Here is a 115,343-nt window from a genome sequence, read left to right as displayed (position 1 = left end):
AGTCGGCCGGGGATGGCCTTGAACTGCTGCGTGATCATCTCAAGGCCTGCATGGGCTACGAGCAAACCTCGGAAAGCAGCTTCAGTGCGCGCCGCAGGCACTTGGAGGCGCTGCGCCATGCCAGTGCGGCTCTGGAGCACGGTCGGGCACAGCTGACCTTGGCGGGGGCAGGGGAGCTGCTGGCGGAGGATCTGCGTCAAGCGCAGCAGCTGTTGGGGGAGATCACCGGTGCGTTCAGCTCGGATGATTTGCTGGGGCGGATCTTTTCCAGCTTCTGCATCGGTAAGTAGCAAAGTTATCCACAGTGCTTTACCAGTTGTAGGACACTGTACCGAGCAGGGTGCGGCTGTCCCCCCAATAGCAGCGTCCCGCATCGTTGCAACCGGATACATATTCCTTGTTGAACAGGTTCTTGGCGTTCAAGTCCACCGACCAGTGTGGGTCGATCTGATAGCCAACGGCTGCGTCCACCAACGTGACGCTCCCGGCGTCCAACTTCCCGTAGAGTGTCGGTGCCGTATAGGAAAAGGTACTGTCGAAGTAACGTACACCGCCACCCAGTGACAACCCTTTGAGCTGGTCATCAAGAAAACGGTATTTGCCCCACACCGACGCTTGGTTACGCGGAACGCCTGTCATCTGATGACCTTCTACCAATGAAGTGGCGGAGTCCTTGGTAATCCGTGCATCCGTGTAGGTATAGGCCGCAGTGACATTCAGGTTGGGGCTGATCGCACTGTTAACCTCCACTTCTACCCCCTTGGCACGGCTCTCGCCCACTTGGCGATAGCTATTGGTGGTGGCGTCCAGGTAAGTGTCATCCTCCTTGCGCAAGTCATACACCGACAGGGTCATTGCCGTGTCCCAGCCAATGGGCTCGTATTTCACACCGACTTCATACTGGCTGCTGGTGATCGGCTTCAACGGTGAACCGGCGTTGGAAATCTGCTGCACCGGAACAAATGCGGTGGAATAGCTGACATACGGGGTCAGGCCGTTGTCGAACTGGTACATCACGCCGCCCTGGTAGGTGAACTTGCGATCTTCGGAGCCGGTGTTGCTGGCCTTGTTCACTTTGTCGCGAAAATCGCTGTCGACCCAGTCCTGTCGGCCGCCGAGCAGGAATAGCCAATGGTCATATTTGCTTTGCAGCTGTGCATAAACCCCTTTCATCTGCTGTTCGAGCAAGGTGTTCTGTACGGCGATCGGGGTGAGCGGATCGCGCAGATAAACAGGGTTGAACGCATTGATAGTGCCGGCAAATCCGGCATCCCAATCCTGATTGAAGGACGTGCGGTCATAGCTGGCACCTAACAGAACTGTGTTTTCCAGGCCACCCAGCTGGAAATTGCCTTCGAGCTGGTTATCCAGGGAATACACCATCGATTTGTTATAGCGGTCGTAGGCCGTCATGTTCAGTTGGGTGCCAAAGCCCCTGTTGTTCAGCGCGCTCGGCCATGTTTCATGACGGTTGATACGTGATTGCATGTAGCGAGCATTCTGACGGAACTGCCAGTCATCGTTGAAACTGTGGCTGAATTCATAGCCTGTGCTCCAGGATTCGCGTTCGAAGGTGTTCCAGTCAGGATTACCGAGCAGGGTGTGCTTGGAGAGTTTACCGTTGGGATTGTTCAGCAACGTCCCGGCAGCAGGCAGGCCAAGTTCCAGGTTGGTGTGGTCTTTCTGATAGTTGGCCAGCAACGTCAGGGTGTTGTAGTCGTCAACGTCAAGCGTCAGCGAAGGGGCGATGTAAAGCCGATCATCCGGGACATGATCGGTCTGTGTATCGGATTTACGACCCAGCATCACCACGCGACCGAGGATATTGCCGCTGTCGTTGAGCGGACCGGAGATATCCACACCCAGCTGGCGACGGTTGTTCGAGCCATAACCCAGCTGCACCTCACCCCGTGGGGTTGCGGTAGGGTGTTTACTCACCAGATTCACCAGGCCACCGGGTGCGTTTTCACCATAAAGCAGAGAAGAAGGACCCCGGAAAATTTCGACACGTTCCAAGCCATAGGGCTCGCTGGTGGTGTCATACCGATTGCCCTGCACACGCAGGCCATCTCGCAGCAGTCCGTAGCCGTAGTCCGTGGCGTTGAAACCACGAATAAAGAACAGATCACCTGCCAGACCATCGCCGGCCGCGAACGGCGGGGCAAAGATACCCGGTACGTAGCCCAACACTTCAGTCAGGGTTTGGGACTTCTGGTCTTTGATGCGCTGGCCAGTGACGACCGATACCGAACGCGGTGTTTCCGACAATGGTGTGCTGGTCTTGGTCCCTACCCGGCTGTTCTGCGCCTTGTAACCCGCGTCCCCGGCGATCTCCTGGTTGAAACCACCCTGTTGATAAGTACTCACCGTCGTCGGTGATAGGGTCAGTTGGTCTGCGGCTGCCTCCTGCAACACATAGCTTCCGGGAGCCTGGGCCACAGCCTGCAGTCCGCTATTGCGCAGCAGCAGGGCAAAGCCCTGGTCTACTGAATAATCACCTTCCAGCCCAGGCGTATTCAAACGCTCGGTTTGCTGGGGTGAAAAGGACAGAATCACATTAGCCCTGGCGGCGAATTGGCTCAACGCGTTGGCCAGCGGGCCGGCCGCAATGGCGTAGTGTTGCAGCGTGCTGGCGGCCATTACACTTGTGGATAACACCGCACCGCTGGTGATGAGCAACAGGCCGTAGGTCATGCCATGGCAGGAAAGTCGTTGGCGTAGCTTGCTGGAAAGGCGCATAGGTAGGTAAGCCCTGAAGGTAGCGTCGTAATACCTGTAGGGCCGGGCCAGGTAAAAAAAAGATAACCCCCCAGTGGACTATTTTTGCGATCAACCGATTCGGTTCACCGACACCCAATAACGCGTGAAGTACTTCACCTGGATCGGCAGAGTCGCTTGCAGGTTGGCCAGTACCGCATCGGTTGAGTCGAGTCGGAACGTACCGGAAACGCGCAGGCGCGCCGAGGCCTGGTCACAGCGCAATACGCCCGGCCGATAGCGCGCCAATTCATCGATCACATCGCCCAGTTCGGCATCGAGCACGATCAACTGACCGTCGACCCAGGCCGCCTGTGTCCCGCCATATGGCTGTGTAAGGCTTATGGTGTGTCGATCAAACGCTGCGCTTTGACCCGCAACGAGGATTCGGTTGTGCTCGGGTTGGTCGCGTGGGAGCAGGTTGACCCGGTCTTGCAAGACGCCGACCCGAGTGGAATCCGAACATTGGCGTACGGTAAACCGAGTGCCCAAGGCCTGGACACGACCTTGGCGAGTCTCGACATAAAAGGGCGTGTGCCTGCCCTGCGCGCCGGTGTGGATAAGGACTTCACCCTCGCGAAGGCGGATCAAGCGTTGGCGTCCGTCAAACACCACATCAATGGCCGTGTTGGTGTTGAGATCAATCCGCGTACCGTCCGCCAGTTCGACACGCCGGCGTTTACCCACAGAGGTTTCGTAATCAGCCCAAACGTTGCCCAGCGACGCATGTTGCTGGACATTCCAGCCCAAGTACCCGGTTCCACCGAGTACCAGCATCCACTTGAGCACCTGGCGACGTTGTTGCGTGGTTGATAACGCGCGACGCGTGAAGTCTTGGGGCAGGGCGCCGAGGCTACGCTGCAACTGCTCCATCTGGTTCCATGCCGCCTGATGGGAGGGATCGCCATTGAGCCATTGCTGCCAGGCCTGCCATTGCGCGGGCGTCGGCGTTTGCGATTGAAACTGCACGTACCAACTGGCAGCGGCCTCGAATGTCTCGCGATCAGGGGCGGCCATTACCGGCCGGCCATCATCAATGAGCATTCGGTGAGGGCGCGAATCATGTGTTTCTTCACGGTGGTCAGCGACACCTGCAATTGGTCGGCAATCTGTTGATAAGTCAGGCCCTCGATCTGCGACAGCAGGAAGATTTGCCGTGCTCGTTCACCCAAACCGGACAGCGCCTTATCCACCGCCACCAGGGTTTCGATGATGATCGCCTTGTCTTCTTCACTGATCGTGCCGGCTTCAGGGCGCTCGGCCAAGGTTTGCCTGTAAGCCTGTTCGACGGCATGCCGGCGATAGCGATCAATCACCAGGCCCCTGGCAATAGTCGCCAAGTAGTCGCGGGGTTCAAGGATCTGCGCCGCGTGTCGTCCGCCCAGAATACGTACGAATGTATCGTGAGCTACATCGGCGGCATCGCAGGCGTTATTCAATTTGCCTTTGAGCCACCCGTGCAACCACGAATGGTGTTGCTCGTAGATGTGCTGGACAACTGCCGTGTGTGAAGGAGGGGACATAAGCGAGACAAAGTGGGTTAATGATAATCGCTATTATTAACTACCCATCTGCTTTCTCACAACACATGTCTTTTCTTCCTTCTCATGAGGAATTCGGGGCTTCATCGTAGGCTTAATCCGCTGTTTCTGTGGATTAAGCCCTGTGAATAACCCCTCTTGTGCCCAGTTGATAACAGGGCTCGAAACCTGAGTAAAAACCCATCTGTGGATAAGCACCTGTTTAATCCACAGGCTTAAAGCACTTATCCAAGCACCTCATTGGCACATGACCACAGACTTTTGAATCGCTGTACACAACGTAAAACAAGGCCTGTAGAGATCTATCCACAGAAATGATGCTCAGTAGAAATAAACATAAAAACAAAGATCTTATAAATTTCTTTCTTTTTAATTTCTATTGTCCGTGAATCATCCACAGCTGGTTAAATTTTGTGCAAAGGGTTCTTTAGGAACGGCTAAGTCCCTATACTTGCCGGCATTGCTCCAAAACTCTTTCAACAGACAATTCCTGATTACCTACATAAGCAGGCACGAGGTGCGTGGTGGATTTCCCTTCCCGTTTTGAAGTGATCGTCATCGGCGGCGGTCATGCCGGTACCGAGGCAGCACTGGCGTCAGCACGCATGGGCGTAAAAACCCTGTTGCTGACGCACAACGTGGAAACCCTCGGCGCCATGAGTTGCAACCCCGCCATTGGCGGGATCGGTAAAAGCCATCTGGTCAAGGAAATCGATGCCCTCGGCGGTGTCATGGCCATGGCTACCGATAAGGGTGGCATTCAATTTCGCGTGCTCAACAGCCGCAAAGGCCCAGCCGTGCGGGCTACACGGGCTCAAGCCGACCGTATCCTCTACAAGGCTGCGGTGCGTGAAACCCTGGAAAACCAACCCAACCTGTGGATTTTTCAACAGGCTGCTGATGACCTGATCGTCGAACAGGACGTGGTGAAGGGTGTCGTCACCCAAATGGGCCTGCGTTTTTTCGCGCAATCCGTGGTGTTGACCACCGGCACCTTCCTCGGCGGACTTATCCACATCGGAATGCAGAACTATTCCGGCGGCCGCGCCGGTGATCCGCCGTCGATTGCCCTGGCCAAACGCCTGCGTGAATTGCCGCTGCGCGTCGGTCGCTTGAAAACCGGAACCCCGCCGCGTATCGACGGGCGTTCTGTGGATTTCTCGGTGATGACCGAACAAGCCGGTGATACGCCAATTCCAGTGATGTCGTTCATGGGCTCCAAGGAGCAGCATCCCAAACAGGTGAGCTGCTGGATTACCCACACCAATGCGCGTACACACGAAATCATCGCTGCGAACCTCGACCGTTCGCCAATGTATTCCGGGGTGATCGAAGGCATCGGCCCGCGTTACTGCCCATCGATCGAAGACAAGATCCACCGCTTTGCCGACAAGGAAAGCCACCAGGTCTTCATCGAACCCGAGGGCTTGACCACGCATGAGCTGTACCCGAACGGGATTTCCACTTCCCTGCCGTTCGACGTGCAAATCCAGATCGTGCAATCGATCCGCGGCATGGAGAACGCACACATCGTGCGTCCGGGCTACGCCATCGAATACGACTACTTCGACCCACGTGACTTGAAGTACAGCCTGGAAACCAAGGTGATCGGCGGCCTGTTCTTCGCCGGTCAAATCAATGGCACCACCGGCTACGAAGAAGCCGGGGCCCAAGGTTTGCTGGCCGGAACCAACGCGGCACTGCGCGCGCAGGGCAAAGACAGCTGGTGTCCGCGCCGCGATGAAGCGTATATCGGCGTGTTGGTCGATGACCTGATTACGTTGGGTACCCAGGAACCGTACCGGATGTTCACTTCCCGGGCCGAATATCGCTTGATCCTGCGTGAAGACAACGCCGACCTGCGCTTGACCGAAAAGGGCCGTGAACTGGGCCTGGTCGATGACGCGCGTTGGGCTGCGTTCTGCAAAAAACGCGAGAGCATTACGCTGGAAGAACAGCGCCTGAAGAGTACTTGGGTTCGTCCGGGGACCGAGCAGGGCGACGCGATCGCCGAAAAGTTCGGTACGCCGCTGACCCACGAATACAACTTGTTGAACCTGCTGTCCCGTCCGGAAATCGACTACGCTGGCCTGGTCGAAGTGACTGGCAGCGGCGCAGAAGATCCACAGGTCGCCGAGCAGGTTGAAATCAAGACCAAATACGCCGGTTACATTGACCGCCAGCAGGACGAGATCGCCCGACTGCGCGCCAGTGAAGACACCAAGCTGCCTGTGGATATCGACTACACCGGGATTTCCGGGTTGTCCAAGGAAATTCAAAGCAAGCTGGGGGTAACTCGGCCGGAAACTTTGGGCCAGGCGTCACGTATCCCTGGCGTCACCCCGGCAGCTATTTCGCTGTTGATGATTCATTTGAAAAAACGCGGCGCGGGCCGTCAGTTGGAGCAAAGCGCTTGAGTTCGTTGGTCACCTCGCTACATGCTGAAGAGTTATCCACAGGGGCACGCCAGTTAGGCATTGACCTCAGCGCCGCGCAGCACGAATTGCTGCTGGGCTACCTGGCCCTGTTGATCAAGTGGAACAAGGCTTACAACCTCACGGCGGTGCGCAATCCCGACGAGATGGTGTCCCGGCATTTGCTGGACAGCTTGAGTGTGATGCCCTTCATCGAAAACGGTCGCTGGCTGGACGTCGGCAGTGGCGGCGGCATGCCGGGTATTCCCCTGGCCATCCTGTTTCCCGAGGCGCAAGTAACCTGCCTGGACAGCAACGGCAAGAAAACCCGTTTCCTCACCCAGGTCAAACTCGAACTCAAGCTGGATAACCTGCAAGTTATCCACAGTCGCGTCGAAGACTTCACGCCTGAACTGCCATTCAACGGCATCGTGTCCAGGGCGTTCAGCAGCATGGAGAACTTCAGCAACTGGACCCGTCACCTGGGCGACCGTGACACCCGCTGGCTGGCAATGAAGGGCGTCCATCCAAGCGATGAGCTGTTAGCATTGCCGGCAGACTTCCACCTCGATAGCGAACACGCTTTGGCCGTACCCGGTTGCCAAGGCCAACGCCATCTGCTGATACTGCGCCGCACGGCATGATTGGGAACACAAGCAAGAATGGCTAAGGTATTCGCGATAGCGAACCAGAAAGGTGGCGTGGGCAAAACCACCACCTGCATCAACCTCGCAGCATCCCTGGTCGCGACCAAGCGCCGGGTGCTGCTGATCGATCTCGATCCACAGGGCAACGCCACCATGGGTAGCGGTGTGGATAAACACGGCTTGGAAAACTCGGTCTATGACTTGCTGATCGGCGAGTGCGACCTGGCCCAGGCCATGCACTTCTCCGAACACGGTGGTTATCAACTGCTGCCGGCCAACCGCGATCTGACCGCGGCGGAAGTGGTGCTGCTGGAAATGCAGATGAAAGAAAGCCGTCTGCGCAGCGCCCTGGCGCCGATCCGCGATAACTACGACTACATTTTGATCGACTGTCCTCCGTCACTGTCGATGCTCACGCTCAACGCGTTGGTGGCCGCCGACGGGGTGATTATCCCGATGCAATGCGAGTACTACGCGTTGGAAGGGTTGAGCGACCTTGTGGATAACATCAAGCGCATCGCCGAACTGCTCAACCCGAATCTACAGATCGAAGGTCTGCTGCGCACCATGTTCGACCCGCGCCTGAGCCTGATGAATGATGTGTCGGCCCAGCTCAAGGAACACTTTGGCGAGCAGCTGTATGACACCGTGATCCCACGTAACATCCGCTTGGCCGAAGCGCCGAGCTACGGCATGCCGGCGTTGGCGTACGACAAGACTTCGCGTGGCGCCATTGCCTACCTGGCGCTGGCCGGCGAGATGGTTCGCCGTCAACGCCGCACCTCCCGCCCCGCTGCAGCCCAGCCAACTTAAGGAATCCCCATGGCCGTCAAGAAACGAGGTCTCGGACGTGGACTGGATGCACTGTTGAGTGGTCCGACCGTCACATCGCTTGAAGAACAAGCGGTGCAGGCCGACGAGCGCGAGCTGCAGCATCTGCCGCTGGACCTTATCCAACGCGGTAAATACCAGCCGCGCCGTGACATGGATCCCCAGGCGCTGGAAGAGCTGGCCAACTCGATCAAGGCCCAGGGCGTGATGCAGCCGATCGTGGTGCGTCCGATTGGTGCCGGGCGCTTTGAAATCATCGCCGGCGAACGCCGCTGGCGCGCCAGCCAACAGGCCGGTAAAGAGACCATCCCGGCGATGGTGCGCGATGTGCCGGATGAAACCGCGATCGCCATGGCGTTGATCGAGAACATTCAGCGTGAAGACCTCAACCCGATCGAAGAAGCGATCGCCCTGCAGCGTTTGCAGCAGGAATTCCAGCTGACCCAGCAACAAGTGGCCGAGGCGGTGGGTAAATCCCGCGTCACCGTGTCCAACCTGCTGCGCCTGATCGCGCTGCCGGAAGTCATCAAGACCATGTTGTCCCATGGTGATCTGGAAATGGGTCACGCCCGTGCATTGCTCGGTTTGCCCGAAAATCAGCAGGTCGAAGGGGCGCGACACGTTGTCGCACGAGGGCTCACCGTTCGTCAGACCGAGGCCTTGGTTCGCCAGTGGCTCAGTGGCAAACCTGCACCGGTCGAAACAGCCAAACCTGATCCGGATATTGCCCGTCTCGAACAGCGCCTGGCCGAGCGGCTGGGCTCTGCGGTGCAAATTCGCCACGGCAAGAAAGGCAAAGGGCAATTGGTCATCGGATATAACTCCCTTGATGAGCTTCAAGGCGTCCTTGCCCACATCCGCTGAAACATTTGCTTATGTAGCGCGTGATCGGAAATCACTACCCGACAGTTGAATAGGGGCAGAACCGCCCCTATACTCTGCGCGCATTTTGTCGGCACAAATTATGCCAAGTTATTGATTTCCGGCAGCCGACCATTGAGGAGCAAGAGTGATGGAAACCCGCACGCCAAACACGTTGCCGTTCCATCGCTTGGCCGTTTTCCCGGTTTTATTGGCTCAATTTGTCATCCTGCTGATCGCCGCGTTGGCGCTTTGGTACGGGCATGGAGTCGTAGCTGGGTATTCAGGACTTTGCGGAGGCCTGATAGCCTTGCTGCCCAATATGTATTTTGCTCACAGGGCCTTTCGGTTTTCCGGCGCCCGAGCAGCCCAGGCTATCGTCCGGTCTTTTTATGCCGGCGAGGCAGGGAAACTGATTTTGACGGCAGTGCTGTTTGCACTGACCTTTGCAGGTGTGAAGCCATTGGCGCCGCTGGCTGTATTCGGCGTCTTCGTGTTGACCCAACTGGTCAGCTGGTTCGCTCCCCTGCTAATGAAAACAAGACTTTCGAAACCTTAGGGCGTTTGAGGCAACCATGGCAGAAACAACCGCTTCGGGCTATATCCAGCACCACTTGCAGAACCTGACTTTCGGTCAGCTTCCCAACGGCGGCTGGGGCTTTGCCCACACCGCAGCAGAGGCCAAGGAAATGGGTTTCTGGGCTTTCCACCTGGATACTCTGGGTTGGTCGGTCGCATTGGGTCTGATCTTCGTCCTGATTTTCCGCATGGCGGCGAAGAAGGCGACATCCGGTCAGCCAGGTGCTTTGCAGAACTTCGTTGAAGTATTGGTCGAATTCGTCGATGGCAGCGTCAAAGACAGCTTCCATGGCCGCAGCCCGGTGATTGCACCGCTGGCACTGACCATCTTCGTCTGGGTGTTCCTGATGAACGCCGTCGACCTGATCCCGGTCGACTGGATTCCTCAGTTGGCCATCCTGATCTCCGGCGATCACCACATTCCATTCCGTGCGGTGTCCACCACGGATCCTAACGCCACCTTGGGCATGGCCCTGTCGGTGTTCGCGTTGATCATTTTCTACAGCATCAAGGTCAAGGGCATCGGCGGCTTCATCGGCGAACTGACCCTGCACCCGTTCGGCAGCAAGAACATCTTCGTTCAAGCCCTGCTGATTCCGGTGAACTTCCTGCTGGAGTTCGTCACCCTGGTCGCCAAGCCAATTTCCCTGGCTCTGCGACTGTTCGGCAACATGTATGCCGGCGAGCTGGTGTTCATTCTGATCGCTGTGATGTTCGGCAGCGGTCTGCTCTGGCTTAGCGGCCTGGGCGTAGTTCTGCAGTGGGCGTGGGCTGTGTTCCACATCCTGATCATTACCCTGCAGGCCTTCATCTTCATGATGCTGACCATCGTCTACCTGTCGATGGCGCACGAAGAGAACCATTAAGGCCAGTCTCGACTAGTCTGATGTCCTTCCCGGTGAAACGGGAAGGTGGCCCACCAGGGCTATGAAACGATTTGTTTTACCGCTTTAAAATCTAAAAAACCTAAACCATACGACGTAAAAGTCGGGAGGAAAGATGGAAACTGTAGTTGGTCTAACCGCTATCGCTGTTGCACTGTTGATCGGCCTGGGCGCCCTGGGTACTGCCATTGGTTTCGGCCTGCTGGGCGGCAAGTTCCTGGAAGGCGCAGCGCGTCAGCCAGAGATGGTTCCAATGCTGCAAGTTAAAATGTTCATCGTTGCCGGCCTGCTCGACGCCGTAACCATGATCGGCGTTGGTATCGCTCTGTTCTTCACCTTCGCGAACCCCTTCGTTGGTCAACTCGCTGGCTGATCACTCGAATTTTCGAGTTGATTGGAGTGATGGACAACGAATGAGCGAGGTGTTGGCGTGAACATTAATGCAACCCTGATTGGCCAATCCGTTGCGTTCTTCATTTTTGTAGTGTTTTGCATGAAGTTCGTGTGGCCTCCGGTCATCGCGGCTTTGCACGAACGTCAGAAGAAGATCGCGGATGGTTTGGACGCTGCCAGTCGTGCAGCTCGCGACCTGGAGTTGGCCCAAGAGAAAGTGGGTCATCAACTGCGCGAAGCTAAAGCACAGGCAGCTGAAATCATTGAGCAAGCCAAGAAGCGCGGTAACCAGATCGTCGAAGAGGCTGTTGAAAAAGCCCGCGTCGAAGCTGACCGTGTGAAGGCTTCGGCTCATGCCGAGATCGAACAGGAACTGAACGGCGTCAAAGACGCGCTGCGTGCCCAATTGGGTGCTCTGGCGGTCGGCGGTGCCGAGAAGATCCTCGGTGCCACAATCGATCAAAACGCGCACGCGGAGCTGGTTAACAAACTGGCTGCTGAAATTTAAGCGAGGGCGATCATGGCAGAACTGACCACGTTGGCCCGACCTTACGCTAAGGCAGCCTTCGAGCACGCCCAGGCCCACCAGCAGCTGGCCTCTTGGTCAGCCATGCTCGGCCTGGCTGCAGCAGTGTCGCAAGACGACACCATGCAGCGCGTGCTCAAGGCCCCGCGCCTGACGAGCGCAGACAAGGCCGCCACTTTTATTGAAGTGTGCGGCGACAAGTTTGATGTGAAAGTGCAGAACTTCATCAATGTCGTTGCCGAAAACGACCGTCTCCCGCTGTTGCCGGAGATCGCCGCTCTGTTCGACCTGTACAAGGCCGAAGCAGAGAAGTCGGTAGACGTTGAAGTGACCAGTGCTTTTGCATTGAACCAAGAACAGCAAGACAAACTCGCCAAGGTTCTCAGTGCACGACTCAATCGGGAAGTGCGCCTGCAAGCTTCGGAGGACGCATCCCTGATTGGTGGTGTTGTTATCCGTGCCGGCGACCTGGTTATCGATGGCTCGATTCGCGGCAAAATCGCGAAACTTGCCGAAGCATTGAAATCTTGAGTTTGAAGGGGCAGCAGAGCAATGCAGCAACTCAATCCTTCCGAAATAAGTGAAATTATCAAGGGCCGCATCGACAAGCTCGATGTGACCTCCCAAGCCCGTAACGAAGGCACTGTCGTCAGCGTATCTGACGGCATCGTGCGGATTCACGGTCTGGCCGACGTCATGTACGGCGAGATGATCGAGTTTCCGGGCGGCGTCTACGGTATGGCCCTCAACCTGGAGCAAGACTCCGTAGGTGCCGTTGTATTGGGCGCGTACACCAGTCTGGCTGAAGGCATGAGCGCCAAGTGCACAGGCCGCATCCTGGAAGTTCCGGTTGGTAAGGAACTGCTGGGTCGCGTCGTCGATGCACTGGGTAATCCTGTTGACGGTAAAGGTCCACTGGGCAACACCGAGACCGACGCGGTCGAGAAAGTTGCTCCAGGCGTGATCTGGCGTAAGTCGGTAGACCAGCCTGTACAGACTGGCTACAAGGCTGTCGATGCCATGATTCCTGTCGGCCGTGGCCAGCGTGAGCTGATCATCGGTGACCGTCAGATCGGTAAAACCGCTCTGGCCATCGACGCGATCATCAACCAGAAGAACAGCGGCATTTTCTGCGTCTACGTCGCCATTGGTCAGAAGCAATCGACCATCGCCAACGTGGTTCGCAAGCTGGAAGAAAACGGCGCCCTGGCCAACACGATCATCGTGGCTGCCAGTGCTTCGGAATCTCCTGCGCTGCAATTCCTGGCACCGTACTCCGGTTGCACCATGGGTGAATTCTTCCGCGACCGCGGTGAAGACGCGCTGATCGTTTATGACGATCTGTCCAAGCAGGCAGTGGCTTATCGCCAAATCTCCCTGCTGCTGCGCCGTCCACCAGGCCGTGAAGCTTACCCAGGCGACGTGTTCTATCTCCACTCCCGTCTGCTGGAGCGTGCTTCCCGCGTTTCGGAAGAGTACGTAGAGAAGTTCACCAACGGCGCAGTGACCGGCAAAACCGGTTCCCTGACCGCACTGCCGATCATCGAAACCCAGGCTGGCGACGTTTCCGCGTTCGTTCCGACCAACGTGATTTCCATCACAGACGGTCAGATCTTCCTGGAATCGGCCATGTTCAACTCCGGGATCCGTCCTGCAGTGAACGCCGGTGTTTCGGTATCCCGTGTGGGTGGTGCCGCTCAGACCAAGATCATCAAGAAGCTCTCCGGTGGTATCCGTACCGCTCTGGCTCAGTACCGTGAACTGGCGGCATTCGCCCAGTTCGCTTCTGACCTGGACGAAGCGACCCGTAAGCAACTTGAGCATGGTCAGCGCGTTACCGAGCTGATGAAGCAGAAGCAATACGCCCCAATGTCGATCGCTGACATGGCGTTGTCGCTGTATGCCGCTGAGCGTGGGTTCCTGACCGACGTTGAAATCGCCAAGGTCGGCAGCTTTGAACAAGCGCTGATTGCTTACTTCAACCGCGATCACGCCGAATTGATGGCGAAGATCAACGTGAAGGGTGACTTCAATGACGATATCGACGCTGGCATGAAAGCCGGTATCGAGAAGTTCAAGGCCACCCAAACCTGGTAAGCCGCAGCGGGAGCCGCAAGGCTCCCGCTTGCTAACCTGATAGGTGTTACATGGCAGGCGCAAAAGAGATTCGCAGTAAGATTGCGAGCATCAAAAGCACGCAAAAAATTACCAGCGCCATGGAAAAAGTGGCGGTCAGCAAAATGCGCAAGGCACAAATGCGCATGGCTGCTAGCCGTCCTTATGCGGAGCGTATCCGCCAGGTAATTGGGCATCTGGCCAACGCCAACCCGGAATACCGCCACCCGTTCATGATCGAGCGCGCCGTCAAGCGTGTGGGTTATGTGGTAGTGAGCAGTGACCGTGGTTTGTGTGGTGGTCTGAATACCAACCTGTTCAAGGCCCTGGTCAAGGACATGGCGGTAAACCGCGAAAACGGCGTCGAGATCGATCTGTGTGTTGTGGGTAGCAAGGGTGCGGCCTTTTTCCGTAACTTCGGCGGTAACGTCGTTGCAGCTATCAGCCACCTGGGTGAAGAGCCGTCGATCAATGATTTGATCGGCAGTGTGAAGGTGATGCTGGATGCGTACCTGGAAGGCCGGATTGACCGCCTGTCCGTGGTATCCAACAAGTTCATCAACACCATGACCCAGCAGCCAACCGTGGAGCAATTGATTCCACTGGTGGCGACTCCGGATCAGGAACTCAAGCACCACTGGGACTACCTCTACGAACCAGACGCCAAAGAGCTGCTTGACGGCTTGATGGTGCGCTACGTGGAGTCGCAGGTGTACCAGGCGGTGGTCGAGAACAACGCAGCTGAACAAGCGGCGCGGATGATCGCGATGAAAAACGCTACCGATAACGCCGGTGATCTGATCAGCGATTTGCAGCTGATCTACAACAAGGCGCGTCAGGCTGCGATCACCCAAGAGATCTCGGAAATCGTCGGCGGCGCTGCCGCGGTTTAACGGTTCAAATATTCAGAGGATCCAGCTATGAGTAGCGGACGTATCGTTCAAATCATCGGCGCCGTTATCGACGTGGAATTCCCACGCGACAGCGTACCGAGCATCTACAACGCGCTGAAAGTACAAGGCGCGGAAACTACTCTGGAAGTTCAGCAGCAGCTGGGCGACGGCGTAGTTCGTACCATTGCGATGGGTTCCACCGAAGGCTTGAAGCGCGGTCTGGACGTTATCGACTCCGGCGCAGCCATCTCCGTACCGGTCGGTAAAGCGACCCTGGGCCGGATCATGGACGTACTGGGCAACCCGATTGACGAAGCGGGCCCGATCGACACCGAAGAGCGCTGGGGCATTCACCGTCCAGCACCTTCGTTCGCCGAGCAAGCGGGCGGCAACGACCTGCTGGAAACCGGTATCAAGGTTATCGACCTGGTTTGCCCGTTCGCCAAAGGCGGTAAAGTCGGTCTGTTCGGTGGTGCCGGTGTAGGCAAGACCGTAAACATGATGGAACTGATCCGTAACATCGCCATCGAGCACAGCGGTTATTCCGTGTTCGCCGGTGTGGGTGAGCGTACCCGTGAGGGTAACGACTTCTACCACGAGATGAAGGACTCCAACGTTCTGGACAAAGTGGCGCTGGTTTACGGTCAGATGAACGAGCCGCCGGGTAACCGTCTGCGCGTAGCACTGACCGGCCTGACCATGGCCGAGAAGTTCCGTGACGAAGGTAACGACGTTCTGCTGTTCGTCGACAACATCTACCGTTACACCCTGGCCGGTACTGAAGTATCCGCACTGCTGGGCCGTATGCCTTCGGCAGTAGGTTACCAGCCGACCCTGGCTGAAGAGATGGGCGTTCTGCAAGAACGTATCACTTCGACCAAGGAAGGTTCGATCACTTCGATCCAAGCGGTATACGTACCTGCGGATGACTTGACCGACCCGTCGCCAGCGACCACCTTCGCCCACTTGGACGCCACCGTCGTACTGTCCCGTGACATCGCTTCCCTGGGTATCTACCCAGCGGTCGATCCACTCGACTCGACTTCGCGCCAGCTGGACCCGAACGTGATCGGCCAGGAGCACTACGACACCGCTCGCGGCGTTCAGTACGTGCTGCAGCGTTACAAAGAACTGAAGGACATCATTGCGATCCTGGGTATGGACGAGCTGTCGGAAGCCGACAAGCAGTTGGTAAACCGTGCTCGTAAGATCCAGCGTTTCTTGTCGCAGCCGTTCTTCGTGGCTGAAGTCTTCACCGGTGCCTCGGGTAAATACGTTTCCCTGAAAGACACCATTGCTGGCTTCAAAGGCATCCTCAACGGTGACTACGACCACCTGCCAGAACAAGCGTTCTACATGGTCGGCGGCATCGAAGAAGCGATCGAGAAAGCCAAGAAACTGTAATCCAAGCGCCCGGAAACGGGCGCTCATCAGGTTGAGGCAATCAGATGGCTATGACAGTCCATTGCGATATCGTCAGCGCGGAAGGGGAAATTTTCTCCGGTCTGGTAGAAATGGTGATTGCACACGGCGAACTCGGTGACCTGGGTATTGCCATGGGCCACGCGCCGTTGATCACCAGCTTGAAGCCAGGTCCGATCACGCTGACCAAGCAAGGCGGGGAAAAGGAGGTGTTTTACATCTCCGGTGGTTTCCTCGAAGTTCAGCCGAACATGGTCAAGGTACTTGCCGACACCGTGCAACGTGCTGGCGACCTGGATGAAGCCTCCGCTCAGGAAGCCGTCAAGGCTGCCGAGAAGGCGCTGAACGAAAAAGGCGCAGACTTCGACTACAGCGCTGCTGCAGTCCGTCTGGCCGAGGCCGCAGCCCAGCTGCGTACTCTCCAGCAGATCCGCAAGAAGTAAAACGGCATCTGTCGTAATACTGACTGTGCGATTGATTAAAAAGGGTAGCCTCGGCTACCCTTTTTCTTTTTTAGCAAAACACTTCTTTGGTCTGAAGCCGGACCGCCCAGGATTGGTAGCCATTCATGTCTCTTGAAATCGTCATTCTCGCAGCAGGCCAAGGCACCCGCATGCGTTCGGCTTTGCCCAAGGTGCTGCACCCGGTAGCCGGCAACTCCATGCTGGGCCATGTTATACACAGCGCCCGGCAACTCGACCCCCAGCGCATTCACGTAGTAATCGGCCACGGTGCCGATGTGGTGCGTGAACGCCTGGCCGCGGACGACCTGAATTTCGTGCTGCAAAACAAACAACTGGGCACCGGCCACGCCGCCGCGCAAGCCGTGCCGTTCATCACCGCTGACACGGTGCTGATCCTCTACGGCGACGTGCCGCTGATTGAAGTACAAACCCTGCAACGTTTGCTCACGCACGTAGTGCCGGGCCAGATGGGCCTGCTCACCGTCGAGCTGGAAGACCCCACCGGCTACGGACGCATCGTGCGCGATGCCGATGGCAAGGTCGCCGCCATTGTTGAACACAAGGACGCCAGCGAAGCCCAGCGCACCATCACCGAAGGCAACACCGGTATCCTCGCCGTCCCCGCCAACAAGCTCGCCGACTGGATGGGCCGCCTGTCCAACAACAACGCCCAGGGCGAGTACTACCTCACCGACGTCATCGAGATGGCTGTGAGTGACGGCCTGCTGGTCGCCACCGAACAGCCTCACGACCCGATGGAAGTGCAGGGCGCCAACGACCGCAAGCAGCTTGCAGAGCTGGAGCGTCACTATCAACTGCGCGAAGGCCGCCGCCTGATGGCGCAGGGCGTGACCCTGCGCGACCCGGCTCGCTTCGATGTACGCGGTGAGGTCACTGTGGGCCGTGACGTGCTGATCGACATCAACGTGATCCTCGAAGGCCGCGTGATCATCGAAGATGACGTGGTGATTGGCCCGAACTGCGTGATCAAGGACAGCACCCTGCGCAAAGGCGTTGTGGTCAAGGCCAACAGCCACCTCGACGGTGCCGTGATGGGCGAGGGCAGCGATGCCGGGCCGTTTGCGCGGTTGCGTCCGGGTAGCGTGCTGGGAGCCAAGGCACATGTGGGTAACTTTGTTGAAATGAAAAACGCCCAATTAGGTGACGAGGCCAAAGTCGGCCACCTGACCTATCTGGGTGATGCCACCGTGGGGGCGCGTACCAACATCGGCGCTGGCACCATCACGTGCAATTACGATGGCGCCAATAAGCACCAGACCACCATCGGTGCGGACGTCTTTATTGGCTCCAACAATTCGTTGGTCGCCCCAGTTACGCTCGACGATGGCGCCAGCACCGCAGCAGGCTCAACCATCAACCAGGATGTGGATAAGTCCCAGTTGGCCGTCGCCCGCGCCCGCCAACGCAACATCGACGGTTGGAAACGCCCGGTCAAAATCAAAAAGACCTGAGTTATCCACAGCACCATCAGCAGTGATATCCAAATGTGGGAGGGGGCTTGCTCCCGATGGCGGATTTTCAGTCGATGATTTTGTGGACTGATCCACCGCAATCGGGGGCAAGCCCCCTCCCACATTTGGCCTGTATTGTTGGAAGAATCTGTTCCAAACGCTTGACGATCTTTCACCAATAGGTTTTGATTGCCTTCGTTATCTTTCGAAACGAAACTTATCATCGCCATGTCGAAACGAAATACACCCCAACGGCGCCACAACATCCTCACCTTGCTCAACGAACAAGGCGAAGTCAGCGTGGACGAATTGGCCAAGCGTTTCGAAACCTCGGAAGTGACCATCCGCAAAGACTTGGCCGCCCTCGAAAGCAACGGCCTGCTGCTGCGCCGCTACGGTGGCGCTATCACCATGCCTCAGGAGCTGGTCGGCGACCCCGCCCAACCTATCTCGATCTACAAACGCGCCATTGCCCGTGCTGCCGTGGTGCGCTTGCGCGAACACGCCCGCATCATCATCGACAGCGGCAGCACCACCGCCGCCATGATCCCGGAACTGGGCCACCAGCCTGGCTTGGTCGTCATGACCAACTCCCTGCACGTGGCCAGCGCGTTGAGCGAACTGGAACATGAGCCGGTGCTGTTGATGACCGGCGGCACCTGGGACCCGCATTCGGATTCGTTCCAGGGCCAGGTGGCCGAGCAGGTACTGCGCTCCTACGACTTCGATCAACTGTTCATCGGTGCCGATGGCATCGATCTGGAGCGCGGTACCACCACCTTCAATGAACTGCTGGGCCTGAGCCGCGTGATGGCCGAGGTCGCTCGTGAAGTGGTGGTGATGGTCGAATCCGACAAGATCGGCCGCAAGATTCCCAACCTGGAACTGCCCTGGAGCAGCGTCCATACCCTTATCACCGATGATCGCCTGCCGCTGGAGGCCCGCGACCAGATCCAAGCCCGCGGCATTACGCTGATATGCGCGGCAATCATCTAGGAGAAACACCATGTGTGGAATTGTTGGCGCAGTTGCCGAACGTAACGTTACCGCGATCCTGATCGAAGGCCTCAAGCGCCTCGAATACCGCGGCTATGACAGCGCCGGTGTGGCGGTTTTCACCAACGCCGGCAAGCTTGAGCGCGTGCGTCGCCCGGGTAAAGTCAGCGAACTGGACCAGGCCCTGGCCGGTGAGCCGCTGGTGGGTCGCCTGGGTATTGCCCACACCCGCTGGGCCACCCACGGCGCACCGTGCGAGCGTAACGCCCATCCGCACTTCTCCGGTGACCTGGCCGTGGTGCACAACGGCATCATCGAAAACCACGAAGTGCTGCGCGAACAGCTCAAGGGCCTGGGCTACGTATTCACTTCGGACACAGACACCGAAGTCATTGCCCACCTGCTCAACCATAAACTCAAGGACCACAGCGACCTGACCACCGCCCTCAAGGCCACGGTCAAGGAACTGCACGGCGCCTACGGCCTGGCCGTGATCAGCGCCAGCCAACCAGACCGTGTGGTTGCCGCTCGCAGTGGGAGCCCGCTGGTGATCGGCCTGGGCCTGGGGGAAAACTTCCTTGCGTCCGACCAACTGGCCCTGCGTCAGGTCACTGACCGCTTCATGTACCTCGAAGAAGGCGATATCGCCGACATTCGCCGTGAAAGCGTGCAAATTTGGGACGTGAACGGTCAATCCGTCGAACGCGAAGCCGTGCAATACCGCGACGGTGCCGAAGCGGCCGACAAAGGTGAATTCCGCCACTTCATGCTCAAGGAAATCCACGAGCAACCGGCCGTGGTGCAACGCACCCTGGAAGGTCGCCTGGGCGACAAACACGTACTGGTCAACGCCTTCGGCCCACAAGCCGCCGAGCTGTTCGCCAAAGTACGCAATGTGCAAATCGTTGCCTGCGGCACCAGCTACCACGCCGGCATGGTTGCCCGTTACTGGTTGGAAGAACTGGCCGGCATCCCGTGCCAGGTCGAAGTGGCCAGCGAGTTCCGCTACCGCAAAGTGGTGGTACAGCCCGACACCCTGTTCGTGACCATCTCACAGTCCGGCGAAACCGCCGACACCCTGGCCGCCCTGCGCAATGCCAAAGAGCTGGGCTTCCTCGCCAGCCTGGCGATCTGCAACGTCAGCATCAGCTCCCTGGTGCGTGAATCCGACCTGACCCTGCTGACCCAGGCCGGTCGCGAAATCGGCGTGGCCTCCACCAAAGCCTTCACCACCCAACTGGTCGGCCTGCTGCTGTTGACCCTGTCCCTGGGCCAAGTACGCGGCACCCTGGCCAGCGGCGTCGAAGCCACGCTGGTCGAAGAACTGCGCCGCCTGCCGACCCGCCTGGGCGAAGCCCTGGCCATGGACAGCGTTGTGGAAAAAGTCGCCGAGTTGTTCGCCGACAAGAACCACACCCTGTTCCTCGGCCGCGGCGCGCAGTACCCGGTGGCGATGGAAGGCTCGCTCAAGCTCAAGGAAATCTCCTACATCCACGCCGAAGCCTACCCGGCCGGTGAGCTCAAACACGGCCCGTTGGCCCTGGTGGATGATGACATGCCAGTGGTCACCGTTGCGCCGAACAACGAACTGCTGGAAAAGCTCAAATCCAACCTGCAGGAAGTGCGCGCCCGTGGCGGCCAGTTGGTGGTCTTCGCCGACGAGAAAGCCGGCATGACCAACGGCGAAGGCACCCACGTCATCAACATGCCGCACATCAACGACACCCTGTCGCCGATCCTCTACACCATCCCGCTGCAACTGCTGTCTTACTACGTGGCCGTGCTCAAGGGCACCGACGTTGACCAGCCGCGCAACCTGGCCAAGTCGGTGACGGTGGAATAACCCGCCCTGCGTCTGGAGGCCCCTGTGGTTTTTGACAAAATATTTTGACACTAGACAAAATATTCTGACACCAGGCAAGATATTTTGACACAATGCCTAAAGCCCCTGATTTCAGGGGCTTTTTCTTTTTTATGTCCTCCACCGTATGTCCGATTTTGGGTTGTGATCTTGCTAGAGGCGTAGTCTGTTACAGGACTTAGACTTATTCACAGCGCTGATATTTTCCTAGGACTTTTTGTGCACATTCCATTTTTGAGGATATGTGGAGGCCGCAGAAGGCATGGGAGGTTGGCTTGCGTGGTCGTAGCTTCAAGACGCAGTCCGATATTGATCGGCATATCGAAAAAGGCTTTGGGCAAGGAAGTCACGAGCTCTATTTGCCGTGGTTGCGTGTGCAAGACGTTCCATCACATGGTCGGTCGCGCAAGGTTCATGGTGCGGATTCCACGACACTTGGACACTCAGCCCACGATCATTTGGACACTCGTTCCACGCTCACTTGGACATCTGATCCACGTCCACTTGGACAGGCAGTCGGAGCGCAGCGACGCAGGTTTGCATTGTTAGTCTGAAGTCTCTGTCGCCGTCAATTTCGTTGCGCGCCTGCGCATCGATTCGCCCTTCAGTTCGATCCGATAAGCGTTATGCACCAGCCGGTCGAGGATCGCGTCGCCCAAGGTCGGATCGCCGATCAGTGCATGCCATTTGTCCACCGGCATCTGGCTGGTCACCAGCGTCGAGCGGTTGCCGTAGCGGTCGTCCAGTAGTTCGAGCATGTCGCGCCGTTGCGCTGCGGTAAACGGCGCCAGGCCCCAGTCGTCCAGGATCAGCAAGTCGGTCTTGGCATAACTCGCCATCAGTTTCGCGAAGCGCCCATCGCCGTGGGCCAGGCCCAGTTCTTCCATCAAGCGCGGCAGCCGCAGATAGCGCACGCTGTAACCGTCGCGGCAGGCTTTGTGGGCCAGCGCGCAGGCGAGCCAAGTTTTGCCTACGCCGGTTGGGCCGCCGATGATCAGGTTCAGGCCGTCGCGCAGCCACTGACCGCTGCCCAGTTGCAGGATCAGCGCCTTGTCCAGGCCGCGCGGGCTGCGGTAGTCGATGTCTTCCAGGCAGGCGTTATGGCGCAGTCGTGCGGCTTTGAGGCGAGTCGTCAGGCGGGCGTCTTCGCGCTCGCTCAGCTCGCGGTCGACCATCAGGCCGAGGCGTTCGTCGAAGCTGAGATCGTTGATGTCGGGCGTTGCGTGTTGTTCGCCAAGCGCCTTGATCATGCCGTGCAGGCGTAGGATTTGCAGCTTGTCGAGGGTCGGGTTAGGCATGTTCGTGCTCCTTTTTAGTCAGTGGTAGTAGCCCGGGCCGCGCAGGTTGATGTGCTCGTCGGGCAGTAGCGGCAGGTTTTGCTGGGCCAGCGGCAGGCGTTCCAGCCCCTGGCGCAGGATCGATTCCAGGCTCTTGTAACTGCATGCGCCCAGTGCCAGCGCACGCTGGCACGCGGCTTCCAGCCGCGCTTCGCCGTGCTGTTTGCTCAGGCGCAGGATGCCTAGACAGGCTCGGAAGCCGTGCTGCGGATGGATTCGGCGTTCGAGGATGTAGGCGATAACGCCAGCCGTGTTCGGCCCGGTTTGCTCTGCCCAGCGGATCAGCCGTTGCGGTGTCCACTCGGCGTGTTCGCGGTGACTTTTGGGCATGTGCTCGGTGTGGGTAGTGTGGCGGCCTTTGTGCGGCGAGCGCAGGTGGCTGGCTACACGCTGGTTGGCGTGGAAGCACTCGACGGTCTGGGCCGTGAGCCGCACTTCGAGTTGGTGCTTCACCAGTTGGTATGGCACCGAGTAGAAGTGACCGTCGACCTCGACGTGGTAGTCGATATGGACGCGTACCTTTTTCCATTCGGCGTAGACGTAGGGATGTTCCGGCAATGCTTGCAGTACCGGCTGGTCAAGGGTTTCGAAGGCCGAACGGCGTGAGCCGGGCAGCTTTTTGAAGGGCTTTTGGTTGAGGCGATCCAGCAGCAGTCCGATGGCAGTGTTGAGTTCACCCAGCGAAAAGAACTGCCGATTGCGCAGCACCGCCAGGATCCAGCGCTCGACCACTTGAACACCGACTTCGACCTTGGCTTTGTCCTTGGGTTTTCGTGAGCGAGCAGGCAATACGGCGACGCCGTAGTGCTCGGCCAGATCGCGGTAGCTGGGGTTGATATCGGGCTCGTAACGGTGCGCCTTGGTCACGCCACTGCGCAGATTGTCGGGCACCAGGATTTGTGCGGTGCCGCCGAAAAAAGCAAAACAGCGGACGTGTGAGCCCAGCCAGTCGGGCAGTTTCTGCGACCAGGTCGCCTCGGCGAAGGTGTAGCTGGAGGCGCCGAGGACGGCGACGAATATCTGGGCCTGGCGGATATCTCCGGTTCGCCGGTCGATGATCGGCACGGTCTGTCCAGCGTAATCGACGAACAGCTTTTCGCCGGCACGGTGTTCCTGGCGCATGACCACGTCGACCTTGGCGGCCCAAAGGCGGTAGTGCTCGCAGAACCAGCTGTATTGAAAGCCTTGCGGATGAGCGAGTCGGTACTCTTGCCAGAGCAGAGCCAGAGTCACGCCGGGGCGGCGCAGCTCGGCATGCGCCCGAGCCCAATCAGGCATCGGCCTTTGATCGCTGGGAACTGTTGGTGCTGGCGGAAACAGGCATCGCTCCAGCTCGGCGTCCGACAATGATGTCGGCCAAGTCAGCCCGCAAGCGTTGAAACGGTGCAGGTAATTGCCGGCACTGCCGCTGCTGATGCGCAAGCTGGCGGCGATCTTGCGCACGGACAGGCCGGCGTCGAACTTTAGGCGCAGTACCTCTCGGATTTTACGCATGGATATACGCTCCACGACGACCTCTTCGCTTCGATAAAAGAGGCCGATGGTAGTGAATAGTCCTGCGTTGTCGCCTGCCTGAGCGTGGGTCGGATCAGTGAGAAATCACTGTCCAAGTGCTCGTGGAATCAGTGTCCAAGTGGCCGTGGAATGAGTGTCCAAGTCAGCGTGGAATCGCTGTCCAAGTGTTCGTGGAATGGGTGTCCAAATGCGCGTGGAATACGCACCTCTCGAACGGCGAAAGGGGGAAGTGTCATTGCTTTCGGGAGTTGTACCAGTACCAAGCACTGGTGCTTTGCTCTGGTAACGGCATTGTAAAGTAGCCGTCTCTGTTGCTCGTCATTTCCACGAATTGCCGCAGGCCAGAGCACAATCACTAAATCAAATTCTCTGTTTTTTGCTCCATGAACGGTTAGCGCTCGAATGCCGGGCCCATCTCGTGAGCTTAGACGTCGTTGATTTGAAAATGAGTGCCGTATTGTGTTCTCCATTTCTTCTCGAAGGACATGAGTCCTTCCCTTAGTCCGACGCTGTTTCTCTAGCCAACGCACGAAGTCTTGAGCAATAGGTGCAGGTTTTTCCGCCATCAAGGCGAACGCTTCCGCCAATGTGGCTTGGTCCGGCAAAGCCAGATCCTTAATGAATGCGTCGGCAAGCTTACTCTCTGACTCTTCCAGAATTATGTTGTAGGGTCCATTTCCTCTGCCTGTTGTTCGGGTGGCGACCCACGTGAGGATGTCGTGGGCAAATTGCCCCATTGTTGGGGTGATAATTGCGACCCGTTTCCCCCCTCTATTCCAACCAATGCCATTAGAAACGTAAGAAGCGGCGAGAGCTGGTGTGGGGGTGTGGAAAATCTTAAAGAGCCCATTTGATGCTGGAGCCTGTGCTGATCGGATAGCACCGGCGGCGGCAAGGAGATTTTGATCTGAGGTGCGCCTTGGCTGCTGAAGAAGTGCGTCGTGGCCAACAGCAGTTAGCCAATCGCAGGCTGGGTTAGGACGTAGCTCCTCGATGAGGCATTGAAATTCATCTGCAGCAATTAGCAGGTCAACATGCGGAGCCATTGCCTGCACTATCCGCAGTCGATTTGGCGTGAGATCTTGTGCTTCATCCACGACTACAATGGGATATGTCGCGGCGATCCAGCGGACAACGATATCGTGAGACAGGAGGTCCGCGGCGACCTGGCAGACTGCCTCATAATCATTGACTCTTGGATGCCCCATCTCTAATTGAGTTATTAGTGCTTGCCATCTACTGACGATTCGCCAAGCGAACCCATCGATTGTGGTGCACTCGTACTGCCGACGTAGCAGAGCGACATCTCTCAGTCGATCGTCCAGGCGCCGGCGCGACCCATGCATAAAGGTCAACGCCAAAACTTTCTGAAACGTCTGTAGAGGTTGTCTTCCCAGTCTCGCGGCTAGGTTTGCCATCAACTGATGAGTCTTTCCACAACCTGCTGCGCCGGAGAAAGATTGAATAGTCATGGTTGGAATACCCAGACGCCCTCTGGGTCGGCGACGAAATGTGCGCTAGCGGTTCCTGCGCAAGCCATAGCCAAACAGCTGAACAACTCTGCTGCTCTGACGCGACAGAGAGGTGAGTTAACTATCGCGTCTGCCACCGATTCATAACAGATCACGTCCACCTTCTTATTTTTTAAATGAGTGACGATGTCAGATACAGCCGTGGGGGCAATCTCCGTCAACTCCGTAAGTTTCCTGACAATGTCGTCTCCATCCGCAGCAAGGATCCATCCGATGGCATCTTCGATCATTTCGTCATCTGCCCACCGAATTATTGATGAGGGAGCATTAGGCTCTGCCAGAAGGTTAGTGATGTAGCGTTTACCGTCCCTGTCACCGTCCACCAGGCAGCAGACTTTTTGATGGGTAGCTGATAGTAACTGGAACGTCTCTACCACTTTGGCATCCTCAGTGGGAACGACGCCTACCTCCAGTCCAAACATAGCTGTCATGTTCGTGGACCAACCCTCGGTCAACATCAAAGGTCGCAGCACCGTTTTGAGTAACAGGAAATCAGCACGGCCCTCAGGCACCAATACACATGGGTGCATTAAAGCCGACAGTACATCTACACGACTTTGTTGAAAAAATTTCCTCTTCCAGTTCTGGGCGTCTGGTAGCAGCGGCTCCGCTAAAAAGGGAAAGGCGGAGAGGTGGCCGTCAACATTTCGAAGAACCAATACAGAGGTAGGATCTGATACTGCCGCAATCAATGGGGAATGAGTAGTAATGAAGGTCTGGGTCGAAAGCGCTTGCACTCGTTGTACCAGCTGCTGTTGCCCTGCTGGGGGTAGATGAAGCTCAGGCTCCTCCAGAGCCATTAGAAAACCCTCACCCGCTGCGGCACGTCCTCGACCTAGTTCCAAAAGTAGTAACAATCCTTGCAGAGACACCAAGCCACTGCCTTGTCTGGCTGCGGGTACGCCTAGTCCTCCGACGACAGCAAAATGCGCTGCGATAGAGTCGAGAAGTGATCGGCTATCGGTACTGGTCACTCGCAGTTGAACAAGGGGTGCATTCGGTATGCATCTCGCTAATTCGGCGTTGACGTTCTGGATCAGTGGTGAAATTCGATCATCGTTCTCGATAGGGGCTTCCGGGCTTCTGAGCCGATCACGCTCGGATAAAATGGCATCGGATGGTTGGGCTGCAGCTGCTTGTAGCGTGCGTCTGAACAGCTCACTCCCCCAAGAAAAAACCTTGTCCCAGGTACGGCTCGCACGTACTAGGTAAAACCCAATTTCTTTTATCAATCGAGGAGGAACGCCTACAGGCGAGTCTTCTGCGAAAGGATCCATCGGGCTATCGTGATCGTGGAAGTAACGAACCATCTCAACCGACAGTGAGTCGCGATCAAAATAAGCTTGAGCGCCAATTTGGCAGCAAAGCTTCGATGCTTCTTCTGTGCGAACTGCGCTGATCGTACCGTTGGCTTCGTTCAGCCATTTAGGCACGCCTCTACCGTCCCTAAACCAATCGGTATTCTGATAAGGGTCTTCCGAAGGAAAATCTGTGATTGTGGCTACAAGCTTTATCCTGTCGGCAGGCTGGGGATCTGAACCGTAAAAGTCATGTTCGGTGAGCTCCCTGATCATCCGCTCCCTCCCTAGAAGAAGCGTCAACGCCTCTATCACCGTAGTTTTGCCGGTGTTGTTGGCTCCAATCAGAACAGGATGGTCTTTAAAGTGAACGCTTCCTTCACGGATACCGCGGAAATTTTGGATATCCAAGATCGCTACTTTCATCACATTTCCTTTGGACTCAACGAACGTATAAAGAACATTTCTCTTTTGGGAGCGGAGCCTTGCCGACCTCCGAGATAGTCAATATAGGAGAGTTTCGGAGTAGCCTCCCCGAATTGATGACCGATTTCGGACGCGTGTCTGAATCGATTTCCCGGACATCACTTCCGTGTGGTGCTTAGGCTCTAGCTCGAGCCTGCTAGTTTTCCTGTCCGTGGCGCACCGGATGGGGACCGATGAGTCACCAGACAAACCTGATCTTAAGATTTTGTGTTTGAAAATATTACAAGCGCTGAAGCGCCATTTACACAAACGCGTTCCTGTTAGAGGAGGCTGAAAACACTGTCGCCTAAAATTTGACGCCTGATTTAGTACTATTGAAAATCCTCAAAATAAGTGATATCAAAATAAGATCACACCAGACGAGTGCTCAATCTTGATTTCAACGGACTCTCTACGTAGCGCATCCTATCGCCGTTCACAGTTCAATGCGCAAGCTAGATCGATTCAGCAAGCAAAGAATCTTGGGCAATCAACCATTTTTTTGTGCCATAGCCATAAAGACCAGAATCTTGCTTTAGGCTTTGCGCAATTGCTGCAAGACGCTGGCTGTAAGGTTTACATAGATTGGCTAGATGCCGACATGCCCGAGCGGCCAAATAAAGATACCGCTACGCGAATTCAACACCAAATTAAGGAGAATGATTATTTCGTATATTTGGCTACGGAAAATTCGTCCCACTCCCGTTGGTGTCCTTGGGAAATCGGTTTTGCCGATGGTGTCAAACTTAACGACAAAATAGTGATCGCACCGACTCAGGATACTCGCGGCACTTACGGGCAAGAATACTTGGATCTCTATCGTCGAATTGACGTCGCCTCTGACGGGCAGTTGGCAGTGTTTGATCCCAATATGAAGAATGGGCGTTATGCCCGAACTGTTTGGTAACCACTCGTAAAGGAAGATGTGATGGCTCGTAAGTGTTTTTTCAGTTTCCATTATAAGCCTGATAGCTGGCGGGCAAGCACGATCCGCAGTATTGGCGCGATTGAAGGCAATCAGCCGGCACTTGATAACGATTGGGAGAAAGTGACCGAGGGCGGTGATGAAGAGATTCAGAAATGGATTGACTCTCAGATGAAAGGTCGCACCTGCGCAATTGTCTTGATCGGATCGAACACCGCTAAGCGGAAATGGATCGATTACGAAATCAAAAAAGCTTGGTCTAATAAGATGGGGCTGCTAGGTATCTACATCCATGGCATTAAGGATTCTGAAGAGAAGACCTCTAGCCAGGGTGCCGACCCATTTGCTCACTTCACTTTGGGCGATGATAAGAAGGAACTTTCTTCTATTGTACAGATTTATAATCCAGTCGGTACTGATAGCAAAGCGAGATACAATTATATTGCTGAGAATATTGATAGCTGGATCGAAAAAGCGATCGAAACTCGTAATAAATATTAATTTTTAATAGCGCCGCTTATTGCTTTGCAGTAAGCGGCTTTCTTATGGGTGCAGACTATGAAATTCACTGGTGAAATAAATAGTTTTATTCGTGACTTTGTTAAAGATTTAACTGAAAATAACGCCGCAATTTTTGCAGGTGCGGGTCTATCTAAGTCTTCAGGGCATGTAAACTGGAAAGAGTTGTTAACAGATATTGCAGAAGAGCTCGAACTAAAGATTGATCTAGAAAGTGACTTGATTTCTCTGGCTCAATATCACGTAAATAAGACTAAGGGGCCTGCAAAACTTACCCGGAAGATTGTTGAAGAGTTTTCCCATCAGGCTGAGCCTTCTGATAATCACAAAATATTAGCTCGTCTTCCGATAAGGACCTATTGGACGACCAACTACGATAGCCTCATTGAGGACTCTCTGAAGCAGGCCTACAAGGTCGCAGATGTGAAGTACAAATTGAGCCAGCTGAACGTCACTCGTCCGAAAAGAGACGCTGTCGTATACAAAATGCACGGCTGCGTGTCGGATGCTGCGAACGCCATCCTTTACAAGCAGCAGTATGAGACATACTACCGAGATTACGCGCCCTTCGTCACAGCTCTCAGTGGTGATCTGGTCTCAAAGACCTTCCTTTTCATTGGTTTCAGTTTCACGGATCCTAACTTGGATTACGTACTCAGCCGTCTTCATACATCCACAATCCGGACCCACTATTGCTTCGTGAAACGAGAGGACGTGGATTCTGATGAGGACGAAGAGATTCAACAGTACAAAAGACGGAAACAAGATTTCCGTGTTGAAGACCTGCGAAGGTACGGCATTCAACCGCTCTTGGTGGATAAGTACTCGGACATCACCGAAATCCTCAAGGAAATCGAACGACGATATCTAAAAAAGACCGTTTTTATTTCCGGCAGCGCCGAAGACTATGGGGACTGGGGGAAGGAGCAATCCCTTAAATTCATTCATACCCTGTCATCCGAGCTTGTATTTAAAGATCGCAGAATTGTGAACGGGTTCGGCTGGGGCGTCGGTAGCGCTGTGATCAATGGCGCTCTAGACGCGATATATCAGCATCCGGAGAAGTATTCCGAAGATCAATTGGTTATGCGCCCCTTCCCGCAATTCCCAAGCTCCAAAAAGGATCTAAGCGTTTTATGGGAAGAGTACCGCCAGAGAATGATTGGCTTGGCAGGAGTGAGCATTTTTGTATTTGGCAATAAGATAGAAGACGGTCAGTTGGTCCTGGCCGGGGGCGTGATTCGTGAAGCAGAGATAGCCATAGAGCAGGGTCGCATCTTGATCCCGGTGGCTTGTACGGGTTTCGCTGCCAAAGCGGTCTATAGCATGGTTAAGACAAGGCCTGAACTTTATGAGGCTCATAAATGGCTCATAGCTGTTATAGATGAACTCTCCGATCCGTCGCTTGGGTGGCCTGAAGCCGTGAAAAAAATTGCCGATGCGATCGTCAGGTTGGATAGATAATAGCTACGGCGGGTTAAGAGACAAAGGCTCCTTTTGGGAGCCTTCGTTGGTGGGTTGCCGTTACAGCGTCAGCTCTCGACAAGTGTTGTCAAAATATATTGTTGAAAACCCGTTTAGCTCTGTTGAGATCAACCGCTAGGTGTCAAAATATTAACCCTGCTGGCATGGCCGGCTACCCCGATTATCGCCTGAATTCATTGACCTCTTGGTGTCAAAATATATTGTTTTTCACCACTGTTCCAGTAGTGATTGCACGCAGTGGAAGTGGTCCAGGTCAGTTCAAAGAATGGCCGGTAGATCGTGAGCCGAGTTCGACGGTGTTGATGGAGATTTACCTCCATGCCGTCGGGCTTGCGCTCCAGCAAGGGCTACTTGAACTGAAATAGGAAAGAGGAGCAACACTGTATGGGAATGCCGAGCGAACCGCATCATGACGAATATGTTTTGAGCCTTGCACGGAAGTGTCCATTTCCAGAATGGCTTTTGCTGGAGCTACCAAATGGGAAATGGGGAGCATTCTGGCATGCAGGGCTAGAGGGAACTTGGGCTACGGCTGTTTGGGAAGGTGATTATTCAGCATGCGCCTTGGTCCATGCTGATCGATTCGAGGTGCTTCGCTATATGGAGAAGCATCAGTCCCACTAAAGTAGGAAAAGTCGCTCAGCAACGCCCAAGCCCGGCACCTGCGGGGCTGAGGCCTTAGAGGAACGCCGCGTTGGCGTCTACCCCCTTAAGCTAAGGAACACTTATGGATTTCAAGCTTACTTATTGGACGCGTCGGTGGTCAGCGAACACGACGCTCACGGTACAGAAAATCGAAGCTGGATGGCACATTTCCCACGTCGCGATCTATGGTGATGCTGATCGAGAAGGTGCGCCGTTCCTTGAGTCGAACTTACATCAAGACCACGTGAAATTCCCTCACGACGTCGGTGCGTTCCTGGGCTTCGTATGGGAGCAATTGGATGGCGGCGAAATAGACGAACAACGAGCCCAGGAAATGATTCAGGAGATCGGCGACTGGATTAGTGCATGCGAGACATCGCAGCCTGTTTGGAAGGTCTGGAACAGCTAGGAAAATCGCATGGAGGACGCCGATGAGGTGTACCAGATCCTTCGAGACACCAAGGTTTTGGCTCGCCGTTATTACCAACTCACTCGCAAACCGCTGGGCGTGACTGGGGAAATCGCAGAGTACGAGGCAGCTCGGCACCTCAACGTCGAGTTGGAACTGGCTAGGCAAGCTGGGTACGACGCGACAGAAGTGAGAGATGGGCTGACAGTCAGAATTCAAATCAAGGGGCGGTATTTCACCAGCCCACGAATGCGAAGCGGCCGAGTGGGGTCAATCGATTTAAGGCAACCCTTCGATACTGTTTTACTGGTTCTTCTCGATGCGGATTACAACGCTTTCCAGATTTTTGAAGCGGATCGCTCTGCGGTTGAGGCGTTACTGACAAGGCCTGGGTCAAAGGCTCGAAACGAACGTGGCTCAGTCGGTATCAGTCAATTCAAAGCGATCAGCAAACTGCGCTGGGCGCGGTCTGAACGATAGGAAATGCCTTCATGCTCCTTGTTTACCTAATAACTACAGCTTGCTATGGCGGTTGCCACAAGGCGGAAAATGGCTCTCGGCAGAATCCGTTTCGGTCAATGGATGATTGCGTGGCTGAGATGGTTAAGCTGCAGCAGGCTATCCCACCGCTTGGAAGGCGAAACCTGCCGGTTTACCTCTATGAATGCAGGTCTAACGATGGGCAATCTGTAAAGTTTCCAAATCGGTAGGAAATTCAGATGAGGTCGTGGATAGCTGCATTGGTCGCACTGATTGGAACCGCGAACGCATCGGGGGCAGTTGATTACCGATGCACAATAGAAAGAGTAGTGGCTGCATCTGAGGGGGAAGCTAACCAAGCGTACATCGGGAAGCAGTTCACTGTAGACCGGCACACAGGGCTGATGACCGGGGCCTTGAAGAATTCCTACGTGACCGATCCACAGGTTATCGATCAAGGTTCATTGGAGACGAGCTTCAAAGTTGTCACGACCATACGGAAAGACCAAGGTGCGGGGGCTGGTTCAAGCATCTACGCCCTGACAATAAACGAGTATCAAGAAGGTGCTAAAAAGCCATTCATCTTCTTGAATAATGACGAAGCGTTTCTAGGCTGGTGCGAGCACTTCTAGGCCGCGGTAACACAACGGAAATGATTTTCGCTGCTGTTCGCTTACCACCATGACACTACAAGTGCCGCCGCCTAACATGGGACCGACTCAGTACATGTAATGACAGCCAATGGAAGGAATGACACATGATCGGGTTACTGAACGGACCTTTCAAATGCATCACCATCGTGGCTCTGGCTGCGCTGGCAGTACCGGCGTTCTCGTGTGATTGGACGGTGAATAAAACTACTGATCCGATGACAGATGCGGTGACATGTTGGGTTAGCTCGGCCAGCGCGAAGGTGTCTTTCTACCGACATGGTAAAGATCGGCCAAATGTGTACAACAAAAGCGCCTATAGCGAATCGTGGCTTATGATCCGTGTCGACGACAACAAGGCGATTTCCATGGGGGAAAACGCTTACACACGTCAGAAAGCGTTGGACGAATTGTTGCCGCAGATTCGAACGGGTAAACGGCTTCGCACCACCTTCAATGATTATCCCGAGCGGCAAGATGGGGACGCGCAGATTTGCAACCTTCCGAAGCTGCTCGATGCTTGCAATTCATAGGAAAACAACGATGAAAATCACACTGTGTCGGCGCCGATGCCGAGGTGACCCAGTTGCCTAGATTTTACTGCCCCAGCCTGACTCCTCGTGAATCATTGTCTGTGCTGGATTTTGCAGGTTTGGAGATGGTGCAGTCTTGCGTCGGCAACTGGGTCAATCCAGGGGCAGCGCCAACATATCCGTAGCCTTTTCTGGGCAATGGTTTTATGTGAAAGTCTTTCAACGTCACTGTTTTGAGGCCCAGCATCTCGTTCCCTCTCTGTAGTACAGACGCAACGTACTCCCCGGGCGAGGGTGTAAAAATTTTCATCAGTTATTCCGTAATCGGCCTTTCCTGTCAGCGCTGCAGGCGCACAAGCCGGCTATTCTACTTGATAGTTATCCGTTGGATCATTTACCTGATTTTCACTAGGCTACTGCCCGGTCGATCAGCGGTCGCGTTTTGGGATGATGCCGTCGGTGGCGAATGTTTTAGATGACGATTCTGCTACGCATCATATTTTGAGGCTGCCAATACACGCTATTTCTAGGCTACGACGCCGTTCTGCTCCAAGTTGTTAACGTTGATGCAAAATTGACCCATCTGCCTACTTGGCGATGCCTTATAAGTATTCAGTCCCGAGTCAGACCTGCTAACGCTTGACGAAGTAGAAGCTTGGGCCAGCGAGATTTCGGCAGTAGGGTTCTGCATCAGCGGCAGCAACCATGATTGGCAGAGAACGGCCAAAAGGCCGCCCAGAAGGCACTGGCCGCAACGCCAGTACCTCTGCAGAAAAGCCCTGCTATCTATTTCAAGTTCAGCCGCTTGCGTGTCTCGTCGCTCATGAAGATATCGTAGATATGGCGATACTCGCGGGCCTGGGTCTCAATCGCCGTTACCTTGTGATACCGAATTGAGTCGTGCACAACAATTACCTTGGTAGGTGGCTTAAACGGATTGTCCAATTCGACCTCGACCACAACGGGGGGCCTCTCGTCGCCAAGTCTTTCAGCATCGGCCTCCGGCGGCGGTACATAGGCAAGGCGGCTTGCCTCGGGGAACAAGACTACGTTGGTACCCGTCTCGCCCGTCTGCACGGATGGGAAGACCAGACCGTCGACCTGCTTGCCAAAGCGCAGCCGTAAGTACTCAAACACCACCTGGGTCGAAAGATAGCTCAGCTCATCATTACGAGCCTTTGGCCTCGACATCTTTTTCACAAGTGAGCCCAAGAATACCTTGCGGTGTAGTGCATCACGAAACCCCACGTCCAGGAGCGTCAGATCCGGGGGTTCAACCTGGTCTAGGGCCGTGAGGTCAAGGAGCTTCAGTTCGGCGACTGGAGTCAGCGCTGCGCTCACCACGTGATCCCCGGTGATGGAGCGGATTTCGCTTAGACAGGTATCTCGCTCCAGCGCGCAATACAGAGCGGAGATTCCGTTCGGCGTCATCCTTTGACTGCTTGCCATGAACCTCGGAGTTGGGCCGAATTGACCAGCGGGATCATTGATTATTTTCTCTGCTTCGCTGAAGCCTTTAGCAAGACGCGCACGGTACATCAAGTCGCCATTTACTATGGTCCGGATGGCTTCAGGCTTAAGTGCTTCGTCATCGGCGACCAACATAGAGAAAACCGAGTCGAGAAATTTTCCGGCATTCGGGTTGAAGAAACGGTGTGTGTACTGCACACCCTCAACGAACTGGTCCCAAAGACCTTCGTAGGAGTTCACCTCCATCGCGTCATCTTCGCCATAAAAGTGCGTAGTGTCGCCGACATCATCTAGATTGAATTCGGAGGGAACGCCGTTACGCAAATCGTCGAAATATGATTCATTTCCGAGATCCAACCATTCCGAGAGAACAATGTCTATTTCTGCAATGGGGAACAGTTCAACCCTGGCCCCATACATCATGCTGAGCTCGTATTCCGAGAGATCCTCCTTACGGGCAATATTCTCGCTAACCCGGGCATAGACGTATTCAAATAGAACCTGGGCCTCAATAGCTGTCCCACGGCGCCGGCAATATTTGCATTCAGCTTCCTGACTGTGCGCATCGAACAGCTTCTTGAGAGTTTCCGGAGTGACGCATTCAATACAAATCATCGCTTCTTCCTGAAGGTTCTTTTTCCCATGCATGTCTGGAGACATTTACTTAGCAAAGCTGGCAGCGCGCGTGTAACCGCAAAAAGCGGCAGCTGATTGCTAAGGTAACCTCCTTCAGGGATCATTTGAACTGACACGCCAAGGAGGCCGAGCCACTCATGTCCACAGATAAATCTCTTGTTGCTGCCCTTCAAGCGCTATGGGACATCCCGCCACCCGGCCCACAGAACCTTTGGAGCAGCCGGGAGTTCGTCGCTCTGAAGGAATTGCTCACCAAGCGTTACCGCAGCGGAAAATCAATCTTCGGGCTGGAGGCCTCCATCGGCAATGCGCTTAGGTCGCTGGGTCTACCATGCAGCACCCCCCATCTGCTCAACCAGCCCAGGCCCGACATGGACAAGGTGGCCGCCGCGTTGGCTCACGAGTTTCAACGGACCACCACTAGGCGGCGATACCTATGCCCGCTTGATATGGCCGATGAGCTCCCGTCCTTTCAGTTTGGCAATGCCCGGATAGGTCGATTCGCAGCTGCAGAACTTGAGATTTTGTTCAATGCGCCCCGTTTAGAGCGCTGTTATCCCGGTATACGGCTGGATACTCAGCGCCTGTCTCAGTTTCATTGGATGGTCGTAGAGGAAGACATCTCGGTTCAAGGCGAATCGGGCAATCGCCAGTTCTCCTGGCTGGACTTTCCCTTCGGAAAGGATCTGGGCGAGATTGTTCCCCACAGTGGGCGCTTCCCCGCGGCGGTAGAGCGCGCGCTGTTCTTCTTGCTGCTGGCGCCATGGGAAGACTGGGCCGAGATGACCGAGGTGGACTGGCGGGGTTTCCGGCTGCCTTGGGTATATACCCTCGACAATGACCTGTGTGCGTTCCCACCTCCGCCGCCGCTTCCAGAGCAGCTGTCGTGGGAGCCATACGCTCATCAAGTGGACCACGACGAGTGGGAAGAATCCGAACGCCCGCTGTGGCTGCGAACCTGGGCAACCGCCGAGGATGTGCAGCAGGCGCTGGAAGCTAGGTGGGCGCTGCTGCAAGCAGCGCGTACCCAGGCGTCGGAACTGTTCTCAACTCCGGTGGAGCACTTCCTGGTTCGTGCATTCCTTTCCTATGGCATCGATGAAGTGATGGCTCACCTCATCATGATTGAGGCCGCGTTTGGAGCTGAGGCAGACCACAGGCGCAAGCTGCGACTGGCAAGCGATAATCACGACGAATCGGCGACACGCAGGGTTGCGGCAAGACTGAGTGCCGCCATAGTCGAGCCGGGCGCAGCGAAGGAGTATCTGGACCTTTACGACATGCGATGCACCTACGTTCACGGGCGCCCTGAAGGTCGTGTCATCTCCAGCCAACAGCGGGTCTTGGCGCGTCGCCTTGCACGCGAAGCGGCAAACTCCTTGGTTGGCCTAGCGCAAGCACAACAGTCCCGCGAAATCGTCCTGCTCGACTTGCTCAATCGCGGCGTGGCGAACCTCCCTCCCAAGCCGTGACCATGCGGCTATGTTACGGGACTGCTATGCACATGGCGGCATGGGGAAAAGAGCTTGGGGGAGAAAGGGTCAAGGGAAGGCGTTTAAGGGGAACAGGCCCTGGCCCTACCCGCAAAAGCGACTGGCTCAACCTTGGCCGCTCCGGTGTAGTTGGACGACGGCAATAAGGACCTCTACATCCAGCAGAACAAATTCGGCCAACAGTTTTGCCGCCGACGTGCCAGCGGCTGACGCCGCGCTGATGGCCGCCACACAACGTCCCATCAGCGAGGCTGCATTGAAGGAAGTCTGGCGAACCGGCCTGGAAAAAACTGCCGTCCTGGTTCATCTACGGTTCGGCGGACAAAAACCTCCCCGAGGTCGCCCTGAAGTTCATGGCCGAACGCGCGGGATCGAAAAAGGCCGTCACCGTCCAAGGCGCCTCCCATGTGGTGATGACATCCAATCCGGGGAAAGTCAACTTACTGTGCTTCCAGAGTTTTTATATTGCCCGACAAAGCCTTGTATCTTTCTTTAGCCTCAATACATACCATACCTGTGGCGTCCGCGACACAGGGTGTATTGGATTCCAGCTCCAACAGCTTTAGATTCTCTTTTAAACGTTGCAGTTTATGAGCATTGCCCTCATTTGTACCTTCAGCCAAAGCGACTCTTAAACCATCCATGAAAGAACAAGACTCATGAAAATGATAAAAGTCTAACAAGGCACGATTCAACGAGTAGTCGCTAATATTTTTTTCTTCCAAAATTGCATACAACTGTTCAGCCTTACCAGTTCGAAGCTCAACAATTTTTTTGTCTACACTAGTTACCAGCATCTGTTTGTATATACTTTCATTCACAAGTGATCGTTCAGCGTTAGACAGTAATGCCAATGCCGAGAGTATACTTTTGCCCACTTGTGCTGTTGCAACGGTAGAGGCACCAGCAAATAAATTAGTGAAGCTGCCCGCAGTGATATTAAATGCCGCATCATTACCGTAAATTGTCTTGCGGTGAGCAACACATAGATTTTCTGATGCTAAAACCATGGCAGAGATCGCGTTATTTCGCGCTACTGTGCAAGTCGATTCAATATTGGCGGGGATAGGATTGCTGAAACACTCTACGGGAATAAGCCTGGAATTAACCAATATCGACTTTATGGAAGTATAGTCTTTGAGCATCTCCGAATTTACCGGGCCAATAGAGTATCCATCATATTGCTTGAAATCAGAAAACCAACTACACCCTGTCATTAACAACGTAGCTACAGCAATCGGAATTACTTTATACATGACAAACTCCTTGTGAGTAATAAAATTACTCCGAGACTCTGACCGCCAGACGTTTTACGCTGGGCTGACTGTCTTGCAGTGATTGCTCTACCGTAGGCGAGCCATCTCCTGCGAGCCCGGTTATGACTATAGCCGCGCAGTATCTTTTATTGTGCGACAGCTGCTTTTGCTCTACGGGTATTTTAGAAAACCAGAAGTATCTATCCAAACTGTACAGTAGATTTCCTTTTTGGCTTACAGAGCATTTTTTAGCGTCAAAACAGCCAGCCAAATATCTCAAGTGTTCTGCGATACTTGAGCCGCCTCTGAAAGGGAGTTCGTAGTTGGTCCCGTACGGGTGATAGTTGAATGCTTGATTATCGGGGATTACGTCTTGAACGATGTCTGCGTAAGCTAACAGCTGCGGTTTCAGCTCGGAGTGTTTAGCCTCCCAGAACGCAAAAAAGTGGCCCGCCGCACTGAAAAAGCTTCCAATTCTTCTAAGGAACGCAGGAGCGGCTGATAAACGATCACTTTCTGTTTGCTGATCATTCACAGAGTAGCCACTACCGTCCGCAGGTGGTTTGTATTCATTGCATTTGGAATGTACGCTGTCTAGCAGAATTCGATTTGAGCGGACACTCACCGCCCCCCCATCATACAGCTGAAATGAAAGATCTCTGTAATATAAAGGCGCATCTGCAAGACTGCCTGTGTTCAGTTCCTGTAAATGCCCTCCTCCGAAATCGTGCTCGTACCAGCCACCTTCGTGCGTATGAGCAGTCACAACAAATCGGAGAGATTGCTTCCCCATGCTCAACGCCACGAATCTATAAAGTTTTTCTCCTTTCCAACTCTCAACTTTCCAATCTTTGAAAGAGTGATGTCCAGTAAAAAAATATCGGGAGTTATCTGGCAATGACGAAACTAATTGCTGAGCCGCCTTGATTTGATCGACCGAGATTCCTGCGTCAATGCCTGCGGTAGGTCCGCCCATTCCAAAATTCGGGCGACTTGGATAGTCCGAAGTATCTAAAAGTAGTGCATACACTCCTCTGCTATTGTTTCTGGAAGGCGGTAATTTAACGAGCTGAACTATAAATGACTTCCAAGGTTCAGAAGCAATTCGGTAGGCAACGCATAGCTGATTCCCATCTAAACAGAACTGTCCACTCGCAGGATTCTTCTGACTCAGAGGCTGCCCTCTAAGCAGATTCACATAGTCGTTTACAATAGTTTCTTTCGGCATTCTGCCGAACCGTTGCTTGGAACCGGCGTAGCCCCGACCAACGTTGCACACGTTGTTCCAGTACTCAGTCTTATAAATACCATCGGTTTTTGGGTATATGTTACCAACCATGAAGCCGTCATGATTCCCAGGAGAGAAAAGCCATGACGAGGCGGAAGGACGCCCCCTAGCCTCCCCCATAACTTGCTTGAATAATGACCACTCCGTCTGACACGAGACGTCGATTCCATCGCCCAAGTGCAACGCTAATGGATAAGATTGCCCCTGATCCAGTGCTCTTAATAGGAGATCAGGGGCACCGATCACCTGCTGCCCGGTTCTGATGGTCACAGGAAAAAACTCATCCCCGGCCATTGAAAAATAATGACTAGCTGTCCCACGGCTTTCATGAAACTGCGTATCGGCAACGAGCACTATTGGTTCAGTTAAATTTTCGGAATGCAGGTCCTCTAAAACCGTGAAATCATGCCAATTTGACGCCCGTTTGTTGACGCAGCCTGATAAAGAAATGGTACAAACCCCCATTACCACGAACAGTGTCCGAATGATCTTCATACAACCCCTTCCCAGGCAACTCCCACAATTTTTTGAAGGCTAGATGGCTTATTTCAAGCTGTCCAAAAAAAAAGAAGGCTGGATAGAAAAAGTTTTATCGAAAGGCTTAGCAGGCAAGTGCTGCTTGCTACACCTCGCTAAACCATCCTGCCGCAAAACCTCTTCCGATACGCCGAGCCTGATTCACGAAAGAGTTAGACGTCTCAAGCATCTACACAAAAATGACGCAACCGGCCTCAGAGTCGGACCATTGGGAAATAGTGAAGTTATGGGTAGGTAATCCGGCATACTACGTATGATGTGTTGGTACCGATGTGGAATTAACCTAGTTGCCGAGGGACCACTGACCCGGCCTGATTCTTCCCGACCATTGCCTGTGCTGGGTTTATGCCGATCTAGAGGTGGGTTAGTCGGCGTCGGCACATGGGTCAATTCTGCATCAGCGTCAACAGCGTTAGCCTTGGCTGCGACAGTTTTAATTCTCTAGAGCATGTCTCAAAAACTCGATTTTGAGTGGTTGCGACAGTTTTGCGCTTCCTCCGAAAAGCGCTGTAGGCCCCGGAACACGTACCCTTTTAGCGACAGTTTTAATTCTCTAAAATCACCCCGCGTTGGACCTCCAGACGCCCACGCAAGGACGCGACAGTGATGACACCTCCCTTTTCCCAACTCGGCGAGCGTTTGCACGATCGCCGATTTGCGGTCGCCAACAATACCCACGGGTTATCCGGTGCCGGCACGGTGTTTCATTACCTTGTCGAGGGTGACGCCATTTCCAGTACCTACCAGGGCGGTCGAATTCGCCTGGGCACGCAAGTCGGACGTGTAACCGGCGCCGATACCCTCGAGCTGCTTTTTCATTGCCTGACATTGGACGGTGAACTGCTGTCCGGTTGGTCGCGGGGCACGGTGGCTGTGGATAAGTCTGGGCGCACTCGCCTGAGTTTTGTCTGGGGTTGGTTATCGGGTGCGGCGGGGGGCGGGGAGTCCGCTTATCTCGAGCTGGTTGGCTAGCCGGAAATCAGAAAATAAATCGGAAAAAACTAAAGAAGAAAGTTGTATTAAACCCTCTGTTCATCCCGTTACCGCTGGACTTACGGGACAAATAGATCCGAAAAAAAATCGGAAATGGGCGTGGTCGAAGCGCCGTCGGCGAAGTCGCGCTCAATCTTTCCTGGGCTCCCTGTCTGGTTTGCACAGATGATCTTTCCGGATCTTCACCGACGCTTTTACTGAGCCGCACTCACGGCACAAACTCCACCCGCAACCCCCGACTCGCACTGCGCCCCTGATCATCACTGACCCGCAACCGATACTCCCCGGACTTGCCTGGACGCCAGTTCAGCGTGGTTTGCGGCGGACCCTGGCCGATCAATGTCTGGTCGGCGAACCAGTACAGGGTCGCCGCATCGCTGGCGGCGTTGGCATTCAGCGGGATGCTTTCCTGGGGCTGGGACAGGCGTAGCTGGTAGCTCACCTGAGTCAGCGGTGAGCGGATTTGCGGTGCTTCGCTCTGGTCGCTGATGCGGTTGGGCTGGCAATTTTTCATCACGTTGGGCGGTGTGCGGCGGGGCAGGCCGGCGGCGCGGTACAGACGTTGTACGTCGCTGGGCCAGAACTCGAACACTTCTTCGCGGGTGTACTGCGCATCGAACGGCGGGCACGCCGCCTTGCCGGTGCGGGTGTCGATCAGCACCGGGCGGTGCAGGTTGGACACGCGAATCGGTGAAACGCCAGGGATGTACCACGTCTTGCGGGTTTGCGGGCACCAGCGGTTGGGCAGTTCGCCGGAGGCCGCGCAAACGTCGATGCGCACCAGCCCGGCGGGCGGTTTATCGGCTTTGACGGCGACGTTGGGTAAAGCCAGCGGCAGGGCGTCGGCGATGCGGAAGAACAGCGGCGCGGCGGTCTTGGCGCCGATAAAGGCCGGATTCGGCCGGCCATCGAAATTACCCACCCACACCACCAGCACATAGGGGCCGACCAGGCCCGCGCTCCACGCATCGTGAAAGCCCCACGAGGTGCCGGTTTTCCATGCGACGCGCCAATGTCGGCCAGGCAGGCCATCCGGGCGCGGGTTACGGCGCAGCATGTCGCGCACCATAAAGGCCGCCTGGGGCGTGAGCAGTTGCGCGCCGGTAGAGGGCGTTTGTTCCTGTAGATAACGCAACGGCCGCAGGTGTCCGTCGCCGGCCAGCATCACATACAGCCGCGCCAGCTCCTCCGGCGTCATCTCGCCGCCGCCGAGCGCCAGGGCCAGGCCGTAATGGCTTTCGTCGCGCATTCCCTTGATACCGGCCCGTTGCAACAACCCATACAGCGAAGGCGATTTAACCTGGCTGGCCAGCCACACCGCCGGGATATTGCGACTACGGATCAATGCGTCGCGTGCTGTCAGCGGCCCGACAAAACTGCCGTCGAAATTTTCCGGCTGGAAGTAGCCGAAGTTACTCGGCAAGTCCTTGAGGATACTCATGGGATGGATCACCCCCTGGTCCAGCGCCAACCCGTACAGAAACGGTTTAAGCGTTGAACCTGGAGACCGTCGCGACAGCACGCCATTGACCTGCCCGTGGATGCCTGTGGATAAGTAATCGGCCGAGCCCACCAGCGCCTTGACGCTCTGGTCGCGGCTGTCGACCAGAATCGCCGTGGCGTTTTCCACCCCGGTGCTGCGCCGCTCGGCAACAAAACCTGTGATCAGCCGTTCGAGCAACTGCTGCAAGGGCAGGTTAAGCGTGCTGTTCAATTCATTGCCGGCCTGGGACGCCAGCAGTTGTTCGCTCAGGTGCGGCGCCAAAAACGGGATTTGCTGGCGGTTGCGCGCCTCCAGCGGCAGGTCCAGCAGACTGTCGTTGCGCGGGTCTTGTGGATAAGTCTCGCGCCAGTCATTCATCAGGCGCAGCCGCGCGGTTTGCAGTGAGGGGCCGAAGCGCGCGCGCCGTCCCGGCTGTTGCGGAATCACCGCCAGGGCCAGGGCCTCGGACAATGACAACTGCGCCGACGACTTGCCAAAGTAGATGCGGCTGGCCGCCTCGGCGCCTTCGATATTGCCGCCCATGGGTGCCAGGTTCAGGTAGGCCTCAAGGATGTCGTGCTTGCTGTAGCGCGCCTCCAGCCACAGCGCCAACGCCATCTGCTGCAGTTTGCCGGGGATCTGGCGGGTGTTCAGGTCCCACAGGCGTCGCGCCAGTTGCATGCTCAAGGTCGAGCCGCCCTGGCGTTGGCCGCCGCTGTAAGTGGCCATGGCCGCACGCAGCAACGCCGCAGGATTGACCCCCGGGTGCCAGTAGAAATTGCGGTCTTCCTTGAGCAACAGCGCCTGGACCAATGACGGCGAAATCCGCTCCAGCGGTAGCCACAGGCGGTATTGGCCGTCATCCGCGAGGGTCATGCGTAACAGTGAGCCGTCGTCAGCCAGCACCACCCTGGAGGAGGTGACGGTCTGTTCCAGTGGCGCATGGGGCCACAATCGCAGCCCCGCCAGTACCGCCGCTGTTGCCAGCAGCGGCGTCAGGCGTTTAAGGCTTGGTAATTTCAAGCTGGCCTACTTTACCGCGCCCTTGCAGGGTGGTTTCGTACATGCCTTCGGCGTAGGCCGGTGGCGTATTGAACGTCCCTGCGTTGGTAGCGCGCACGCGGTACACGAAAGTGCCTACATCACGCAGTGCGGTGCCGTACAACACGACGCGGTCATCACGCACATCCACGTAGTCCGGCTGCCAGTTGCTCAGCTCGGTTTCACCGATTGGCGCCTGCCAGGTGTCGGCTGCTTCGTCGCTGGCTTCCACGTACTCGGATTCCTCGCCTTCACCTTCGCTTTCCTCGCTGTTGGCGGCTTGCGGTTCCGGCTCCGGCGGTAAGTTATACACAGGCTCGACGCCACCGGGCAGCAGGTCGACGACCGCCACTTGCTGCACCTGATCACGGTCGGTAGCGCGCAGACGCAGGCGCACCAGGAACTCATCGCCCACCGCGACCTTGCTCACCGGCTCGCCCTTGAGGTCGAGGTATTCGTGGATGATCTCCAGGCCATTGTTGATGGCCTTGAGCTTGGCGCCTTTATCGAAACCGGCTTCGCTGAGCATGTAGAACGCCGCTGGGCCGTCGGACTTTTCCATCACCAGCTTTTGCGTAGTGCCCGGTACGGCGGCGCGGGGCGGCTGGCCGGCCATTTCCAGCAGTTGTTGCTGTTTGTCGCCCAGCCAGGCGGTGGCCTTGAGGGTCATGTCGCTTTGCGCACGCTGGCCATAGTTGTCCAGGGCCCGCAGCAACAGGGCCGCCGACAGCGAGTTGTAGCGTTGCTCGTTGAGACGCTTGCCGAGTTTATCCAGCAGCGCCGTGGGCACGTCGTCCATCAGCTCAGGGAAGTGGCGCGCCAACAGGTGCAAGTGTTCAGCGTCGTGCACCAGCGGGTCGTAGTACAGACCGTCGCTGTCCCACTTATCCAAAAGTGAACGCCAAGGGATCTTGCGGAACAGGCTATCGGCCTGGCGATCCTGCTTGAGCAGCTTGTAACTGGCGGCCAGGTAAGCGGCGCCCAGGTCGTTCTGCCAACTGTCCTTGAAGTAGCTTTCGTAGCGTTCGCGGATATCGCTCAAGGCGCCGCTTACCAGAATCCCCTGACGGCTCAGCAAGTAACTGGCGTAGGCGCGGTTGCGCAATTCCGATAAGCCTTCGCTCGGGCCGTTGGCCAGGTCGGTCAGATAGGTATTGGCGCGCACCAACAGGTCTTCCGGTACCGGCAGCCCGCGTTCCTTGGCTTCGATCAGGAAGTCGGTGGCGTACAGGCTGGCGTACGGCGCCACATCCGGGTTGGCCGCCCACAAACCGAAACCGCCAGCCTGGTTCTGGCGTTGGCGCAGCATGCGCACCGCGCCGGCGAAGGCTTGTTCGGCCTCGGGTGCGGTGCCGCCCCAGATCAACGCCGGCATGGCCTTGGACACCAATTGCTCGGTGCACGCGTAGCCGTAGTCATCCAGGTAGTGCTTGAGGCCGTTGGCCCATACCAGCGGCGAAGCGGCCACGCCCAACTGTACGTCGCGCAGTTGACTGAACAGCTCACGCGTCGGTTTAAGCTCTTTGCTGGCGCTGTCGAAACGGCCCAGGCTCAGGGCCACGCGGTGTTCGCTCAGGGGGCGGATCGAGGTGGTTTCCGCCACCTGGATGCGCTTGCCACCCGGCAATACCGCGACAAATCGCAGGTCCGCCGAGCCGAGGGTGTCGCCGACCTTGATCTTGAACTCGGCAGTGCCTTCCTTGCGCGGCTGCAGCGACAGGGTGCTGCCCTTGTCACCCTGCACCACAAGGCCGGCGCTGGTCTGCACTTCGAACTTCACATCCGCCGCCGCGTCGAGGTTACTGAACACCCCGGCGCTGACATTGAACACATCCCCTGGTGCGACGAAGGCCGGTACGTTTGGTGTGATCACGATGGGCCCACGCACGTCGGTGGTGGCCTCGCTGACGCCCACGCTGTCGGTATCCACCGCCACCGCAAACAGGTGCAACTTGCCGTTGAAGCTGTCCGGCACCTGGTAATGCAGCACGGTTTCACCGGCCGGTAAATCCACCAGCCCGGACCACCACGCCACTGGCGGTTGATGTTTACGTTTGAACGGGTTGAGGTGGTTGGCCAGTGCGCCTTCCGTATCGCCACCGGGCGCCGCCCCACTGAGCAGGCGGGAGAATTCCGGCAGGATCAGGTCAAGGATCTGACTGGTACCCACCTCCAACGCACGTTTCTGGAAGAAGAAGCCCAATGGGTCCGGCGTCTGGTAACGCGCCACTTGCAGGATGCCCTCGTCCACGGCGTACACCACTGCGCGGCCCGGCCGGTCGGCGTTGACCTTGATATCCAGGGTTTGCCCCGGTTCGATCTTCGCCGGGCCTTCGACCTTCAGCGCCATGCGTCGCGCATCCAGGTTGATGCTGAACGGCACCACGCCGTAGGACAGCGGGCTCATGTAGACCTCGGCCGAGCCGATGTCGCGCACGAACTGCACGTTGACATAGGCATTGCCCTCAAGCCCGGCCGGCACGCGGATGTGTTGCACGCTGTTGGTGCTGTCGGCCTTGAACCATTGCTGGGTGTAGACCTTGTCGCGCTCGATGGTGATCAGGCCCGCGCCGGTGTAGGGCGCGCGAATGCTGATGGCGATCTCGTCACCGGTGGCGTAGCTGCGTTTATCCAGGCGCAGTTGCAACTCGGCGTTGCGTTCCAGCGAACGCGAAGTGTTGCCGCGCCCGGCCACGCTGTAGTCGATCTGGTTGAGCAGGTTGCCGTTGGCGTCCTTCAGTTGCAGGGTGAAATCCCCCGGCGTGCCGGTGTTCAGGCTCTGCTTGGCGCCCTCCTTGGTCATCGCCAGCGGTGCGGCCGGTTGACTGATGTTCTTGATGCGCGATTCGTACTTGTAGGTGCCGTTGGATTGCTTCACCAGCACCGACACATATCGGTGTTCGACCACTTCGCTGGTCAGGCCGTCCACCGACAGCGGTGTGAGGTCCGGTGCGACGGCCAGCCAGTGCACCTGGCGCGGGGCGTCCTTGGCGACGTACGACAGCGAATCCTGACTTTTCACACCCACCAGGTAGGGCGCGGACGACACCAGCAACGCACTTTGCGCGGCCACGTTGCGCCCACCTTCGGCCTCGTACACCTGGGTCATCACTTGCAGGCGATAGGTGCTGTTGGCAAAACGTTGCAGGTTGAGGTCGAGCACGGCCTGGCCGTTATCGTCGACAGTGGTTTCGGCCAGGTCTTCGGTGCTGGCGTCTTCCAGCGAGTCATTGAGACGGAAACGGTAATCGGGGTAGCGGTCGAAAGCCGCGAGCGTCGGGCTCAGGGCCATCTTCGCGGTCACGCGACGACCTGCCGCCGGGGCGCCGAACAGGTGCATCGCAGTGACTTTGGCCACCACCTGGTCCGGTGGAATCCAGCCCTGCACCGGTGTGTCGTGCAGGCTCAGGCTGACTTTCATACGGTCCGGCTCGAAGTCGCGGACCTTGAAGCTGACACTGCCCAGGTCGGTGCGGGTCTGCTTCTGGCCAATCAGTTGCAAGGTTGCGGTGTATTCCCCGGCGGGGCTGACTTCGCTGCTCGGGAAATCAAAGGTCTCAAAACCGCTGGCCGACAGCTTCAGCGGTTGGCGGATCACTTCCAGGCCGCGTGGGTCGGTGATTTGCAACTCCACAGGCAGGCCTTGCAAGGCGCCTTTCCAGTTGCCGCTGCGCGCGATCATGCCCAAGTGCGCGGTTTCGCCGGGCCGGTACAGGCCACGGTCGGTAAACAGGTAGGCACTGAGGCGATCAATCGCGCCGTCTTCTTCCAAACCGCCTACATCGAAGCGCGACAAATCCAGTTGCTGGGACTGACGGGCAATCGGCAGAAACGACTGGTCATTGCCGCGGCTGACCACATACATCAGCGGCGTTTTCTCGCGGCGCAGTTCGTCCAGCTTGGCGAAATGCACGTGGCCTTCGCCGTCGGTGTGCCCACTGCTTACGGGCAGACCGTTGCGACCAATGATGTCGACCTGTGCGTCGGCCACCGGCGAACCGTTGCCGATGGACTGCACATACACATCGTGGCTGCCATCACTGGAACGCTTGGCAATGATGCCGAGGTCGGTCACCACGATAAACCGCAGGTCGCTGGTACTGCTGCGATCGTAGTCGAAGGTGCGCTCGGCCGGTTCATCCTGTGGGCTGAGCTTGAGCACAAAAATACCGCGACGGCCGCCATTGGCGGTGAGGTAGTGGCTCAGGTCCACGTTGTCGTAGACGGTTTTGGCCGGGTCGTTGGACGACAGCGGGATGTCCAACGTCTGACGCTCAACCATGCGATCGAAGTATTCATTGCCGAAGTTCGGCCGGGCAAAGCTGCCGCTGCTCTGGTCCACCAAATGTTGCAACTGGTTGGGCAACAGACGGGCGATTTCCACATGGGCGCCGGGCACACCACGGGCCATGAAGCCCAGGCGTTTTTCGCCATTGAGGCTGAGCAAGGCTCCGTCAGACAAGAACTGCAACGTGCGCGGATACGCCGGCATGCTCACCAGCGACGCCGTAGGATTCTTCGCCAGATATCCGCCGATGGCTTCCAGGTTGGCGGGCACGCGCACATACAGCGCGCGGCCGGCCGGCGCCTTGAATTTGAAGGCGTGCAGGGTGTTCAGCGGTTCGACGCTGGGCACGTGGGTCAGCGTGACCTTGGTGCTGCGGGCCAGCAAGGCGTCGTCGATCTCGTTGGTGTTATAGGGGCGGGTGTCGTCCTGTGCTTTTTCCGGCAACAGCCAGGCTTGCACCTTACCGGCGATGGTCTCATCGGCCACGGCGCTGGAGCTGCTGAACATCAGCACCGGCTCGGGCTCGCCGCGCTCGTTGTCCACAAAGCTGACTTCGGCGCCAGTAAAGGTCAGGCGATAGCGGCCGGGCACGGTAACTTCCGCCACCAACGGCGCGGTGCTGGCATTGCCACCGTCGCGCGCCTTGATGCCTTCATCGAGTTTGGCGCTGACCGGGGTACTTTCCAGCGGCGTCGCCAGGGCGGCGGAGCGTACGTAGGCGTTGAGTTTTTTCTCGTCGAAGGTGATTTCCGGACGGTTGGGCAACTGGGCGTCGCGGTACGCCAAGCCTTTTCCGAGGGTTACTGTTACGCGTTTGCGTAGGTTGTCTTCATCTACCGGGTGGGAAAAATGGAAGGTTGCAACTAGCTGTTTCAGCGTCGGATTGGACGGGTCTTGGTACAGCTCGTTTTGCGCCAGTGTGGCGCGGAACGGCTGGGTGGAAAATTGCGTACTGTATTGGTCGAGCAATACACCGTCGGCGAGCAGGTTTTTCTTCGCCAGATCCAAGGTGTAATGGGCGTCGATGGGCCAGTCTTTTTCCGGCACGAACAACAGGCTGCGGTCATCCGCCCAGCGCCAGGTGCCGGCAACCTCGGGTTTGAGGATAATGCCCTCGGTCACCGGTTTGCCGATGGCCGCCAGTGGGGCCACGGATTCGGCGAAGCGCACCTGCAAGTTATCCACAACCGGGGTTGGCTGGGTGTAGTCGGTCAGGTTCGGTTTATGCAGTGAATAACTCGCGGTGTGCGGCTTCGGCAGGTTGGAATACCAGTGCCAGCCGTAGAACCCCGCAGCGGCGAGCAGCACGAGGCCGAGCACCCCGGCACCGGTCTGGCGCGGGTAAGCACGGGCTTTACCCCCCAGGTTCGCCACGCCACGGCCGACGGCGCGCAGCCATTGCGGCGGCTGCCATTGTCCGAAAACGGCCCTCGCCACGGTCAGAAACACACCGACAACACGACGGCTGATGGCTTTGAGCGAATCGAACATGGTGAGCATCCCTGGCTAAGTGCGGCGTATCTTACACGCGTCTTTGCTACAAAAGATGTCGTCGATACGCTGTATTGCTAGGCGTGTTGCACAAAAGTGAGACGCACCGCAAAACCGATCAAAAGGCTGCCGAATAACCACTGCTGGATACGCTGTGCCGAGCGATTGCGCGCCAGCCACTGGCCCATACGCGCACCGGCCAGGGCATAGCCGCAGTCGAAGATAAAACCCACACCCACCAGGATCATGCCCAGCAAGGCGAACTGCGCCGCCACCGAGCCGCCTTGGGGGTTGATGAACTGCGGCAGCAACACCGAACAGAACAACAGCGCCTTGGGGTTGAGCAGGTTGGTCAGCAGGCCGCGTTGTAGCGCAGTGCGCCAGGCCTTTGTTGCGGGAATACCCTGTGCCGGATCAAGGGTAGGCAACATGGGCGCGCGCAGGCACTGAACACCCAGCCACAATAAGTACGCTGCGCCACACAGGCGCACCACATCGAAGGTCCAGGGTGCCACCTTGAACAAGGTCGCCAGGCCCATGGCCGCCAATGCCACATGGCATGCCCGGGCGATGCCCAAACCGATCGCCGTGGTCAGCGCCAAGGCCTTGCCCTGGCGCGCGCCGGTTTGCAGCAGCAGGATCATGTCCGGCCCCGGCAGCAGGTATGCCACCGACAGCGCCATGAAGAACAACCAGAGCTCTTTCATCCCCACCCCCTTTTGATTTCTCGGCTAATTCTAGGGCGGGAAGGCAGGGCAGGTGCTTGCGTAATCAGCCATAAAATTGTCTAGTCTTGGCACTATCTGCCACTTAATAGCTAGCCGGTCATTCACTTATGCCAAATCTGAAACTTGATGCTTTTGACCGCAGAATTCTGGAAGCCCTGCAACGAGATGGTCGCCTGAGCAATGTGCAACTGGCCGACGAAATCGGCCTGTCGGCGTCACCCTGCCTGCGCCGTGTTCGCCTGTTGGAAGAGGCCGGGGTGATCCGCGGCTACCAGGCCACCCTCGACCGCGATGAAGTGGGGCTGGGCATGATGGTGTTCGTGGGGGTGAAGGTGGAGCGGCATAACGACACCGAAGCGAATGCCTTTCGCGAGGCGGTGAGCGCATTACCGGAAGTGATCTCGGCGTTCCTGGTGTCGGGGGAGTCGGATTTTCTGTTGCAGGTGGTGGTGCCGGATCTGCGCGGGTATGAGCGGTTTGTGACCGGCAGTTTGTTGAAGCTGCCGGGGGTGCGGGACATTCGCAGCAATTTTGCGATTCAGACGGTGAAAACCCCAGGGGCGTTGCCGCTGGGGCATTTGCCAGAATAAATGCTTTTGTAGTGAGCGGGCTTGCCCGCGCCGGGTGGCGAAGCCGCCCCAATAAGAACGCCGCACTGTATCAGACACTCCGCGGGGCCTGGTTTAGGGCGGCTTCGCCACCCAGCGCGGGGCAAGCCCGCTCACTACAGGGTTATTGCGGGTGCATGCAGTCCAGCGAGTCGAGTAACTGCTCGGCGCAGTGCAGCAGATCGGAGGCATAGGCCAGGGCATCCTCGAGGCTGAGTTCGGGATGGGTGATGAAGAATGGATGGGGTGGGTTGGACTTTACTTTGGTCATTTCAATAACTCCAAGTAGCCCAATGTACATTCGAGCTGCTAAACCCGGTCACTGAATTGGCAGTGACGAACGCAGACTAGCCATCGAAAAGGCAGGGCACAAGCGGCTGGGATTCTCTCGGAAATGTCCTGCGAAAGAAAGGGACGTGGCATGTAGGAGCGGCAACTTCAGACTTTGCTGAACCCTGAAAAACACTACAAACCCATGTGGGAGGGGGCTTGCTCCCGATGGCGGTGTGACAGTCAAGGATATGTCGACTGACCCACCTATATCGGGAGCAAGCCCCCTCCCACATTTTGATCTTCATTGGGTTTTGGGGCGGTGTGGGTCAGGTCCACCAGTACCGCACCAGATGAAAGAAAATCGGCGCCGCAAAACACACCGAATCCAGCCGATCCAGCATGCCGCCGTGCCCTTCGATCATATGGCCCCAGTCTTTAACCCCCCGATCACGCTTGATCGCCGACATCACAATCCCACCGGCAAACCCCAGCAGGTTGATCAGCAGTGCAATCAAAAACGACTGCCACGGGTTGAACGGCGTGGTCCACCACAGCGCCGCGCCTATCAGCGATGACAGCAAAATCCCGCCGACAAAGCCTTCCACGGTTTTGGAGGGCGACAGGTTGGGCGCGATCTTGTGTTTGCCGAACAGCTTGCCGCACACGTACTGCAGCACGTCCGACAGCTGCACCACGATCACCAGATAGGCGATGAGCAGCAGGTTGCGCCCTTCGTAGCCGGGGATGTCCAGGGTCAGCAGCGCCGGCACGAACGACACGCAGAACACCGCGATCATCAGGCCCCATTGCACCTTGGAGGCGCGCTCCAGGAAGTGCGTGCTGTCGCCGCCCAGCGAGGCGAGGATGGGTAGCAGCAAAAACACGTACACCGGGATGAAGATCGAGAACAGCCCGTACCAATCGGAATAGATCAGCAGGTATTGCAGCGGTAGCGCCAGGTAGAACGCGGCCACCAGCGCCGGGTAGTCGCTGCGGCGGGTGGGGGTGAGGGTGAGGAATTCGCGCAGGGCGTAGAACGACACCGCGTAGAACAGCAGAATCACCGCGCCGGTGCCGAGCCAGAAGGCGATACCGATCACCACCACCATGACCCACCAGGCGTTGATGCGCGCGTTGAGGTTGTCGATCACCGCATTCGACGTGCCACGGGTGCGCAGTTTGAGGATCAGGCCGATCAGCGAGGCCAGCACGAGGATTGCGCCGATCCCGCCGAACAACATCAGGGTTTGGCTATCCATGTCAGGAATGCTCCGGGGCGAGGGCGAGCAGGGCGTCGCGGGTACGGGCGAGGAACAGCGCCTTGTCTTCACCGTCTTCCAGTTGCAGCGGCGCGCCGAAGCTGGTGGTGCACAGCAGCGGCAGCGGCAAGACGCGGCCTTTGGGCATGACCCGGTTGAGGTTGGCGATCCACACCGGGATCAGTTCGGCCTGTGGATAACTTTTCGCCAAGTGATACAAACCGCTCTTGAACGGCAGCAAGCCGTCCTCCAGATTGCGCGTGCCTTCGGGGAAGATGATCAGCGAATCGCCACCCTCCAGTGCGGCGAGCATCGGCTGCAAGGGGTTATCCACAGGCTCCTTGCGCTCGCGATCAATCAGCACGCCGTTGAACACGCGGTTGATGATGTAGCGACGCAGCGCGCTTTTGTTCCAGTAATCGCTGCCGGCCACCGGGCGCGTGAATTTGCGCAGGTTTTGCGGCAGCGAGGCCCACAGCAGCACGAAGTCGCCGTGGCTGCTGTGGTTGGCGAAGTAGATGCGCTGCACCGGCACTGGCGCACAACCCAGCCACAGGCTGCGAGCACCGGTGACAGTGCGAGCCATGGAGGTTATCAGCGTGGCAACCACAGGTTCGAACATGGGGATTCCTTATCCGGCAAAAGGCAGCCAAGGGCTGGCGAGGATCACACCCAGGGTCAGCAGCGCTTGCGCACCGAGCAGCCAGGCTTGTTTGCGCAGCAGTTTGAGCGCACCGCGACGCCGTTCAGCCCAGGGCCGGCCGGCACGTTTGGGCGATTGCAGGCCGAGGGTCTGCAGGGCCTGGTCGAGGTCTGCGGTGCGCTCGATATCGCGTGCCAGCAGGGCAAACAGGTCGGCATCGAAGGCCACGCGTAGCGCCCAGTACTTTTGCAGCAGCCCGAGGATAATCATCCACAGGCTGAGCAGCAGGCAGATCGGCGTGATGCTCGGCATCAGCAATTGCGCCAGGCCGAATATTACGCCGGCCACGGTCAGGCCTGTGGATAACTGATCCAGCGCGCGACCACGGCGCAACAGGCTGGCAACCACTTGGAGTTCCATATCAGCAGGCATGGGGCAGACCCTCCAATGCTTCACGGTGAGCGGGGTGCAGGACAACGTCGGTCCGCGCTGAACGAATGATAGTCAGCGCATCCTCCACCGTCGCAGCGCGCCCGCTGTGCAACAGCCAGGCGGCCACGGCGGTGGCGCTGCGCGAGTAGCCAAGCGCGCAACACACCAGCAACGGGCCGCTTGCGCGCAAGCGTTCGATGGCCTCAGCCGCGTGCCGGCATTCGGCTGAAGTCGGCGCGATCAAATCCAGCACGGGGATACATTGATACGCTCGCGCTTGTGGATTAATCGGCAATTCGGCACAGAGATCGACGATGGCACTGAACGAATCCTGCTCTGTAGAGGTAGGAATCCGCCCAAGCCAAACGTTATCCACAATCAGGTCCGGCTGTGGATGCTGGCGTGTCCACCACCGCGAATTGACCCATGCGGCCGCCAGGTAAGGCGCATACAGCCAGCGCGCAGCGGGCGTCAGCCGGCCATCGGCGCGTTTCTGGAAGCCCGCCGCGCCCAGTACGAAATAGTTCGCCTTGACCAAGCCCAGTGAGACCGCCGGCCACAGTAGCCACAGCCACCCGCCGCCCAGGCTGAACGCCACGATGATCAGCGCCAGCGCGCCCAACCCGTAGCGCGCCCCCAGCCTCCAGCGCTTAGAATCCCGGGTTAACCGCGCGTTCAGCAGCGGGCTTGGGTGTTCCACCGGCCATAACCACACACATAGCCACCCGGCGAGGGCACCTGTGGGTAAGTCGACAAAGTGATGTTGGTAAGTGGTCAGTACCGAAATACCGATCAGCGCGAACCAGCCATGTACCAGCCATCGCCAGAAGCCTTGGGTGTGGCGTTGGAACATGACCCATAAGATCACCAGCAACGCGATATGCAGCGACGGTGCCTGGTTGAACGGCTTATCGAAGCCCGCCAACACGGCGAACAGCCAGCCAAACACGCCATCCAGTTCCGGCCGTTCGAAAGTGAAACGCAGCGGCCAGATCAGGAAGCAGCTCACCGCAATCACCTGCGCGCTCAGCAGGCGCAGGGCATGTTGCTTGAGTTCGTGGCGGGTGTTGGGCAGCAGCAGGGAGAAACCGTAGAGCAGGTCAATGGACCAGTAGGGCACGATGGTCCACGCCCAGAACGGCATATGGGTTTCCCAGCCGAACACCAGCGTGCCCACGTCGCTGCGCTGGCTGGTGACCCAGGTGGCAAAGCCATAGGTGCTGAAGAACAGCGGCGCCAACAGCAGCAGCCATAAGACCGCGGGCTTTAATAAACCGGGTTCGCGCATGCTCAGATCTTCTGCGCCAGGGACACGGTGAAGATGCCCCACTCATCCACGCGTTGGGTGATTTTGCGAAAGCCCGCAGCTTCGACCAACTGATCCATTTCCGCCTGGCTGCGTCGGCGCATCACCCAGGCCTGGCCCTGGCGGTGGCTGGTGAGGGCGCGGGCGATCAGTTCCAGCTGCGGATGCCACGGTTGGCCGGTGTACACCAGGTAGCCCCCCGGTTCGACCGCTTCGGCCAGGCCGGCCAGCGAACCGCCGACCATGCCGTTGTCGGCAAACAGCTCATACAGCCCGGACACCACGGCCAACGTCGGCTTGGGCTCCAGTGCCGCCAAGTCCAGGCGGTCGAATGCATCGCCTTTGACGAACTGTGCGATGTCCCCCAGGCCTTTCTCACGAATCAACGCGCCGCCGTCGCGCACGTTGATATCGCTGTAGTCCCGCAACAGGATCGACTCCGGCAGCGGCGACACGCCCTGCAAGGCTTCCAGGATGTAACGCCCGTGGCCGGCGGCGATGTCGACGATACGCACTTCACGATCATCCGCGCGCAGCTTGGCCATGGCCAGACGCAGCAGTTCTTCGACGTTCAGCTTGCGCTGGCGGATGCCGCGCCAGCCGATGGAGTTGAGGTAGTTGGTGTCGATCATCCGCCCCAGCCCACCTTTACCGGTGGGCGTGTTGCGGTACACGTAGTCGAGGGTACTGCCGGAGTCGAAACCGGTGTCGAAGCCCAGTTTCACGCCGTCCGACAGGTTCTTGCCCAGGCCCATGCTGGCGCGGGTCATGCGCCAGTACAGGTCGCGAAGGGAATTGCGCGGCAAGGGTGCTGCGAGGGATTCGGACTCGGCACAGGTGGCGCCCAGTTTGTCGGCGTCCAGCAGCGAGGCGCGGTCCAGCGGGTGTGCGAAATTCTGCAGGATAAAGCGCCGGGCGCTGCTCACGGCCACGGCGCGGTCGCGTTCGCCGAGGGTGTCGTGGAAGAACCCGGGAAGGATGTGCAGCTCTTTTTTCAGGCTGCCGAGGCGGTCGAAAAATTGCTGCTGGGGTTTGCGGTGCACCACGAAGTCTGAGCCGGAGACGAGCAATTGGGTCGGTACCTGGATCGCCTGGGCATCGGCCACCACCCGGTCGGCCGCTTCGTACAGGCCCAGCAGCACATTTACCGAAATCGCCTTGGTGATCAGCGGGTCGCTGTCGTAGGACGCCACGCGCTCCGGGTCATGGCTGAGGAACTTGGCCTTGACGTAGCTATTGACGAAAAAGTTGCCGCGAAACTTGCGCATCAGCGCCAGGCCCGGGCGGGCGAAGGGCACGTACAGCTTGACCTTGAACGCCGGGGAGGCGAGCACCAGCGCACGGATCCGGGGGGCGTAATCGTGCACCCAGGTGGCCGCGATCACTGCGCCAACGCTTTGCGCGATCACCGCGAAGTTTTCTTCCTCGATGCCATACGTGGCGCCGATATGGTCGCAGAAGGTTTGCACGTCCCGGGCGCTGGTGGCGAAGCTGGGGCTGTCACCGCGCTCGCCGGGGGACTGGCCATGGCCGCGGGCGTCCCAGGCGAAGAAATCGAATTGCGGCAGGTTCAGTTCATCGACCAGGTGGGCGATGCGCCCCGAGTGCTCGTGGCCGCGATGGAACAGCACGATGGCTTGGCGGGGCTCGCCATCCGTTGAGGCGGTGGCCGGCCAGTGTCGATAGAAAAGCTCGACGCCATCATGGGTACTGAAGGTGTGCTGTTGCTGTTCGCGCATCGCAAAATCCTTATGCAGAAGGGGAAATGGAGTGTTCTTCTTTGAGGCCCTGACGCACCCGGTTGACCAGGGTGTAGGCGAGCAGGGCGGCGACCAGCCACATCACCGTGTCGACCCAACCGGCACCGAGCCAGCCCAGCGCTACGCCGGTGGCCAGCACGCCGAGTACAAACGCGCGGTCACTCTTGCCCATCGGCCCGTCGTAGCGTCGCGAAGCGCCGACCATGGGGCCGAGCACGCCGGCGTATTCGCTGAATACCGCGAGCAGTGCCACCAGCAGTACCGGCGCCAGGCTTACGCCGGGGATCAACGCAAACGGCAGGATCAGTGCACTGTCGGCGATCACGTCGCACAGTTCATTGAGGTAGGCGCCCAGGCGCGACTGCTGGCCGAATTCCCGGGCGAGCATGCCGTCGATGGCGTTGAGGGCCATGCGCAGGATCATCCACAGCGGGATCAGCGCAAACAGCCATAAATGCTGGGCGAAGCTGGCGATGAGCAGGCCCACCAGCAGCGAAACCACCCCGGCCAGCACGGTGATCTGGTTGGCGGTGGTGCCGTTGTCGTAGAGGCGCTGCACGAGAGGCCGCAGCAGATTTTGAAAACGCGGTTTGAGCTGATAGATCGAAATCATGGGGGGTGACGCTTCCTTGTCCGTGGGCCCGCGAAAAGCTGGTTGGGAGTGTGCCGATTAAACGCAGCATGCACCAGTGATGGCTCGTGTTTATGGGGGGTTAATCACGATTTCGAACGCGCACGGGGACAAATGTGGGAGGGCGCTTGTGACGTATTCACAAACAAAAATTTCACGCCGCGTGTTATATCGTAACGAACTGTGTATGAGCGGGCGTTGAGTCGATGCAAGTGGATCTAGAAGCGGACGGCGCTTCGGTGGAAGGCCTGCCGCGTTTTCAGCAGGGGCTGTTCCATGCTCGTCGGTTGCGCCAGGCCGGTATCAGCCTCACGGTGCTGGCCGTCGGTGGTTGGGTGTTGGCGCTGTTTGTCGCGCTGTTCGCACCGTTGTCGATCTGGCCGGTGATGCTGATCAACTGTGCGTCGGCCTTGCTGGTGTTGGTGGCCGGGTTGCAATCGGCCTGGTGGGTGGCGGACTGGCGCGCCCAGGCCTTGGAAGAGCCGACCGTTGAGTTGATCCCCCAGCCGGCTGAAGACACCAGCGCTTATGCGCGCCTCGTCGGGCGCCTGGGCAGCGGCTTGCTGGCGCAGATCGGCACGCCGGTGTTGTGGCTCGCGGGTTGGTCGCTGCTGGCGCTGGTCAGCATTATCGAATTCTGGAACCTGGCGCTGCCGGCCGCGGTGGTCGGCCAGTCCGCCAGCATCGGCGCGGCGCTGGCGTTGGCACTCGCATTTGGTTTGCTGGTGTTTGAACGGCGCCTGGCCCAGGAAACCGCCGCGCAATGGCCGGAAGCTTCGCAACTGGCACAGTTAAGCCGTGTGGCGATCATTTGCCTGCTGGTCAGTGCGGTTTGCCTGTTGTTTGCCGGTGCCGAATCGGTGTGGCCGTTGCGCCTGGCCGTGCTGATCGGCCTGCTACCCGCGCTGGTGGCGGTGGAGTTTCTGCTCAGGGCCGCGTTGTCGCTGTTCAGCCCGCGCCAACCGCGCCTCGAACCGCGCCTGATGGCGCAGAGTTTTATCGCCGGGTTGCTGCGCTGGCCGCCTCAGCCGCTGCTGGCGTTGCAGCACGAATTGCATAACCGCTTCGGCATCGACCTGCGTCAGATCTGGGCCTTTACCTACATGCGCCGCGCCTTTCTGCCGGTACTGCTGGTGGTGCTGGCCGTGGGATGGGCGCTGACCGGCGTGCATGAAGTGCCTCTGCAAGGCCGTGGGATTTATGAGCGCTTCGGCAAACCGGTGCAGGTGTTCGGCCCCGGCCTGCATGCCGGCTTGCCATGGCCGCTGGGTCGCGTCATCCCGGTGGAAAACGGCGTGGTGCATGAGCTGGCCACCAGCGTCAGCGAAGCCGCCGCGCCTGAGCTGGCCGCCGCCGAAGGCCCTCCGCCCGCCATCGCCAACCGCTTGTGGGACGCCAGCCATGTGAATGACAAATCCCAGGTGATCGCCAGCAGCAGCGGCGACAAGCAGGGCTTCCAGATCGTCAATATGGACGTGCGTTTCGTCTACCGCATCGGCCTGACCGACCAGGCCGCGCTGGCCGCGACCTATCACAGCGCGAATGTGCCGAGCCTGATTCGCAGTACCGCCAGCCGCATCCTGGTCCACGATTTCGCCTCGCGCACCCTCGACGAATTGCTCGGTGAGCAGCGCACCCTCCTGGCCGACGAGATCGGCCGCGCCGTGCAGGCCGACCTGCAAAAACTCGACAGCGGCGTGGAAATCCTCGCCACTGTGGTGGAGGCCATCCACCCACCCGCCGGTGCCGCCAATGCCTACCACGGCGTGCAAGCCGCGCAAATCGGCGCCCAGGCGCTGATCGCCCGCGAACGCGGCGCCGCCAGTGAGCAAACCAACCAGGCGTTGCTGCAAGCCAGCACCGCCCGCGACCAGGCCGTGGCCACCGCGCGCGAAGTGAATGCCGGCGCCCAGGCGGCGAACCTGCGCTTTGCCGCCGAACAAAAAGCCTACGCCAGCGCGGGCCAGGCCTTCGTGCTGGAGCAATACCTTGGCCAACTGAGCCAAGGCCTGGCCCACGCCAAGCTGCTGATTCTGGATCACCGCCTGGGCGCCAACGGCGCACCGACGATCGATCTGCGTTCTTTTACCTTGCCGGCCGACCCCTCGGTGCCGCGTAAAGCCGTTCAATAAGGAGTCTGTCTGTTGAGCGCTCATTCTCACGATCACGGTCATCACCATCATCACGGCCATCATCATCATCACGGCCATCATCATCATGGCGACGAACAGGCTGCCGGCCCCTTTCCGTGGCGGCGCATGGCCTGGGCGGTATTGCTGGTGCTGTTTGCGGTTGCGGCGGCCAGCCTGGTGCAGGTGCGTTCCGGCGAAGCCACGGTAATCACACGGTTCGGCAACCCCTCACGGGTGCTGCTGGAGCCGGGCCTGGGTTGGCGCTGGCCGGCGCCGTTCGAAGCGGCGATCCCGGTGGACCTGCGCCTGCGCACCACCTCCAGCGGTTTGCAGGACGTGGGCACCCGCGATGGCCTGCGCATCATCGTGCAGGCCTACGTGGCGTGGCAGGTACAAGGCGATGCCGACAATGTTCAGCGCTTTATGCGGGCTGTGCAGAACCAGCCGGATGAAGCGGCGCGGCAGATTCGCACGTTTGTCGGCTCGGCGCTGGAAACCACGGCGGCCAGCTTCGACCTGTCCAGCCTGATCAATACCGACGCCAGCGAGGTGCGCATTGCCGATTTCGAGGCGCAGTTGCGCCAGCAGATCGATCAACAACTGCTCACCACCTATGGCGTGCGCGTGGCGCAGGTCGGCATCGAACGCCTGACGTTGCCGTCGGTGACGCTCACCGCCACCGTCGACCGCATGCGGGCCGAGCGCGAGACCATCGCCACCGAACGCACCGCCGTGGGCAAGCGCGAAGCGGCGCAGATCCGCTCCGCCGCCGAGCGCGATGCGCGCATCGTGCAGGCCGACGCCACGGTGAAAGCCGCCGATATCGAAGCGCAATCGCGGGTCGAGGCGGCGCAGATCTACGGGCGGGCCTACGCCGGCAATCCGCAGTTGTATAACCTGCTGCGTTCGTTGGATACCTTGGGCACGGTGGTCACGCCGGGCACCAGAATTATCCTGCGCACCGACGCCGCGCCATTTCGCGCGCTGGTGGATGGGCCCAAGGACGTTCAGCCATGACCGAGCGTGACAGCCCGGACAGCCCGTGGATCCAGGCCGGACGCCTGACATTCATGGCGCTCTACGCGGTGACGGTATTGGCGGCGTTGGCCTGGGCGTTTTCCAATGTGCGCCAGATCGACCCGCAGAACCGTGCCGTGGTGCTGCACTTTGGCGCCCTGGACCGTATCCAGAACGCCGGGCTTTTGTTGGCCTGGCCGCAACCGTTCGAGCAGGTGGTGCTGTTGCCGGCGGCCGATCGTGTGATCGAGCGGCGGGTGGAGAACCTGCTGCGTTCCGATGCCGCCATCCAGGCCGACCGCGTGGCCAGTTTTGCGACGCCGTTGAGCGATGCCCTGGCCGGCTCCGGTTACCTGCTGACCGGCGATGCCGGGGTGGTGCAACTGGATGTACGGGTGTTCTACAAGGTCACGCAGCCGTATGCCTTTGTCTTGCAGGGCGACCACGTATTGCCGGCCCTGGACCGCTTGGTGACGCGCAGCGCCGTGGCCCTGACGGCGGCGCGCGACCTGGACACGATCCTGGTGGCGCGCCCCGAGTTGATCGGCACTGACAACGGCGCCGCCGAGCGCCGTGAGCGTCTGCGTGGTGACCTGGTGCAAGGCATCAATAAACGCCTGGCGCAACTCACCGCCAGCGGCTTGGGCCTGGGCATCGAAGTCACCCGCGTGGACGTGCAATCGAGTCTGCCGAGCCCGGCGGTGAATGCGTTCAATGCGGTGCTCACCGCCAGCCAGCAGGCTGACAAAGCGGTGGCCAACGCGCGTACCGACGCGGAAAAACTCACCCAGACCGCGACTCAGGCCGCCGACCGCCTGGTGCAGGTTGCCCATGCCCAGGCCAGCGAGCGCCTGGCCAATGCCCAGGCGCAAACCGCCACCGTTGCCAGCCTTGCCCAGGTCAAAGACCCTGGCTTGCTGTTGCGGCTGTACCGCGAGCGCCTGCCGAAGATTCTCGGGCAGGCCGGTTCTGTGACCACGGTCGACCCTAAAGACGACTCCCGCTTGATCATCCAGGGAGCCGAACAATGAGCGCACCCATGCTGACCTCCGCCGAGCAGCGCAGCGCCGCCCGGCAATTGACCCTGGCAATGTTGGCGCTGGGCCTGCTCGTACTGGGCCTGGCGTGGCGCTGGCTGGCGCCGGACCAGACGGGTGTCAGCCAGCTGCTGCTGGGCGTGGCGTCCTTGCTGGTGGCCGTGCCGGTGATGCGCTCGGCCTGGTTCAGCCTGCGGTTCCCCAGCCTGCATGGCATCACCGACCAACTGATCGCCCTGGCCATGCTCGGTGCCTGGGCCACGGGCGATCTGCTGACCGCTGCGTTGCTGCCGATCATCATGATCTTCGGCCATGTGCTGGAAGAGCGCAGCGTGATCGGCTCCCAGGAGGCGATCCATGCCCTGGGCAAACTGACCCGCAGCCACGCACGCTTGGTGCAGGCCGACGGCAGCATCGTCGAAGTGGACAACGGCACGCTGAACACCGGCGATATCGTCGAAGTGCGCGCCGGTGACCGCGTGCCGGCCGATGGCGTGGTGCTGTCCGGCCAGGCGAGCCTGGACACGGCGCCGATCACCGGCGAGTCGGTGCCGTTGGAAGCCAGCGTGGGTGTGCAGGTGTTTGGCGGTGCGATCAACCTCGACGGGCTGCTGCGTTTGCAAGTGACGCGCACCGGCAATGAGTCGACCCTGGGCAAAGTCATTGCGCTGATGCAGAACGCCGAACGTTCCAAGCCGCCGATCACTCGGCTGCTGGAACGTTATGCGGGCAGCTATATGGTGTTGGTATTGCTGCTGGCGGCGGTGACCTGGTTTGTGACTAACGACGCCCAGGCGATGCTCGCCGTGCTGGTGGCGGCGTGCCCGTGTGCGTTGGTGTTGTCGGCACCGGCCACGGCGATTGCCGGGATTGCCGTGGCGGCGCGCCACGGGATCCTGATTCGCAGCTCGGCGTTCCTTGAAGAACTGGCTGATTTGACCTCGCTGGTGGTCGACAAGACCGGCACCCTGACCTTTGGCACCCTGCGTTTGCAGTCCATCGAAACCTCGTTCACCGATCGCCAGGCGCTGCTCAACCTGGCGGCCAGCCTGGGTTCGGCCAGCAGCCACCCGGTCAGCCGTGCGTTGGCCGGGCTGGCGGCTCAGGAATCCCTGCTGGCATTGACCGACATTCGCGAACGCCAGGGCCTCGGCGTGGTGGCGCAGACCGAGCGGGGCGAAGCGGCGCTGGGGCGGCCGGAGTTGTTCGAACAGTTGGGCATCGTCACCACCACGGTCCCAACCCATGACGGCCCGATTGCCGGGCTGGCGTTGAACGGGCAATTCCTTGCCTGGCTGTTGCTGGCCGACAGCGTCAAGCCGGAAGCGCGCCAGGCCCTGCAGGAGCTGCGCGACCTGGGCCTTGGCCGCCAATTGCTGCTGACGGGCGACCGTCAAAGCGTGGCCGACAGCCTGGCGCTGGACGTCGGCATCAGTGATGTCGAAGCCCAGGCGTTGCCCGAGGACAAGCTCAACCGCGTGCTGGGGGAAATCGCCAGCGGTTTCCGGCCAATGGTGGTGGGCGACGGCATCAACGATTCCCTGGCGCTCAAGGCCGGAGTGGTGGGGGTGGCGATGGGCGCGGGCGGTGCGGATATCGCCCTGGCGTCGGCGGATGTGGTGTTGATTGGCAGCGACCTGCGCCGACTGGGCACCTGCGTGCGCTTGAGCCGCCAGTGCCGGCATACGTTGCAGGTCAATGTGATCATCGGTTTGGGGTGGACGTTGGCGATCGTGGTGTTTGCCGCATTCGGCTGGTTGGGCGCGGCCGGTGCGATGATTGCGGCGGTGCTGCACAACCTTAGTACGTTGTTGGTGCTGGGGAATGCCGGGCGTTTGCTGCGCTTCCAAGAGCCTCTGTTGAAGCTCGACGAATAAATTCCAGAAATATTTGCACAGGGCTGTAACGCCGGATGGGGGCCTCACTCTAGTGGTGTGTCGAGACTGAACAATCCGTTCAGACCGACACCCCTACCGATCATGAGGAATACAACAATGAAGATTAAATCCGCTGCTGCTGGTGCTGCTCTCGCGATGGCCGCCGCTACGATGTTTGCCGGTGTTGCCACCCAAGTACAAGCAGCAGACGCGCAAGTGCATTGCTACGGCGTGACGTCGTGCAAAGGCATGAACGATTGCAAGACCGCTGAAAACGCCTGCAAAGGCCAGGCCGTCTGCAAGGGCCACGGCTTCAAGGCCATGACCAAGGCTGAGTGCGCCAAGGCGGGCGGCAAAGTCGGCGAATAACCGGCCAACGCGTGCAACCGCAGCGGAGCCCCCCACCGCTGCGGACACGTTTCTCAGGAGCGAGTCATGTCCGCTTGCCTTCCAAGTCTGGGTTACGGCCTGGGCTTACGCAATGAGTACTACCAGCAGATCCTTGAACAATCGCCGCCTGTGGATTGGTTCGAAGTGATCTCCGAGAATTATCTGGTGCAGGGCGGTAAGGCCCTGTACTTCCTGGACGCCATTGCCGAGCGCTACCCGCTGGTGATGCACGGGGTGTCCCTGTCCATCGGCGGGCCTCACGCCCTCGATATGAGTTATCTGAAGCAAATCAAACAGCTCGCCGAGCGTATCCAGCCGGCGTGGGTTTCCGACCACCTGTGCTGGAGCCGTGGCAGCGCGCACCAGTTGCATGACCTGCTGCCGCTGCCGTACACCGAAGAAAGCCTCTACCACGTGGCTGGCCGCGTTCGCCAGGTGCAGGATGTGTTGCAGCGCCCGCTGGTGCTGGAAAACGTCTCCAGTTATGTGCGCGCCAAGACGAATGAATTCACCGAGTGGGAATTTCTCAACGCGCTGTCTCACCTGTCCGGGTGCCAGTTGTTGCTGGACGTGAACAACGTGTATGTCAGCTCGCGCAATCATGGGTTCGACGCCTGGACGTTCATTCGCAATTTGCCGCCCCACAGCATTCGCCAATTGCACCTGGCGGGGCACATGGACTATGGCGACTACGTGGTCGATACCCATGACCATCCGGTGTGCGATCCGGTGTGGGCCCTGTATCAACAAACGCTGGAGCATCTGGGGCCGGTCTCGACGCTGCTGGAACGCGACGACCATTTCCCGCCCTTCGAAGAGCTGCTCAGCGAATTGAGCAAGGCCCGCGCACTGGGCGCCGGCGCCTTGGCCAGGAGGGCGTTATGCGCCTGATCGATTGGCAGTTGGCCTTTGAGCAGCATTTATTAGTGCAAACGCCTGAGGCCGACAGTGGCTTCGCCGCCACTTTGCTCGGTGGGCCGACGCTGGATGTGGACACGGGCCTGGCGATCTACCACAACGCCTACAGGGCGCGGTTGCAGGAGGTACTGCGCCATGACTTCAGCGCCATTTTCTATTGGCTGGGAGATGACGAGTTTGCCGCGCTGGCCGAGGCTTATGTGCGTCGCTATCCGTCGACCCATTACAGCCTGCGCTGGCTGGGTGAGCGGTTGCCGACGTTCATCCTCGAACATTTTGTGGCCGAGCAAAGCGCGCCGTTGGCGGAGCTGGCGCGGTTGGAGTGGGCCTTTACGCTGGCGTTCGATGCGCCACAGGGCGCGCCGCTGAACCTGGAGGATATGGCGGTGCTGCCGCCGCAAGCCTGGCCGGGTTTGCAGGTCGAGCTGACGCCTTCGGTGCAGACGCTGCTATGCCGTTTCAACACACTGGCGATCTGGCGAGCGAGTAAGGATGAGTCGGATTTTCCCGACAGCCATGCCTTGGATTGCGTGCAGATCTGCTTGGTCTGGCGCCATCAGAACGTATGCAATTACCGTAGCCTGGAGCCCGCCGAATCGTGCGCCCTGGCAGGCATGGTGACGACCGGTTGGACCTTCGCAGAACTGTGCGAGCAACTGGCAGTCACTTATTCTGAGGGGGCGCCGTTGCAGGCTGTTACGTGGCTCAAACAATGGCTCCAGGAGGGGTTACTCCAACGCCGAGCTCCATAGAAGAAGGCTATTAAATCGATAGCCTCCTACTTTTTCTGGGGATGGTCTACCCTCTCAGCAGACGTCTGAAACAAGGGGGGACTACTCATGCTCGCGCAACTTCCACCGGCCTTACAGAATCTTCAGCTGCCGCTGCGTCTTCGACTCTGGGATGGCCATGAATTCAACTTGGGCCCCGAGCCCAGTGTCACCATTGTGGTGAAGGACCCCACGGTCGTCACGCAACTGACCCATCCGACGCTCGACACACTGGGCGAGGCCTTCGTCGAGGGCAAACTGGAGCTGGAAGGCTCCATCAGCGAGGTGATCCGGGTGTGTGACGAGTTGAGTCACGCCCTGGTCGAGGACGACGAAGACAGTCGTCCGGTTCGCTCGATCCACGACAAGGCCACTGACGCAGCGGCGATTTCCTATCACTACGACCTGTCCAACGAGTTCTACCAGCTGTGGCTGGACCAGGACATGGCGTACTCCTGCGGTTATTTCGAAACCGGCAGCGAATCCATCGACCAGGCGCAACAAGACAAATTTCGCCACCTGTGCCGCAAGTTGCGCTTGCAGCCGGGGGATTATTTGCTCGACGTCGGCTGTGGTTGGGGTGGGCTGGCGCGTTACGCGGCACGGGAATTCGGGGTAAAAGTATTTGGCATTACCCTGAGCAAAGAACAGTTGGCACTGGCCCGGGAGCGGGTGAAAGCCGAAGGCCTGGAAGACCAGGTCGAGCTGCAACTGCTCGACTACCGCGACCTGCCCCAGGACGGCCGCTTCGACAAAGTGGTGAGCGTGGGCATGTTCGAGCACGTCGGCCACGCCAACCTGGCGCAGTACTGCCAGACGTTATTTGGCGCGGTGCGCGAAGGCGGCCTGGTGATGAACCATGGCATTACCGCCAAGCATACCGATGGCCGCCCGGTGGGGCGTGGCGCTGGCGAGTTTATCGAGCGCTATGTGTTTCCCAATGGCGAACTGCCGCACCTGGCGATGATGACCGCCGAAATCAGCGAAGTGGGGCTGGAAGTGGTCGACGTCGAAAGCCTGCGCCTGCATTACGCACGCACCCTGGACCATTGGAGCGAACGCCTGGAAGACAACCTGGAAGCGGCGGCGAAGATGGTGCCGGAGCAGGCGCTGCGTATCTGGCGCCTGTATTTGGCCGGCTGCGCCTATGCGTTTGCGCGGGGTTGGATCAACTTGCATCAGATCCTGGCGGTGAAACCGCATGCCGATGGCAGCCATGAACTGCCGTGGACACGGGAAGATATCTACCGGTAACTGAAGACCGCTGGAGATTTAAATGTGGGAGGGAGCAAGCCCCTCCCACATTTTTTACCGCATTGTTTGTTAGAGAATCGGTGAGATCAAGCGCGCCACCCGCATGCCCAGTTGCTGCAACCGCCGCGTCTCGCGGCTTTCTTCCTGGCTGACTTCATGGGCCTGGGCGAAGTCACCCAGCAGCATGTGCTCGACCTCCTTGGCGAAGGCTTCGTCGACGGTCAGCAGCATCACCTCGAAGTTAAGCCGGAACGAACGGTTGTCCATATTCGCGCTGCCGATGGCGCTGATTTCGCTGTCGACCAGCACGACTTTCTGATGTAGAAACCCTGGCGTGTAGCGGAACACCCGCACCCCGGCGCGCACGGCTTCGATCGCATAAAGGCTGGAGGCCGCATACACGATGCGGTGGTCGGGCCGCGACGGCAGCAGCAGGCGCACATCGACGCCGCGCAGCACCGCCAGGCGCAGGGCGGCAAACACCGCCTCATCGGGGACGAAATACGGGCTGGTGATCCAGACGCGCTCGGTCGCGGCGTGGATGGCCTCGACAAAAAACAGCGAGCAGGTTTCATACGGGTCCGCCGGGCCGCTGGCGAGTAATTGGCAGAGCACCCCGTCTTCGGGGTAGGCGTCGGGCAATATCATCGGCGGCAGTTCCCGTGCGGCCCAGAACCAGTCTTCGGCAAACGACTCTTGCAGGCACGCCACCACCGGCCCGGTGACTTGCACATGCGTATCGCGCCACGGCGCCAGCGGCGGTTTTTTGCCCAGGTATTCATCGCCCACGTTATGCCCGCCGACAAACCCGGTGATGCCATCCACGACTACGATCTTGCGGTGGTTGCGGAAGTTGACTTGGAAGCGGTTGAGCCAGCCGCTGCGGGTGGCGAAGGCCTTGACCTTGACGCCCGCGTCGCGCAGCGATTGCACATACCGATGGGGCAGGGCATGGCTGCCGATGCGGTCGTACAGCACGTGAATCGCGACACCTTCGGCGGCTTTTGCCTTGAGCAGGACGTGCAACTGGCGGCCGAGCTCGTCGTCATGAATGATGAAAAACTGGAACAGCACCGCCGTTTTTGCAGCGCGAATCGCGTCGAAGATCGCGCTGAAAGTGGCGTCGCCATTCACCAGCAGGCGCACTTCATTGTTCGCCAGGCACGGCATGCGCCCCAGTTTGGGCATGGCGCGCAGCGAGGCGTAGGCGCTGGAGTTGCGTGCGGCCAGGGCTTCCTCGACCCAGGGGCGCCAGTTCAGCGCGGTGATGGCGGTGTGCATTTCCTGGTTGGCCTGGCGGCGCGCCTGGATATACGCGTCGAACGTACTGCGGCCGAAAATCAGGTAGGGGATCAGCGTGAGGTAGGGCATGAACATCAGTGACAAGGCCCAGGCGATCGAGCCTTGGGCGGTCCTGACGGTCAGCACCGCATGGATCGCGGCAAGGGTCCCGAGAAAGTGCAGCGTGGCGATGACGTAGGCGAGCAGGTGCGGGCCAAAGAAATCCATGGACGACGTTACTCCAGACAATCCAGTGCCCTAACAGACCATGTTCGGCCTTGAATGTCGCTATTTTATTTGCCATGCAACACTGGCACGTTTGCAGCGTCTAACGCCCACAATTACCCAGGAGTTACCCGATGAATGCTCGTCTGCTTGGTTTAGCCATGGTTGTTGGTTTGTCGCTGCCGGTGGCAGCACAGGCGCAGATGCTGGCGCCGGGCTTGTGGGAATTGACCACCAGCAATATGAAGGTCGATAACCAGGACCTGCCGGACTTGTCCCTGATCCTCGGTCAGCTCAAGCAACAGATGACCCCCGAACAGCGCGCCATGCTGGAGAAACAGGGCATCACCATGGCCGGCAAAGGCGTGCAGGTGTGCCTCACCCCCGCCCAGGTTGCCTCCGACTCGATCCCCCTGACCGACCCGCAATCGGGCTGCAAGCAAGAAGTGACCGACAAGACCGGCAACCAGTGGAAATTTCGCTTCAGTTGCCCGAAAGCCCAGGGCACCGGCGTCGCCACTTTCCAAAGCCAGAAGGAATTCACCACCACCGTCAACGGCACCTTCAATGCCACCGGTATTCAGCAAAAGGGCAGCCTGGATACCCACGCCCAGTGGCTTGGCAACAATTGCGGGACGGTCAAGCCTCGCGCCTAACGTTCAAAAAGCAACGGTAAGCCCTGACAACTGTTGACCACCTGGCCGCTGTGCCACGCCAGGTGGCCGGACACCAAGGTAGTGCTGACGCTGTGGCGAAAACGGCGTTCGGCGAACGGGGTCCAGCCGCAGCGGGCCAGGATCGGTTCTTCGCGGACCGGCTTGCCTTCTGGTTCGGGTTTGATCAGCACGAGGTCGGCCCAGTAGCCTTCGCGCAGGTAGCCACGGTCGGGGATGCCGAACAGGTCGGCAACCCGGTGACTGGTTTTAGCGACCAGTGTGGTCAGCGGTAGAACGCTGTCCGCCACCAACTCCAATAACGCCGGCAGCGCATGTTGCACCAGTGGCAGTCCCGACGGTGCTTCGCGATACTCCAACTGCTTTTGCGCCCAGGTATGTGGCGCATGGTCTGTGCCAATCACATCCAGACGATCACTCAATAAAGCCAGGCGCAGCGCGTCGCGGTCGGCACGTGTCTTGATCGCCGGGTTGCATTTGATCTGGTGGCCCAGCCGTGCATAGTCGCGGTCATCGAACAGCAGGTGGTGCAGGCAGACTTCGGCGGTGATGCGTTTTTGCGCCAGGGGCTTGTCTTCAAACAGCGCCAGCTCGCGGGCGCTGGTCAGGTGCAACACATGCAGGCGGGTGCCGTGACGCGTCGCCAATTCCACCGCGTGGGACGAGGAGCGATAGCACGCCTCGGCATCGCGGATCAGCGGGTGCGCGACGGCGGGAATGTGATTGCCGAAACGTTCGCGCAGGCGCCGCTCGTTGGCCTGGATACTGGGTGTGTGTTCGCAGTGGGCCAGCAAAAGGGTCGGCACTTCTGCGAACAGCCGCTCAAGGATTCGCGGATCGTCCACCAGCATGTTGCCGGTGGAAGCACCCATGAACACCTTGACCCCGGCTACCTCACGCGGATCGAGGGCGGCAACCGTGTCGAGGTTGTCATTGCTTACACCGAAGTGAAAGCCGTAGTTGGCCACCGAATGCAGCGCCGCACGGCGCTTTTTGTCGGCCAGGGCTTGCAGGTCCAGCGTCGCCGGTTGGGTGTTGGGCATGTCCATGAAGCTGGTGATGCCACCGGCCACGGCCGCCCGGGATTCACTGTAAACGCTGCCCTTGTCCGGCGCGCCAGGGTCACGAAAATGCACCTGGTCATCGATCATCCCGGGCAGCAGCCATTGGCCGGCGGCATCAATGGTAAGGGGGGCGTTATAACCCTCGATGCTGCCGGCGATTTTCTCGATGCGGCCGTTGGCGACCAGTACGTCGGCGTCGAATATCCGGCCTTCATTCACCAGGCGAGCGTTGCGGATCAGCAGGCGGCTCATGGTTCAGAACTCGTTTTGCAAGGCTTTGTAACCGCGCACCAGGTCAACGTTGGTGCGCGCCACGTCTTCGGAAAACTCCGAGGCGCTGACGCTCACCGGCGGGAACTGCGACAGGTCAGTGTTGGGCCCGATACGGGTGGTGGACGGCACATAGAACGCATCCGGCAAATCCCGGCCATCGACCACCGAGTTGTGGCGTACCACGCAACCGTCACCCACGACGCAGTTGAACAGCACGCTGTTGAAGCCGATAAATACGCGGTCACCGACGCTGCACGGCCCATGGACAATAGAGCGGTGGGCGATCGAGGTGAATTCGCCGATGGTCACTGCCGCGCCGGACTTGGAGTGGATGACCACCCCGTCCTGGATATTGGAGTTGGCCCCGATGGTGATCGGGTCCATGGCGCCACTGGCGTCGACTTCATCGGCGCGGATCACGGCGTAAGGGCCGACGAACACGTTCTCGCCGATGATCACTTTGCCGCAGATGATGGCGGTCTTGTCGACGTAGGCCGATTCGGCAATCACCGGCAGATCGCCGGAAGGGTTCTTGCGGATCATGGCTTGCCCAACGCAGCGCACAGGGTGTTGAGGTTGTATTCGAACAGACCGGTAAAGGTGCTGGCCGGGCCTTCTGCGGCGAGGGCATCGGAGTACAGCGTGCCGCCGATCTGCGCGCCGCTTTCATCGGCGATCTGTTTGAGCAGGCGTGAATCCTTGATGTTCTCCATGAAAACCGCCTTGACCTTGTCCTTGCGGATCTGGGTGATCAGCGCCGCCACTTCGGCGGCCGACGGTTCACGCTCGGTGGACAAGCCCTGCGGCGCCAGGAACTGAATGCCATAGGCCTGGCCCAGGTAGCCGAAGGCATCATGGGAGGTGACGATGCGGCGATTACCCGGCGGCAGCGCGCCGAACTTGGTCTTGGCTTCGGCCAGCAGGCGGTAGATTTCTTTCAGGTAGGTTTGGCTGTTGCGCTGGTAGTCGGCGGTGTTGGGCGGGTCGGCGGCGATCAGTGCGTTGGTGATGTTGTTCACATAAATTTCGGCGTTGGCCAGGTTATGCCAGGCGTGCGGATCGGGAATGGTTTCACCGTCTTCGTCCATGGTGTGGGAGACCACGCCTTTACTGGCGGTGACCACCGTGGCCTTGGTTTCGGTGCTGGTCACCAGGCGGTCCAGCCAGGGTTCAAAGCCCAGGCCGTTCTTGATGATCAGCTTGGCCTTGAGCAGCGCCTTGGCGTCGTCCGGCGTCGGCTCGTAGGTATGGGCGTCGGCGTCGGGGCCGACCATGTTGCTGATCTGGATGTGATCGCCACCAATCTGATGGGTGATGTCATCGAGAATACTGAAGCTGGTGACCACTTGGAGTTTGTCGGCGGCCTGGGCCATCGACAGCGGCAGCAGCAGACTGAACAGCACGAGTAGAGCGCGCATCGGGAAACACCTCATTGGGATGACAGCAAAGGCGGGCGGCGCAGCAAACCGTGCACCGGACCGAAGACCACGGACAGCAAATACCCGGCACCCGCCACCAGCACAATCGCCGGGCCGCTGGGCAACGAGTAGTAAAACGACAGCAACAGACCAAGCCACACCGACAGGCATCCCAGCACCGCCGATACCGCGATCAGTACCGGCAGGCGCCGGCTCCAGAAACGTGAAGCGATGGCCGGCAACATCATCAAACCCACCACCATCAAGGCGCCGATGGCCTGGAAACCGATCACCAGGTTCAGCACCACCAGGGTCAGAAACAGCCCGTGGGCCAGCGGGCCCAGGCGGCTGACGGTTTGCAGGAACAGCGGGTCGAGGGTGTCCAGCAGCAACGGTTTGTAGATCAGCCCCATGGCGATCAGGCTGAACCCGGAGACCCAGAGCATGCCGGTGAGGGTGGTTTCGTCCACCGCCAGGGCCGAGCCGAACAGCAGGTGCAGGAGGTCCAGGCGTTTGCCGGCGATGCCGAGGATCAGCACGCCGGCGGCGAGGGAGATGGGATAGATGGCGGCGAGGCTGGCGTCTTCACGCAGACCGGTGCGGCGGGTGATCCAGGCCGACAAACCGGCCATGCCCAGGCCGGCGCCGAGGCCGCCGATGGTCAGCGCGGGCAGGCTGAGGCCGGCGAACCAGAAGCCCAGGGCCGCGCCGGGCAGGATACCGTGGGCCACCGCGTCGCCGATCAGGCTCATGCGGCGCAGGATCAGGAATACGCCCAGCGGTGCGGTGCTGCACGCCAGCACCAGCCCGCCGAGCAGGGCGCGGCGCATGAATACGAAATCGGCAAAGGGCATCCACAGGTGGGCAGCGAAGTGCATCAGGCCACCTGCATCTGGGGCTGTGGGCGGATCAGCTCTTTGCTGGGGCCGACGAGGCAGCCGCTGCTTTTGATCTGCACGACCTGCTGGGTATGCTGGCGGACTGAAGCCAAATCGTGGCAAACCACGACCACTGTGCGGCCTTCGGCGTGCCAGGCATGGATATGTCTCCAGCACAGCGCCTGGCCGTCTTCATCGAGGGCGGCGTGGGGCTCGTCGAGCAGCAACACCGGCGAATCGGCCAGGCTCATGCGGGCGAGCAGGGCGCGTTGCAGTTGCCCGCCGGACAAGGCCATCAAGGGCCTTTGCTCCAGACCGCTGAGGCACCAGTCTTCCAGTACTGCGTGCAGGCGTTGGTTGCGTTGCTGTGGGGCGAGTTGGGTGCCCCAGAAACCAGCGGCCACCAGTTCTTGCAGATTGATGGGGAATTGACGGTCGAGGTGCTGCTGCTGCGGCAAGAACGCCAGGCCACCGCGGCGTGGAACCTCCACGCTGACTTTCCCCGCCAGCGGTTTTTGCAGTCCGGCGATGACTTTGAGCAGGCTGCTTTTGCCGCAGCCGTTGGGGCCTATGACCCCGGTGAGGCTGCCTCTTTCCAGAGTGAAGTCCACAGCGGGCGTAAGCGGTTGGCCGGGGGCGCCCCAGCGCAAAGCGGTGCAGGTGATCATGCAGGGTTTCTCGTCCAGCGGCTTTCAGCCACGGCATCGTGCGCGTGCAGGCTTTCGGCGTGGATCACTTTCAGGTGGAAGGCTTTGACGGCATCCGAGCGCTTCAAGGCGAGGTTCAGGCGGCGGGCGGCGTCTTCGCAGAACATCAGGTTCTGCCCATTGGCCAGGGCGAAAGCTTGTTCGTCCGCGCGCTTTACAGCGGTTTGCACGGCGGTGCCGAGTGCAGCTTCGGCGGCGTCGATCAGTTCAGTCAGTGCCAGATGATCGCCTTGCAGGTGCACATGCAGTTGCGCGCTGCTGCGCTGGCTGTGGGGCGTGGCGACGATACCGTTGGCGCTGCCGAGCCAGGTCAGTACATCTTCATGGTGCAACGGCGTGTTGGCGAAATCGTCGAGAAATTGCTGCTGAATCAACTGCCTGGCAAGGGCGGCGGAGCAGGGGCAAGTGGATGAATAAGTCACGTCAATTTTTTGTTCCACGTGGAACATCTGGTTTTCCAGACGCGCTTCGATGCTGATCGGATAGCGCTTCCAACCGGCCAAAGGGCTGACCAGCGCTGGGCGCTTGAGCAGTAAATTCGTATGAAGACGCAGGTAGGCGTTCTTAGATAAATCTTCATGACTCTCAAGAAAACGCTGCAGTACATTGCGCAGAAGTGCGGGCGTGAGAGGTTGCTCGTCGAACATCGCCAGCGCCAGGTACAGACGTGACATATGAATGCCACGGGCGGTGCCATCGTCCAGGCTGACGCCGGCATCGGCGGTGGCGGTCAGACGCTGACCGTCGACCAGGATCGGTAGGGCGATACCGCACATGCCCACCCAATCGAGTGGCAAGGCTTGGCGTGAAGCCTGCGCGGCGATATCCGGCAGAGTCAGCGCATTCATAAGCAGGTCCATCGTTGGAAATAATTAGACATGTTATAGTATAACAATAGAGCCGACGATGAATTTTCTGCACCGGTCTTTTTTCAGTCATGTCGAGTACGGACGCTCCTTTTATTTGCGGTATTTGTCATGCACAGACGTCAGCTCCTTAACCTGCTCCTGGTCAGCCCGCTCTTCACCTTGCCGTTCGCGGCGAATGCCACGCAGATTCGCAACGCGCGCCTATGGCGCTCGGACGACAAGCTGCGGCTGGTCTTCGATCTGAGTGGCCCGGTGCAATACAAGACCTTTTCCCTGACTGCGCCGGAACGCCTGATCATTGATCTGAGCGGCGCGGGGCTCAGCGGTGACTTTTCTCAGCTGGAGTTGAAGAACAGCGGCATCACCTCGATTCGCTCGGGGCATTTTGGTTCGAACGACACGCGTATCGTGCTCGACCTGGCCGCGCCGATGCAGCTCAACAGTTTTGTACTGCCGCCCCAGGACGGGCAGGGGCATCGCCTGGTGCTCGATCTCACCAGCGCTACCCAGGCGCCTCGTCAGATTGCGCATGAGCCCAGTCCATTGGTGGACAAGGCCCATCCCAAGCGCGACATCATCGTGGTGGTCGACCCCGGCCACGGCGGCAAAGACCCGGGCGCGATCGGCTCCAAGGGCCAGCGCGAAAAAGACGTGGTGTTGTCGATCGCCCAGTTGCTGGCCAAACGCTTGAAGCGCGAGAAGGGGTTTGACGTGAAGCTGGTGCGCAACGACGACTTCTTCGTGCCGCTGCGCAAGCGTGTGGACATCGCCCGCCAGCACAAGGCCGATATGTTCATCTCGGTGCATGCCGACGCGGCGCCACGGCTTACGGCCTCGGGCGCCTCGGTGTATGCGTTGTCCGAGGGCGGCGCCACGTCGGCCACGGCACGCTTTATGGCCCAGCGCGAAAACGGCGCTGACCTGCTCGGCGCTACCACGCTGCTCAACCTCAAAGATAAGGACCCGATGCTGGCCGGGGTGATTCTGGATATGTCGATGAACGCCACCATCGCCTCCAGCCTGCAACTGGGCAGCTCGGTGCTGGGTAGCCTGCAAGGCATCACCAGCCTGCATCAAAAGCGTGTGGAGCAGGCCGGGTTCGCCGTGCTCAAGTCACCGGATGTACCGTCGATCCTGGTGGAGACCGGCTTTATCTCCAATGCCCGCGATGCCCAGCGCCTGGTAACGGCACGCCATCAACAAGCGGTGGCGGATGGCCTGTTCGAAGGGTTGAAAAACTACTTCCAGAAGAACCCGCCGATGAACAGCTACATGGCCTGGGTCCAGGAGCAGAAGGGCGTCCAGGCTTAACAGCCGGTGATACGGCTGCAGGTGAACTTGGCGCTGGCACCGCCTGAGCTGGAAAACCGGTTGATGGTGGTCCAGCCCACGCGCCGCGTATAGCCGACCCACGCCTCACCGTCCGAAGCCAACCCGGTAAAGAACGTCAGCTGCCCATAGCGGCTATTGGTTTGTGCCCAGTAGCGTTTGCCGACGACCTCGAAACCGCGCAAGTACGTGGTGTTGCCTGCGGTCGCCACGCTGTAGGCATTGCCCAGCGGATCCTTACAGGCCAACAGATTGGCGCTGCGCGTGCAGTTGGCCATCAGGCTTGGTGCTTGGGCGCAGACAGGTCCCGCCGCTGTGATTAAGAGGGCGCACATCAGGTATTTCATAAGGTTCCTCGGGGCGGGGAAGGGTTCAAGCATTGCGCCCTTCGTCGTAAGGAACAAGGGGATTGGCTTATTTGTGTTGTTATACTATAACATTAAAAACAGCCTGACCCGTGAACCGCTTGCCATGATCGGCCACCCCTGATGAGAACCACCTTATGCCCAATCGTCTCCCCGTTACCGTGTTGTCCGGCTTTCTCGGCGCCGGTAAAAGCACGCTGCTCAACTATGTTCTGCGCAACCGCGAAAACCTGCGGGTGGCTGTGATCGTCAACGACATGAGTGAAATCAATATCGACGGCAGTGAGGTGCAGCGCGACGTCACGCTCAATCGTGCCGAAGAAAAACTGGTGGAAATGAGCAATGGCTGCATCTGCTGCACCTTGCGTGAGGACCTGCTCGAAGAGGTCGGAAAACTCGCCAGGGAAGGTCGGTTCGATTACCTGCTGATCGAATCCACTGGCATCTCCGAACCTTTGCCGGTGGCCGAAACCTTCACTTTCCGCGATGAAAACGAGCAAAGCCTGGCCGATATCGCGCGGCTGGATACCATGGTTACCGTGGTCGACGGCATGAATTTCCTGCTCGACTACCAAGCCGCCGAAAGCCTGGCCTCACGGGGCGAAACCCTCGGCGAAGAGGATGAGCGCTCCATTACTGACCTGCTGATTGAACAGATCGAATTCGCCGACGTCATCCTGATCAGCAAGATCGACCTGATCGGCAGCCATGAGCGCGAAGAGTTGATGGCGATCCTGGAACGCCTCAACGCCCAGGCGCAAATCATCCCGATGGTCATGGGGGAAGTGCCGTTGGACAAGATCCTCAACACCGGCCGCTTCGACTTCGAACGCGCCGCGCAAGCGCCGGGTTGGTTGCAGGAGCTGCGTGGTGAACATGTGCCGGAGACCGAGGAATACGGTATCGCCTCCACCGCCTATCGCGCCCGTCGCCCGTTCCACCCGCAACGCTTTTTTGATTTTATCGACCGCCCTTGGGTCAACGGCAAATTGCTGCGCTCCAAGGGGTTCTTCTGGTTGGCCAGCAAGCACCAGGATGCGGGCAGTTGGTCCCAGGCCGGTGGCCTGATGCGCCACGGTTTTGCCGGACGCTGGTGGCGCTTTGTGCCGAAAAGCCAATGGCCGCAGGACGAAGAAAGCGTCGCGGCGATCATGGGCAATTGGCAGCTGAGCACCGGCGACTGCCGCCAGGAACTGGTGTTTATCGGGCAGCACATCGACTTTGCACAGATGCGTGCCGAGTTGGACGCCTGCCTGCTCACTGATGAAGAAATGGCGTTGGGTGTTGAAGGCTGGCGCCTGCTGGCTGATCCATTTGGCCCCTGGTATGAAGAGGCAGCCTGATGCTGGCACCCCTTACCCCCTTGCGTCCGGTGATTCGCCAGACCCGTGGCGACACCCCGCTGGCGCTGTCCGAGATCCTCGAAGACGGCGTCAACCTGGCGCTGTGGCAGCGCCAATTGCCGCTGCACATCGCCGAATTCGGCGCCTTGCTGGTGGCGCTTGACGAGCCGCTGGCCGACTCGATGGTCATTGAGCTCAACAGCGAAGACGCCGAACCGAACTTGCGCGGTCTGGCGTCCAGTTGCCGCGATCTTGAAGGCTATGAAGGCTTTATTGCCGATGTGGCATGGTTGGTCAGCGCGTTTGCCTGCCTGCTCGGCGCCAAGCGCATCGGCGTGCGCCTGCGCTTGCTGGACAAAGCCATGTGCCCGCGTTTTCACGTCGACCATGTGCCGGTTCGGTTGATCACCACCTATGCCGGCGTCGGTAGCCAATGGTTGCGTGAAGGCGTTATGGACCGACGCAAACTGAGCCAACCGGACGCCGAACCCCTTGAGCGGATTGAGCAGATCCAGTGTGGCGAAGTGGCGTTGCTCAAGGGCACCAAATGGCATGGCAACGAAGCTCATGGCCTGATTCACCGCTCACCCGCCCTGAAAGCCGATGAGCGCCGATTGATTCTGACGCTGGATTGGCTCGCATAACCGCGTAGGATCAAACGCTCTACACGGCCCGAACGATGCCCCTGATGCTGCAGAACATTCCCACTCACGTGATTGCCGGGCCTTTGGGCGCCGGCAAGACCAGCCTGATCAAGCACCTGCTTGCCCAACGCCCGGCCAACGAGCGCTGGGCGGTGTTGATCAACGAGTTCGGCCAGATAGGCCTGGACGCCGCGTTGCTGACCCTGGATGACGACGGCATAGCTATTGGGGAAGTGGCGGGTGGCTGCCTGTGCTGTGTGAACGGTGCACCGTTTCAGGTAGGCCTGGGTCGCCTGCTGCGTAAGGCCAAGCCGGATCGGCTGTTTATCGAACCCTCGGGCCTGGGCCACCCCGCGCAGTTGCTCAAGCAGTTGCGCGAAGCGCCGTGGCAGACCGTGCTGGCCGTTCAGCCCTGCGTGTTGGTACTCGATGCACAGGCCCTGGCGGCGGGCAAACCCTTGCCGCAGGCTCAGCAGCAGGCGCTGGTCAGTGCCGGGTTGCTGGTATTGAACAAGGACGAAGCGCTCAACGCCGCACAGCGCCAGGCAATCGAACGGCAACTACCCGATTGCCCGTTTCACTGGACCCATCAGGCGCAGTTGCCGCTGGCACGTTTACCGGGGCTGGACGCAAAAGCGCAGGGGGCTGTGGATAACCTCGACATACCCAACGGATTGGCGCAAATGCCGGCGATCTGGAGCGATCCCGCCGTGCCGATTTGCTTGAGCCAGGCCCAGGAGGGTGGCTGGAGTGTGGGCTGGCGCTGGCACCCGAGCCAGCCATTTGACCCGCAACGCCTGGTCTTATGGCTGACAAGCCTTGATTGGCGCCGCGCCAAACTGGTTATCCACAGCCGTGACGCATGGCTCAGCGCTAATTCTGTGGATAACAGCCCGTTCGTCTGGCAACCCAGCGAGTGGCGGCGAGATTCGCGTATTGAATTGATTTTCAGCGCACCACAGGACCTGGCCGCGTTACAGGCCGCACTGGCGGCCTGCCGTTACTGACGCTTCTTGGTCGCGTGGTCCTGACGCCACTGGCTCAGCTCGATCACGTCCGCGCTGGGCAGCGGTTCCTTGGCTTCGAACGGATAGGGCGCCAGTTCGATCTGCGCGCTGTGGGCGCCGAATTGGGTGATGGTCCCGCTGTGGCGAGCCTCACCCGTCACCGTGAACTCGAAATTGTAGACACGCGCCAAACGTCGCCGCCCGCTGGCATCCTTCACAAAGCCTATGCGCTTCAAGGCCACCGCGCCGTCGAGCAACTCGATATCGAGCTTGGCGCAATGCTGCTTGACCCGCTCCAGCGCCCGCTCGCGCAAGCCGTGGTTGTGCCATACCCAGGCGGCGCCCGTCGCCAGCAGCATCAACACGAACATGTTTCCCAGGGTCAGCATGTGAAAAACTCCAACAAAGTGAGCGCAGCTTAACTGCGTCGCCGGTCTGTCGTACAGGCTGCGTTTAGTCGCATACTGCGCGGCCAGAATTTCGACGGCTTTACGGAAATCCCCTGCATGAAACGCACACCTCATCTGCTTGCGATCCAGTCTCATGTGGTCTTCGGCCACGCCGGAAACAGCGCCGCCGTGTTCCCCATGCAGCGGGTCGGGGTAAATGTGTGGCCGCTGAACACGGTGCAGTTCTCCAACCACACCCAGTATGGACAGTGGGCGGGCGAAGTGTTGGCATCGCAGCAAATTCCTGCGCTGGTGGAAGGCATCGCTGCGATTGGCGAGCTGGGTAACTGCGATGCGATCCTTTCCGGCTACCTGGGCAGTGCGGACCAGGGTCGGGCGATTCTTACCGGTGTGGCGCGGATCAAAGCCATCAACCCAAAGGCCCTGTACCTGTGCGACCCGGTGATGGGCCATCCGGAAAAAGGTTGCATCGTGCCCCAGGACGTCAGCGATTTCCTTCTCGATGAAGCCGCCGCCATGGCTGATTTCCTGTGCCCCAACCAGCTGGAGCTGGACAGCTTTGCCGGGCGCAAGCCGCAGTCGCTGTTCGATTGCCTGGCCATGGCCAAGGCGTTGCTGGCGCGCGGGCCCAAGGCGGTACTGGTCAAGCACCTGGATTACCCGGGCAAGCTGGCGGATGGTTTCGAGATGCTGCTGGTGACGGCCGATGGCAGTTGGCACCTGCGCCGGCCCTTGCTGGCATTTCCGCGCCAGCCGGTGGGCGTGGGCGACCTGACTTCGGGTTTGTTTCTGGCAAGGGTGTTGTTGGGCGATAGCCTGCTGGCGGCGTTTGAGTTCACTGCGGCGGCGGTACATGAAGTGCTGCTGGAAACCCAGGCGTGTGCCAGTTATGAACTGGAACTGGTGCGGGCGCAGGATCGTATTGCTCATCCGCGCGTGCGGTTTGAAGCAACACCGATCGGACTGTAAGTACACAAAACCCAATGTGGGAGGGGCGGTGCGACGATTCGACTTGCTCCCTCCCACATTTGACCCTCTTTGCAGGTTGGGACCTACAGCGCGTCCGCCTTGATTTCCTGATACCGCTTCTCCAGCTCCTGGCGAATCTGCCGGCGTTGCTGGGCCTGCACGAACCGGCGCTTGTCTTCGCTGTTGTGCGGTTGCAGCGGCGGTACGGCGGCCGGTTTGCGCTGGTCGTCCACGGCCACCATGGTGAAAAAGCAGCTGTTGGTATGGCGTACCGAGCGCTCGCGAATGTTCTCGGTCACCACCTTGATACCCACTTCCATCGAGGTATTGCCGGTGTAGTTGACCGACGCCAGGAACGTCACCAGCTCGCCCACATGGATCGGCTCGCGGAAAATCACCTGATCCACCGACAACGTCACCACATAGCGGCCTGCATAACGGCTCGCGCAGGCGTAAGCCACTTCGTCGAGGTACTTGAGCAGGGTGCCGCCGTGGACATTGCCTGAGAAGTTGGCCATATCAGGGGTCATCAGTACTGTCATCGACAGCTGGGCGTTTCCGGGTTCCATAGCACACTCACGGGTTGTAGGCATTGGTTGGGGCGCACCTCTGCGGGTGCTGGAATCTTTGCAGCGCCATCCCTTACGGGACGCCGGTGGGCGGCTTGCCGTCACGCCTGGACCGATCTGTTTCCATATATTGCACCGGCTTTCCGGTGGAAGTCGCGGTGTTAACCTTCAAAAGCCCATCTCAGGGTATTTCTTACGATCAAGGCAGACTTTTCCTTCCGCTCTTTGCGACTTTTTATGTTCGCAGGTGGACGTGGCAAAAGCGTCAGTACCCATAAGGAGGAGCCCCTCGCCATGCACGCCATCAGCTTTATCCAGGACTTGGCCGTGATCATGCTGGTAGCCGGGGTGGTCACCGTCCTGTTTCACCGCCTCAAGCAGCCGGTGGTGCTGGGGTACATCGTCGCTGGCTTCATCATCGGTCCGCACACCCCGCCGTTCGGCCTGATTCACGACGAAGACACCATCAAGACACTTGCCGAGCTGGGGGTGATCTTCCTGATGTTCTGCCTGGGCCTGGAATTCAGCCTGCGCAAGCTGTTCAAGGTCGGCGCCACTGCGTTTATCGCGGCCTTCCTGGAAATCATCCTGATGATCTGGATCGGCTACGAGATCGGCCAGTGGTTCGACTGGAACACCATGGACTCGCTGTTCCTCGGTGCAATCCTGGCGATTTCCTCGACCACCATCATCGTCAAGGCGCTCAATGACCTGAAGATGAAGGACCAGCGCTTCGCCCAACTGATCTTCGGTGTGCTGATCGTCGAGGACATCCTGGGCATCGGCATCATCGCCTTGCTGTCGAGCATCGCCGTCAGCGGCACGGTGAGTTCCGGCGAAGTATTCTCCACCGTCGGCAAGCTGTCGCTGTTCATGATCGTCGCCCTGGTCATCGGGATTTTGCTGGTGCCGCGTTTGCTGGCCTACGTGGCCACGTTCGACAGCAATGAGATGCTGCTGATCACGGTACTGGGTCTGTGCTTCGGTTTCTGCCTGTTGGTGGTCAAGCTCGAATACAGCATGGTGCTGGGGGCGTTCCTGATCGGCGCGATCATGGCCGAGTCCCGACAGTTGATTAAGATCGAGCGCCTGATCGAGCCGGTTCGCGACATGTTCAGTGCCATCTTCTTCGTGGCGATCGGCTTGATGATCGATCCACAGATCCTGCTGCAATACGCCTGGCCAATCGCGGTCATCACCGTGGCCGTGGTGCTGGGCAAGATGCTGTCCTGCGGCCTGGGGGCGTTTATCGCTGGCAATGATGGTCGGACCTCACTGCGTGTGGGCATGGGGCTGTCACAGATTGGCGAGTTCTCCTTCATCATCGCCGCGTTGGGGATGACCTTGCAGGTCACCAGCGATTTTCTTTATCCGGTGGCGGTCGCGGTGTCGGCGATTACCACGCTGCTCACGCCTTACCTGATTCGCGGTGCCGACCCGTTGTCATTGAAGCTTGCCGCGTTGATGCCCCAGCGCATGAGCCGGGTATTCGGTATGTATGGTGAATGGCTGCGCAGCATTCAGCCGCAAGGCGAGGGCGCGATGCTGGCGTCGATGATCCGCAAGATCATCCTGCAGGTGGGGATCAATTTGGCGCTGGTGATTGCGATCTTCTTCACCGGCAGCTTTTTCGCAACACGTATCGGCGGCTATCTGCAGGGCTGGATCAGCGATCCAAGCTGGCAGAAGGCATTGATCTGGGGTGGGGCTTTGCTGTTGTCGCTGCCGTTCTTGATCGCGGCGTACCGCAAGCTCAAGGCGCTCTCGATGTTGCTGGCGGAGATGAGCGTGAAACCGGAGATGGCCGGGCGGCATACCCAGCGCGTGCGCCGGGTAATTGCAGAGCTGATCCCCATTTTGTCGCTGCTGGTGATCTTCCTGCTATTGGCAGCCTTGTCGGCCAGTATTCTGCCGACCAACAAGTTGCTGGTGCTGATTGCCGTGGTCGCGGCGGCGGTGGCGGCCGTGCTCTGGCGCTGGTTCATCCGCGTGCATACGCGGATGCAGGTCGCGTTGCTGGAGACGCTGGATAACCACAAGGACACGCCGGAGCACTAATGGCTCTGATGGGGGCCGCTACGCGGCCCAGCGCGGGGCAAGCCCGCTCACCACAGCAAGTCTGGTGGATAGGGGGCGGTTATCAGCTTTCCAGCCAGACGTCCCGCGCCCAGTGCCAGACCGATTCCCAGGTTTCTTCCTGGACGAGTTCTTCTTCGGCGGACCACAGCACCACAGTGCCGTCTTCCTCGACGCAGTAGTAGTCGTCGCCGTCCTGGCAGATCGGGATCATGCTGCGATCCACGCCGGCATCCCAGGCGTTGGCGGCCACATCCGGCAGGTAGGTGTGGGATTGTGGGTCGGTAACGGTGACCGGCTCCAGGCTGCCGTAGACCACGTCGCTGACGGTCAGCAGGAATTCGCGGAAGACAAATGGGATATCGATGAACAGCTGTTCTTCGATTTCGACCAGTTGATCTTCGTCAGGTAGCTCCAAGGGAACCGGGACCGGTTCGTTGGCTTCACGCAGTTGTTCGATGATTTCTTCCACGGCCGGGATCCTCTTGCTAGATGGCGCGGTTAATAGGGGCGTTTTATACAGTAGCTCGCTATAAGTGCAACCGTGAAATAGAAAACCCCGGAACAAGTCCGGGGTTTTGTTACAGCTTGCACATGTGTACGGAGATCAGCCGTTCTGGCGGATACCGGCGACCAGCCATGGCTGGTCGTCGCCTTGGGCGCGTTCCATGTTCCAGCTTTCGCTGAACGCTTCGCCCTGATCGAAGCGCGAGGTCTTCGACACACCGCTGAAGGTCAGGGTGGCGATGGTCTTGTCGGCGCGATCGTCCACACCGTCCAGCTGTACGCGCAGGTCGTCGATATAGGTCGACTGGAAGCCGTCGCCCAGGTCGGCGCGTTCGCGCTTGAGGAACTCCAGCAGTTGTGGGGTCACGAACTCGGAGATCTTGTCCATTTCGTTGGCGTCCCAGTGCTGCTGCAGGGACTGGAAGTGGCTGCGGGCCGCTTCGACGAAGCGCTCTTCGTTGAACCAGGCCGGTGCGTTGATCACCGGACGGGCTGCAGCGGGTGCTGCTGAACCACCGAAGATCGAACCCATGGCAGGTTTTTGCTCGAACGCTTCACGCTGCATCGGCGCGCCGGCTGGAGCCAGGTGCTCCTGCTGCTTGCGACGACGGGCGGCGATGAAACGGAAGACCAGGAAGGCGATGACGGCCATGATCAGGATGTCGAAGATCTGCATGCCCTGGAAGCCGCCGCCCATGAACATGGACGCGAGCAGGCCACCGGCTGCGATACCGGCCAGAGGGCCCAACCAGCGCGAAGCACCGCCGGCCTTGGCGGCGGCGCCAGTGGCACCGGCTGCGCCCGCGGTAGCCGCAGCACCGCCCGCACCGGCGGTTGGAGCCATTTGGCTGGTCTGGTGAGTCGGCGCCGCGCCCGAGCTTTTGCCGCCACCGAAGCGTTTGGCGTTGGCGTCGAGGCTCATCGTCAGGCCGATGCACAACGCCATGGCGATGCTAAGAAAACGTTTCATAAAGGGAATTCCCATTTGTGGATTGCACGCGCGCCATGTTGCACAGGTGTAATGACAGTGGCTAGCGACATAATGTTTCGGGCTTTTGCGTAAGACCTAATCCGAAGGGGCTGTAGGACTAGTTACAGATGTAGGTCCGCACTTGTCTAAAACAAGGGCGGGCCGACAATCTTCATGTTACGCAGTGTTTCATTGTGGCGAGGGAGCTTGCTCCCGCTGGGCTGCGTAGCAGCCCCAAAAAACGGGCGCTCTGCGCACGCCAGCGGGAGCAAGCTCCCTCGCCACAGATGATCAGCTCAGACAGCTTCGAGCTTTGCGTAACCCATCATCAGCCACTTGCTGCCTTCGGCGAAGTTCACCTGTACGCGGGCCTGGGCACCGGCACCTTCGAAGTTGAGGATCACGCCTTCACCGAAGATCGCATGCTTGACCTGCTGGCCAAGGCTGAACGGGGTTTCCGGAATCTCGGAACCGGCGAACAGGGTGCTGGAGTTCTGCTGCTGGCCGCCGCCGAACGGGCGACTGACGCTGTTGGAGAGACGCACTTCCTGGATCAGACCCTTAGGCACTTCACGTACGAAACGCGACACCTTATTGTAGGTCTCGCTGCCGTACAGGCGTCGGGTCTCGGCATAGGTCATCACCAGGTTCTGCATCGCACGGGTGATCCCAACGTAGGCCAGGCGGCGTTCTTCCTCAAGGCGGCCGGGCTCCTCCAGGCTCATCTTGTGCGGGAACAGGCCTTCTTCCATGCCCACCAGGAACACATACGGAAACTCCAGGCCCTTGGCGCTGTGCAAGGTCATCAACTGGATGCTGTCTTCATGCTCGTCGGCCTGAGTGTCACCGGCCTCCAGTGATGCGTGGCCGAGGAACGCGGCGAGGGGAGTCAGCTCTTCGTCTTCCTCGGTGTTTTCGAACGCACGGGCGGCGCTGACCAGTTCCTCGAGGTTTTCTACCCGAGCCTGGCCCTTCTCGCCTTTTTCCGCTTCGTGATAGGCGATCAGCCCGGACTGCTCGATTACCGTCTGGGTCATCAAGTGCAGCGGCATATCCGCACATTTGGCGGCGAGGTTCTCGATCAGCTCGACAAACACGCCCAACGCACCGGCAGCGCGACCGGTCAGGCCTTTATTGGCGATCAGCAGGCGCATGGACTCCCACATCGACACATCGGCGTGGCGCGCATGGTCGCGGATCGCTTCAACGGTTTTCTCGCCGATGCCACGGGCCGGGATATTGATCACCCGCTCCAGCGCCGCATCGTTGCCACGGCCTTCCAGCAGACGCAGGTACGCCATGGCGTTCTTGATTTCAGCCCGCTCGAAGAAGCGCTGGCCGCCATAGATGCGGTAGGGGATGCGTTCGCGCAGCAGGGCTTCTTCCAATACACGCGATTGGGCGTTGGAGCGGTACAGAATCGCGATATCGCTGCGTGCCAGGCCGGTCTTCAGGGCGCTTTCGATGGTTTCCACCACATAGCGCGCTTCGTCGTGCTCGTTGAAGGCGGCGTAGAGGTTGATCGCTTCGCCTTCGCCGCCGTCGGTCCACAGCTCTTTGCCCAGGCGCCCGGTGTTGTTGGCGATCAAGGCGTTGGCGGCCTTGAGGATGCCGGCGGTGGAGCGGTAGTTCTGCTCCAGGCGTATGGTGACCGCGTCCGGGAAATCTTCGGAATACTGGTAGATGTTCTCGATTTTCGCGCCGCGCCAGCCGTAGATCGACTGGTCGTCGTCGCCCACCACCATCAGGCTGTCGCCGCCTTTGGCCAGCAGGCGCAACCAGGCGTATTGCACGGCGTTGGTGTCCTGGAACTCGTCCACCAGAATGTGGCGAAAGCGCTTCTGGTAATGGGCCAGCAAGCCTGGGTTGTCGCGCCACAGGTCGAGGGCGCGCAACAGCAGCTCGGAGAAGTCGATCACCCCGGCGCGTACGCAGGCGGCCTCGTAGGCTTCATAAATGCTGCGCATGGTCGCCAGGAACAAATCGCCGCTGGCCTGGATATGTTGCGGGCGCAGGCCCTCGTCTTTCTGGCCGTTGATAAACCACTGGGCCTGGCGCGCCGGCCAGCGTTGTTCGTCGAGGCCCAGTTCGCGGATGACTCGCTTGACCAGGCGTTGCTGGTCATCGCTGTCCAGAATCTGGAAGGTCTGGGCCAGGCCTGCTTCCTGCCAATGCGCCCGCAACAGGCGGTGCGCCAGGCCGTGGAAGGTGCCCACCCACATGCCGGCCGGGCTGATGCCCATCAACTGCTCGATACGGTGACGCATCTCGGCAGCGGCCTTGTTGGTGAAGGTCACCGACAGGATCGAATGCGGGGACGCGTTCTCGACCTGGATCAACCAGGCGATACGGTGCACCAGCACTCGGGTTTTACCGGAGCCAGCACCGGCCAGGACCAACTGACGGCCAACGGGGGCTGCTACGGCCTGGCGTTGGGCATCGTTGAGGGAGTTCAGCAAAAGAGAGAGATCATCGCGCATCGGCGCATTCTAGGGTGCCGGGGGGTGTCGGGCAAATCTCAATGCCGGATGGTCGATGCAAAATAGTCTCTGCGGTTCGGGCCGGGCAAACATTCTGCCTGGGGTGATGACCGGTCGGTCAGCCGCGCAGCCCGCACGGTGTCTCGCTCAAGCCCTCTGGGCCCGAGGTTTGCGGAGGATGACCGGGTAGTTTTTATGACCTGGAGCAGTTTGGCCCGAGCCTTTGCTTGTGTATGCTCCGTCGACGTTTCGGGCTCACCATTATAAGAACACTGCCTATGACCCTTAGCTCCGATCTGATGGGCCTCTCGATATCGCCCGCGCAGGTCATCCGCAAACACTACGCCACCGAGATCGCGGTCGAACGTACACGCCTGCTGTATCAGGGTTCTTTGCTGCCTACCTTGTTAATGCTGGTCAATGGTCTGGTCTGCGTCTGGCTGCTGTGGAACCCCAGGCAAGTGCTGCTGGACAGCATCTGGCTGGTCTGGCTGCTGGCGTTGGTTGCCCTGCGTGTGATCCAGGTGGCGGCTTTCGATTCGGCCATGCCCAGCCGCCAGGCCCACCCGGTGTGGCGGCGCATGTTCATGCTCGGTTCGGCGGTGAGCGGCTTGACCCTGGCCGCTGCCGCCATCGCCCTGGCACCGGTGAACAGCTTCATGCAGCAAGCCTGGGTATTTGGCCTGATCGGCGCTGCCACCTTGTCGGCCAGTGTGGCCTACGCCGTGAGCCTGCCGGCGTTTCTATCCTTTGCCGTGCCGTGCCTGGTGCCGTCCATCGTGTATCTATTGTGGGATGGCAACCCGCAGCAACAAGGCTGGGGCGTGCTCGGTCTGATCCTGCTGGTGTCGCTGAACCTGGTGGCATGGCAGATCAACCGGCTGATCCAGCGCGAATTATTACGGCGTTTCCAGAATCAGGCGCTGATCGAGCATCTGCAAGAGGCGCAGCAGCGCAGCGAGCAGTTAAACCAGGACCTGATGCGTGAAGTCGAGCAGCGTCGTCAAGTCGAGGAGGAACTGCGCGAAGCGCAACTCGGCCTGCAGGACCGCGTGGCCCAACGCAGTCAGGAACTGGACGCCGCCAGCCTGGCCCTGAACAAAAGCGAAGCGCGCCTGGTCATGGCCCTGCAAGCCAGTGAACTGGGTCTGTGGGACTGGAACCTGCAAACCGATGAAGTCCATCACACGCAGCTAAAAGAGCTGTTCGGCCTGGAGCCCGAGTACGTCACGGCCATGCTCGGTCATCTCAAGCCACGCCTGCACCCCGACGACTTGCCGCTGCTCAAGCGCGCCCTGGTGGAGCACCTCAAGGGCCGTACCGAGGATTATCAGGTGGAGTACCGCGTGCGCCATGGTGCTGGCCACTGGGTGTGGATCGAGGATCGCGGCCGCGCCGTGGAGCGTGCGCCGAACGGGCGCGTGATCCGCATGCTCGGCACTCGCCGCGATATCAGTGCTGGCAAAGTGCTTGAAGAACAGCAGCGGCTGGCATCGACGGTGTTCGAAGCCGCCAGCGAGGGCATCGTGATCCTCGATCCGGACTACGTCCTGCTTGCCGTCAACCAGGCGTTCAGCCGCGTCACCGGTTTTGAAATCGATGACATGCTGGGTCGCAACGTGGTGGAACTGCCCAGCAGCCGCGATGCGCGCCGTCACTTCCCAGTGATCCGCCAGGCGTTGCTCAGCCACGGCACGTGGCAGGGCGAGTTGGTGGAAACGCGCAAGAACGGCGAGCTGTACCCGCAATGGCTACAGCTGAATGCCGTGCGCGATCTACGGGGAAAAGTCAGTCATATCGTGGGTTTCTTCGCCGATTTGTCGGCGCGGCGCGAGTCCGAGGAGCGCATGCGCTACCTCACCCATTACGATGAATTGACCGGCCTGGCCAACCGCTCGCTGTTCCGCGAACGGTTGCGCGAGGCGCATCAGCGTGTGCGCCAGGGCGGGCGCAGCCTTGCGCTGCTGCACATCAACCTTGATCGCTTCAAACTGCTCAACGACAGCCTGGGTCATGAAGTCGCCGACCAGTTGTTGCAAAAGATGGCTCGTCGGCTGATCAACGCTTTGCCTGAAGCGGACACCATTGCGCGCCTGTCCGGCGATGAGTTTGCGGTGCTGTTCGACGCCTACGGCAACCTGTCGAGCCTGGCGCGGGTGGCTACGCGGCTGCTGGCCAAGCTACGGGTGCCGGTGGCGGTGGAAGGCCATGAGCTGGTAGTCAGTGCTTCGATGGGCGTAAGCCTGCTGCCGGACAATGCGCGGGAAATTTCTGCGTTGGTCAGCCAGTCGAACATGGCCATGCAGCACGCCAAGCACCTGGGCGGCAATAACTTCCAGTTCTACACCGACAGCCTGCAAGCCAGCACCCTGGAGCGCCTGCAGCTGGAAAACCACCTGCGCAAAGCCATCGACGAGCGTCAGCTCACCGTGTTCTATCAGCCCAAACTGTGCCTGGCCACCGGCAAGCTCAATGCGGTCGAAGCGTTGATCCGTTGGGAGCACCCGCAGTGGGGCATGGTGCCACCCGCCGACTTTATCGGTCTGGCCGAAGAAACCGGCCTGATCGTGCCGCTGGGCGAATTTGTCTTGCGTGAAGCGTGCTGGCAGGCGTGCGAATGGCAGCGCCAGGGGCTGGCACCGATTCGCGTGTCAGTGAACCTGTCGGTGCATCAGTTGCGCCAGGGCAAGCTGGTCAGCCTGGTGCGCCAAGTGCTGGAAGAAACCGGCCTGGACCCGCAATATCTTGAGTTGGAATTGACCGAAAGCCAGTTGCTCGACAGCGTCGAACACATCATTGCGACGTTCCAGCAGCTGCGGGATCTGGGCGTGAAGCTGGCCATCGACGACTTCGGCACCGGCTATTCGTCCCTCAGCTACCTCAAGCGCATCCCGGTGGACTACGTAAAGATCGATCAAGCCTTCATCCGTGGTCTCGGCCAAGGTCGCGAAGATGCCGCCATCACCCGAGCGATCATCGCCATGGCTCACGGTTTGTCGCTCAAGGTCGTGGCCGAAGGCGTGGAAGATCAGCAGCAACTGGACTTCCTGCGGGTGGAGCGCTGTGACGAAGTGCAAGGCTACTTGATCAGCCGGCCGATGCAGGCCGACGGGTTGGCGGATTTGTTACGCAAAAACGTGGATTTTTCCTAGAGACGCCAAGGGCGCCGTTGTGGCTACAAACCGCCTGCCCTTTGAATCAGAGGGCAGCAGGGCGATTTAGTGATGCGTCGGACGGGCAAAACGGTAATTCTTGTAGTATAACTACAAGCTTGCTACATCCCTGGCCCTGCCAATAACAAGAGTCCTGCCCTTTGAACCTGTTGCAACATATCGCCCAGTCGCGCCACCTGTTACGCAAATCGGAACTCAAGGTTGCCGATCACGTGCTGCTTGACCCTGCGGCTGTGATGCACAGTTCCATGGCCGATCTGGCCCACAGTGTGGGCATCAGCGAGCCGACCATCGTGCGTTTCTGCCGTGCCATCGGTTGCTCCGGTTTCCAGGACTTGAAACTCAAGCTGGCCCAGAGCCTGGCCGCCGGCGCCAGCTTCGGCCAGTTTGCGATTCACGAAGACGACTCCGTCGCCGATTACAGCCTGAAAATTTTCGACACTACGTTGCACACCCTGATGGAAGTGCGTGAAAAGCTCGATCCGGTGGAGCTGCAAAAGGCCGTGACCGCCATGTCCCAGGCCCAGCGTGTCGAGTTCTATGGCTTCGGTGCGTCCGGCGCCGTGGCGGCCGATGCCCAGCACAAATTCTTCCGCTTGCTGCTCACGGCGGCGGCCTATAGCGACCCGCACATGCAGGCGATGTCGGCAGTGACCTTGAAGCCGACCGACGTGGCGATCTGCATTTCTCAGTCCGGTCGCTCCAAGGACCTGCTGATCACCGCCAACCTGGTGCGTGAGAGCGGTGCGTCGTTGATCACCCTGTGCCCGAGCCAGACGCCGTTGGCCGAGCTGTCCACGGTCAACCTGGCGATCGATGTGCACGAAGACACCGAGATCTACACACCGCTGACCTCGCGCATCGCCCACCTGGTGGTGATCGACGTGTTGGCGATGGGTGTGGCCATGGCGCGCGGGCCAAGCCTGGTCAACCACCTCAAGAGCGTGAAGCGCAGTTTGCGCAGCCTGCGGTTGTCGCCAAAATCGGTCAAAGCCCTGGACGACTGAAACTGTACACAGATCCAAATGTGGGAGGGGGCTCTCCTGCGTGTCCAGAATCTTCATCGGGCTGTCATCGTCGCGTCATCCCCCACGGCCATCCTGTACTCCCGTAATCGCATTGGGAGACTCCAAATGGCCCGGCCCTACGAAGACAGCAACAGCTGCGTCAAAACCCGTCGTCAGCAGGAAGACCAGCGCCGCATGGCGTTCCGTCGCGCAATCGAAGACCGCTGCGATCAGCGCCAGCTGCTCCAGAGCATCAGTGACTACCCGGAACTGCACTGGCAGGCACCCGCGGCTGCCCAGCGAAGCGCTCAGCCAGCGCGCTGATCTGCACCCGTTCGCTGCGGATAAAGCCCAGGAACGCATGGGCCACCGGTGATAGGCGCTTGGCCTTGGCCTGCACCAGGCACCAACTGCGGTACAGCGGCAGCTCTTCCACCGGCAGCTCCTTGAGCCCGCCGGTGGCCAGTTCCAGGTTCAGGGCGTGGCGCGTCAACAACGCCACGCCCAGCCCCGCGCATACGCATTCACGCTGCGCCTCGGCCGAGGCCACTTCCAGCGTCTGGGTGAAGTGCACGCGTTTTTCCTTGAAGTATTCCTCACACGCCAGCCGCGTGCCGGAGCCCGGTTCGCGGATGAGCAGGGTGTAGGGTTCCAGATCCTGCAGGCGCAGCGGCCCTTGCAGGCTCAAGGGATGATCCGGCAGCGCCACGGCAACGATGGGGTTGTTGAGAAACGGCAGGAACTCCAGGCCCATGTCCTGGGGCACCATGGACATGATCACCAGGTCGTCGCGGTTGTCGGAAAGGCGACGAATGACTTGGGCGCGGTTGACCACGGTCAGATGCAGTTGCACGTCGGGGTGTTGGCGCTTGAACGCGGCAAACAAATGCGGGACGAAGTACTTCGCGCTGGATTCAATCGCCAGCTTGAGCTGGCCTTGCAATGAGCCCTGCATGTCCGACAACTGCATATCGAGGTTTTCCAGGCGGCCGAAGATGTCGCGACTGGCGCGCTGCAGGGCTTCGGCGGCCTCGGTCATGTAGAGTTTTTTGCCGACGTAATCGAACAGTGGCTGGCCGATCAGCTCTTCCAACTGACGAATTTGTAGGCTAACGGCCGGTTGTGTGAGCGACATTTCTTCGGCCGCGCGGCTGTACGAGCGCAAATCGCACACTTCATTAAAGATCTGCAGTTGACGCAATGTCATGCGCATCAATGACTTACGCATTATTTTCCTACTTCCGTGCCAGACTGATGGGCCAACTATAAGTCTTTACTTATGCCCGACCCAATAATTATTGATTTTTGTTAATCCATCAGCGGACTTAGTGTGTGTCTCGCGACTGTCATGAAACATTTAGTCACGCGCCGACCCGGCTCCAAGCGGGTCGAAGAACGCAGCAATCGGCTCAAGGGAATTTCCAAGTGATAAAAAAGATCCTGATCGCCAACCGTGGTGAGATTGCCGTACGAATCGTGCGTGCCTGCGCCGAGATGGGCATTCGCTCGGTCGCGGTGTATTCCGACGCCGACCGTCATGCGTTGCACGTCAAGCGTGCCGACGAAGCCCACAGCATTGGCGCCGAGCCGTTGGCGGGCTACCTCAACCCGCGCAAGCTGGTGAACCTGGCCGTGGAAACCGGCTGTGATGCGCTGCATCCTGGCTATGGTTTCCTGTCCGAAAACGCGGAACTTGCGGACATCTGCGCCGAACGCGGAATCAAGTTCATCGGTCCGGCCGCTGAAGTGATCCGCCGCATGGGCGACAAGACCGAAGCGCGCCGCAGCATGATCAAGGCCGGCGTGCCGGTCACCCCTGGCACCGAAGGCAACGTCGCCGACATCGCCGAAGCCCTCACCGAAGGCGACCGTATCGGTTACCCGGTGATGCTCAAGGCCACCTCCGGTGGTGGCGGTCGCGGTATTCGTCGTTGCAACAGCCGCGAAGAACTCGAACAAGCCTTCCCTCGCGTGATCTCCGAAGCGACCAAGGCCTTCGGTTCGGCGGAAGTGTTCCTGGAAAAATGCATCGTCAATCCCAAGCACATCGAGGCGCAGATCCTCGGTGACAGCTTTGGCAATGTGGTGCACCTGTTCGAGCGCGATTGCTCGATCCAGCGCCGCAACCAGAAGCTTATCGAAATCGCCCCCAGCCCACAGCTGACCCCTGAACAGCGCGCCTACATCGGCGACCTGTCGGTGCGCGCCGCCAAGGCCGTGGGCTACGAGAACGCCGGCACCGTGGAGTTCCTGCTCGCCGAGGGCGAGGTGTACTTCATGGAGATGAACACCCGGGTGCAGGTGGAACACACCATCACCGAAGAAATCACCGGGATCGACATCGTTCGCGAGCAGATCCGCATCGCCTCGGGCCTGCCGCTGTCGGTAAAGCAGGAAGATATCCAGCACCGTGGCTTCGCGTTGCAGTTCCGTATCAACGCCGAAGACCCGAAGAACAACTTCCTCCCAAGCTTCGGCAAGATCACCCGTTACTACGCGCCCGGCGGACCCGGCGTGCGTACCGACACGGCGATCTACACCGGCTACACCATCCCACCGTTCTACGACTCCATGTGCCTCAAGTTGGTGGTGTGGGCGTTGACCTGGGAAGAAGCCATGGACCGCGGCCTGCGCGCCTTGGACGACATGCGCCTGCAAGGCGTGAAGACCACCGCCGCTTATTACCAGGAAATCCTGCGCAACCCGGAATTCCGCAGCGGCCAGTTCAACACCAGTTTCGTGGAAAGCCACCCTGAGCTGACCAACTACTCGATCAAGCGCAAACCCGAAGAGCTGGCCCTGGCCATCGCCGCCGCCATCGCCGCCCACGCAGGCCTGTGAGGAATATTCCAATGACTAAAAAGATCTTCGTAACCGATACCATCCTGCGCGACGCCCACCAATCGTTGCTGGCGACTCGCATGCGCACCGACGACATGCTGCCGATCTGCGACAAGCTCGACAAAGTCGGCTACTGGTCCCTGGAAGTCTGGGGCGGCGCGACTTTCGACGCCTGCGTACGCTTCCTCAAGGAAGATCCGTGGGAGCGCCTGCGCCAACTGCGCGCCGCGTTGCCCAACACCCGCCTGCAAATGTTGCTGCGCGGCCAGAACCTGTTGGGCTACCGCCATTACAGCGACGACGTGGTCAAAGCGTTCGTCGCCAAGGCCGCCGTGAATGGCATCGACGTATTCCGCATTTTCGATGCAATGAATGACGTGCGTAACCTGCGCGTGGCCATCGAAGCGGTCAAGGCTGCCGGCAAACATGCCCAGGGCACCATCGCCTACACCACCAGCCCGGTTCACACCGTCGAGGCTTTCGTGGCCCAGGCCAAGCAACTGGAATCCATGGGCTGCGACTCGATTGCGATCAAGGACATGGCCGGCCTGCTGACCCCGTACGCCACCGGCGAACTGGTCAAGGCGCTGAAAGCCGAGCAGAACCTGCCGATCTTCATCCACTCCCACGACACCGCAGGTTTAGCTGCGATGTGCCAACTCAAGGCCATCGAAAACGGTGCCGACCACATCGACACCGCGATCTCCAGCTTCGCCTGGGGCACCAGCCACCCGGGCACCGAATCGATGGTCGCCGCGCTTAAAGGCAGCGAGTTCGACACCGGTCTCGATCTGGAACTGCTGCAAGAGATCGGCCTGTACTTCTACGCCGTGCGCAAGAAGTACCACCAGTTCGAAAGCGAATTCACCGCCGTCGACACGCGGGTGCAAGTTAATCAGGTGCCCGGCGGGATGATTTCCAACCTGGCCAACCAACTCAAGGAGCAGGGCGCCCTCAACCGCATGAGCGAAGTGCTCGCCGAAATTCCGCGCGTGCGTGAAGACCTCGGGTTTCCGCCACTGGTCACCCCGACCTCTCAGATCGTCGGCACCCAGGCGTTTTTCAACGTACTGGCCGGCGAGCGTTACAAGACCATCACCAACGAAGTGAAGCTTTACCTGCAAGGCGGCTACGGCAAAGCGCCGGGTACGGTGAACGAGAAACTGCGTCGCCAGGCCATCGGCAGCGAAGAGGTGATCGATGTACGCCCGGCTGACCTGCTCAAGCCGGAAATGACCAAGCTGCGCGGTGAAATCGGCGCGTTGGCCAAGTCCGAAGAAGACGTGCTGACCTACGCCATGTTCCCGGACATTGGCCGCAAGTTCCTCGAAGAACGCGACGCCGGCACCCTGGCGCCGGAAGTGCTGCTGCCGATCCCGGAGGCGGGCGGTGTCGCCCGTGCCGGCGGCGAAGGTGTGCCGACCGAGTTCGTGATCGATGTGCACGGCGAGAGCTACCGCGTGGACATCACCGGTGTCGGTGTGAAGGCCGAAGGCAAGCGTCACTTCTACCTGTCCATCGACGGCATGCCCGAAGAAGTGGTGTTCGAACCGCTCAACGAGTTTGTCAGCGGCGGCGGCAGCAAGCGCAAGCAGGCCACGGAGCCCGGCCATGTGAGCACGGCGATGCCGGGCAACATCGTTGACGTGCTGGTCAAGGAAGGCGACGTGGTCAAGGCCGGCCAGGCCGTGCTGATTACCGAAGCCATGAAGATGGAAACCGAAGTTCAGGCCTCCATTGCCGGCAAGGTGACTGCCGTGCACGTGGCCAAGGGCGACCGGGTCAACCCTGGCGAAATCCTGATCGAAATCGAAGGCTGATACCCAGCCTTCGACAGAACCGTTTAAACCTCGGGGGGCAGGTGCCCCCTTTTTTTTCGCCTGCGATTCAGGCCGGGTTAAAAGCTCATCCGCCATTGCCCCATCAGGCCTTGGTCACGGCTGTGGGTGCCGGCTTGGCCGCTGTAGGTCAGGCCGACGGTGTGCTGCGCCGACAAACCAAGGTCCAGGCCTGCTTGCAGGTCCAGGCTATTGCGGTCCAGCGAGGTGCCGTTGACCGTGAAGCTGTCAATGCCCACCGGCAGGGCCCGGCTCGACTGGCGTACTTGGCTGTCGACAGTGCCATACAGGTGTTTCCAGCCGGTACTCAGGTGCGGCCGCAGGCTCATGCGGTTATCGAACCGATACAGCGTAGCCAGGCGCAGGCCCAACGTGCTGCTCAGGTTTTGCTGGGTTTGCGAGCCGACGTTCAGTGCGGTCACGCCGCCGTTCTCCTTGTAGCGATCACGCTGATAACGCTGATAGCCGAGACCTGCGAAGGGCTCTACGTCGATGGCCTCGCTGCCCAATTGGTAACCCATTTCGGAGAACACCGTCTGGCTTTGGGCGTTGTAGTTGCCGACTAGCGATTGCTGGGTGTCGAGGATCTGCACGGTGCGTGTGTTCTGCCCGTCGTGGCGGCTGTAGATCGCCCCCAGGCGCAGGGCCAGCGGGCCGTCCTGGCGCACGGCATACCCACCCAGGTGCCAGCTGTCGAGATCGCCGGCAAAGCGTGAGGCATCGAAGCGGCTGGTGGTTTTTGCGCCCATGATCCCGACTCGCCAGGCGTGGTCGACGGCCCAATCGGCGCCCAGCAGCAGGCCACGGTTGCCATGCTTGAGGCCGTTGCTGCCGCCTTGTCCGTCGAGCGTGCCGTCATGGCCCACGCCTTGTACCCAGAAGTGTCCGTCTTCGTCGGTGGGCAGGCTGCGCAGTGTCGAAAGCAGCTGGTTGCCGAGCTGTTGGGTGGTGGCCTGGGTCGCCGCGGCCAGGTTGGCGTTCTGGCTGCCGGCCAGTTGCTCGAGCACCGCGCCCATGGCGCCAGGCTGCTGGACGATGGCGTCCCCCAAGGTTTGCAGGGCTTTGATTTGCTCTGAGGTCAGCTCGCCGGACTCCAGCGAGCGCTTCAACGCCGACTCCAGCACCTTGGCCACCTGCATTCCATTGTGCGAAGTGGCTTGCTGGCTGAGGTAACTTTCAATGCTCGGAACTTCCACGGGCGGGCTCGACCACTCGGCATCCAGCGCATCGTAGGACTGGAACCGATACGGCGCATATTCGATATCGCCGCGTGCATGGGCCGTTTGCAGGCCGGAAGCCAGCGTCAGGCTGATGGCAAGTATGATTCTAGGGGGTGTAAGGCGCATGAATTCCCAACCTCTTGTGAGTGAGGCCGGGAATTTAGCGAGGTGGCGGGATGAGAACTGTCAGCCCGGCGACCGCTGGTGTGCGGGAGTTGTCCTTGGTAACGCGCGATTTAAAACGCATCGTGGATGAGCTTCTCGGGAGATCGTTGTGGCGCCAACGCGGGGTCTTTCTGCCGCCAACTCATCGTAAAATGCATTTTAATGCATAAAATCCTTAGATGCTGTTAATTTTATGCACTATATTGCAGTCAAAGCTTCCTGAATCCTATCCAAGGTGCACTAACTTGCAGATGGAAACCCCCTACAGCCTGATGCTGCAGATCTTCGCCGATGGTCATTGGCATGACGCCATGCGCCTGGAGTTTTCCGAGCCGCAAAAGGGGTTTGACGGGCCTTGCAGGTTTCATTACCGGCAGGATTATCTGGTCGATAACCTGGACAGCATACAGTTGCCGTTTTCAGTGTCGGTCAGTGCACGTTACAGGCTGGATTGGAACGTTGCGATGCTCAAGTCAGCCCCGGCCTTCTTGCATGACATTGCCCCTGCCGGGGCGGCCAAGCGGTCCTTGATGAGGCGGTTTGGCCACGAAAAGCCGCAAGACATCAGTGCTGACCTGTTTCTATTGGGGCGCAGTACGCCGGCACCTGTTGGCAATATGCGCGTAAAGGAATCCGTGCCAACCCTGGGTGTTGGGAGGCCGGTTGGTTTTCCTCGTAATGAGGTGATCAGTCGCGATAGCAGCTTCCTGGAATATGCCTACGAACAAGGTGCTGCCATGGGCGGCGCGACAGGCGCAGGGGGCGAGGCTCCAAAGTTGTTGATGACCCAGAGCACAGATGGACTGCTGTATCCGGATGCCGTATTGAATGACGACGATGTCGCTCAGCATTGGTTTATCAAGTTCGCGCGCAACCAGGCCAGACAGACCGATCAGGACATCTTGAGAAGTGAATACCACTACTACAGGGCGCTGCAGGCACTGGGTATAGAAACGGTTGCCGCTCAAGGGCTGGCGTTGGAGGAAGCCGCCAAGCCCAGCCTGTGGATGCACCGCTTTGATCGAAAGGTCGGTAAGAACGGTGTGGAGCGGTTGGCGGTTGAATCAATCTACTCTCTGGCGGGCGTCACGATACCGGGCAGTTACATGGATCATCTGGAAGTGATCAGGCTGCTGGTAGAGCTATGGCGGTCAGTTGGGCAAGAAGAGCAGGTGCCTGATCTTGTCGCGCAATACCTGTGCCGCGACTTGTTGAACAAGGTGGTGGGCAACTCGGACAACCACGGACGAAATACTTCGATCATCCGCGAGCGTGACGCTCTGCGCCTGGCTCCAATTTATGACTTGGCCCCGATGGTCATGGATGACGAAGGTGTCACTCGAACCACCAAGTGGCCCAAAGACCTGGAGGTAGCGGGCGAAATTAACTGGAGGGGCGTGTGCGACGCGTTGATTGATGTGGTCGACCCTGAGCAGACCTTTGAGCGATTAAGGCAAGAAGCCGAGCGTCTGCGCGCGCTCCCGGACATCCTCGTGAGCAGCGGCTTGCCTGCCGCAACCTTGAATCATCCCGCTATCGCGCTCGGTAAATTGGACCTGCGCTTAAAACAATGGGGGCTCAGATGACGATTACGCTGGATGCGCGGGCTCTGCTGATCGAGAGCGTCGAACAAGGGCTGGCCGACGGCACACTGGAACTGGGAGACGCCGTACGCCGGCTGCGCACCGAGGTCACCGGCCTGCAACAGAGCCAGTTCGCCAGGATGTGCAAGATTTCAGTACGCACCCTGGTGCACATCGAGCATGGCGAGGGCAATCAGACCCTCAAATCCCTGAATGCAGTCTTTCGCCCCTTCGGCTTGCAGATGGGTGTGGTCAAGGTGCGGCGCGACAGGCCCTGACCTTCACCCGCGCCGCACATACCCCTTGCCATAGTGACGCTCCATGCGTGCCTGGATCAGTTCCAGGCCCAGGGACATCACCCAGTAAATGATCGCCGCCGTGGTGAGCATCTCGATATAGCGGTAGCTTGAGCGCCCGTAGGACTGCGCCAGGAACATCACTTCCCACACGCCCATCACCGAGATCAACGAAGAGTCCTTGAGCATCGAGATGAACTGGTTGGTGGCCGGCGGAATAATCGTGCGCATGGCCTGGGGCAGGGTGACGTGCCAGAAGATCGTACTGTCGCGCATGCCCAGCGCCAGGGCGGCTTCGCGCTGGCCGTGGGGCACGCCGAGGATACCGGCGCGGAAAATTTCGCTCAGGTAGGCGCCGTAGTTCAGCGACAGCGCGATGATCCCGGCGACGATGGCGCCCGGTACCAGGCCCAGTTGCGGCAGGCCCAGGTAGATCAGCAGGATCTGGATCAGCAGCGGCGTGCCGCGAAAGAACGAGGCGTAGAACGTGGCAATGCCAAACGCTACCGCGCTTTTCGACAGGCGCCCCAGGGCGGTGATAAAGCCCAGCACCGACGATGCGGCAATCGCGCACAGGCACAAGAACACGGTCAGCGCCGCGCCTTGCAGGAACCCATTGGGCGCCAGGTGCAGGCCGACCAGGTTGGGCAGCTTGTCGAGGATGATCGAGAACTTCAGGTCAAAGCTCAGGAAAAAACCGGCAAACAGGGCGAACAGCGCCGCCCAGGTCAGGTAAAGCCGTATGCGAAAGCTCATTGGCTGATATCGGCGCCGATCCATTTCTGCGACAGCATGCTCAAGGTGCCGTCCTGTTTCAGCTGGGCGAAGACTTCACGCACCTTGCTGTCCCATTGTGGGTCGCCTTTTTCGATGGCCACCGAGTTGGGTTCCGAGTACAGCGGCTCGCCGGCCAGCTTGAAGCGCTTGTCCTGACTCAGGCGCGGCTGGGCCGTGACCAGGTTGGTGAGGATCGCATCCAGGCGCACGCCGGCACCCAGGCCCAGGTCCTGGAACGCCACGTTGTCGGTGTCGTAGGGGGCTATCTGTACATTCTCGAACGGGTATCGCAGTTGCTTGTCTTCGGCGCCTTCGATTACCAGGTTCTTGTTCAGGTAGCTCTCATAGCTGGAGGCGCTGGTGAGGCCGACTTTCTTGCCGCTCAGGTCCGCAGCGTTGTGGATGCGATCGTCCGTGGCGTTGACCACGATCACCGCGGGGGAGGCGTAGTACTCCACCGGGAAATCAAACACCTCGGCGCGGGCCTTGCTCGGGGTCATCGAGCAGATGCAAATGTCGTAGCGCCCGCTCCAGCGGCCTGCGGCAATCACATCCCACGACGGCGTTTCCAGGCGCAGTTTCACGCCCAGCTTTTGCGCCACAGCCTTGGCCACGTCGACGTCGAAACCATCGAGTTGGTTCTGGTCGTTGAGGAAGGAAAACGGCGGATAGCTTTCCATCAGCACGCCGACCAGTTCTTTCTTTTGCTCGACACGATCCAGCGTGGCACCGCCAAAGGCTTGGGTAGAAGCAGCCAGCATCGTCAGGCCCAGGGCCAGTAGCGGTTTAAGTTTCAAAATCGACACCTGAATAAAAAAGAGGTTGTTATTAACCGGGTGGAACGCATTAAATAGTTATAAGAACGACTCTCATAGTGAGTTATTTTCATAAGCTTATGAGTAAAAAGAATATGGCCGCAGAAACTGTAATTCTCGATGGCGGCATGGGCCGTGAACTGCAACGCCGTGGCGCACCGTTCCGCCAGCCGGAGTGGTCGGCGCTGGCCCTGAGCGAAGCGCCACAGGCAGTGGAGGCGGTGCACGCCGCCTATATCGACAGCGGCGCCAACGTGATCACCAGCAACAGCTACGCGGTGGTGCCGTTCCATATCGGTGAGGCGCGGTTTGCCGCCGAAGGCCAAGCGCTGGCGGCACTGGCGGGGGAGTTGGCGCGACGTGCGGTGGACGCTTGCGGCAAGGCCGTGCGTGTGGCCGGGTCGCTGCCGCCGCTGTTTGGCTCCTATCGCCCTGACCTGTTTGAGGCTGAGCGCGTCACCGAACTGCTGACACCGCTGGTGCGGGGCCTGGCGCCGCATGTCGATCTGTGGCTGGCCGAAACCCAGAGTTCAATTGCCGAGGCGCGGGCGATCCAGGCCGGTTTGCCGGCGGATGGCAAGCCGTTCTGGCTGTCGTTTACCTTGAAAGACGAAGACACCGACGACGTACCGCGCCTGCGTTCGGGCGAGCCCGTGGCCCAGGCGGCCGAGGCGGCTGCGCAATTGGGCGTGCAGGTATTGCTGTTCAACTGCAGCCAGCCGGAAGTGATCGGCGCGGCCATCGACGCGGCGCGTGACACCTTCGCGCGATTGGGCGTTGCGATCCAGATCGGTGCCTACGCCAACGCCTTCCCGCCGCAGCCTAAGGAAGCCACGGCCAACGATGGCCTGGACCCGCTGCGCGACGACCTCGACCCGCCGGGGTATCTGCATTGGGCCGCTGATTGGAAAGCCCGCGGCGCCAGTCATCTGGGCGGCTGCTGCGGCATCGGGCCAGAGCACATTGCGGTGCTGGCCCAGCACTTGGCCAACTGACTCACCACCGCTCAAAACTGTGGGAGGGGCGGTGCGACGATTCGACTTGCTCCCTCCCACAACAGTTTTGTGTGGGGTGTTAAATAGGGGTACGGCACTCGGCCAGCGTTTTCAGCTGCCCCGAACCGCTCTGGTTCGCCTCCGACAGCCACGCCTCAAACCCCGCTCCCACCGCTGGCCATTCCGAATCCAGAATTGAATACCACGCCGTGTCGCGGTTTTGCCCTTTGACCACCATGTGCTGGCGAAACACCCCTTCAAACGTGAAACCCAGTCGCTCGGCCGCGTATTTGGAGCGCGCATTGCCGTTGTTGCATTTCCACTCCAGGCGACGGTAACCCTGGTCGAACGCGTACTTGGCCAGCAGGTACACCGCCTCGGTGCTTTTCGGCGAGCGCTGCATCGGCGCGCCGAAGGTAACGTGGCCGATTTCGATACGGCCCTGGGCCGGTACGATCGACATCAGGCTGAGGATGCCTTGCACCTCGCCTGTCGCGCGGTCGACCACGCTGAAGAAGTACGGGTCGACATGGGTCGCATGGTTGTTCAGCCAGGCATCGAATGCACTGCGCTCGGCAAACGGTCCGTAGGGCAGATAGTCCCACAGCTTGGGGTCGGCGCCGGGGCCTTCGAGGGCTTGCCAGAGTTGATCGGCGTGGCGCGCGGGGTCGAGTTTTTCCAGGCGGATAAAACGCCCTTCGAGCAGTTGAGCCGATGGCGCCGGGGCGCCTTTCCAGTGGGCGAGGGGAGTGGACATGCTGCGCTCCTTAAAGACCTTTGCGAAATTGGATGAAACCCGGGCGTTCGGCGATGCGTTCGTACAGCTGGATCGCGGTGGCGTTGGTCTCGTGGGTCAGCCAATGCACCTTACAGCAGCCATCGGCCTTGGCGGTGGTGTAGACGAACTCGATCAGTTTGCGACCAACCCCGGTACCGCGCTGGGCCGGGTCCACCAGCAGGTCTTGCAGGTAGCAGGAGTTCTCAATGCTCCAGTTGGAGCGGTGGTAGATGAAGTTGACCATGCCCACCGCCTTGCCATCCTGCCATGCCAGCGCCGAATGGGTCGGCTCGCGGGTATCGATCAAGCGTTGCCAGGTGCTTTGGCTCACGGCGTCCGGTAATTGGGTGTTGTAGAACGTCAAATACGCCTGCCACAACGGCAGCCAGGCGGCATGGTCGGCGGCGGTGACAAGGCGGATGTCGATCGGGCTCATTCTGAGGCTCCTTGGGGAATAAAGCGTGCGAGGGTCTGGTCGCGCACGTCGAGGCTGGCGGCCAGTCGCTCGCGTACGCTGGCGATATCCGCCGGGCTGCGGTTCTGGCTGAGTTTGCGTTTGCCGATCAGGCGCTCGATCGGCAGGGCGAAGCCGACGATGGCCTTGAGCATGCCTTCAATGTAATCGGCCGGTGCGTCGCTGACTTTCCACGGCTCGGCACGTTCGCTTTCGTGTCTGTCGGTGAGGGCACTGACCACGTGCAACACACGCTCGGCATCGGTAAACACCTCGGCCCTGCCGTAGGCGTGCACGGCGATGTAGTTCCAAGTGGGCACCACTTTGCCGTGCTCGGCCTTGCCCGGGTAGAACGCCGGGCTGATATAGGCCTCGGCGCCGGCAAAGATCACCAGGGCTTCGCTGCCCGCCTGCAGCTCGTGCCACTGCGGATTGGCCTTGGCCAGGTGCCCGTAGAGCGTGCCGTTGGGGCCTTCATCGGGGTTGAGCAGCAGTGGCAGATGGCTGGCGTTCAGGCCGTGCTCGCCGAACGTCACCAATTGCGCCAGGCGGGTGTGCCGGATCAACTGCTGCAGTTCGGGCAAATCATCCAGGGCAAAGGCGCGAGGTGTGTACATGATTATTTTCCTTGGCGAATGCCTGCATCCTAGGCAGGCTAATGGTCTGTTGTAAGAGCCATCTAGGGTCAATTTCATAGGTCCAATATGTCGCCGCACTCGCCACCGCTGTCCTTCAACCCTGCCGGCATCGAACTGGACCGGCGTCAGGGCCTTACCCGCCAACTCTACGAGGCGCTGCGCCAGCGTGTGTTGGATGGCCGCCTGGTCAGCGGCACGCGTTTGCCCGCCAGCCGTGACCTGGCCGCAGCCTTGGCCATTTCGCGCAACAGTGTGGTGCGGGCCTACGACCAGTTGTATGCCGAAGGTTTTATCGAGGGGCGTGTCGGTGACGGCACCTATGTGGCCCAACTGCCCACGCCGAAAAAACTATCCACAAAACCATCCACAGGGTTGCCCACAGGCTTATCCCCAGGGTTATCCACAAATTGGCTTAATTTACCGGTGAATGCGTCAGACGGACTTATCCACAGGCCGGCGTTGGGAAGGGTAGAAAACCACCACCTGCCGCCACCACCGGCCGGGCCTCCCAAAGCATTTCGCGTGGGCATACCGGCCTTCGATCTGTTCCCGTTCGAGGTGTGGGCCAAGCTCAACGGGGCTTTCTGGCGTAAACCCGACCTGCAGCAACTGTGCTACGGCGACCCGGCAGGGGATGGTCGCCTGCGCGGCTTGATCGCCGCGTACCTGCGCAGCTCGCGCGGTATGCAGTGCACACCTGAACAAATAATGATCACCAGTGGCGCACAGCAGGCGATCAGCCTTTGTGCACAGCTGCTGGTGGAGCCTGGCGACGGGGTCGCGCTGGAAAACCCCGGCTATCGCGCGGCAGGCCATGCGTTCGCCTTGGCCGGTGGGCGCCTGCATGGCGTGCCGGTGGACAGCGATGGCATTGATTGCCAGGTCCTCAACGGCCTGAGCGGCTGTCGCGTGGCCTATGTCACGCCTTCCCATCAATACCCGCTGGGTGTGGTGATGAGTCTGGCGCGGCGCCTGGAACTGCTGGCCTGGGCCGAACGCAGCGACGGCTGGATCATCGAGGACGACTATGACGGCGAGTACCGCTACAGCGGCGCCCCGCTGGCGCCCCTGGCCGCGTTGGACCGCAGTGGGCGTGTGCTCTATGTCGGCACGTTCGGCAAGGTAGCCTTTCCGGCGTTGCGCCTGGGCTATTTGGTATTGCCGCCCGGCCTGGTGGATGCGTTTGCGCGGCGGCGCGCCGTCGATGTACGACACTCGGAAGTCAGCACTCAGGCGGTGATGGCTGAGTTCATGGCGGCCGGGCACTTCCAGCGGCATATCCGACGCATGCGGCGCGCGGCGTTGAGCCGACGCAATGCCTTGCTGGCCGGCTGGCCGAGCGGTATGCCCGGAGTCGGCCCATTGCCAGGCGTGGCGGCGGGGCTGCACATGACCGTGCGCGTCGACACCCTTGCCCGCGAACAGCAACTGCTGGAGCAGGCGCGCCAGGTGGATGTCGAGGTCAATGGCTTGAGCAGTTACTGGCTGCCGAACTCCACCACCCCAATGGACCAACGCGCCGGCCTGGTACTGGGCTTCGCCGCCGTGCCCGAGCCTGCGATCGCCCTGGCACTGCAGCGTCTGCGCGGGGCCTGGCAGCTTAACTAACTACCGTCTGCCTGGCGGGCAGGGTTATTACCGTGAGTGTTCCATTTGAACCGCTTGAGGTAAATACCATGTCTGATCTCGCTACAAGCGCCTGTGCTCCAGGCACGCAGCAACTGCGCATCTGCCAGTTGCTCGCGCTGCGACCCACCCTTGGCTCCTTGGGTATCTCTAAAGCCAAACTGAATGAAATGCCTGCTGGCGTACTCGATTATTATGTTGAGCAGTTGATCGATTTTTTCTGTAAACCCGAACCGCACAGCCGATGGAGGCACCTGGCGCAACTGCTGGCGCAGCAACTGCGCAAGTCGATGCACGTCGAGACCCAGGACATTATCAAGGCAGTCCTCGATTATCCCGACAGCGGCGAGCGTTCTCAGGTTCTGGGCGCACAAGCGCCGCGGGTTTACCGGGTCCGACGTCAGGGTTGCCTTGCGCTGGGTATCGTCAAAGGGCAGACGATGCTGGTGTATGCCTTGGGGCAAGCGCTGGAGCCTGTGGACACGGCAGAGAAAGAACAGCTGCTCAAGGGCGCTGAAGAGCTGGAGGACGACGTGTTTGAAGGCTGGGCCCTGGCGGCCCTTGACGGCGCTTTGCAGCGCATTGAGGCGATCGACCTGGACGTGTTTCCCGGGGTTGAGCCGTTGGATCGTCAATTGGCCTGGGCCACGAACCTGAGCGATTTTTTTGCGTCTTCCACCGATAAAGACCTGCTGCGTGATGAGCTGGAGCAGCAATTGCCCGATTGGCTGCGCAACGCCTCCAGCGCCGACCGCCTGGACTACAGCAAACTATTGGTGGCGATGGCCTCGCTACACAGGCGGTACCGTGGCAAGGGGCTTGATGACAGCGCCGAGCAACCTGCGCTGTTTAGCCGATGCATGGCGCTGCAGTTGCGCCGTATTGCGCTGGAGTCCTGCCTGCGAGGCTTGGCCGGCATCACGCAGGACGGCTACCAGCGTCTGCGCGCCGCCGTCAGGACGTACGCCACGGACCGACACGTCAATGGCCTGCAAATGGTGTTCAAACCCTTGCGTGACGAGCCCGGCTACCTGATTGGCCCATCTCAAAGCGAGGCAGGTCCCTGGTTGACGTACCGCCCCGGCAACCGCGAGCCCTTGCAGCAAGTGACAAACGCGCCGGAGACGATGCCGACGGTGGCCGACCCTTTTTCGGCGCTGTGTAAGTCCTGCGGTGAAGAGCCGACAATGCCAGGTTGGACAGAGTCCCCCCTGCAAACTCTGGCACGTCTCAAGCAGGTCGGCGGCAACCTGGATAGCTGCCAGACAAGAAGCCCCCCTGAGGAATGGCGCAGTGAAGTAAGCCTGTTGCGTAACCTGGCATTGCTGCTGGTGTGTCGCGGCACGGCGTACATCAGCGAAGGCACTGCGACGCATCTGAAGCTCAAATGCATGGACGCCGAGTGGGCCGGGGCCTGCCAATCATTTTCACTGAGGCAGCGACAGCGACTGGAGACATTCAAGCGCTCGGCCAAAGTCAAACGTTCGCCGAGCCTGGGTGTGAGGATTCTGGAAGGTATCCATCGGGGGTTGCATCTGCTTAACAACCTGTTGATCTTCAACAAGGATGAAAACAGCTTCAACGTCTTTTCGAAGAACCGACTTAACGTCGTGCTCAACCTTAACGTTGTCGAATATCGAGTGTGTAAGGATTCGGACAACTCGGTCTGCACCGGTCCCTACATCAAACGTACACAAGCGCACGATTGGGACTTTGACCGAGCGCCGCGACGACGGCGTGACGCACAAGGGCTGAGTGTGAATGCGGAAAAAGCGATGAAGCGCGCCTCCAGTTTATCGGCCGAGGCGACAGCCCTGCTCACTGAGCGCGCACGCCCGAACGAGCTGCCGGTTGAAGTCGAGGAGCGTTTCGAACGCGAGGCTCGCGCACTGGAGGTGGCGATTGCGGCTATTGAACGCTATACCACGGTACGCAGTACCGTGCAGTCCTCTGACATGATCGCTTTGTTAAGTCGACAAGCGGGTGAGTTGCGCGCACTGGGCCGCACGTTGCGTATAAGGCAAAGCCTTGCCAACCCTGTGCCCACCATGGGGGATGTGATGTATCTGCTGGCGCAAGGCGCGATTGGCATCAAGCCGGTCAATGGTCGTGTGGAGGAGATCATCGATGGCACGAAGGATTACTTGCAGGAATATGAAGTGCAGGACCTGACCGGCCACGCGAGGTCCCTTTGGTACGCTCACTTTCATTACTCCACACCCGACGCGGACAAAACACGGCCGACCAAGGCCCACCTGAAGACGTGGGCCCAAAGGCGTATGGGGCGTGAATTCGAACGGACAGAAGCCCTGGCCGGTCGAAATACACGCATCTACCGCGCGCCGATCTCTACCGACTCAGAGTTTCAGGTGTTCCTGCAGGCTTCAACCTCGGAAAAACACTGACTTGGCCAGCGCGGGGCTGATCTCGCTGCGATAGATCGCGATCTGGTCGCGGTCGCTGCTGCCTCTGCGCTCCACCGCCCCACCGAGTTTCTGTTGTTCGCGGTTCTTGAGGTGCGCGGCGGCGAACTCTTGCGCGGCAGCCTGGGGCGATGGGTAATGAAAATGCGCATACCAGAGCACCGCGTTGTCTTGCACATCGCGAATTTCGTATTCGTCGAGATAGTCCTTGTCGGGCCCTTTGAGGCGTCGGCGCGTGACGGTTTTGTTGATCGCCACTTGCCCTTCGCTGTGCAGCCACTCCAGGCGTGCGGCGGTGGGCGGTTGTTGCTTGGTCATGTGGATGCGCGTGCTTTTGCCCAATGCGAACAGGTGCGCGGCGCTCTCGGAGAGCTTCTTGTTGAGGGCGGCGGCAGATGGGCGGTCGCTTTCCGTCAGGTTGCGCTGGGTCAGCGCGGTTTCGATGGCGTCTGCGGCGCGCTCCAGTTTTGTGGCGTGCTGGTAAAACATTTCTTCGATTTCCACCGGAATGCGCCCGGCTTTGCGCGAATGGCCCTGGATGCGCCGGGTCACGGCCGGTTCTTGATCGATCAGGAGCTGACCTGCGTTGAGGCTGGTATCCAGGTCGACTTTTTCCGGTGACAGCGGTTGTTCGCTCGGTTTGTCCCGCTCAACCCATACACCAGGGCTTTTCTCGTGGAAGGTGGCAATGATCTTGCCGGTCATGGGGGCCTTGATATCCACCAGGCTGCTGTCGGACGTACGCGGCTCACCGACCACCACGCCTTTGAAGCGCGTCTTGATAATCTTGCGCTGTGGGGTCACGGGAAGGCTGGAGGGCCCAGGCTTGGGCTCCAGGGCTTTTCTTTCCCGCAGCCGCTGTACCAGCTCCTGCGTGGCGCGCTGATGAAATTCATCAATCAGTTGGCGCAAGCGCTCCAGCGGCTCGCGCAGCAGGTGTTGCGGATAATCGGCGTGTAGGTCCAGCAGGCGTTGGTCGCCCAGGGCGAATTGTTCGACCAGACTGTTGAGCGCTTCGATGCGTTGTTCCAGAGGGCCGCCGTTGGTCTTGTCGCTGATATCGATAAAGCTCTGCACACTCAGGTCCACCTCGTCGACGATGTCGTCCAGTTGCCTGCGAACGCTGTTCGGTTCTTCGCCCTCGGCGGTGGTCGTGCACAGGTGACGTGCGACGGTGATTTGCAGCGCCTTGAGGTCGGCCACCTTGATTTTCGGCATCAACTTCAGGGTGCTCTGGATAACCTGGGCGCCTGCCGCGCCCAGGTCGCCCAATTCACGAAAGCGAGACTCGACGTATTCCATGCGCCGGATTATTTCATCGTTCATGTTCGACATTGCCCGCGCTTGCTCGGCCCGGGCCTGGGGGGCGGCGGGCCGCTCGGACTCCAGTGCTTCCACGGTCCGCTCCATCAGGTCGCGAAACGGTTCGAGGCGCTCATTCACCGCCGTGCGCGTCAGCACCAGTTGTTTGTTCAGGTAGTCGACCATCGTGCTCTGGTAATTGGGCACGTTATCGATGATGCCCAGGGCCCGGAGTTGGCGGATCGGTGCGTCATAGGCTTGCAAGCGTTCATCCACCTGGCCGATGAAGGCTTCGCGGCGCAAGTCGGTGGAGGGGCCAGGCTCGGAGCCTATCGCAGACAGTGCGTTGGACAATTGCGCCTGAGCGCGGTCTTCATCGGAATTGAATGCGTTAAGGTCTTCGCGCAGTGCCAGGATGCGCGAGGGTCTGCGCTCCTGGGAGGTGCGCCGGCGGTTCCGGAAACCACCGCCGCGCAGGCGCAGGCGCGTGTCGATAAACCACTGTCCGGCCTGGTTGCTTACCAGCAGAGGGCCGGTACGGGAAGAGTTTTTGGGGTCGACGATCAGCACGTTGTCGTTGGCATCCAGCGTGACTTCGAACCAGCGCTGCCCGACGAGGGCGTACCATTTTTCGGCCAGGGGGTAGAGGTGCGTATAGGGGCCGGCGGTTTTGCCGGGCTCGCCCAGCCCTTCGGGTTTGGCCAATGCGAAGCTGTCCAATGTTGCACGAAGCGCGGCAGGCGTGCGCGGCAAGGCCCCGCTGACATTCAGCGGGCCTTGGTGCAAGGCCGGCAGCTTGCGGTTGGGGACGTCGGGCTGTTGGGTGATCGAGATCGTTTTGATCGCCGGGGCGGGTTTTTCTTTTGTCGCTTCCCCCAGGTCAAACTCTGTCTCTGCCAACGGCTCGCGTGTCTTGGCAATCGCTTCGCGCGGCGGGTGGCGTAGCGCGACATGCAGCGCCAAGGCCATGCCCAGGTTGAGAAACATATCCACCAAGGCTGTCCAGGGAGCCTGGGCCTGGGGGGTATCGATGACATGCTCGGCTTCTTCCAGGTCATCCATGATCTGCCAGATCCACGCCGCGATGCCCACTGTGCGTCCGAGGAAGGGCAAGGCCGCGTTGAAAATCTGCCAGCCGGCATTGCGCAGGCTGTCCCAGCGCTTTTGCGCGTTGGACACTGACTGGCGGGTCGCCAGTTCGATCAAGGTGCTGGCGTTGGTCTTGAACAGTGTTGCCAGCACATCGCCGGTCAGCACCTCGTCGCCCAGCTCGATCGGCCCGTTCATGTACAGCACGGTTGCCGGTTCCACCAGCACTCGTACGGCGGTCCATGGCGATGGCAAGGTCTCGGGAAACACATACTGCGCGTAGTTGAAGCGCTCTGCCTCAGGCAGCCACGCCAACACCGATTCGCGTAACGCCGGGTCGTGTTTAATGGTGTAAATCAGGTTCTGCCGGGAGGGAAACTGCCACAGTATCGGCTCCAGTAACGGGCGATAGAGCACGCAGGGTCCGGCGGTGTGATCGTTGGGGCCGATCACGAACATATTGGCAACTACATCCTGGCGGTGGCCGGGGCGCAAGGTGGGGATGAGCGACAGGGGACGGATCACGGCGGACTGCCCATCGATCCGGCGTTCGTGCCCCTGGTTCTGCATCGCTGCCGTGACGTAAAGAACGCCAAACTCGTCGATGCCGTTACGTCGCTGCATTTTCAATTGCAGCGCCAATAATGGCAGCTGTATACGCAAGTGCGACGAGTAGAGCGTCTGACGCTGCAGCGACTCCAGGGGATCTTTCTGCAACTTTTGCTGGATCAAGGCTGGATAGCGTGCACCGATATCGAGGTTTTCGATCACGCCCTTGAGGTAGTCATAAGACAGCCACTCGGGAGCGTCCGCATCGTTGTAGATCACATTGGTCGCGCCACTGGGCAGGCCGGTGAGGTTTTCCAGGGCCAGGTCGACCAGGTCGCGACGGGTGATGTCTTTAGCGTCGGGTACCAGAATGAAACCCCAGGTTACCGGGGTCTGAATCACCACCTCGATCTTGTCCACGACCAGGTCTGCGCCGTTCGGGTGTGTTTTTATCTGGCCTTGCAGTTGCTGGCGGGTGTAATCGCGGATCGGCGGGATGTCGCTATTGAAGGTGCGCCCATGATGGTGCGTGTGCAATTGGGCAAGGTCGATCATGAGGCGACTGTAGGCGGCCATTTCCAAGTCCGAGGCGGCGGTCAGCCAGGCCGGCAGGCGCTGGTGGATATCCCGGATGTTTGATAGACGGTGTTCGCTCAGGTCCTCGACACTGGGCATGATCCGCGCGACGGTCGGGCGGCGTACGGATGGTTCGACCTGGCTCTGGGCAACGTCACTGCCCAGCGAGGCGATGGCTTCGATCTGCAGGGCGATCATGGCGCACGCCTGGCTTTCGAAGACGTTGCCCTCTGGCTCATACAGCCGCCACTGCAGGTTGGCATCGGTGCCCAGGTAGCTCACTTTTTCGAGCAGGGACGTGGACAACTGTTCCATGGAGTCGAATCGTTCGTAACCGGCAATCAGCGAGTAAGCCAGAATGATCTGGCGCCCTTTGTGTTGGCCAACCAGAACGGCGGTGTCCAGCATGGCTCGATGCTCCAGGCGGTTCGACAGGCGCAGGTCGATGTCGATCAGGTAGGCATGGCTCTGGTAAGGGTCGTTGAGCGCGCGGTCAGCCAGATCGGGAGCGAGATAAAGCCCGCGTGCGATGGCGCAATCATCGGCATCCCAACCGTCCACCGTGGTGACATTCCATATCTTGCGCAGCGCGTGGGCGAAGACTTTCCAGCGCAATCCGGCACTGTTGTAGGACGTGTTCCAGTAGTCCAGTTGCTGCTCCTGGAAGGCGCTATACAGCAGCGTGGACAATTCGTTGATCAAGCGTGCGATGGCATCGATCTTGACGGGCAAGTGCACGGCGGGAGTGGCGTCGGGTTGCAGCGTCAGAAAGTGCTCACCTTCCAGGTACATCAAGGGTCCGGGCGCCAGCGCCTGGCGGGCCAGGACGGTGGTCAGGGATTCGGCCTGCGGCTCGGCGGGCTCAATCGCATCCTCACTTACCCGCCAGCGCGGCGTGACGACCTGGGTAAGGTCCGGGTTGAGGTTGAGTGTGGGGTACTGCTCCATGAGCGCCGTGCGCAGTACATTGGCGGCGACTTCGCGCAGGGTGGGGCCAGTGGTTAACTGAGTGAGCAACCCATAGGCGGTAGAGGGGCGATTATTGTTGGTGTGGTTGGTTTGTGAGGTGGCGTCATTGGGCACGTTCAGTTCCTTTGCGGTCGTCAGCCCGGTCGGGCTGGGAGCCGCAAAGTAATCACTGAGGGGGTCACATGGACGGTAGATAAATAGCCTGGCCCACGCCCGGCGCGGGCACTGGTTTCAGGTCCCCGACTTGATCTTGGTCCAGGCCCGCGTCCTGGCGCGTTCGGCTTTGCTGTCCAGAGGCTTCAAGGTGTAGAGCGTGGCCATGGCTGCTTCCGTGGGGTACAGGTTGGGGTTGTTGCGGATCACCGGGTCGACCTGCTGGGTGGCGTCCTTGTTCGGGTTGGGGTAGCCGACAAAATCACTGATTGGCGCGATGACCTGCGGTTGCAGCAGGTAGTTGATGAAGGTGTACGCGTCCTGCGGGTTTTTTGCGCCTTTGGGGATCGCGAGCATGTCGAACCAGATCGGCGCGCCTTCCTTGGGCAGGCGCATGTCCACGGTCACGCCGTTGTGGGCTTCCCTGGCGCGGTTGGCGGCCTGGGAAAAACTGCCCGAGTAACCGACGGCCACGCAGATGTCGCCGTTGGCGATATCGGCCATGTACTTGGAAGAATGAAAGTAGGTGATGTAGGGGCGGATCTTGAGCAGCAACGCTTCGGCTTTTTCGTAGTCCTTGGGGTTGTTACTGTTGGGGTCCAGGCCCAGGTGCTGCAGGGCCAGCGGCAGGATTTCCGACGGTGAGTCGAGCAATGCCACGCCGCACTGCTTGAGCTTGCTGATGTTTTCTTCATTGAAGATCAGGTCCCAGCTGTCCACCGGTGCGTTATCGCCCAGCGCGGCCTTGACCTTGGCCGGGTTGAATCCGATCAGGATGGTGCCGTACATGTAGGGCACGGCGAATTGGTTGCCGGGGTCGTTGGCCTCGATCAGCTTCATCAGCTTGGGGTCCAGATGGTTCCAGTTGGGCAACTGGTTGCGGTCCAGAGGTTGAAACACCCCGGCCTCGATCTGTTTGGCCAGGAACACATTGGACGGCACCACCACGTCATACCCGGAGTTGCCGGTGAGTAACTTGGCTTCGAGGGCTTCGTTGGTATCGAAGATGTCGTAGACCAGTTTGAGGCTCGGGTTCTGCGCCTTGAAATCCTCGAGGGCCTTGGGCGTGATGTAGTCGAACCAGTTGTAGACGCGCAGGGTTTTTTCGTCAGCGTGGGCCACGCCGCTGAGCAGGACCGCGCACAGGGCCAGGGTTGTGAGCTTGTTCATTGGGTCGCACCTTCTGTTTCGAAACCTTCAAGAACGTTGACGGCGTTGATACCGATTTCCGCCACGGCGTAACCGCCTTCCATCACAAACAACGTGGGCTTGCCCAGGCGCGCGATGCGGCGGCCCATGGCCAGGTAGTCCGGGCTGTCGAGCTTGAACTGCGAGATCGGGTCGTCCTTGAACGTATCCACGCCCAGCGAGACCACCACAATGTCGGCAGCGTAGCGTTCGATCTCATCACAGGCGCTGTCCAATGCCGCGCTCCAACGCTCCCAGCCGGAGCCGGCCGGCAGTGGGTAATTGAAGTTGAAACCTTCACCCGCGCCTTCGCCCAGCTCATCGGCATAGCCCAGGAAAAACGGAAACTCCGCCTCCGGATGGCCGTGGATCGAGGTGAACAGCACGTCGCTGCGCGCATAGAAAATCGACTGGGTGCCGTTGCCGTGGTGGTAGTCCACATCGAGGATCGCGACTTTAGCGTGGCCCTGGTCGAGAAAGGCCTGGGCGGCAATCGCCGCGTTGTTGAGGTAGCAATAACCGCCCATCAAGTCGCTGGCGGCATGGTGCCCTGGCGGCCGGCACAGGGCGAAGGCACTGTGGGCGCCGTGCTGGATGGCCTGCTGCGCCGTCAGCGCAACCTGCGCTGCACTGTACGCCGCTTGCCAGGTGCCGGCCGTGATCGGCGCGCCGCCGTCGAAGCTGTAATAGCCCAACTGGCCGTGCAGGCTGCTGGGCAGCACGCGGCGCAGCGTGCGGGCGGGCCAGGTGTAGGGCAGCAAGTCGCCGTCCAGGTTGGATGCCGCCCAGCGTGCCCAGGCGCCCTGGAAAAAGTCGAGATAGTCGCGGCTGTGAACGCGTTGCAACGGCGCCAGACCAAAGTCGGTGGGTGCCTGCACCGGGCCCAGGTCGCGCTCCCTGACCCGTTGCAAAACGTGGTCGGCGCGCGAGGGCATTTCGAAACAGGGCATCAATTGCCCATCCATCAATTCGCAGCGGCCGTGGTGCAAATGGTGATCGTCCGAATAGATCGTCAGCATGTTGTTGTTCTCAAGGCTAGGTGTCGTACCCCAGTGTTGCGGCGCGGGCGCTGCAAGAGAACGGCAGGAGCGGCCAAAAGGGGATAAATACGGCCAAAGAATGTGACCGCTATTGGCCCCTTTATAGGGCGTCAGGGCCGGAACTGGCTGGGCGCCACCCCACTCCAGCGCACAAAGGCGTGGCGGAAACTCGCGGTTTCGCTGAAACCCAATTGCTCGGCGATGCGGTGAATGGGCAGTCGATCCTGCGCCAACCACTGTTTGGCCTGTTCGAAGCGCAACTCATCGAGCAATTCCTGATAACTGCAACCCAGGCCCAGCAGGTGACGACGCAGGGTGCGCGGCGAGCAGTTCATCTGCCCGGCCAGGCCATCGAGTCCCGGCGCCGCATGCAGTTGCGCGACGAGCAGTTGGCGCACGCGATTGAGCCAGGCCTGGCGCCCGGTGAACTCGGTGTTCAGTTTGCGACAACGCTCGGCCATGGCGCGGTGGGTGATGGCGTCGGCCAGGGGCAGCGGTTGTTGCAGCCAGTGCGTGTCGAAGGCAAAGGCGTTGGCTGGCGCGTCGAACTGCAACGGGCAGTCGAAGCGCTCGGCATAACGCGCCTGGTAATCCGGGGCGGGGTAGGCAAATCGCGCACCCAGCAGGGGCAGTGGGCGGCCCAGCAAGTCTTCGCAGATCACCTTGAGCGACACCAGGCAGAACTCGACATTGAACTGCGCCAGCGCCGGCGCCTCCCGGTAGTCGCTTGCCGTGAACCAGGTGCACGGCCCGTCCGTTTCAAGGCTCAGCTCGAACAGTGTTCCCAACAGCGCCGGGTAGCGCAGGGCCAGGCGCAGAGCGTCACCGAAAGTGGCACTGGTGAGCAACGCATAGCCAAGCAACCCATAGGATGACACGTGCATGCGCTGGCCCACATCCAGGCCGATGTCCCGGCGCAGGGCCACGGCATTGGCACATACCTGCATCTCCTGGTGGGTGGTGATACAGGTGTCGGCGTGGTGTAAATCCCGCACATCTATGCCGCTGCCGGCCAGCAATGCGTCGGATGCAAGGCCCTGGGCCTCGAAGGTCGCCAGCAGCAGGGACACGGCATTCAGGGTGGTCAGGTGTGAGTGCAGCATGATGGCTCCGCCCAAGGGGTCAGCCCTTGGGGGAGCAAGTTGTGTGCCGTCGCCCGAAAAACAATCGCGGGGTCGGAGACGGCCTCAGCCCAGCTCGCCACACAGGTTGGTTTCCACCAGGCGCCGAACCTCGGCGTTATCCAGGCCGGCACCGAGCAGCGCGTTGAGCTTGCCGAATGCCGCCTCACGGGTCATGCCGCCACCCGACAGCACACCCACGCCGCGCAAACGGCTGCCGGCTTCGTAGACGTCCAGCTCCACGCCGCCTTCATGGCACTGGGTAATCGCGACCACGACAATCGCGTTGTCCTGCGCGCGCTTGAGGCTGGCCAGGAACTCAGGGTTGTCGCTGGGCCCGGTGCCGCTGCCGAAGCATTCCAGGATCAGCGCCTGGATGCCGCTGTCGAGCAGGGCGTCCAGCTGCGCCGCAGCGATCCCCGGCACCAGCGGCAGCACACCGACATTGGCCAGGGCTTTCGGCTGGCGATAGTCCAGCGCCGGGGGGATGGATTTGACACGGGCAACGCCGCCCTGGCGGTTAAGCGCCGCAAAGGGGTTGCGCCCGAAACTGCGGATTTTCGCGCACGCGGTCGGCGCCAGCAGCGCGCCGTGAAAGTGCAGGTGCACGCCCGGCGCCAAGCCGGCGCCCAGGGCGTGCAGCGCGCCGCTGACGTTTTCCCAGGCGTCGCTGTCCGGCACGCCCGCCGGCAGCATCGAACCGGTAAACACCACCGGCACCGGCAAGCCCAGCAGTTGGAAGCTCATGGCCGCCGCGCTGTAGGCCAGGGTATCGGTGCCGTGCAGGATCAACACGGCGTCGCAGCCTTGGTCCACGGCTTCAATCACCGCGCTGCGCAGGCGCTGCCAATAGGCGGGGGTCATGTTGGCGCTGTCGATCAACGGCGCCATTTCGCGAAAGCGCCACGCGGGAACGGGCTGGTTGGCTAACTGCTCGCGCATGCGTGTTTCGAAGCCGGAGGCGGGCGCCAGGCCGTTGGCACTGGCCTGCATGCCGATGGTGCCGCCGGTGTAGAGCACCATGACGTTGCTGGATGAGGACATCGTAAATTCTCCTGAACGAAAAACGCCGCACGGCCCCGAGCATGCCCAAGGTCGTGCGGCGTGTCATCTATCTATGCTCAGCGTTGCACTTGAGCATTCAGTTCAGCCGAGGGGGCCGCTTGCGGGTTTACCGGGTTTGCCGGCCAGGCCTTGCGGTCCAGGTCG

The 115,343-nt window shown here is 59.5% G+C and carries 98 protein-coding genes and 1 pseudogene (2 of these 99 cut by a window edge); 53 read left to right on the top strand and 46 right to left on the bottom strand.

Annotated elements, in window-relative coordinates; all coding sequences use genetic code 11:
* On the top strand, positions 1-290 hold the 3' portion of the coding sequence (gene mnmE / locus PSH66_RS29990; RefSeq protein ID WP_003177077.1) for a tRNA uridine-5-carboxymethylaminomethyl(34) synthesis GTPase MnmE. Its footprint begins 1,081 nt before the window's first position; only the last 290 of its 1,371 coding nucleotides appear in the window; its start codon lies off the left edge, out of view; its stop codon occupies positions 288-290.
* A 19-nt stretch (positions 291-309) separates the two neighbouring features.
* Here mnmE and PSH66_RS29985 read toward each other — a convergent pair whose 3' ends face one another.
* The 3 genes from PSH66_RS29985 to PSH66_RS29975 all read right to left on the bottom strand — a co-directional run bounded on the left by PSH66_RS29985 (position 310) and on the right by PSH66_RS29975 (position 4,280).
* Complete coding sequence (locus tag PSH66_RS29985) at positions 310-2,739, bottom strand: TonB-dependent siderophore receptor (RefSeq protein WP_370694819.1); 2,430 nt, start codon at positions 2,737-2,739, stop codon at positions 310-312.
* A 90-nt stretch (positions 2,740-2,829) separates the two neighbouring features.
* Positions 2,830-3,774, bottom strand: coding sequence for a FecR domain-containing protein (locus PSH66_RS29980; protein WP_141062810.1), 945 nt, complete (start codon positions 3,772-3,774; stop codon positions 2,830-2,832).
* The gene (locus PSH66_RS29975) at positions 3,774-4,280 is read right to left on the bottom strand and encodes a sigma-70 family RNA polymerase sigma factor (protein WP_305428146.1); all 507 of its coding nucleotides are present in this window, start codon (positions 4,278-4,280) and stop codon (positions 3,774-3,776) included. Before PSH66_RS29975 ends, PSH66_RS29980 begins: the two co-directional genes overlap by 1 nt.
* Before the next feature lie 542 nt (positions 4,281-4,822).
* Between PSH66_RS29975 and mnmG the strand changes: the two genes are divergently transcribed.
* The 16 genes from mnmG (at position 4,823) to glmS (ending at position 20,638) form a co-directional block, all read left to right on the top strand.
* A complete protein-coding gene (gene mnmG / locus PSH66_RS29970; RefSeq protein ID WP_078826748.1) occupies positions 4,823-6,715 on the top strand; it encodes a tRNA uridine-5-carboxymethylaminomethyl(34) synthesis enzyme MnmG in 1,893 nt (630 codons plus the stop codon).
* The gene (rsmG, locus tag PSH66_RS29965) at positions 6,712-7,356 is read left to right on the top strand and encodes a 16S rRNA (guanine(527)-N(7))-methyltransferase RsmG (protein WP_003177072.1); all 645 of its coding nucleotides are present in this window, start codon (positions 6,712-6,714) and stop codon (positions 7,354-7,356) included. Before mnmG ends, rsmG begins: the two co-directional genes overlap by 4 nt.
* A gap of 18 nt (positions 7,357-7,374) precedes the next feature.
* The gene (locus PSH66_RS29960; protein WP_003177071.1) at positions 7,375-8,172 is read left to right on the top strand and encodes a ParA family protein; all 798 of its coding nucleotides are present in this window, start codon (positions 7,375-7,377) and stop codon (positions 8,170-8,172) included.
* A 9-nt stretch (positions 8,173-8,181) separates the two neighbouring features.
* On the top strand, positions 8,182-9,054 hold the full coding sequence (locus PSH66_RS29955) for a ParB/RepB/Spo0J family partition protein (protein ID WP_017528672.1): 873 nt from the start codon (positions 8,182-8,184) through the stop codon (positions 9,052-9,054).
* 148 nt (positions 9,055-9,202) lie between these two features.
* Positions 9,203-9,610 carry a F0F1 ATP synthase subunit I gene (locus PSH66_RS29950; RefSeq protein ID WP_003177069.1) on the top strand — a complete coding sequence of 136 codons (408 nt, stop codon included), beginning with the start codon at positions 9,203-9,205 and terminating at the stop codon, positions 9,608-9,610.
* 16 nt (positions 9,611-9,626) lie between these two features.
* On the top strand, positions 9,627-10,496 hold the full coding sequence (gene atpB, locus PSH66_RS29945) for a F0F1 ATP synthase subunit A (protein WP_034101609.1): 870 nt from the start codon (positions 9,627-9,629) through the stop codon (positions 10,494-10,496).
* 133 nt (positions 10,497-10,629) lie between these two features.
* The gene (atpE, locus tag PSH66_RS29940) at positions 10,630-10,887 is read left to right on the top strand and encodes a F0F1 ATP synthase subunit C (protein WP_002555987.1); all 258 of its coding nucleotides are present in this window, start codon (positions 10,630-10,632) and stop codon (positions 10,885-10,887) included.
* A 57-nt stretch (positions 10,888-10,944) separates the two neighbouring features.
* Positions 10,945-11,415, top strand: a complete 471-nt coding sequence (locus tag PSH66_RS29935; protein WP_003177066.1) for a F0F1 ATP synthase subunit B — start codon at positions 10,945-10,947, stop codon at positions 11,413-11,415.
* A 12-nt stretch (positions 11,416-11,427) separates the two neighbouring features.
* Entirely contained in the window at positions 11,428-11,964 is a 537-nt protein-coding gene (locus PSH66_RS29930; RefSeq protein ID WP_003177065.1) for a F0F1 ATP synthase subunit delta, read from the top strand.
* Between the two features lie 21 nt (positions 11,965-11,985).
* Positions 11,986-13,530 (top strand): F0F1 ATP synthase subunit alpha, encoded by a 1,545-nt coding sequence (gene atpA / locus PSH66_RS29925; protein ID WP_003177064.1) that lies wholly within the window; start codon positions 11,986-11,988, stop codon positions 13,528-13,530.
* A 50-nt stretch (positions 13,531-13,580) separates the two neighbouring features.
* Positions 13,581-14,441: a F0F1 ATP synthase subunit gamma gene (atpG, locus tag PSH66_RS29920; RefSeq protein WP_003195829.1), complete on the top strand. Its 861-nt coding sequence runs from the start codon at positions 13,581-13,583 to the stop codon at positions 14,439-14,441.
* A gap of 27 nt (positions 14,442-14,468) precedes the next feature.
* A complete protein-coding gene (atpD, locus tag PSH66_RS29915; RefSeq protein WP_003177062.1) occupies positions 14,469-15,845 on the top strand; it encodes a F0F1 ATP synthase subunit beta in 1,377 nt (458 codons plus the stop codon).
* 44 nt (positions 15,846-15,889) lie between these two features.
* Positions 15,890-16,306, top strand: coding sequence for a F0F1 ATP synthase subunit epsilon (locus PSH66_RS29910; protein WP_003177061.1), 417 nt, complete (start codon positions 15,890-15,892; stop codon positions 16,304-16,306).
* A 125-nt stretch (positions 16,307-16,431) separates the two neighbouring features.
* On the top strand, positions 16,432-17,799 hold the full coding sequence (gene glmU, locus PSH66_RS29905; RefSeq protein ID WP_003177060.1) for a bifunctional UDP-N-acetylglucosamine diphosphorylase/glucosamine-1-phosphate N-acetyltransferase GlmU: 1,368 nt from the start codon (positions 16,432-16,434) through the stop codon (positions 17,797-17,799).
* 228 nt (positions 17,800-18,027) lie between these two features.
* A complete protein-coding gene (locus PSH66_RS29900; RefSeq protein ID WP_003177059.1) occupies positions 18,028-18,795 on the top strand; it encodes a DeoR/GlpR family DNA-binding transcription regulator in 768 nt (255 codons plus the stop codon).
* A gap of 10 nt (positions 18,796-18,805) precedes the next feature.
* A complete protein-coding gene (glmS, locus tag PSH66_RS29895) occupies positions 18,806-20,638 on the top strand; it encodes a glutamine--fructose-6-phosphate transaminase (isomerizing) (RefSeq protein ID WP_003177058.1) in 1,833 nt (610 codons plus the stop codon).
* 563 nt (positions 20,639-21,201) lie between these two features.
* On the opposite strand, the gene istB is transcribed toward glmS, so the two are convergent.
* From istB to PSH66_RS29875, 4 genes are all read right to left on the bottom strand, one after another.
* Positions 21,202-21,954 (bottom strand): IS21-like element ISPsy14 family helper ATPase IstB, encoded by a 753-nt coding sequence (gene istB / locus PSH66_RS29890; RefSeq protein WP_305428145.1) that lies wholly within the window; start codon positions 21,952-21,954, stop codon positions 21,202-21,204.
* Positions 21,955-21,972: 18 nt separating this feature from the next.
* Positions 21,973-23,487: an IS21 family transposase gene (gene istA, locus PSH66_RS29885; protein ID WP_305427867.1), complete on the bottom strand. Its 1,515-nt coding sequence runs from the start codon at positions 23,485-23,487 to the stop codon at positions 21,973-21,975.
* Positions 23,488-23,615: 128 nt separating this feature from the next.
* Positions 23,616-24,980 (bottom strand): ATP-dependent helicase, encoded by a 1,365-nt coding sequence (locus PSH66_RS29880; RefSeq protein ID WP_305428143.1) that lies wholly within the window; start codon positions 24,978-24,980, stop codon positions 23,616-23,618.
* A complete protein-coding gene (locus PSH66_RS29875) occupies positions 24,977-26,764 on the bottom strand; it encodes an ATP-dependent endonuclease (protein ID WP_305428142.1) in 1,788 nt (595 codons plus the stop codon). Before PSH66_RS29875 ends, PSH66_RS29880 begins: the two co-directional genes overlap by 4 nt.
* A gap of 433 nt (positions 26,765-27,197) precedes the next feature.
* Between PSH66_RS29875 and PSH66_RS29870 the strand changes: the two genes are divergently transcribed.
* The 7 genes from PSH66_RS29870 (at position 27,198) to PSH66_RS29840 (ending at position 32,449) form a co-directional block, all read left to right on the top strand.
* Positions 27,198-27,710 carry a toll/interleukin-1 receptor domain-containing protein gene (locus PSH66_RS29870; RefSeq protein WP_305428141.1) on the top strand — a complete coding sequence of 171 codons (513 nt, stop codon included), beginning with the start codon at positions 27,198-27,200 and terminating at the stop codon, positions 27,708-27,710.
* A gap of 21 nt (positions 27,711-27,731) precedes the next feature.
* Positions 27,732-28,229, top strand: coding sequence for a TIR domain-containing protein (locus PSH66_RS29865; RefSeq protein WP_305428140.1), 498 nt, complete (start codon positions 27,732-27,734; stop codon positions 28,227-28,229).
* A 57-nt stretch (positions 28,230-28,286) separates the two neighbouring features.
* On the top strand, positions 28,287-29,711 hold the full coding sequence (locus tag PSH66_RS29860) for an SIR2 family protein (RefSeq protein ID WP_305428139.1): 1,425 nt from the start codon (positions 28,287-28,289) through the stop codon (positions 29,709-29,711).
* 748 nt (positions 29,712-30,459) lie between these two features.
* The gene (locus tag PSH66_RS29855) at positions 30,460-30,786 is read left to right on the top strand and encodes a hypothetical protein (RefSeq protein ID WP_305428138.1); all 327 of its coding nucleotides are present in this window, start codon (positions 30,460-30,462) and stop codon (positions 30,784-30,786) included.
* A 9-nt stretch (positions 30,787-30,795) separates the two neighbouring features.
* Positions 30,796-31,266, top strand: coding sequence for a hypothetical protein (locus PSH66_RS29850; RefSeq protein ID WP_305428137.1), 471 nt, complete (start codon positions 30,796-30,798; stop codon positions 31,264-31,266).
* A gap of 431 nt (positions 31,267-31,697) precedes the next feature.
* A complete protein-coding gene (locus PSH66_RS29845; protein ID WP_305428136.1) occupies positions 31,698-31,898 on the top strand; it encodes a hypothetical protein in 201 nt (66 codons plus the stop codon).
* A gap of 125 nt (positions 31,899-32,023) precedes the next feature.
* Complete coding sequence (locus PSH66_RS29840) at positions 32,024-32,449, top strand: hypothetical protein (protein ID WP_305428135.1); 426 nt, start codon at positions 32,024-32,026, stop codon at positions 32,447-32,449.
* Between the two features lie 786 nt (positions 32,450-33,235).
* On the opposite strand, the gene PSH66_RS29835 is transcribed toward PSH66_RS29840, so the two are convergent.
* Positions 33,236-34,567: an RES family NAD+ phosphorylase gene (locus PSH66_RS29835; protein WP_305428134.1), complete on the bottom strand. Its 1,332-nt coding sequence runs from the start codon at positions 34,565-34,567 to the stop codon at positions 33,236-33,238.
* Positions 34,568-34,692: 125 nt separating this feature from the next.
* Here PSH66_RS29835 and PSH66_RS29830 point away from each other — a divergent pair, with 125 nt between their 5' ends.
* Entirely contained in the window at positions 34,693-36,027 is a 1,335-nt protein-coding gene (locus PSH66_RS29830) for a hypothetical protein (protein ID WP_305428133.1), read from the top strand.
* Positions 36,028-36,114: 87 nt separating this feature from the next.
* Positions 36,115-36,485 (top strand): annotated as a pseudogene (locus PSH66_RS29825) (alpha/beta fold hydrolase); the annotation flags it as partial.
* 3 nt (positions 36,486-36,488) lie between these two features.
* Here the strand turns inward: PSH66_RS29825 and PSH66_RS29820 are convergent.
* Both PSH66_RS29820 and PSH66_RS29815 read right to left on the bottom strand, forming a co-directional pair.
* Entirely contained in the window at positions 36,489-37,304 is an 816-nt protein-coding gene (locus PSH66_RS29820) for a hypothetical protein (RefSeq protein ID WP_305428132.1), read from the bottom strand.
* A gap of 25 nt (positions 37,305-37,329) precedes the next feature.
* Positions 37,330-39,087, bottom strand: coding sequence for a hypothetical protein (locus PSH66_RS29815; protein WP_305428131.1), 1,758 nt, complete (start codon positions 39,085-39,087; stop codon positions 37,330-37,332).
* 648 nt (positions 39,088-39,735) lie between these two features.
* Between PSH66_RS29815 and PSH66_RS29810 the strand changes: the two genes are divergently transcribed.
* Positions 39,736-40,101: a hypothetical protein gene (locus tag PSH66_RS29810; protein WP_305428130.1), complete on the top strand. Its 366-nt coding sequence runs from the start codon at positions 39,736-39,738 to the stop codon at positions 40,099-40,101.
* 229 nt (positions 40,102-40,330) lie between these two features.
* Here the strand turns inward: PSH66_RS29810 and pbpC are convergent, their stop codons facing one another.
* The 3 genes from pbpC to PSH66_RS29795 all read right to left on the bottom strand — a co-directional run bounded on the left by pbpC (position 40,331) and on the right by PSH66_RS29795 (position 49,132).
* Complete coding sequence (gene pbpC / locus PSH66_RS29805; RefSeq protein WP_003177055.1) at positions 40,331-42,628, bottom strand: penicillin-binding protein 1C; 2,298 nt, start codon at positions 42,626-42,628, stop codon at positions 40,331-40,333.
* Positions 42,609-48,425, bottom strand: coding sequence for an alpha-2-macroglobulin (locus PSH66_RS29800; RefSeq protein WP_305428129.1), 5,817 nt, complete (start codon positions 48,423-48,425; stop codon positions 42,609-42,611). Before PSH66_RS29800 ends, pbpC begins: the two co-directional genes overlap by 20 nt.
* Before the next feature lie 77 nt (positions 48,426-48,502).
* Complete coding sequence (locus PSH66_RS29795) at positions 48,503-49,132, bottom strand: LysE family translocator (RefSeq protein ID WP_305428128.1); 630 nt, start codon at positions 49,130-49,132, stop codon at positions 48,503-48,505.
* A gap of 137 nt (positions 49,133-49,269) precedes the next feature.
* Here PSH66_RS29795 and PSH66_RS29790 point away from each other — a divergent pair, with 137 nt between their 5' ends.
* Positions 49,270-49,743: an Lrp/AsnC family transcriptional regulator gene (locus PSH66_RS29790; RefSeq protein ID WP_042945979.1), complete on the top strand. Its 474-nt coding sequence runs from the start codon at positions 49,270-49,272 to the stop codon at positions 49,741-49,743.
* A 142-nt stretch (positions 49,744-49,885) separates the two neighbouring features.
* Here the strand turns inward: PSH66_RS29790 and PSH66_RS29785 are convergent, their stop codons facing one another.
* From PSH66_RS29785 to PSH66_RS29755, 7 genes are all read right to left on the bottom strand, one after another.
* Positions 49,886-50,032 carry a DUF3077 domain-containing protein gene (locus PSH66_RS29785; protein WP_305428127.1) on the bottom strand — a complete coding sequence of 49 codons (147 nt, stop codon included), beginning with the start codon at positions 50,030-50,032 and terminating at the stop codon, positions 49,886-49,888.
* A gap of 328 nt (positions 50,033-50,360) precedes the next feature.
* Complete coding sequence (locus PSH66_RS29780; RefSeq protein ID WP_003177043.1) at positions 50,361-51,293, bottom strand: phosphatidate cytidylyltransferase; 933 nt, start codon at positions 51,291-51,293, stop codon at positions 50,361-50,363.
* A gap of 1 nt (position 51,294) precedes the next feature.
* Positions 51,295-51,915 carry a 1-acyl-sn-glycerol-3-phosphate acyltransferase gene (locus PSH66_RS29775; RefSeq protein ID WP_003177042.1) on the bottom strand — a complete coding sequence of 207 codons (621 nt, stop codon included), beginning with the start codon at positions 51,913-51,915 and terminating at the stop codon, positions 51,295-51,297.
* A gap of 9 nt (positions 51,916-51,924) precedes the next feature.
* The gene (locus PSH66_RS29770; protein WP_003177041.1) at positions 51,925-52,368 is read right to left on the bottom strand and encodes a hypothetical protein; all 444 of its coding nucleotides are present in this window, start codon (positions 52,366-52,368) and stop codon (positions 51,925-51,927) included.
* Positions 52,358-53,656 carry a phosphatase PAP2/dual specificity phosphatase family protein gene (locus tag PSH66_RS29765; protein WP_141062815.1) on the bottom strand — a complete coding sequence of 433 codons (1,299 nt, stop codon included), beginning with the start codon at positions 53,654-53,656 and terminating at the stop codon, positions 52,358-52,360. Before PSH66_RS29765 ends, PSH66_RS29770 begins: the two co-directional genes overlap by 11 nt.
* Positions 53,657-53,658: 2 nt before the next feature.
* Positions 53,659-55,413, bottom strand: a complete 1,755-nt coding sequence (locus PSH66_RS29760; protein ID WP_078826652.1) for a bifunctional alpha/beta hydrolase/class I SAM-dependent methyltransferase — start codon at positions 55,411-55,413, stop codon at positions 53,659-53,661.
* A gap of 10 nt (positions 55,414-55,423) precedes the next feature.
* On the bottom strand, positions 55,424-56,047 hold the full coding sequence (locus tag PSH66_RS29755; protein ID WP_003177038.1) for a CDP-alcohol phosphatidyltransferase family protein: 624 nt from the start codon (positions 56,045-56,047) through the stop codon (positions 55,424-55,426).
* A 224-nt stretch (positions 56,048-56,271) separates the two neighbouring features.
* Between PSH66_RS29755 and hflK (PSH66_RS29750) the strand changes: the two genes are divergently transcribed.
* From hflK (PSH66_RS29750) to cfaB, 8 genes are all read left to right on the top strand, one after another.
* Positions 56,272-58,197 carry a protease modulator HflK gene (hflK, locus tag PSH66_RS29750; RefSeq protein WP_003177037.1) on the top strand — a complete coding sequence of 642 codons (1,926 nt, stop codon included), beginning with the start codon at positions 56,272-56,274 and terminating at the stop codon, positions 58,195-58,197.
* 9 nt (positions 58,198-58,206) lie between these two features.
* A complete protein-coding gene (gene hflC / locus PSH66_RS29745; protein WP_305429672.1) occupies positions 58,207-59,214 on the top strand; it encodes a protease modulator HflC in 1,008 nt (335 codons plus the stop codon).
* Positions 59,211-60,245, top strand: a complete 1,035-nt coding sequence (gene hflK / locus PSH66_RS29740; protein WP_141062817.1) for a protease modulator HflK — start codon at positions 59,211-59,213, stop codon at positions 60,243-60,245. Before hflC ends, hflK (PSH66_RS29740) begins: the two co-directional genes overlap by 4 nt.
* Positions 60,242-62,128, top strand: coding sequence for a cation-translocating P-type ATPase (locus tag PSH66_RS29735; protein ID WP_141062818.1), 1,887 nt, complete (start codon positions 60,242-60,244; stop codon positions 62,126-62,128). Before hflK (PSH66_RS29740) ends, PSH66_RS29735 begins: the two co-directional genes overlap by 4 nt.
* A 117-nt stretch (positions 62,129-62,245) precedes the next feature.
* On the top strand, positions 62,246-62,497 hold the full coding sequence (locus tag PSH66_RS29730; RefSeq protein WP_003177033.1) for a hypothetical protein: 252 nt from the start codon (positions 62,246-62,248) through the stop codon (positions 62,495-62,497).
* A 66-nt stretch (positions 62,498-62,563) separates the two neighbouring features.
* Positions 62,564-63,409, top strand: a complete 846-nt coding sequence (locus PSH66_RS29725; protein WP_003177032.1) for a DUF692 domain-containing protein — start codon at positions 62,564-62,566, stop codon at positions 63,407-63,409.
* Positions 63,400-64,188, top strand: a complete 789-nt coding sequence (locus PSH66_RS29720; RefSeq protein ID WP_305428126.1) for a DNA-binding domain-containing protein — start codon at positions 63,400-63,402, stop codon at positions 64,186-64,188. The genes PSH66_RS29725 and PSH66_RS29720 overlap by 10 nt, the downstream gene beginning before the upstream one ends.
* A gap of 87 nt (positions 64,189-64,275) precedes the next feature.
* Positions 64,276-65,460, top strand: a complete 1,185-nt coding sequence (gene cfaB, locus PSH66_RS29715) for a C17 cyclopropane fatty acid synthase CfaB (protein WP_078826644.1) — start codon at positions 64,276-64,278, stop codon at positions 65,458-65,460.
* A gap of 69 nt (positions 65,461-65,529) precedes the next feature.
* Here the strand turns inward: cfaB and cls are convergent, their stop codons facing one another.
* Positions 65,530-66,969, bottom strand: a complete 1,440-nt coding sequence (cls, locus tag PSH66_RS29710; RefSeq protein ID WP_305428124.1) for a cardiolipin synthase — start codon at positions 66,967-66,969, stop codon at positions 65,530-65,532.
* A gap of 131 nt (positions 66,970-67,100) precedes the next feature.
* On the opposite strand from cls, the gene PSH66_RS29705 reads away from it, so the two are divergent.
* Positions 67,101-67,622 (top strand): DUF3617 domain-containing protein, encoded by a 522-nt coding sequence (locus PSH66_RS29705; protein WP_078826642.1) that lies wholly within the window; start codon positions 67,101-67,103, stop codon positions 67,620-67,622.
* Here the strand turns inward: PSH66_RS29705 and PSH66_RS29700 are convergent.
* From PSH66_RS29700 to folE2, 6 genes are read right to left on the bottom strand one after another with little or no spacing between them, the layout of a single operon-like run.
* Positions 67,619-68,956 (bottom strand): dihydroorotase, encoded by a 1,338-nt coding sequence (locus PSH66_RS29700; RefSeq protein ID WP_305428123.1) that lies wholly within the window; start codon positions 68,954-68,956, stop codon positions 67,619-67,621. The two genes, PSH66_RS29705 and PSH66_RS29700, sit on opposite strands and share 4 nt — an antisense overlap.
* A 3-nt stretch (positions 68,957-68,959) precedes the next feature.
* The gene (locus PSH66_RS29695; RefSeq protein WP_003177026.1) at positions 68,960-69,520 is read right to left on the bottom strand and encodes a DapH/DapD/GlmU-related protein; all 561 of its coding nucleotides are present in this window, start codon (positions 69,518-69,520) and stop codon (positions 68,960-68,962) included.
* The gene (locus PSH66_RS29690; protein ID WP_305428122.1) at positions 69,517-70,395 is read right to left on the bottom strand and encodes a metal ABC transporter substrate-binding protein; all 879 of its coding nucleotides are present in this window, start codon (positions 70,393-70,395) and stop codon (positions 69,517-69,519) included. The genes PSH66_RS29695 and PSH66_RS29690 overlap by 4 nt, the downstream gene beginning before the upstream one ends.
* Before the next feature lie 11 nt (positions 70,396-70,406).
* A complete protein-coding gene (locus PSH66_RS29685; protein ID WP_003177024.1) occupies positions 70,407-71,273 on the bottom strand; it encodes a metal ABC transporter permease in 867 nt (288 codons plus the stop codon).
* A complete protein-coding gene (locus PSH66_RS29680) occupies positions 71,273-71,941 on the bottom strand; it encodes a metal ABC transporter ATP-binding protein (RefSeq protein WP_305428121.1) in 669 nt (222 codons plus the stop codon). Before PSH66_RS29680 ends, PSH66_RS29685 begins: the two co-directional genes overlap by 1 nt.
* Positions 71,938-72,828 carry a GTP cyclohydrolase FolE2 gene (folE2, locus tag PSH66_RS29675; RefSeq protein WP_003177022.1) on the bottom strand — a complete coding sequence of 297 codons (891 nt, stop codon included), beginning with the start codon at positions 72,826-72,828 and terminating at the stop codon, positions 71,938-71,940. The genes PSH66_RS29680 and folE2 overlap by 4 nt, the downstream gene beginning before the upstream one ends.
* Before the next feature lie 129 nt (positions 72,829-72,957).
* Between folE2 and PSH66_RS29670 the strand changes: the two genes are divergently transcribed.
* The gene (locus PSH66_RS29670) at positions 72,958-74,160 is read left to right on the top strand and encodes an N-acetylmuramoyl-L-alanine amidase (RefSeq protein ID WP_003177021.1); all 1,203 of its coding nucleotides are present in this window, start codon (positions 72,958-72,960) and stop codon (positions 74,158-74,160) included.
* Here the strand turns inward: PSH66_RS29670 and PSH66_RS29665 are convergent.
* Positions 74,157-74,525: a glutamine synthetase gene (locus PSH66_RS29665; protein ID WP_305428120.1), complete on the bottom strand. Its 369-nt coding sequence runs from the start codon at positions 74,523-74,525 to the stop codon at positions 74,157-74,159. The genes PSH66_RS29670 and PSH66_RS29665 overlap by 4 nt on opposite strands.
* 155 nt (positions 74,526-74,680) lie before the next feature.
* On the opposite strand from PSH66_RS29665, the gene zigA reads away from it, so the two are divergent.
* Genes zigA through PSH66_RS29650 form a run of 3 tightly spaced genes read left to right on the top strand, consistent with a single transcriptional unit; the run spans position 74,681 to position 77,537 of the window.
* A complete protein-coding gene (zigA, locus tag PSH66_RS29660; protein ID WP_003177019.1) occupies positions 74,681-75,886 on the top strand; it encodes a zinc metallochaperone GTPase ZigA in 1,206 nt (401 codons plus the stop codon).
* Positions 75,886-76,530: a DUF1826 domain-containing protein gene (locus PSH66_RS29655; protein WP_141062826.1), complete on the top strand. Its 645-nt coding sequence runs from the start codon at positions 75,886-75,888 to the stop codon at positions 76,528-76,530. Before zigA ends, PSH66_RS29655 begins: the two co-directional genes overlap by 1 nt.
* A 44-nt stretch (positions 76,531-76,574) precedes the next feature.
* Complete coding sequence (locus PSH66_RS29650; RefSeq protein WP_305428119.1) at positions 76,575-77,537, top strand: GTP-binding protein; 963 nt, start codon at positions 76,575-76,577, stop codon at positions 77,535-77,537.
* On the opposite strand, the gene PSH66_RS29645 is transcribed toward PSH66_RS29650, so the two are convergent.
* Complete coding sequence (locus PSH66_RS29645; RefSeq protein WP_003177016.1) at positions 77,531-77,926, bottom strand: DUF3301 domain-containing protein; 396 nt, start codon at positions 77,924-77,926, stop codon at positions 77,531-77,533. The two genes, PSH66_RS29650 and PSH66_RS29645, sit on opposite strands and share 7 nt — an antisense overlap.
* A 117-nt stretch (positions 77,927-78,043) precedes the next feature.
* Between PSH66_RS29645 and pdxY the strand changes: the two genes are divergently transcribed.
* Entirely contained in the window at positions 78,044-78,916 is an 873-nt protein-coding gene (pdxY, locus tag PSH66_RS29640; protein ID WP_078826632.1) for a pyridoxal kinase PdxY, read from the top strand.
* A gap of 83 nt (positions 78,917-78,999) precedes the next feature.
* Here pdxY and PSH66_RS29635 read toward each other — a convergent pair whose 3' ends face one another.
* Positions 79,000-79,485, bottom strand: a complete 486-nt coding sequence (locus PSH66_RS29635; protein ID WP_003177014.1) for an acyl-CoA thioesterase — start codon at positions 79,483-79,485, stop codon at positions 79,000-79,002.
* 294 nt (positions 79,486-79,779) lie between these two features.
* On the opposite strand from PSH66_RS29635, the gene PSH66_RS29630 reads away from it, so the two are divergent.
* Positions 79,780-81,543, top strand: a complete 1,764-nt coding sequence (locus PSH66_RS29630) for a cation:proton antiporter (protein ID WP_305428118.1) — start codon at positions 79,780-79,782, stop codon at positions 81,541-81,543.
* Between the two features lie 82 nt (positions 81,544-81,625).
* On the opposite strand, the gene PSH66_RS29625 is transcribed toward PSH66_RS29630, so the two are convergent.
* The 3 genes from PSH66_RS29625 to uvrD all read right to left on the bottom strand — a co-directional run bounded on the left by PSH66_RS29625 (position 81,626) and on the right by uvrD (position 85,518).
* Positions 81,626-82,033 carry an SMI1/KNR4 family protein gene (locus PSH66_RS29625; protein WP_078735291.1) on the bottom strand — a complete coding sequence of 136 codons (408 nt, stop codon included), beginning with the start codon at positions 82,031-82,033 and terminating at the stop codon, positions 81,626-81,628.
* 135 nt (positions 82,034-82,168) lie between these two features.
* Positions 82,169-83,038, bottom strand: coding sequence for a Tim44 domain-containing protein (locus PSH66_RS29620; protein WP_003177010.1), 870 nt, complete (start codon positions 83,036-83,038; stop codon positions 82,169-82,171).
* Between the two features lie 296 nt (positions 83,039-83,334).
* A complete protein-coding gene (uvrD, locus tag PSH66_RS29615; RefSeq protein ID WP_003177009.1) occupies positions 83,335-85,518 on the bottom strand; it encodes a DNA helicase II in 2,184 nt (727 codons plus the stop codon).
* Between the two features lie 278 nt (positions 85,519-85,796).
* On the opposite strand from uvrD, the gene PSH66_RS29610 reads away from it, so the two are divergent.
* The 3 genes from PSH66_RS29610 (at position 85,797) to PSH66_RS29600 (ending at position 90,022) form a co-directional block, all read left to right on the top strand.
* Positions 85,797-88,670 carry an EAL domain-containing protein gene (locus PSH66_RS29610; protein ID WP_042945508.1) on the top strand — a complete coding sequence of 958 codons (2,874 nt, stop codon included), beginning with the start codon at positions 85,797-85,799 and terminating at the stop codon, positions 88,668-88,670.
* A gap of 161 nt (positions 88,671-88,831) precedes the next feature.
* Positions 88,832-89,698, top strand: a complete 867-nt coding sequence (hexR, locus tag PSH66_RS29605; RefSeq protein WP_003177007.1) for a transcriptional regulator HexR — start codon at positions 88,832-88,834, stop codon at positions 89,696-89,698.
* Between the two features lie 126 nt (positions 89,699-89,824).
* A complete protein-coding gene (locus PSH66_RS29600) occupies positions 89,825-90,022 on the top strand; it encodes a PA3496 family putative envelope integrity protein (protein ID WP_078735289.1) in 198 nt (65 codons plus the stop codon).
* On the opposite strand, the gene PSH66_RS29595 is transcribed toward PSH66_RS29600, so the two are convergent.
* Entirely contained in the window at positions 89,952-90,926 is a 975-nt protein-coding gene (locus PSH66_RS29595; RefSeq protein ID WP_141062828.1) for a LysR family transcriptional regulator, read from the bottom strand. The two genes, PSH66_RS29600 and PSH66_RS29595, sit on opposite strands and share 71 nt — an antisense overlap.
* Before the next feature lie 197 nt (positions 90,927-91,123).
* Here PSH66_RS29595 and PSH66_RS29590 point away from each other — a divergent pair, with 197 nt between their 5' ends.
* Positions 91,124-92,539, top strand: a complete 1,416-nt coding sequence (locus tag PSH66_RS29590) for an acetyl-CoA carboxylase biotin carboxylase subunit (RefSeq protein WP_010565910.1) — start codon at positions 91,124-91,126, stop codon at positions 92,537-92,539.
* An 11-nt stretch (positions 92,540-92,550) separates the two neighbouring features.
* A complete protein-coding gene (gene oadA / locus PSH66_RS29585; RefSeq protein WP_003177003.1) occupies positions 92,551-94,359 on the top strand; it encodes a sodium-extruding oxaloacetate decarboxylase subunit alpha in 1,809 nt (602 codons plus the stop codon).
* Positions 94,360-94,436: 77 nt separating this feature from the next.
* On the opposite strand, the gene PSH66_RS29580 is transcribed toward oadA, so the two are convergent.
* Positions 94,437-95,723, bottom strand: a complete 1,287-nt coding sequence (locus PSH66_RS29580; RefSeq protein ID WP_305428117.1) for an autotransporter domain-containing protein — start codon at positions 95,721-95,723, stop codon at positions 94,437-94,439.
* Between the two features lie 290 nt (positions 95,724-96,013).
* On the opposite strand from PSH66_RS29580, the gene PSH66_RS29575 reads away from it, so the two are divergent.
* Entirely contained in the window at positions 96,014-97,348 is a 1,335-nt protein-coding gene (locus PSH66_RS29575) for a type II toxin-antitoxin system HipA family toxin (RefSeq protein WP_305429671.1), read from the top strand.
* On the top strand, positions 97,345-97,623 hold the full coding sequence (locus tag PSH66_RS29570) for a helix-turn-helix domain-containing protein (RefSeq protein ID WP_003176999.1): 279 nt from the start codon (positions 97,345-97,347) through the stop codon (positions 97,621-97,623). Before PSH66_RS29575 ends, PSH66_RS29570 begins: the two co-directional genes overlap by 4 nt.
* Positions 97,624-97,626: 3 nt before the next feature.
* Here PSH66_RS29570 and PSH66_RS29565 read toward each other — a convergent pair whose 3' ends face one another.
* Both PSH66_RS29565 and PSH66_RS29560 read right to left on the bottom strand, forming a co-directional pair.
* Complete coding sequence (locus PSH66_RS29565; RefSeq protein ID WP_305428116.1) at positions 97,627-98,397, bottom strand: amino acid ABC transporter permease; 771 nt, start codon at positions 98,395-98,397, stop codon at positions 97,627-97,629.
* On the bottom strand, positions 98,394-99,215 hold the full coding sequence (locus tag PSH66_RS29560) for an ABC transporter substrate-binding protein (protein ID WP_003176997.1): 822 nt from the start codon (positions 99,213-99,215) through the stop codon (positions 98,394-98,396). The genes PSH66_RS29565 and PSH66_RS29560 overlap by 4 nt, the downstream gene beginning before the upstream one ends.
* Before the next feature lie 113 nt (positions 99,216-99,328).
* Here PSH66_RS29560 and PSH66_RS29555 point away from each other — a divergent pair, with 113 nt between their 5' ends.
* Positions 99,329-100,228, top strand: a complete 900-nt coding sequence (locus PSH66_RS29555) for a homocysteine S-methyltransferase family protein (protein WP_042945504.1) — start codon at positions 99,329-99,331, stop codon at positions 100,226-100,228.
* 79 nt (positions 100,229-100,307) lie between these two features.
* Here the strand turns inward: PSH66_RS29555 and PSH66_RS29550 are convergent, their stop codons facing one another.
* The 3 genes from PSH66_RS29550 to PSH66_RS29540 are packed head-to-tail and all read right to left on the bottom strand — an operon-like array spanning position 100,308 to position 102,077.
* Positions 100,308-100,985: a GNAT family N-acetyltransferase gene (locus tag PSH66_RS29550; protein ID WP_003176995.1), complete on the bottom strand. Its 678-nt coding sequence runs from the start codon at positions 100,983-100,985 to the stop codon at positions 100,308-100,310.
* Between the two features lie 10 nt (positions 100,986-100,995).
* Positions 100,996-101,442: a GNAT family N-acetyltransferase gene (locus tag PSH66_RS29545; protein ID WP_003176994.1), complete on the bottom strand. Its 447-nt coding sequence runs from the start codon at positions 101,440-101,442 to the stop codon at positions 100,996-100,998.
* Positions 101,439-102,077: an FMN-binding negative transcriptional regulator gene (locus PSH66_RS29540; RefSeq protein ID WP_003176993.1), complete on the bottom strand. Its 639-nt coding sequence runs from the start codon at positions 102,075-102,077 to the stop codon at positions 101,439-101,441. The genes PSH66_RS29545 and PSH66_RS29540 overlap by 4 nt, the downstream gene beginning before the upstream one ends.
* Positions 102,078-102,164: 87 nt before the next feature.
* Here PSH66_RS29540 and PSH66_RS29535 point away from each other — a divergent pair, with 87 nt between their 5' ends.
* Together PSH66_RS29535 and PSH66_RS29530 are read left to right on the top strand one after the other, a co-directional pair.
* Positions 102,165-103,706, top strand: a complete 1,542-nt coding sequence (locus tag PSH66_RS29535) for a PLP-dependent aminotransferase family protein (protein WP_003176992.1) — start codon at positions 102,165-102,167, stop codon at positions 103,704-103,706.
* A 68-nt stretch (positions 103,707-103,774) separates the two neighbouring features.
* Positions 103,775-106,129, top strand: coding sequence for a hypothetical protein (locus PSH66_RS29530; protein ID WP_305428115.1), 2,355 nt, complete (start codon positions 103,775-103,777; stop codon positions 106,127-106,129).
* Here PSH66_RS29530 and PSH66_RS29525 read toward each other — a convergent pair.
* The 6 genes from PSH66_RS29525 to PSH66_RS29500 form a co-directional block, all read right to left on the bottom strand.
* Positions 106,109-110,746 carry a dermonecrotic toxin domain-containing protein gene (locus PSH66_RS29525; RefSeq protein ID WP_305428114.1) on the bottom strand — a complete coding sequence of 1,546 codons (4,638 nt, stop codon included), beginning with the start codon at positions 110,744-110,746 and terminating at the stop codon, positions 106,109-106,111. The two genes, PSH66_RS29530 and PSH66_RS29525, sit on opposite strands and share 21 nt — an antisense overlap.
* Before the next feature lie 117 nt (positions 110,747-110,863).
* Positions 110,864-111,955, bottom strand: a complete 1,092-nt coding sequence (locus PSH66_RS29520) for a polyamine ABC transporter substrate-binding protein (protein ID WP_305428113.1) — start codon at positions 111,953-111,955, stop codon at positions 110,864-110,866.
* Positions 111,952-112,992, bottom strand: a complete 1,041-nt coding sequence (locus PSH66_RS29515; RefSeq protein ID WP_141062837.1) for a histone deacetylase family protein — start codon at positions 112,990-112,992, stop codon at positions 111,952-111,954. The genes PSH66_RS29520 and PSH66_RS29515 overlap by 4 nt, the downstream gene beginning before the upstream one ends.
* Before the next feature lie 131 nt (positions 112,993-113,123).
* Positions 113,124-114,116: an AraC family transcriptional regulator gene (locus PSH66_RS29510; RefSeq protein WP_305428112.1), complete on the bottom strand. Its 993-nt coding sequence runs from the start codon at positions 114,114-114,116 to the stop codon at positions 113,124-113,126.
* 84 nt (positions 114,117-114,200) lie between these two features.
* Positions 114,201-115,178, bottom strand: a complete 978-nt coding sequence (locus PSH66_RS29505; RefSeq protein ID WP_141062838.1) for an asparaginase — start codon at positions 115,176-115,178, stop codon at positions 114,201-114,203.
* 77 nt (positions 115,179-115,255) lie between these two features.
* Positions 115,256-115,343: the 3' end of a sodium:alanine symporter family protein gene (locus PSH66_RS29500; protein ID WP_078826612.1), read on the bottom strand. Its footprint extends 1,358 nt past the window's final position; the window shows 88 of its 1,446 coding nt (coding positions 1,359-1,446); the start codon falls outside the window, past its right edge; the stop codon is at positions 115,256-115,258.

It is taken from the genome of Pseudomonas sp. FP597 (genome assembly GCF_030687435.1).
Lineage (GTDB): Bacteria > Pseudomonadota > Gammaproteobacteria > Pseudomonadales > Pseudomonadaceae > Aquipseudomonas > Aquipseudomonas lactucae.
The sequence above is the reverse complement of the archived record's forward strand: the minus strand, read 5'-3'. Positions and strand labels throughout refer to the sequence as shown.

Bases quoted from the DNA above. Each gene is read 5' to 3' on its own strand.
- PSH66_RS29985 (WP_370694819.1), bottom strand. From the start codon at position 2,739: ATGCGCCTTTCCAGCAAGCTACGCCAACGACTTTCCTGCCATGGCATG.
- PSH66_RS29980 (WP_141062810.1), bottom strand. From the start codon at position 3,774: ATGGCCGCCCCTGATCGCGAGACATTCGAGGCCGCTGCCAGTTGGTAC.
- PSH66_RS29975 (WP_305428146.1), bottom strand. From the start codon at position 4,280: ATGTCCCCTCCTTCACACACGGCAGTTGTCCAGCACATCTACGAGCAA.
- PSH66_RS29960 (WP_003177071.1), top strand. From the start codon at position 7,375: ATGGCTAAGGTATTCGCGATAGCGAACCAGAAAGGTGGCGTGGGCAAA.
- PSH66_RS29955 (WP_017528672.1), top strand. From the start codon at position 8,182: ATGGCCGTCAAGAAACGAGGTCTCGGACGTGGACTGGATGCACTGTTG.
- PSH66_RS29950 (WP_003177069.1), top strand. From the start codon at position 9,203: ATGGAAACCCGCACGCCAAACACGTTGCCGTTCCATCGCTTGGCCGTT.
- atpB (WP_034101609.1), top strand. From the start codon at position 9,627: ATGGCAGAAACAACCGCTTCGGGCTATATCCAGCACCACTTGCAGAAC.
- atpE (WP_002555987.1), top strand. From the start codon at position 10,630: ATGGAAACTGTAGTTGGTCTAACCGCTATCGCTGTTGCACTGTTGATC.
- PSH66_RS29930 (WP_003177065.1), top strand. From the start codon at position 11,428: ATGGCAGAACTGACCACGTTGGCCCGACCTTACGCTAAGGCAGCCTTC.
- atpA (WP_003177064.1), top strand. From the start codon at position 11,986: ATGCAGCAACTCAATCCTTCCGAAATAAGTGAAATTATCAAGGGCCGC.
- atpG (WP_003195829.1), top strand. From the start codon at position 13,581: ATGGCAGGCGCAAAAGAGATTCGCAGTAAGATTGCGAGCATCAAAAGC.
- atpD (WP_003177062.1), top strand. From the start codon at position 14,469: ATGAGTAGCGGACGTATCGTTCAAATCATCGGCGCCGTTATCGACGTG.
- PSH66_RS29910 (WP_003177061.1), top strand. From the start codon at position 15,890: ATGGCTATGACAGTCCATTGCGATATCGTCAGCGCGGAAGGGGAAATT.
- glmU (WP_003177060.1), top strand. From the start codon at position 16,432: ATGTCTCTTGAAATCGTCATTCTCGCAGCAGGCCAAGGCACCCGCATG.
- PSH66_RS29900 (WP_003177059.1), top strand. From the start codon at position 18,028: ATGTCGAAACGAAATACACCCCAACGGCGCCACAACATCCTCACCTTG.
- glmS (WP_003177058.1), top strand. From the start codon at position 18,806: ATGTGTGGAATTGTTGGCGCAGTTGCCGAACGTAACGTTACCGCGATC.
- istB (WP_305428145.1), bottom strand. From the start codon at position 21,954: ATGCCTAACCCGACCCTCGACAAGCTGCAAATCCTACGCCTGCACGGC.
- istA (WP_305427867.1), bottom strand. From the start codon at position 23,487: ATGCGTAAAATCCGAGAGGTACTGCGCCTAAAGTTCGACGCCGGCCTG.
- PSH66_RS29880 (WP_305428143.1), bottom strand. From the start codon at position 24,980: ATGACTATTCAATCTTTCTCCGGCGCAGCAGGTTGTGGAAAGACTCAT.
- PSH66_RS29875 (WP_305428142.1), bottom strand. From the start codon at position 26,764: ATGAAAGTAGCGATCTTGGATATCCAAAATTTCCGCGGTATCCGTGAA.
- PSH66_RS29865 (WP_305428140.1), top strand. From the start codon at position 27,732: ATGGCTCGTAAGTGTTTTTTCAGTTTCCATTATAAGCCTGATAGCTGG.
- PSH66_RS29860 (WP_305428139.1), top strand. From the start codon at position 28,287: ATGAAATTCACTGGTGAAATAAATAGTTTTATTCGTGACTTTGTTAAA.
- PSH66_RS29855 (WP_305428138.1), top strand. From the start codon at position 30,460: ATGGATTTCAAGCTTACTTATTGGACGCGTCGGTGGTCAGCGAACACG.
- PSH66_RS29850 (WP_305428137.1), top strand. From the start codon at position 30,796: ATGGAGGACGCCGATGAGGTGTACCAGATCCTTCGAGACACCAAGGTT.
- PSH66_RS29840 (WP_305428135.1), top strand. From the start codon at position 32,024: ATGATCGGGTTACTGAACGGACCTTTCAAATGCATCACCATCGTGGCT.
- PSH66_RS29835 (WP_305428134.1), bottom strand. From the start codon at position 34,567: ATGCATGGGAAAAAGAACCTTCAGGAAGAAGCGATGATTTGTATTGAA.
- PSH66_RS29830 (WP_305428133.1), top strand. From the start codon at position 34,693: ATGTCCACAGATAAATCTCTTGTTGCTGCCCTTCAAGCGCTATGGGAC.
- PSH66_RS29820 (WP_305428132.1), bottom strand. From the start codon at position 37,304: ATGTATAAAGTAATTCCGATTGCTGTAGCTACGTTGTTAATGACAGGG.
- PSH66_RS29815 (WP_305428131.1), bottom strand. From the start codon at position 39,087: ATGAAGATCATTCGGACACTGTTCGTGGTAATGGGGGTTTGTACCATT.
- PSH66_RS29810 (WP_305428130.1), top strand. From the start codon at position 39,736: ATGACACCTCCCTTTTCCCAACTCGGCGAGCGTTTGCACGATCGCCGA.
- PSH66_RS29800 (WP_305428129.1), bottom strand. From the start codon at position 48,425: ATGTTCGATTCGCTCAAAGCCATCAGCCGTCGTGTTGTCGGTGTGTTT.
- PSH66_RS29795 (WP_305428128.1), bottom strand. From the start codon at position 49,132: ATGAAAGAGCTCTGGTTGTTCTTCATGGCGCTGTCGGTGGCATACCTG.
- PSH66_RS29785 (WP_305428127.1), bottom strand. From the start codon at position 50,032: ATGACCAAAGTAAAGTCCAACCCACCCCATCCATTCTTCATCACCCAT.
- PSH66_RS29780 (WP_003177043.1), bottom strand. From the start codon at position 51,293: ATGGATAGCCAAACCCTGATGTTGTTCGGCGGGATCGGCGCAATCCTC.
- PSH66_RS29775 (WP_003177042.1), bottom strand. From the start codon at position 51,915: ATGTTCGAACCTGTGGTTGCCACGCTGATAACCTCCATGGCTCGCACT.
- PSH66_RS29770 (WP_003177041.1), bottom strand. From the start codon at position 52,368: ATGCCTGCTGATATGGAACTCCAAGTGGTTGCCAGCCTGTTGCGCCGT.
- PSH66_RS29765 (WP_141062815.1), bottom strand. From the start codon at position 53,656: ATGCGCGAACCCGGTTTATTAAAGCCCGCGGTCTTATGGCTGCTGCTG.
- PSH66_RS29760 (WP_078826652.1), bottom strand. From the start codon at position 55,413: ATGCGCGAACAGCAACAGCACACCTTCAGTACCCATGATGGCGTCGAG.
- PSH66_RS29755 (WP_003177038.1), bottom strand. From the start codon at position 56,047: ATGATTTCGATCTATCAGCTCAAACCGCGTTTTCAAAATCTGCTGCGG.
- hflK (WP_003177037.1), top strand. From the start codon at position 56,272: ATGCAAGTGGATCTAGAAGCGGACGGCGCTTCGGTGGAAGGCCTGCCG.
- hflK (WP_141062817.1), top strand. From the start codon at position 59,211: ATGACCGAGCGTGACAGCCCGGACAGCCCGTGGATCCAGGCCGGACGC.
- PSH66_RS29735 (WP_141062818.1), top strand. From the start codon at position 60,242: ATGAGCGCACCCATGCTGACCTCCGCCGAGCAGCGCAGCGCCGCCCGG.
- PSH66_RS29730 (WP_003177033.1), top strand. From the start codon at position 62,246: ATGAAGATTAAATCCGCTGCTGCTGGTGCTGCTCTCGCGATGGCCGCC.
- PSH66_RS29725 (WP_003177032.1), top strand. From the start codon at position 62,564: ATGTCCGCTTGCCTTCCAAGTCTGGGTTACGGCCTGGGCTTACGCAAT.
- PSH66_RS29720 (WP_305428126.1), top strand. From the start codon at position 63,400: ATGCGCCTGATCGATTGGCAGTTGGCCTTTGAGCAGCATTTATTAGTG.
- cfaB (WP_078826644.1), top strand. From the start codon at position 64,276: ATGCTCGCGCAACTTCCACCGGCCTTACAGAATCTTCAGCTGCCGCTG.
- cls (WP_305428124.1), bottom strand. From the start codon at position 66,969: ATGGATTTCTTTGGCCCGCACCTGCTCGCCTACGTCATCGCCACGCTG.
- PSH66_RS29705 (WP_078826642.1), top strand. From the start codon at position 67,101: ATGAATGCTCGTCTGCTTGGTTTAGCCATGGTTGTTGGTTTGTCGCTG.
- PSH66_RS29700 (WP_305428123.1), bottom strand. From the start codon at position 68,956: ATGAGCCGCCTGCTGATCCGCAACGCTCGCCTGGTGAATGAAGGCCGG.
- PSH66_RS29695 (WP_003177026.1), bottom strand. From the start codon at position 69,520: ATGATCCGCAAGAACCCTTCCGGCGATCTGCCGGTGATTGCCGAATCG.
- PSH66_RS29690 (WP_305428122.1), bottom strand. From the start codon at position 70,395: ATGCGCGCTCTACTCGTGCTGTTCAGTCTGCTGCTGCCGCTGTCGATG.
- PSH66_RS29685 (WP_003177024.1), bottom strand. From the start codon at position 71,273: ATGCACTTCGCTGCCCACCTGTGGATGCCCTTTGCCGATTTCGTATTC.
- PSH66_RS29680 (WP_305428121.1), bottom strand. From the start codon at position 71,941: ATGATCACCTGCACCGCTTTGCGCTGGGGCGCCCCCGGCCAACCGCTT.
- folE2 (WP_003177022.1), bottom strand. From the start codon at position 72,828: ATGAATGCGCTGACTCTGCCGGATATCGCCGCGCAGGCTTCACGCCAA.
- PSH66_RS29670 (WP_003177021.1), top strand. From the start codon at position 72,958: ATGCACAGACGTCAGCTCCTTAACCTGCTCCTGGTCAGCCCGCTCTTC.
- PSH66_RS29665 (WP_305428120.1), bottom strand. From the start codon at position 74,525: ATGAAATACCTGATGTGCGCCCTCTTAATCACAGCGGCGGGACCTGTC.
- zigA (WP_003177019.1), top strand. From the start codon at position 74,681: ATGCCCAATCGTCTCCCCGTTACCGTGTTGTCCGGCTTTCTCGGCGCC.
- PSH66_RS29655 (WP_141062826.1), top strand. From the start codon at position 75,886: ATGCTGGCACCCCTTACCCCCTTGCGTCCGGTGATTCGCCAGACCCGT.
- PSH66_RS29650 (WP_305428119.1), top strand. From the start codon at position 76,575: ATGCTGCAGAACATTCCCACTCACGTGATTGCCGGGCCTTTGGGCGCC.
- PSH66_RS29645 (WP_003177016.1), bottom strand. From the start codon at position 77,926: ATGCTGACCCTGGGAAACATGTTCGTGTTGATGCTGCTGGCGACGGGC.
- pdxY (WP_078826632.1), top strand. From the start codon at position 78,044: ATGAAACGCACACCTCATCTGCTTGCGATCCAGTCTCATGTGGTCTTC.
- PSH66_RS29635 (WP_003177014.1), bottom strand. From the start codon at position 79,485: ATGGAACCCGGAAACGCCCAGCTGTCGATGACAGTACTGATGACCCCT.
- PSH66_RS29630 (WP_305428118.1), top strand. From the start codon at position 79,780: ATGCACGCCATCAGCTTTATCCAGGACTTGGCCGTGATCATGCTGGTA.
- PSH66_RS29620 (WP_003177010.1), bottom strand. From the start codon at position 83,038: ATGAAACGTTTTCTTAGCATCGCCATGGCGTTGTGCATCGGCCTGACG.
- uvrD (WP_003177009.1), bottom strand. From the start codon at position 85,518: ATGCGCGATGATCTCTCTCTTTTGCTGAACTCCCTCAACGATGCCCAA.
- PSH66_RS29610 (WP_042945508.1), top strand. From the start codon at position 85,797: ATGACCCTTAGCTCCGATCTGATGGGCCTCTCGATATCGCCCGCGCAG.
- PSH66_RS29600 (WP_078735289.1), top strand. From the start codon at position 89,825: ATGGCCCGGCCCTACGAAGACAGCAACAGCTGCGTCAAAACCCGTCGT.
- PSH66_RS29595 (WP_141062828.1), bottom strand. From the start codon at position 90,926: ATGCGTAAGTCATTGATGCGCATGACATTGCGTCAACTGCAGATCTTT.
- oadA (WP_003177003.1), top strand. From the start codon at position 92,551: ATGACTAAAAAGATCTTCGTAACCGATACCATCCTGCGCGACGCCCAC.
- PSH66_RS29580 (WP_305428117.1), bottom strand. From the start codon at position 95,723: ATGCGCCTTACACCCCCTAGAATCATACTTGCCATCAGCCTGACGCTG.
- PSH66_RS29575 (WP_305429671.1), top strand. From the start codon at position 96,014: ATGGAAACCCCCTACAGCCTGATGCTGCAGATCTTCGCCGATGGTCAT.
- PSH66_RS29570 (WP_003176999.1), top strand. From the start codon at position 97,345: ATGACGATTACGCTGGATGCGCGGGCTCTGCTGATCGAGAGCGTCGAA.
- PSH66_RS29565 (WP_305428116.1), bottom strand. From the start codon at position 98,397: ATGAGCTTTCGCATACGGCTTTACCTGACCTGGGCGGCGCTGTTCGCC.
- PSH66_RS29555 (WP_042945504.1), top strand. From the start codon at position 99,329: ATGGCCGCAGAAACTGTAATTCTCGATGGCGGCATGGGCCGTGAACTG.
- PSH66_RS29550 (WP_003176995.1), bottom strand. From the start codon at position 100,985: ATGTCCACTCCCCTCGCCCACTGGAAAGGCGCCCCGGCGCCATCGGCT.
- PSH66_RS29545 (WP_003176994.1), bottom strand. From the start codon at position 101,442: ATGAGCCCGATCGACATCCGCCTTGTCACCGCCGCCGACCATGCCGCC.
- PSH66_RS29540 (WP_003176993.1), bottom strand. From the start codon at position 102,077: ATGTACACACCTCGCGCCTTTGCCCTGGATGATTTGCCCGAACTGCAG.
- PSH66_RS29535 (WP_003176992.1), top strand. From the start codon at position 102,165: ATGTCGCCGCACTCGCCACCGCTGTCCTTCAACCCTGCCGGCATCGAA.
- PSH66_RS29530 (WP_305428115.1), top strand. From the start codon at position 103,775: ATGTCTGATCTCGCTACAAGCGCCTGTGCTCCAGGCACGCAGCAACTG.
- PSH66_RS29520 (WP_305428113.1), bottom strand. From the start codon at position 111,955: ATGAACAAGCTCACAACCCTGGCCCTGTGCGCGGTCCTGCTCAGCGGC.
- PSH66_RS29515 (WP_141062837.1), bottom strand. From the start codon at position 112,992: ATGCTGACGATCTATTCGGACGATCACCATTTGCACCACGGCCGCTGC.
- PSH66_RS29510 (WP_305428112.1), bottom strand. From the start codon at position 114,116: ATGCTGCACTCACACCTGACCACCCTGAATGCCGTGTCCCTGCTGCTG.
- PSH66_RS29505 (WP_141062838.1), bottom strand. From the start codon at position 115,178: ATGTCCTCATCCAGCAACGTCATGGTGCTCTACACCGGCGGCACCATC.